At 50.9% G+C, this 115343-nt stretch carries 88 protein-coding genes, 2 tRNA genes, 1 pseudogene and 2 riboswitches (1 of these 93 cut by a window edge); of the genes and pseudogenes, 74 read left to right on the top strand and 17 right to left on the bottom strand.

Features of this window, described 5'->3' with window-relative positions; translation table 11 throughout:
* The first annotated feature begins 177 nt into the window (after window positions 1-177).
* The 6 genes from ACTNDI_RS01170 (at window position 178) to ACTNDI_RS01145 (ending at window position 12603) form a co-directional block, all read left to right on the top strand.
* Window positions 178-1482, top strand: a complete 1305-nt coding sequence (locus tag ACTNDI_RS01170; protein ID WP_441098920.1) for a fused HPr family phosphocarrier protein/2-hydroxyacid dehydrogenase — start codon at window positions 178-180, stop codon at window positions 1480-1482.
* Window positions 1483-1798: 316 nt separating this feature from the next.
* Window positions 1799-5662, top strand: coding sequence for a DNA-directed RNA polymerase subunit beta (gene rpoB / locus ACTNDI_RS01165; RefSeq protein ID WP_441098919.1), 3864 nt, complete (start codon window positions 1799-1801; stop codon window positions 5660-5662).
* Window positions 5663-5794: 132 nt separating this feature from the next.
* Window positions 5795-9559, top strand: coding sequence for a DNA-directed RNA polymerase subunit beta' (gene rpoC, locus ACTNDI_RS01160; protein ID WP_441098918.1), 3765 nt, complete (start codon window positions 5795-5797; stop codon window positions 9557-9559).
* Between the two features lie 229 nt (window positions 9560-9788).
* Window positions 9789-10358 carry a M48 family metallopeptidase gene (locus ACTNDI_RS01155; RefSeq protein ID WP_441098917.1) on the top strand — a complete coding sequence of 190 codons (570 nt, stop codon included), beginning with the start codon at window positions 9789-9791 and terminating at the stop codon, window positions 10356-10358.
* A gap of 168 nt (window positions 10359-10526) precedes the next feature.
* Window positions 10527-11468, top strand: coding sequence for an ROK family glucokinase (locus ACTNDI_RS01150; protein WP_441098916.1), 942 nt, complete (start codon window positions 10527-10529; stop codon window positions 11466-11468).
* A gap of 298 nt (window positions 11469-11766) precedes the next feature.
* A complete protein-coding gene (locus tag ACTNDI_RS01145; RefSeq protein WP_441098915.1) occupies window positions 11767-12603 on the top strand; it encodes a deoxyribonuclease IV in 837 nt (278 codons plus the stop codon).
* A gap of 172 nt (window positions 12604-12775) precedes the next feature.
* Here the strand turns inward: ACTNDI_RS01145 and dapB are convergent, their stop codons facing one another.
* Complete coding sequence (gene dapB, locus ACTNDI_RS01140; RefSeq protein WP_441098934.1) at window positions 12776-13534, bottom strand: 4-hydroxy-tetrahydrodipicolinate reductase; 759 nt, start codon at window positions 13532-13534, stop codon at window positions 12776-12778.
* A 62-nt stretch (window positions 13535-13596) separates the two neighbouring features.
* Window positions 13597-14490: a 4-hydroxy-tetrahydrodipicolinate synthase gene (gene dapA, locus ACTNDI_RS01135; RefSeq protein ID WP_441098914.1), complete on the bottom strand. Its 894-nt coding sequence runs from the start codon at window positions 14488-14490 to the stop codon at window positions 13597-13599.
* Window positions 14491-14909: 419 nt separating this feature from the next.
* A riboswitch (Lysine riboswitch) is annotated at window positions 14910-15083 on the bottom strand.
* Window positions 15084-15450: 367 nt separating this feature from the next.
* Between dapA (ACTNDI_RS01135) and typA the strand changes: the two genes are divergently transcribed.
* On the top strand, window positions 15451-17286 hold the full coding sequence (gene typA / locus ACTNDI_RS01130) for a translational GTPase TypA (RefSeq protein WP_441098913.1): 1836 nt from the start codon (window positions 15451-15453) through the stop codon (window positions 17284-17286).
* 301 nt (window positions 17287-17587) lie between these two features.
* Here the strand turns inward: typA and ACTNDI_RS01125 are convergent, their stop codons facing one another.
* From ACTNDI_RS01125 to murC, 4 genes are read right to left on the bottom strand one after another with little or no spacing between them, the layout of a single operon-like run.
* Window positions 17588-18775 (bottom strand): ribose-phosphate pyrophosphokinase, encoded by a 1188-nt coding sequence (locus tag ACTNDI_RS01125; protein WP_441098912.1) that lies wholly within the window; start codon window positions 18773-18775, stop codon window positions 17588-17590.
* A gap of 40 nt (window positions 18776-18815) precedes the next feature.
* Window positions 18816-19850 (bottom strand): ATP-binding protein, encoded by a 1035-nt coding sequence (locus ACTNDI_RS01120; protein ID WP_441098911.1) that lies wholly within the window; start codon window positions 19848-19850, stop codon window positions 18816-18818.
* Between the two features lie 54 nt (window positions 19851-19904).
* On the bottom strand, window positions 19905-21008 hold the full coding sequence (locus ACTNDI_RS01115) for a DnaD domain protein (protein WP_441098910.1): 1104 nt from the start codon (window positions 21006-21008) through the stop codon (window positions 19905-19907).
* Window positions 21009-21023: 15 nt separating this feature from the next.
* On the bottom strand, window positions 21024-22403 hold the full coding sequence (murC, locus tag ACTNDI_RS01110; RefSeq protein ID WP_441098909.1) for a UDP-N-acetylmuramate--L-alanine ligase: 1380 nt from the start codon (window positions 22401-22403) through the stop codon (window positions 21024-21026).
* A gap of 411 nt (window positions 22404-22814) precedes the next feature.
* Here murC and ACTNDI_RS01105 point away from each other — a divergent pair, with 411 nt between their 5' ends.
* The 10 genes from ACTNDI_RS01105 (at window position 22815) to ACTNDI_RS01060 (ending at window position 39196) form a co-directional block, all read left to right on the top strand.
* Window positions 22815-24092 carry a glucose-1-phosphate adenylyltransferase gene (locus tag ACTNDI_RS01105; protein WP_441098908.1) on the top strand — a complete coding sequence of 426 codons (1278 nt, stop codon included), beginning with the start codon at window positions 22815-22817 and terminating at the stop codon, window positions 24090-24092.
* Window positions 24089-25204: a glucose-1-phosphate adenylyltransferase subunit GlgD gene (gene glgD, locus ACTNDI_RS01100; protein ID WP_441098907.1), complete on the top strand. Its 1116-nt coding sequence runs from the start codon at window positions 24089-24091 to the stop codon at window positions 25202-25204. Before ACTNDI_RS01105 ends, glgD begins: the two co-directional genes overlap by 4 nt.
* A 31-nt stretch (window positions 25205-25235) precedes the next feature.
* Window positions 25236-25508, top strand: coding sequence for a septation regulator SpoVG (spoVG, locus tag ACTNDI_RS01095; RefSeq protein ID WP_441098906.1), 273 nt, complete (start codon window positions 25236-25238; stop codon window positions 25506-25508).
* A 157-nt stretch (window positions 25509-25665) separates the two neighbouring features.
* Window positions 25666-27273, top strand: a complete 1608-nt coding sequence (locus tag ACTNDI_RS01090) for an RsmF rRNA methyltransferase first C-terminal domain-containing protein (protein ID WP_441098905.1) — start codon at window positions 25666-25668, stop codon at window positions 27271-27273.
* Between the two features lie 844 nt (window positions 27274-28117).
* Window positions 28118-29107 (top strand): tyrosine-type recombinase/integrase, encoded by a 990-nt coding sequence (locus tag ACTNDI_RS01085; RefSeq protein ID WP_441098904.1) that lies wholly within the window; start codon window positions 28118-28120, stop codon window positions 29105-29107.
* A gap of 358 nt (window positions 29108-29465) precedes the next feature.
* Complete coding sequence (gene pyk / locus ACTNDI_RS01080; protein ID WP_441098903.1) at window positions 29466-30893, top strand: pyruvate kinase; 1428 nt, start codon at window positions 29466-29468, stop codon at window positions 30891-30893.
* A gap of 174 nt (window positions 30894-31067) precedes the next feature.
* Window positions 31068-35783 (top strand): EAL domain-containing protein, encoded by a 4716-nt coding sequence (locus ACTNDI_RS01075; RefSeq protein WP_441098902.1) that lies wholly within the window; start codon window positions 31068-31070, stop codon window positions 35781-35783.
* Between the two features lie 112 nt (window positions 35784-35895).
* Window positions 35896-36081: riboswitch (cobalamin riboswitch) on the top strand.
* Window positions 36082-36235: 154 nt separating this feature from the next.
* Window positions 36236-37291 carry a FecCD family ABC transporter permease gene (locus tag ACTNDI_RS01070; RefSeq protein WP_441098901.1) on the top strand — a complete coding sequence of 352 codons (1056 nt, stop codon included), beginning with the start codon at window positions 36236-36238 and terminating at the stop codon, window positions 37289-37291.
* Window positions 37292-38425, top strand: a complete 1134-nt coding sequence (locus ACTNDI_RS01065) for an ABC transporter ATP-binding protein (RefSeq protein ID WP_441098900.1) — start codon at window positions 37292-37294, stop codon at window positions 38423-38425. It abuts the gene before it with no gap.
* A 123-nt stretch (window positions 38426-38548) separates the two neighbouring features.
* Entirely contained in the window at window positions 38549-39196 is a 648-nt protein-coding gene (locus ACTNDI_RS01060) for a hypothetical protein (RefSeq protein ID WP_441098899.1), read from the top strand.
* A gap of 350 nt (window positions 39197-39546) precedes the next feature.
* Here ACTNDI_RS01060 and ACTNDI_RS01055 read toward each other — a convergent pair whose 3' ends face one another.
* Entirely contained in the window at window positions 39547-40599 is a 1053-nt protein-coding gene (locus ACTNDI_RS01055; protein WP_441098898.1) for an aldose epimerase family protein, read from the bottom strand.
* Between the two features lie 508 nt (window positions 40600-41107).
* Here ACTNDI_RS01055 and ACTNDI_RS01050 point away from each other — a divergent pair.
* The 8 genes from ACTNDI_RS01050 (at window position 41108) to ACTNDI_RS01015 (ending at window position 53635) form a co-directional block, all read left to right on the top strand.
* Window positions 41108-42589, top strand: coding sequence for an ABC transporter substrate-binding protein (locus ACTNDI_RS01050; RefSeq protein WP_441098897.1), 1482 nt, complete (start codon window positions 41108-41110; stop codon window positions 42587-42589).
* 214 nt (window positions 42590-42803) lie between these two features.
* Entirely contained in the window at window positions 42804-43661 is an 858-nt protein-coding gene (locus ACTNDI_RS01045; protein ID WP_441098896.1) for a carbohydrate ABC transporter permease, read from the top strand.
* A 17-nt stretch (window positions 43662-43678) separates the two neighbouring features.
* A complete protein-coding gene (locus ACTNDI_RS01040) occupies window positions 43679-44593 on the top strand; it encodes a carbohydrate ABC transporter permease (RefSeq protein ID WP_441098933.1) in 915 nt (304 codons plus the stop codon).
* A gap of 57 nt (window positions 44594-44650) precedes the next feature.
* Window positions 44651-46141, top strand: a complete 1491-nt coding sequence (gene malQ, locus ACTNDI_RS01035; RefSeq protein ID WP_441098895.1) for a 4-alpha-glucanotransferase — start codon at window positions 44651-44653, stop codon at window positions 46139-46141.
* Between the two features lie 286 nt (window positions 46142-46427).
* Window positions 46428-47465 carry a LacI family DNA-binding transcriptional regulator gene (locus ACTNDI_RS01030; RefSeq protein WP_441098894.1) on the top strand — a complete coding sequence of 346 codons (1038 nt, stop codon included), beginning with the start codon at window positions 46428-46430 and terminating at the stop codon, window positions 47463-47465.
* A gap of 18 nt (window positions 47466-47483) precedes the next feature.
* Window positions 47484-49100 carry a 4-alpha-glucanotransferase gene (gene malQ, locus ACTNDI_RS01025; RefSeq protein WP_441098932.1) on the top strand — a complete coding sequence of 539 codons (1617 nt, stop codon included), beginning with the start codon at window positions 47484-47486 and terminating at the stop codon, window positions 49098-49100.
* A gap of 129 nt (window positions 49101-49229) precedes the next feature.
* The gene (locus tag ACTNDI_RS01020; protein WP_441098931.1) at window positions 49230-51497 is read left to right on the top strand and encodes a glycogen/starch/alpha-glucan phosphorylase; all 2268 of its coding nucleotides are present in this window, start codon (window positions 49230-49232) and stop codon (window positions 51495-51497) included.
* 260 nt (window positions 51498-51757) lie between these two features.
* Window positions 51758-53635: an LCP family glycopolymer transferase gene (locus ACTNDI_RS01015; protein WP_441098893.1), complete on the top strand. Its 1878-nt coding sequence runs from the start codon at window positions 51758-51760 to the stop codon at window positions 53633-53635.
* A 170-nt stretch (window positions 53636-53805) separates the two neighbouring features.
* Here the strand turns inward: ACTNDI_RS01015 and ACTNDI_RS01010 are convergent, their stop codons facing one another.
* Window positions 53806-54564, bottom strand: coding sequence for a DUF3786 domain-containing protein (locus ACTNDI_RS01010; protein ID WP_441098892.1), 759 nt, complete (start codon window positions 54562-54564; stop codon window positions 53806-53808).
* Window positions 54565-54854: 290 nt separating this feature from the next.
* On the opposite strand from ACTNDI_RS01010, the gene ACTNDI_RS01005 reads away from it, so the two are divergent.
* The 11 genes from ACTNDI_RS01005 to recN all read left to right on the top strand — a co-directional run bounded on the left by ACTNDI_RS01005 (window position 54855) and on the right by recN (window position 66261).
* Window positions 54855-56447 carry a peptide chain release factor 3 gene (locus ACTNDI_RS01005; protein WP_441098891.1) on the top strand — a complete coding sequence of 531 codons (1593 nt, stop codon included), beginning with the start codon at window positions 54855-54857 and terminating at the stop codon, window positions 56445-56447.
* A gap of 233 nt (window positions 56448-56680) precedes the next feature.
* Window positions 56681-57070 (top strand): Asp23/Gls24 family envelope stress response protein, encoded by a 390-nt coding sequence (locus ACTNDI_RS01000; RefSeq protein WP_441098890.1) that lies wholly within the window; start codon window positions 56681-56683, stop codon window positions 57068-57070.
* A gap of 159 nt (window positions 57071-57229) precedes the next feature.
* Window positions 57230-57724, top strand: coding sequence for a transcription antitermination factor NusB (gene nusB, locus ACTNDI_RS00995; RefSeq protein ID WP_441098889.1), 495 nt, complete (start codon window positions 57230-57232; stop codon window positions 57722-57724).
* 6 nt (window positions 57725-57730) lie between these two features.
* Window positions 57731-59014, top strand: coding sequence for an exodeoxyribonuclease VII large subunit (xseA, locus tag ACTNDI_RS00990; protein WP_441098888.1), 1284 nt, complete (start codon window positions 57731-57733; stop codon window positions 59012-59014).
* On the top strand, window positions 59015-59233 hold the full coding sequence (gene xseB / locus ACTNDI_RS00985; RefSeq protein WP_441098887.1) for an exodeoxyribonuclease VII small subunit: 219 nt from the start codon (window positions 59015-59017) through the stop codon (window positions 59231-59233).
* On the top strand, window positions 59223-60119 hold the full coding sequence (locus tag ACTNDI_RS00980) for a polyprenyl synthetase family protein (protein WP_441098886.1): 897 nt from the start codon (window positions 59223-59225) through the stop codon (window positions 60117-60119). Before xseB ends, ACTNDI_RS00980 begins: the two co-directional genes overlap by 11 nt.
* Before the next feature lie 88 nt (window positions 60120-60207).
* Entirely contained in the window at window positions 60208-62061 is a 1854-nt protein-coding gene (dxs, locus tag ACTNDI_RS00975; protein ID WP_441098885.1) for a 1-deoxy-D-xylulose-5-phosphate synthase, read from the top strand.
* Between the two features lie 159 nt (window positions 62062-62220).
* Window positions 62221-63051 carry a TlyA family RNA methyltransferase gene (locus ACTNDI_RS00970; RefSeq protein ID WP_441098930.1) on the top strand — a complete coding sequence of 277 codons (831 nt, stop codon included), beginning with the start codon at window positions 62221-62223 and terminating at the stop codon, window positions 63049-63051.
* A 5-nt stretch (window positions 63052-63056) separates the two neighbouring features.
* Window positions 63057-63926 carry an NAD(+)/NADH kinase gene (locus ACTNDI_RS00965; RefSeq protein ID WP_441098884.1) on the top strand — a complete coding sequence of 290 codons (870 nt, stop codon included), beginning with the start codon at window positions 63057-63059 and terminating at the stop codon, window positions 63924-63926.
* A 141-nt stretch (window positions 63927-64067) separates the two neighbouring features.
* Entirely contained in the window at window positions 64068-64523 is a 456-nt protein-coding gene (argR, locus tag ACTNDI_RS00960) for an arginine repressor (protein WP_441098883.1), read from the top strand.
* 58 nt (window positions 64524-64581) lie between these two features.
* Window positions 64582-66261, top strand: coding sequence for a DNA repair protein RecN (recN, locus tag ACTNDI_RS00955; protein WP_441098882.1), 1680 nt, complete (start codon window positions 64582-64584; stop codon window positions 66259-66261).
* Window positions 66262-66350: 89 nt separating this feature from the next.
* Here recN and ACTNDI_RS00950 read toward each other — a convergent pair whose 3' ends face one another.
* The 3 genes from ACTNDI_RS00950 to ACTNDI_RS00940 all read right to left on the bottom strand — a co-directional run bounded on the left by ACTNDI_RS00950 (window position 66351) and on the right by ACTNDI_RS00940 (window position 69098).
* Entirely contained in the window at window positions 66351-67988 is a 1638-nt protein-coding gene (locus tag ACTNDI_RS00950; protein ID WP_441098881.1) for an ABC1 kinase family protein, read from the bottom strand.
* A 251-nt stretch (window positions 67989-68239) separates the two neighbouring features.
* Window positions 68240-68611 carry a phasin family protein gene (locus ACTNDI_RS00945; RefSeq protein WP_441098880.1) on the bottom strand — a complete coding sequence of 124 codons (372 nt, stop codon included), beginning with the start codon at window positions 68609-68611 and terminating at the stop codon, window positions 68240-68242.
* Between the two features lie 121 nt (window positions 68612-68732).
* Complete coding sequence (locus ACTNDI_RS00940; protein ID WP_441098879.1) at window positions 68733-69098, bottom strand: diacylglycerol kinase family protein; 366 nt, start codon at window positions 69096-69098, stop codon at window positions 68733-68735.
* A gap of 336 nt (window positions 69099-69434) precedes the next feature.
* Between ACTNDI_RS00940 and hcp the strand changes: the two genes are divergently transcribed.
* Window positions 69435-71297, top strand: coding sequence for a hydroxylamine reductase (gene hcp / locus ACTNDI_RS00935; RefSeq protein WP_441098878.1), 1863 nt, complete (start codon window positions 69435-69437; stop codon window positions 71295-71297).
* Window positions 71298-71472: 175 nt separating this feature from the next.
* Here hcp and ACTNDI_RS00930 read toward each other — a convergent pair whose 3' ends face one another.
* Entirely contained in the window at window positions 71473-72525 is a 1053-nt protein-coding gene (locus ACTNDI_RS00930) for an SPFH domain-containing protein (RefSeq protein ID WP_441098877.1), read from the bottom strand.
* 356 nt (window positions 72526-72881) lie between these two features.
* Here ACTNDI_RS00930 and ACTNDI_RS00925 point away from each other — a divergent pair, with 356 nt between their 5' ends.
* The 8 genes from ACTNDI_RS00925 to ACTNDI_RS00890 all read left to right on the top strand — a co-directional run bounded on the left by ACTNDI_RS00925 (window position 72882) and on the right by ACTNDI_RS00890 (window position 81106).
* On the top strand, window positions 72882-73655 hold the full coding sequence (locus ACTNDI_RS00925) for a hypothetical protein (RefSeq protein ID WP_441098876.1): 774 nt from the start codon (window positions 72882-72884) through the stop codon (window positions 73653-73655).
* Window positions 73652-75214, top strand: coding sequence for a cardiolipin synthase (gene cls / locus ACTNDI_RS00920; protein ID WP_441098875.1), 1563 nt, complete (start codon window positions 73652-73654; stop codon window positions 75212-75214). Before ACTNDI_RS00925 ends, cls begins: the two co-directional genes overlap by 4 nt.
* Before the next feature lie 450 nt (window positions 75215-75664).
* Window positions 75665-76426, top strand: a complete 762-nt coding sequence (gene sufC, locus ACTNDI_RS00915) for a Fe-S cluster assembly ATPase SufC (protein ID WP_441098874.1) — start codon at window positions 75665-75667, stop codon at window positions 76424-76426.
* A gap of 9 nt (window positions 76427-76435) precedes the next feature.
* Window positions 76436-77848, top strand: a complete 1413-nt coding sequence (gene sufB, locus ACTNDI_RS00910) for a Fe-S cluster assembly protein SufB (protein ID WP_441098873.1) — start codon at window positions 76436-76438, stop codon at window positions 77846-77848.
* A gap of 10 nt (window positions 77849-77858) precedes the next feature.
* Window positions 77859-78935, top strand: coding sequence for a SufB/SufD family protein (locus ACTNDI_RS00905; protein WP_441098872.1), 1077 nt, complete (start codon window positions 77859-77861; stop codon window positions 78933-78935).
* The gene (locus ACTNDI_RS00900; RefSeq protein WP_441098871.1) at window positions 78922-80157 is read left to right on the top strand and encodes an aminotransferase class V-fold PLP-dependent enzyme; all 1236 of its coding nucleotides are present in this window, start codon (window positions 78922-78924) and stop codon (window positions 80155-80157) included. Before ACTNDI_RS00905 ends, ACTNDI_RS00900 begins: the two co-directional genes overlap by 14 nt.
* Complete coding sequence (gene sufU, locus ACTNDI_RS00895; protein ID WP_441098870.1) at window positions 80147-80638, top strand: Fe-S cluster assembly sulfur transfer protein SufU; 492 nt, start codon at window positions 80147-80149, stop codon at window positions 80636-80638. The genes ACTNDI_RS00900 and sufU overlap by 11 nt, the downstream gene beginning before the upstream one ends.
* Window positions 80639-80650: 12 nt before the next feature.
* Window positions 80651-81106 (top strand): DUF1934 domain-containing protein, encoded by a 456-nt coding sequence (locus ACTNDI_RS00890; RefSeq protein ID WP_441098869.1) that lies wholly within the window; start codon window positions 80651-80653, stop codon window positions 81104-81106.
* Between the two features lie 287 nt (window positions 81107-81393).
* Here the strand turns inward: ACTNDI_RS00890 and ACTNDI_RS00885 are convergent, their stop codons facing one another.
* The gene (locus ACTNDI_RS00885) at window positions 81394-81864 is read right to left on the bottom strand and encodes a hypothetical protein (RefSeq protein ID WP_441098868.1); all 471 of its coding nucleotides are present in this window, start codon (window positions 81862-81864) and stop codon (window positions 81394-81396) included.
* A 401-nt stretch (window positions 81865-82265) separates the two neighbouring features.
* Here ACTNDI_RS00885 and ACTNDI_RS00880 point away from each other — a divergent pair, with 401 nt between their 5' ends.
* The 7 genes from ACTNDI_RS00880 to ACTNDI_RS00850 all read left to right on the top strand — a co-directional run bounded on the left by ACTNDI_RS00880 (window position 82266) and on the right by ACTNDI_RS00850 (window position 90042).
* Window positions 82266-84020: a hypothetical protein gene (locus tag ACTNDI_RS00880; protein ID WP_441098867.1), complete on the top strand. Its 1755-nt coding sequence runs from the start codon at window positions 82266-82268 to the stop codon at window positions 84018-84020.
* A gap of 183 nt (window positions 84021-84203) precedes the next feature.
* On the top strand, window positions 84204-85454 hold the full coding sequence (tig, locus tag ACTNDI_RS00875) for a trigger factor (RefSeq protein WP_441098866.1): 1251 nt from the start codon (window positions 84204-84206) through the stop codon (window positions 85452-85454).
* On the top strand, window positions 85447-86445 hold the full coding sequence (locus ACTNDI_RS00870; RefSeq protein ID WP_441098865.1) for a sigma-70 domain-containing protein: 999 nt from the start codon (window positions 85447-85449) through the stop codon (window positions 86443-86445). Before tig ends, ACTNDI_RS00870 begins: the two co-directional genes overlap by 8 nt.
* 474 nt (window positions 86446-86919) lie before the next feature.
* Window positions 86920-87852: a cysteine synthase A gene (cysK, locus tag ACTNDI_RS00865; RefSeq protein ID WP_441098864.1), complete on the top strand. Its 933-nt coding sequence runs from the start codon at window positions 86920-86922 to the stop codon at window positions 87850-87852.
* 208 nt (window positions 87853-88060) lie between these two features.
* Entirely contained in the window at window positions 88061-89362 is a 1302-nt protein-coding gene (locus tag ACTNDI_RS00860) for an O-acetylhomoserine aminocarboxypropyltransferase/cysteine synthase family protein (RefSeq protein ID WP_441098863.1), read from the top strand.
* A 123-nt stretch (window positions 89363-89485) separates the two neighbouring features.
* A complete protein-coding gene (locus ACTNDI_RS00855) occupies window positions 89486-89611 on the top strand; it encodes a hypothetical protein (RefSeq protein ID WP_441098862.1) in 126 nt (41 codons plus the stop codon).
* Window positions 89608-90042 carry an RrF2 family transcriptional regulator gene (locus tag ACTNDI_RS00850; RefSeq protein WP_441098861.1) on the top strand — a complete coding sequence of 145 codons (435 nt, stop codon included), beginning with the start codon at window positions 89608-89610 and terminating at the stop codon, window positions 90040-90042. Before ACTNDI_RS00855 ends, ACTNDI_RS00850 begins: the two co-directional genes overlap by 4 nt.
* Window positions 90043-90121: 79 nt before the next feature.
* On the opposite strand, the gene ACTNDI_RS00845 is transcribed toward ACTNDI_RS00850, so the two are convergent.
* On the bottom strand, window positions 90122-90946 hold the full coding sequence (locus ACTNDI_RS00845) for an HAD-IIA family hydrolase (RefSeq protein WP_441098860.1): 825 nt from the start codon (window positions 90944-90946) through the stop codon (window positions 90122-90124).
* A gap of 357 nt (window positions 90947-91303) precedes the next feature.
* On the opposite strand from ACTNDI_RS00845, the gene ACTNDI_RS00840 reads away from it, so the two are divergent.
* The 18 genes from ACTNDI_RS00840 to argC all read left to right on the top strand — a co-directional run bounded on the left by ACTNDI_RS00840 (window position 91304) and on the right by argC (window position 109109).
* A tRNA-Gly gene (locus ACTNDI_RS00840) sits at window positions 91304-91374 on the top strand.
* Between the two features lie 42 nt (window positions 91375-91416).
* Window positions 91417-91488, top strand: a tRNA-Gly gene (locus ACTNDI_RS00835).
* Window positions 91489-91750: 262 nt separating this feature from the next.
* Window positions 91751-91921 carry a hypothetical protein gene (locus ACTNDI_RS00830; protein ID WP_441098859.1) on the top strand — a complete coding sequence of 57 codons (171 nt, stop codon included), beginning with the start codon at window positions 91751-91753 and terminating at the stop codon, window positions 91919-91921.
* Window positions 91921-92499, top strand: coding sequence for a hypothetical protein (locus tag ACTNDI_RS00825; RefSeq protein WP_441098858.1), 579 nt, complete (start codon window positions 91921-91923; stop codon window positions 92497-92499). The genes ACTNDI_RS00830 and ACTNDI_RS00825 overlap by 1 nt, the downstream gene beginning before the upstream one ends.
* A 165-nt stretch (window positions 92500-92664) precedes the next feature.
* Window positions 92665-93132: an Lrp/AsnC family transcriptional regulator gene (locus ACTNDI_RS00820; RefSeq protein ID WP_441098857.1), complete on the top strand. Its 468-nt coding sequence runs from the start codon at window positions 92665-92667 to the stop codon at window positions 93130-93132.
* Between the two features lie 165 nt (window positions 93133-93297).
* Entirely contained in the window at window positions 93298-94446 is a 1149-nt protein-coding gene (gene alr / locus ACTNDI_RS00815; RefSeq protein ID WP_441098856.1) for an alanine racemase, read from the top strand.
* 178 nt (window positions 94447-94624) lie between these two features.
* The gene (locus tag ACTNDI_RS00810) at window positions 94625-95395 is read left to right on the top strand and encodes a formate/nitrite transporter family protein (RefSeq protein WP_441098855.1); all 771 of its coding nucleotides are present in this window, start codon (window positions 94625-94627) and stop codon (window positions 95393-95395) included.
* A 244-nt stretch (window positions 95396-95639) separates the two neighbouring features.
* Entirely contained in the window at window positions 95640-96506 is an 867-nt protein-coding gene (locus ACTNDI_RS00805) for a transporter substrate-binding domain-containing protein (protein ID WP_441098854.1), read from the top strand.
* A gap of 171 nt (window positions 96507-96677) precedes the next feature.
* A complete protein-coding gene (locus ACTNDI_RS00800) occupies window positions 96678-97334 on the top strand; it encodes an amino acid ABC transporter permease (protein WP_441098853.1) in 657 nt (218 codons plus the stop codon).
* 154 nt (window positions 97335-97488) lie between these two features.
* Window positions 97489-98259 carry an amino acid ABC transporter ATP-binding protein gene (locus tag ACTNDI_RS00795; protein ID WP_441098852.1) on the top strand — a complete coding sequence of 257 codons (771 nt, stop codon included), beginning with the start codon at window positions 97489-97491 and terminating at the stop codon, window positions 98257-98259.
* Between the two features lie 277 nt (window positions 98260-98536).
* The gene (gene purB, locus ACTNDI_RS00790) at window positions 98537-99973 is read left to right on the top strand and encodes an adenylosuccinate lyase (protein ID WP_441098851.1); all 1437 of its coding nucleotides are present in this window, start codon (window positions 98537-98539) and stop codon (window positions 99971-99973) included.
* Window positions 99974-100184: 211 nt separating this feature from the next.
* A complete protein-coding gene (locus tag ACTNDI_RS00785) occupies window positions 100185-101480 on the top strand; it encodes an adenylosuccinate synthase (RefSeq protein ID WP_441098850.1) in 1296 nt (431 codons plus the stop codon).
* 43 nt (window positions 101481-101523) lie between these two features.
* Window positions 101524-102351, top strand: coding sequence for a hypothetical protein (locus ACTNDI_RS00780; protein WP_441098849.1), 828 nt, complete (start codon window positions 101524-101526; stop codon window positions 102349-102351).
* A gap of 148 nt (window positions 102352-102499) precedes the next feature.
* Window positions 102500-103897 (top strand): glycine--tRNA ligase, encoded by a 1398-nt coding sequence (locus ACTNDI_RS00775; protein ID WP_441098848.1) that lies wholly within the window; start codon window positions 102500-102502, stop codon window positions 103895-103897.
* 35 nt (window positions 103898-103932) lie between these two features.
* A complete protein-coding gene (gene arcC / locus ACTNDI_RS00770; protein WP_441098847.1) occupies window positions 103933-104883 on the top strand; it encodes a carbamate kinase in 951 nt (316 codons plus the stop codon).
* Between the two features lie 128 nt (window positions 104884-105011).
* Complete coding sequence (locus tag ACTNDI_RS00765; RefSeq protein ID WP_441098846.1) at window positions 105012-106892, top strand: ABC-F family ATP-binding cassette domain-containing protein; 1881 nt, start codon at window positions 105012-105014, stop codon at window positions 106890-106892.
* Between the two features lie 236 nt (window positions 106893-107128).
* On the top strand, window positions 107129-108013 hold the full coding sequence (dapA, locus tag ACTNDI_RS00760; protein ID WP_441098845.1) for a 4-hydroxy-tetrahydrodipicolinate synthase: 885 nt from the start codon (window positions 107129-107131) through the stop codon (window positions 108011-108013).
* Window positions 108014-108170: 157 nt separating this feature from the next.
* The gene (gene argC / locus ACTNDI_RS00755; RefSeq protein WP_441098844.1) at window positions 108171-109109 is read left to right on the top strand and encodes an N-acetyl-gamma-glutamyl-phosphate reductase; all 939 of its coding nucleotides are present in this window, start codon (window positions 108171-108173) and stop codon (window positions 109107-109109) included.
* A gap of 112 nt (window positions 109110-109221) precedes the next feature.
* Here the strand turns inward: argC and ACTNDI_RS00750 are convergent, their stop codons facing one another.
* Complete coding sequence (locus ACTNDI_RS00750) at window positions 109222-110097, bottom strand: LysR family transcriptional regulator (protein WP_441098843.1); 876 nt, start codon at window positions 110095-110097, stop codon at window positions 109222-109224.
* Window positions 110098-110220: 123 nt separating this feature from the next.
* On the opposite strand from ACTNDI_RS00750, the gene thiE reads away from it, so the two are divergent.
* From thiE to ACTNDI_RS00735, 3 genes and pseudogenes are all read left to right on the top strand, one after another.
* The gene (gene thiE / locus ACTNDI_RS00745; protein WP_441098842.1) at window positions 110221-110895 is read left to right on the top strand and encodes a thiamine phosphate synthase; all 675 of its coding nucleotides are present in this window, start codon (window positions 110221-110223) and stop codon (window positions 110893-110895) included.
* A gap of 1 nt (window position 110896) precedes the next feature.
* Entirely contained in the window at window positions 110897-111874 is a 978-nt protein-coding gene (locus tag ACTNDI_RS00740) for a class I SAM-dependent methyltransferase (RefSeq protein ID WP_441098841.1), read from the top strand.
* 11 nt (window positions 111875-111885) lie between these two features.
* Window positions 111886-112242 (top strand): annotated as a pseudogene (locus ACTNDI_RS00735) (C39 family peptidase); the annotation flags it as partial.
* 42 nt (window positions 112243-112284) lie between these two features.
* Here the strand turns inward: ACTNDI_RS00735 and ACTNDI_RS00730 are convergent.
* Window positions 112285-112911 (bottom strand): YczE/YyaS/YitT family protein, encoded by a 627-nt coding sequence (locus ACTNDI_RS00730; protein WP_441098935.1) that lies wholly within the window; start codon window positions 112909-112911, stop codon window positions 112285-112287.
* A 151-nt stretch (window positions 112912-113062) separates the two neighbouring features.
* Window positions 113063-114070, bottom strand: a complete 1008-nt coding sequence (locus tag ACTNDI_RS00725) for a LacI family DNA-binding transcriptional regulator (protein ID WP_441098840.1) — start codon at window positions 114068-114070, stop codon at window positions 113063-113065.
* A gap of 326 nt (window positions 114071-114396) precedes the next feature.
* Here ACTNDI_RS00725 and ACTNDI_RS00720 point away from each other — a divergent pair, with 326 nt between their 5' ends.
* Window positions 114397-115343 carry the 5' portion of an L-fucose/L-arabinose isomerase family protein gene (locus tag ACTNDI_RS00720; RefSeq protein ID WP_441098839.1) on the top strand. It continues 457 nt past the right edge of the window, so the window shows 947 of its 1404 coding nt (coding positions 1-947); the start codon lies at window positions 114397-114399; its stop codon lies beyond the right edge, outside the window.

Below are 115343 nucleotides of genomic sequence, written 5' to 3'. Positions count from 1 at the left end.
ATGGATGCAGCATCGTGACGGACAATTGAACGGGCAGGTGACATGGCGGAGAATCCGGCGTCACGGAAGACGATGAGATGTGGCGACAGAAAATCATACAGCCCGAAAAAAGTAGCACAAGAGACGGCCAGGTAGTACAGAGATGTGTACGGATGTACATATCAGAAAGGAAGAAGAATGAAAAGCTTACAGTATACGGTGAAAACCCCTCTCGGAATTCATGCGCGTCCGGCGGCAATGATTGCCCAGGCGTGTACCGCGCTGAAAAGCGAGGTTGTCATAGAATGTGACGGAGAAGTGGCGAGCGGCGACAATGTTCTTCAGATTCTCAAACTTCACGCGGCAAAGGGATCTGTTTTGAATATTACGGCGGAGGGCCCGGATGAAGAGGAAGCCATTGAGAAAATTTCTGATGTGTTTCACGGGATCGCAGCAAAGGATAAGAACGTAGACGTTCTGAAGGTCGCCTTCTTCGGGACAAAGGACTATGACAGAATGTTTTTCAGTCAGCTTGCGAGAGATAAAGGAGAAGGTACTTATAACGTTGAGATCAAGTATTTTAAAGCAAGGCTGACTTCTGAGACGGTACATCTGGCCGAAGGATTTCGTGCGGTATGTATTTTCGTGAACGACGAGGCGCCGCGCGAGGTGGTGGAGGCTCTGAGTCAGTGCGGTGTCCGTCTGATCCTTCTGCGTTGCGCAGGATTTAACAATGTAGACCTGCAGGCGGCAAAGGAGTGCGGAATCACAGTGCTTCGCGTGCCTGCTTATTCCCCTTACGCGGTTGCCGAGCATGCGATGACGATCATTCAGGCGGCGAACCGTCATATTCACAAGGCATACCTGAAGGTGAAGGAGAATGATTTTGCGCTGAGCGGTCTTCTCGGGGTGGACCTTCACAACAAGGTTGCGGGTATCATGGGAACCGGAAAGATCGGCCAGTGCATGGCGAAGATCTGCAAGGGATATGGCATGACGGTGCTCGGATGGGATGCCTTCCCGAATCGCAAGCTGGAAGAGGAGGGCCTGCTCACCTATGTCAGCAAGGATGAACTGCTTCAGAGAGCGGATCTCATTTCTCTGCATCTTCCGCTGATCATGGGAGAAGGCGGGACTTATCACATCATCAATGACGATACGATCGCCATGATGAAGGATAATGTGATGCTCGTGAACACCTCCCGCGGCGGGCTGGTAGACGCGGAAGCTCTGATCCGCGGACTGAAGGCGCAGAAGTTCCACGCAGTGGCGCTCGATGTCTATGAGGGAGAGGATGCCAATGTATACACGAATCATTCCGATGATTTCCTCACAAATGATATCGTGGCTCGGCTCACCATGTTCCCGAACCTGATTCTGACCTCCCATCAGGCATTCTTCACCCGGGAGGCGATGCAGGCAATTGCGGCGATCACAATGGAAAATGCCAGAAACTTCAACGAGCATCTTCCTTACGGTGACGCGGAGTGCCGGGCAAAATAAAAAGCGGATACAGGAACATTGTGTTAAAAATGTATAAAAGGAAAAGCGTCTCCGGAGACGGAGACGCTTTTCGTGTCTGGAAAACAGAAAAAATATGTTTCAATTGTATTAAATTTCATTTGACACGCTTGACAGACTGTGTTATTGTAAAAAATGCACTATTATGGCAACATGTGCCTACCATCCTGAAAACAAAAAAAATTTTGTTCAAATTCACGATTCAGATGGGCATGTATAGTTACCGTCAACGAAGCCCCTCCGGGGGCTTGGGAGACATAATTTATTTTCATATTATATCACAAGGGGTGAAACGTCAATGGAGAAAAACAGGATACGTCTGATCCACAGCGGCAGAAACATTCGCATGACCTACCAGAGACAGAAAGAAGTTCTGGAAATGCCCAATCTGATCGAGGTTCAGAAGGATTCCTATGAGTGGTTCCTGAAGGACGGTCTCAAGGAAGCTTTCGATGACATCTCTCCGATCGAAGATTACGGCGGGAAACTGAGTCTTGAGTTTGTGGACTACCAGCTCTGTGAGGATGATGTAAAGTATTCCATCGAAGAGTGTAAACAGCGTGACGCTACATATGCAGCACCACTTAAGGTAAAGGTACGCCTTTTCAATAAGGAAAAGGATGAGATCAGCGAGCATGAGATTTTCATGGGCGATCTCCCGCTTATGACGGCAACCGGTACCTTCGTCATCAACGGTGCTGAGCGTGTCATCGTCAGCCAGCTGGTGCGTTCTCCCGGAATTTATTACGGCATTGCGCATGATAAGCTTGGTAAAGAGCTTTATTCCTGTACGGTTATCCCGAACCGTGGCGCATGGCTTGAATATGAAACCGACTCCAATGACGTTTTCTGGGTACGTGTGGACCGTACCAGGAAGGTTCCGATCTCCGTACTGATCCGTGCGCTTGGTATCGGAACGAACGCCGAGATCGTTGAGTACTTCGGCGAGGAACCAAAGATTCTGGCAAGCTTTACAAAGGATACCTCTACGAACTATCAGGAAGGCCTTCTTGAACTTTACAAGAAGATCCGCCCCGGTGAGCCGCTCGCTGTGGAGAGCGCCGAGACGCTCATCAATGGCATGTTCTTTGATCCCCGTCGGTATGATCTGGCGAAGGTGGGCCGCTACAAGTTCAACAAGAAGCTTGCTCTTCGGAATCGTATCGCGGGTCATGTACTGGCTGAGGATGTTGTCAATACAGAGACCGGAGAGATCATTGCGGAAAAGGGACAGACCGTCACCCGCGAGATGGCGGATGATATTCAGTATGCTGCAGTTCCGTATGTGTGGATTGAGACACCGGAGCGCAATGTCAAGGTTCTTTCCAACCTTGAAGTGGATATCACCAGATGGGTGGATGTAGATCCGGAGGAAGTCGGAGTAACTGAGGAGGTTTATTACCCGGTTCTCGCTGAGATCCTTTCCGAATATACGGATATTGAAGACATCAAGGACGAGATCCGCGACAGAATCCACGAACTGATTCCAAAGCATATCACGAAGGAAGACATCTTCGCTTCCATCAACTACAATATGCATCTGGAGTATGGCATCGGAAATGACGATGACATTGACCATCTGGGCAACCGGCGTATCCGCTGCGTGGGAGAGCTTCTTCAGAACCAGTACAGAATCGGTCTTTCCAGACTGGAGCGTGTTGTGCGTGAGAGAATGTCCACGCAGGATCTGGATACGATTTCCGCACAGTCTCTGATCAACATCAAGCCGGTTACAGCTGCCGTCAAGGAATTCTTCGGATCCTCGCAGCTGTCCCAGTTCATGGATCAGAACAACCCGCTCGGTGAGCTGACACATAAGAGACGTCTGTCTGCCCTTGGACCTGGAGGACTTTCCAGAGACCGTGCCGGCATGGAGGTGCGTGATATTCATTACACGCATTACGGACGGATGTGTCCGGTTGAGACTCCTGAGGGACCGAACATCGGACTGATCAACTCCCTCGCATCCTATGCGAGAATCAATAAATACGGATTTGTCGAGGCACCTTACCGCCGCATTGACAAGACGGATCCCAAGAACCCTGTTGTCACGAAGGAGGTTGTCTATATGACGGCCGATGAAGAGGACAACTACCATGTGGCGCAGGCGAATGAGCCTCTCGATGAAGATGGACATTTCATTCATCATAACGTATCCGGACGTTTCCGGGCAGAGACTCAGGCTTATGACAGAAGCATGTTTGATTACATGGATGTATCTCCGCGGATGGTATTCTCTGTCGCGACATCGTGCGTACCTTTCCTTCAGAATGATGACCCGACCCGTGCACTGATGGGATCGAACATGCAGCGTCAGGCCGTGCCGCTTCTGTTCACCGAGGCACCTGCTGTCGGAACCGGAATGGAAGAGAAGGCTGCCGTTGACTCCGGCGTCTGCGTTGTCGCAAAGAAGGCGGGAACCATCACGTATTCAACTTCCTACGAGATCCGCATGGATAACGACGACGGAAGCCGCGACGTATATCATCTGATGAAGTTCGAGCGAAGCAACCAGAGCAACTGCTACAACCAGCGGCCGATTGTCTTCAAGGGTGATCATGTGGACGCCGGAGAGGTGATCGCGGATGGTCCTTCCACATCGGGCGGAGAGCTTGCTCTCGGAAAGAACCCTCTGATCGGTTTCATGACCTGGGAAGGCTACAACTACGAGGATGCGGTTCTTCTGTCAGAGCGTCTGGTGCGTGATGACGTGTACACCTCTATTCATATCGAAGAGTATGAGTGCGAGGCCCGCGACACCAAGCTCGGACCGGAGGAGATCACAAAGGATGTTCCCGGTGTCGGCGATGATGCGCTGAAGGATCTGGATGAGCGCGGCATTATCCGCATCGGCGCAGAGGTACGTGCCGGAGATATCCTCGTCGGAAAGGTAACTCCGAAGGGAGAGACCGAGCTGACCGCCGAGGAGCGTCTGCTTCGTGCGATTTTCGGAGAAAAGGCAAGAGAAGTCCGCGACACCTCGCTGAAGGTTCCGCACGGCGAGTACGGTATTGTTGTGGATGCCCGGGTATTCACCAGAGAAAACGGCGATGAGCTGTCCCCCGGTGTGAACCAGGCGGTTCGTATCTACATTGCACAGAAGAGAAAGATTTCTGTCGGTGATAAGATGGCCGGACGTCACGGAAACAAGGGTGTCGTATCCCGCGTGCTTCCAATCGAGGATATGCCGTTCCTGCCGAACGGACGTCCGCTCGATATCGTTCTGAACCCGCTGGGCGTACCTTCCCGTATGAACATCGGACAGATTCTGGAGATACATCTGAGTCTTGCCGCGATGGCGCTTGGCTTTAATATCTCCACGCCGGTATTCGATGGCGCGAATGAGGTGGATATCCAGGATACCCTTGAGCTTGCAAACGACTACGTGAACAGCGAGTGGGATGATTTCTATGAGAAATACAAGGATATCCTCCTGCCGGAGGTTATGCAGTATCTGTCTGATCACAGAGATCACAGGGCACTCTGGAAGGGCGTTCCGATCCGCCGCGACGGAAAGGTTCAGCTCCGTGACGGTCGGACAGGTGAACCGTTTGACGGCCCGACCACAATCGGACACATGCATTACCTGAAGCTGCATCATCTGGTAGACGATAAGATTCACGCACGTTCCACAGGTCCATATTCCCTTGTTACCCAGCAGCCTCTGGGAGGAAAAGCGCAGTTCGGAGGACAGCGTTTCGGAGAGATGGAGGTATGGGCGCTGGAGGCATACGGCGCAGCTTATACACTTCAGGAGATCCTGACCGTGAAATCCGATGATGTCGTTGGACGTGTGAAGACATACGAGGCGATTATCAAGGGTGAAAACATCCCCGAGCCGGGCATTCCGGAGTCCTTCAAGGTTATGCTGAAAGAGCTTCAGTCTCTGGCACTCGATATCCGCGTTCTGGATGAGAACGGAGAAGAGGTCAAGATTATGGAGTCTGTTGACTACGGGAATACAAGCTTCCGCAAGATCATGGAGGATGCAGACCGGTACAACAACAGAGCAGATGACAAGGAACTGAGCGACCACGGATTCGGAAAGCAGGAATTCAAGGACGGTGAGCTCGTTGACAGTGAGAATGATCTCGACGATACCATCACAGACGATGAGGATGAGGAATTTATCGAAAGCCTTGATGACGACATGGATGAATAATTTATTCGTGCCGGGGGTCTGAGAGCGCAGACCCTGCAAGGTGTCTGTCAACCAATGAGTAGTAGATCCGTGCCGCGCCGGATACTTCCGCGGCGCGACGGATTTCATATACATGCTGAAAGGGGTAAATAAATGCCGGAAACAGTTAATAAAGAAGAAGGAACGCATCAGCAGCTGAACTTCGATGCCATTCGCATCGGCCTTGCTTCACCGGATAAGATCCGTGAGTGGTCTCATGGAGAGGTCAAGAAGCCGGAAACGATTAACTATCGTACGCTGAAGCCGGAAAAAGACGGACTGTTCTGCGAGCGGATTTTCGGACCGACCAAGGACTGGGAGTGTCATTGCGGAAAATACAAGAAGATCAGCTACAAGGGTGTGATCTGTGACCGATGCGGCGTAGAGGTTACGAAGTCATCTGTCCGCCGGGAGCGTATGGGCCATATCGAGCTGGCAGCGCCCGTATCCCACATCTGGTACTTCAAGGGGATTCCTTCCCGTATGGGCCTGATCCTGGATCTGTCTCCGAGAACACTGGAGAGAGTGCTGTATTTTGCAAGCTATATCGTACTTGATCCCGGTGATACCAAGCTGATGAAGAAACAGATTCTCTCAGAACGCGAATACAGTGAGGCGCTTGAGACGTACAGACCGGATGAGTTCCGTGTCGGAATGGGAGCTGAGGCAATCAAGGAGCTTCTCTGTGAGATCGATCTGGACAAGGAATACGAAGAACTGACAACAGAGCTGGAGCAGGCAAGCGGTCAGAAGAGAGCCCGTATCATCAAGAGACTTGAGGTGGTAGAAGCCTTCCGTGAGTCCGGAAACCGTCCGGAGTGGATGATTCTGGACTGCGTACCGGTTATTCCGCCGGATCTTCGTCCGATGGTACAGCTCGATGGCGGAAGATTCGCGACCTCCGATCTGAACGATCTTTATCGCAGAATCATCAACCGGAACAACCGTCTGAAGAGACTTCTGGATCTGGGAGCTCCGGATATCATCGTCAGAAATGAGAAGAGAATGCTTCAGGAGGCGGTAGATGCGCTGATCGATAACGGACGAAGAGGAAGACCGGTTACAGGCCCGGGAAACCGCGCGCTGAAATCTCTGTCCGACATGCTGAAGGGAAAGAACGGACGGTTCCGTCAGAACCTCCTCGGAAAACGTGTCGATTATTCCGGACGTTCCGTTATCGTCAATGGACCGGAACTGAAGATTTATCAGTGTGGTCTTCCGAAGGAAATGGCCATTGAGCTGTTCAAGCCGTTTGTCATGAAGGAACTTGTATTCAGACAGATGGCACACAATATCAAGAACGCCAAGAAGATGGTGGAAAAGCTTGATCCGCAGGTCTGGGATGTACTGGAAGATGTCATCAAGGAGCACCCGGTTATGCTGAACCGTGCGCCTACACTGCATCGTCTCGGTATTCAGGCATTTGAGCCGATTCTGGTCGAAGGAAAGGCAATCAAGCTTCATCCGCTGGTATGTACCGCATTCAATGCCGACTTTGACGGTGACCAGATGGCCGTGCATCTTCCGCTGACACAGGAGGCGCAGGCAGAGTGCAGATTCATGCTTCTCTCCCCGAACAACCTGCTGAAGCCGTCTGACGGTGGAGTCGTTGCCGTTCCATCTCAGGATATGGTTCTCGGAATCTATTACCTGACACAGGAACGTCCCGGAGAGATCGGAGAGGGAACCTTCTACAAAGATCTCAACGAGGCACTGCTCGCTTATGAAAACGGATACATCAAGTATCAGACAATCATCAAGGTCCGCCGCTATGGAAAGGACGCTGAGGGAAATGAGATCTCCAAGGTGGTCGAGACGACACTCGGACGTCTGATTTTCAACGAGATCATTCCGCAGGATCTGGGATACGTGGATCGTTCTGTGCCGGGCAATGAGCTTCTTCCGGAAATTGATTTCATGGTGAAAAAGGGAGATCTGAAGAAGATTCTGGAGAAGGTCATCAACACCCACGGTGCGACCAGAACCGCTGAGGTTCTCGATGCCGTGAAGGCAATGGGATATCATATTTCGACCCGCGCAGGAATGACGGTATCCATCTCGGATATGACCGTTCCGAAGGAAAAACCGGAGCTGCTTGAGGAGGCGGAGAAAACCGTCGACAAGATCACCCGCAACTACAAGCGTGGACTGATCACGGATGAAGAGCGCTATAAGGAAGTAATCTCCACATGGGAGGAAGTCGATAATCATCTGACCAAGCTTCTTCTGAGCGGACTTGATAAGTACAATAATATCTTCATGATGGCGGATTCCGGAGCCCGTGGTTCTGATAAGCAGATCAAACAGCTGGCAGGTATGCGAGGCCTGATGCAGGATACAACCGGTCATACCATCGAGCTGCCGATCAAGTCAAACTTCCGTGAAGGTCTGGATGTACTGGAGTATTTCATGTCGGCACATGGAGCCCGTAAGGGTCTTTCCGATACCGCGCTTCGTACCGCCGATTCCGGATATCTGACCCGTCGAATGGTCGATGTATCACAGAACCTGATGATCCGCGAGCCGGACTGCTCCGTCAACCGCAAGGAAATTCCGGGAATCTGGGTCGAGGCGTTCACCGAGGGCAAGGAGATGGTTGAGTCTCTGGAAGAGCGCATCACCGGCCGTTTCTCCTGCTATACGATCAAGGACAAGGACGGAAATGTGATTGTAAAGGCAAATCACATGATCACACCGCGCCGTGCGGCTAAGGTTGTGTCTGACGGTGTGGATGAGAATGGAAATCCGATCACAAGAGTGAAGATCAGAAGCATTCTTACCTGCCGTTCGCATCTTGGCATCTGCTCAAAGTGCTATGGCGCGAACATGGCGACCGGAGAAGTTGTTCAGGTCGGCGAGTCTGTCGGAATCATCGCAGCGCAGTCCATCGGTGAGCCTGGTACACAGCTTACCATGAGAAACTTCCACACCGGTGGTGTTGCAGGTACCGCTGATATTACACAGGGTCTTCCCCGTGTCGAGGAGCTTTTCGAGGCCAGGAAGCCGAAGGGACTTGCTATCGTTACAGAGATGTCAGGTACCGCGCAGCTTAAGGATACAAAGAAGAAACGTGAGATCGTCGTAACCGATAAGGAAGGCAATTCAAAGACGTACCTGATCCCTTACGGAACAAGGCTGAAGAAGGAGCTTGAGGATGCTGACGCCACCAAGGAAGTAGAGGCAGGCGATCCGCTTACCGAAGGTTCCATCAACCCGCATGATCTTCTCCGTATCAAGGGAGTTGAGGCCGTTCAGAATTATCTGCTCGGAGAGGTTCAGCGTGTATACCGTCTGCAGGGTGTTGATATCTGCGATAAGCACATCGAGGTTATCGTTCGTCAGATGCTGAAGAGAGTCCGCGTGGAAGAGGGCGGCGACACCGGCCTGCTTCCGGGCAAGATGATGGATTATCTTGACGTTCTGGATATGAACGAAAAGATGGAAGAGGAAGGCAAGGAGTGCGCGACCTACGAGAGACTGCTTCTCGGTATCACAAAGGCATCTCTTGCGACAGATTCCTTCCTGTCCGCTGCATCCTTCCAGGAGACTACCCGTGTTCTCACCGACGCCGCAATCAAGGGCAAGGTGGATCACCTGATCGGTCTGAAGGAGAACGTAATCATCGGAAAACTGATCCCTGCAGGAACCGGCATGAAATATTACCGAAACCTGAAACTGGATACCGATGCGGAGATCGAAGCCGAGAAGGCTGCAAAGGCACTTGCAGCAGCGGCTGACAGTAATACGGAAGAGGATACCGCGCCGGTGAAGGAAGAAATTCCGGAAGATCAGGAAAATGAATCAATCACAGACGTAGACGTAGATGAGCCCGCTGAGAACGAAAATACAGAGGACAATACACCTGTGACTACAGAATAAATAAGTCTTCAGTCGGTCTGTTTCTGCGACTGTAAAAAAAGGCCTTGGATGCATGCCGGATAAAATCGGAGCACCAGGGCCTTATTGCAGTATGTGGAACGATTTATCATATGTGGACCAGACAAATGCGCATGACGATCATATCAGGCTATGGAAACATGCAAATTATTTATCCTATGTGTTGCCAGGTAAATGGGCATGACATTTTTCTCAGGGAAGGAAGAAGGGCATGAATTACAAAGTAATCCGAAGCCGGAAGAGACGAAAATCCCTGAGCCTTCAGATCACTCCGGATGCCGGAATTGTGGTGCGCGCGCCATATTTTGCTACGAATGATGAAATCCGGAGATTTGTGGAGGCCAACCAGGGCTGGATCGAGCGCAACGCCGCTAGGATGGAGAAGAGAAAAGAAGAGCTGGCGCGGAATCCGTACGGAAGAATTACGGAGGATGAAATCCGTAAATTATCGGAACTCGCAGCGCGTACCATCCCCCCAAGAGTGGCTGTTTACGCAGCCGAGATCGGAGTGACCTACGGAAGGATTACCATAAGGAACCAGAAGACGCGCTGGGGAAGCTGCTCCGCGAAGGGAAATCTGAATTTTAACTGTCTGCTGATGCTTGTTCCGCCGGATGTGCAGGATTATGTGATCGTTCATGAGTTGTGCCATAGAAAGCAGATGAATCATTCCCGTCTGTTCTGGAATGAGGTCGAGAAAATTCTTCCGGATTACAGAGAAAGGGACCGGTGGCTGAAGGAAAATGGAGGCCAGCTGATTGCTCGGACGCGGATGGAATGAGCCATATATGGATGTGTTTATTCATGAACAGAACCGCAGAAAGTGTTCTGGAATAAACCCGGAAGATGAAGTATGATAATGAATAGGCTTTGGCTTTGAGGGCCTGAGAGTAAAAGAAATATAGAGTAAAAGGATTTTTGAAAGAATAGAAAACAGGAGGTTTGAAATATGAAACCATATGCAGTCGGAGTAGACGTAGGGGGAACTACAGTCAAGATTGGAATTTTTCGTACTTCCGGAGATCTGCTTTTGAAATGGGAGATTGTGACGGACAAGAAGGACGGGGGACGCAATATTCTTCCGGACATTGCAGACTCAATCAAGAGCATGCTGTCAAATAAGGGAATCGGTCTGGATGAGATTCAGGGAGTCGGAATCGGCATTCCGGGAGCAATCCTGAACAGATCGATCGTGAACCGCGCAGTCAACCTAGGATGGGATGTCGTTCCGGTAAAGGATCAGCTGGAACAGCTTTTTGACGGCAAGATCAATGTACTGGTAGGAAATGACGCAAATGTCGCCGCGCTAGGAGAAATGTGGCAGGGCGGCGGAAAAGGGTTCAAGGATATCGTAATGGTGACACTCGGAACCGGTGTCGGCGGAGGAATCATCATCAACGAGCAGATTCTGGACGGAACCTTCGGCGCTGCGGGAGAGATCGGACACATGCCGGTGAATCCGCAGGAGACAAGAGTCTGCGGATGTGGCAAAAAGGGTCATCTGGAGCAGTATGCGTCCGCAACCGGAATTGCCAATACGGCAAAGGCTGTCGTTGCCTCCACGAAGGAAGAGACGGAGCTGAAAGGGCTGGACAGTATCACGGCAAAGGATGTTTTTGATGCTGCCAAGAGAGGAGACAAGGTGGCTCTTGAAATCGTCGATTACACTGCGGAGATACTGGGCAGAGGTCTCGCGATGGTTGCGGCTGTCGTCGATCCACAGGCGTTTGTGATCGGTGGAGGTGTCTCAAAGGCAGGCCCGATTCTCACAGACTCCATTCAGAAGTATTACAGAAAGTATGCCTTTCATGCATCTGAGGACACAAAGTTCGTCCTTGCCACGCTCGGAAATGACGCGGGCATTTACGGAGCGGTACGGATGGTTCTGTGACATGGCGGGACATCAGCGGGATCCTTATAGTTCCAGCCCGCGTGGTTTTTCTGTGACACGGTGGGATATCAGCAGGATCGCAGCAATTCCAATGTGCGTGTTTTTTTCGTGACATCAGTAAGAGACTCGGGAATGGCGTACATCGTTGAAATGAGAAAAGAACTTACAGGAGCAGAATTTGTATGAAGAAAATCGCAGGATACATTCTGGCGGCGCTGGTCGCGGCGGGCTCGGCGTTTATCTTCCTCAGGATGAAGATTTACAAAAAAATAAAAGTATTCAGGAAAAAAGAGGGATAATGATTTACATCGGAAACCATGTATCGATCTCAAAGGGGTACCTCTCGATGGGAAAAATGGAAGAAAGGCTCGGCGGGAATACATTCGCCTTCTTTACCAGAAACCCGCGAGGGGGCAGGAGCAGTGAAGCGGACCCGGAGGACATAGCAGCGCTTAGAGATTTTCTTTCGGCGCATTCCTTCGGCAGGCTGGTGGCGCACGCGCCCTATACAATGAATCTGTGTTCCGCAAAAGAGGATATCCGCGAGTACTCCGAGAACATATTTCGGGAAGATTTACAGAAAATGGAACTTCTGCCCGGACAGTTCTTTAATTTTCATCCGGGATCCCATCTGAAGCAGGGGTACGAAAGGGCTGCGGATGAAATTGCTGATGTTCTGAACCGGACGATTTCAGCCGATCAGACGACTACGGTTCTTCTGGAAACAATGGCCGGGAAAGGCACAGAAGTCGGACGCAGCTTTGAGGAATTAAAGGGAATCTTTGACAGGACAGAGCGGAAGGAGAAGATCGGTGTATGCTTTGATACCTGCCATGTCTGGGATGCCGGATACGATATCGTGAATGATCTGGACGGGGTTCTCCGGCATTTTGATGACGTGATAGGTCTGAACCGGCTATTTGCGGTTCACCTGAATGACAGCAAGAATGAATGCGGCTCTCATAAGGACCGTCACGAGAAGATCGGCCTCGGGAAGATCGGAGAGGAAGCTCTGATGCGGGTGGTGAATCACCCGCTTTTGCAGAACAGACCATTCATTCTGGAGACGCCGAATGATGACGAAGGTTACCGGAAAGAGATCGCCCTGGTGAAACAGGCAAATCAGGAGGCGTGAAAAGCTGCGGATTGCTCCGCAGCTTTTATGACGTAAAGAGTTATATGATTACATGTGACGCGCAGATTTGTCAGTCGCGTCCAGAGTACAGATTTATTGATTTCATCTGAAGTACAGAGTTATGCGATTTCGTCTAACGTGTGGATCTGCCGATTCCGTCTGAAGTACAGACTTACCCGATTACGTCGGACATGTCATACATGCCGGCGGGCTTTCCGGCAAGGAATTTGGCTGCCTCAACCGCGCCTTTCCCGAAGATGGCACGGGAGTAGGCGGTATGCCGGAATTCAATCACCTCATCCTGCCCTGCAAACATGACGGTGTGATCGCCGACGATGGAGCCGCCTCGAACCGAAGAAATACCGATTTCCTTCGGGTCTCTCTTTTCGTGGCGGTCATGACGGCTGAATACGAAGTGATATTCATTGTCTAGAGCCTCGTTCATGCTTTCGCCGAGCGCCAAAGCTGTTCCGCTCGGAGCATCGATCTTTCGGTTGTGGTGTGCTTCCACGATTTCCATATCGTAACCCGCGGGAGCCAGAAGAGCAGCAGCCTCCTTTACAAGCTTCATCAGCAGATTGATGCCGACAGACATATTCGCGGAGCGGAGGATCGGGATGATTTTGCTGCATTCGGCCACCTTCGCGAGGGTCTCCTCCGTGAGAGCGGTGGTGCAGAGAACCAGGGGAAGTCTGCGGTCTACACAGAAATCCAGAAGGGCGTCTGTTGCCCGGAAATTTGAAAAATCAATGACAGCATCTGCTTCAACGCTGCAGTCAGCAGGACTGGAAAAAATCGGATACTCACGGACATTATTTGCCGGAGCGATATCAATACCTGCTGCTATAACAGTCTCGGAATCTGCGTTCAGGATGTCAGTCAGAACCTGTCCCATATGTCCGTTGCATCCGCTCAGAATCACCTTTACCATTTCTTTCTCCTTTTTCACAGCTTATTCTTTCAGAACTTTTCCGTTTTCAGATCCAAAGAGATTTATTTTACCTTGATTCCGAAGTCAATCAATGATTTTCTGAGCCGCTCAGTGTCCGCCTCGGATCCCATACCGTAGAGCGGTCCGCGGAGAGGACCAACCTCTTTGCCCATCATGTTCAAGGCAACCTTAACCGGGATCGGGTTCACCTCACAGAAGAGAGAGTCGATCAGGTCGATGGCATTCAGCTGCATCGCACAGGAACCCTTGGTATCGCCGTTCAGGTATTTCCAGCACATCTCATGGGTATATCCGGGCGCGACATTTGAGAGAACGGAGATTACGCCGAGGCCGCCGAGAGACATAATCGGAACAACCTGATCGTCATTTCCGGAGTAAATATCCAGAGCATCACCGGCAAGAGATTTTGTCTTCGCAATCTGGGAAAGATTGCCGCTTGCAGCCTTGATTGCCACGATGTTCTTTACATTCTTTCCAAGGTAGGCTGCTGTCTCCGGGAGAATATTGCAGCCGGTTCTGGAAGGAACGTTGTACATGATGATCGGTGTGTGTACCGATTCCGAAACCTCAGTGTAATGGCGGATCAGGCCTGCCTGCGTCGCCTTGTTGTAATATGGGGTGACGACGAGAAGCCCGTCGACTCCGGCTTTTTCAGCTTCTGTAGAAAGGTAAATCGCGGTTTTGGTGCTGTTGGATCCGGTTCCGGCAACAACCGGAATTCTGTGATTGACGGTCTCCACACAGTGGCGGATAGTGGCGATATGTTCCTCCTCAGAGAGTGTAGCAGACTCGCCGGAGGTGCCGCAGATGACGATGCAGTCGGTTCCCTCCGCGATATGCCACTCGATCAGTTCATCGAGTTTATCATAATTAACAGTTTCGTCGTCATTCATAGGGGTGACGAGAGCGACACCGGCTCCTTTAAAAATTGCCATGACAGATCCTCCTTGATTTGGGTTAGAAATTGATTCTTCACGTTGCCAGTCTGTGTACTTGTAACTGCGTACACAGTTTCGCACAGTCGTGTCTGTACATCGATGTCTGTGCATCCATATCTATGCATCTATGTCAGTGCATCGATATCTGTGCATCCATGTCAGTGTGTTGATATCTGTGCATCTATGTCAGTGCATTGCTAGCTGTGCATCAATATCTGTGCATCTATGTCAGTGCATTGATATCCGTGCATTCATATCTGTGGGATAGATGCATCAGTGTATGTGAACAATGCCTTGAGACAAAAAATATGCGCCGCCGGAATGGCGCCGCCTGACATTCTGATGAAGCAGATCCGCCCGGGGCGTAAAAACCGTTACCGGAATGCAGCCGGCGATCATGATTCATCGTATATGTATCTGCGGATAGCGCTCCATCTGACGATGACAGTCATAAACCTGTTCGATTCATGCCCAAGAAAAAGAAAGCAGAGATCCCTTCCTTTCGGCGTATGTCCCTTTCTCCGCGTCTTCCCCTGCACTCTGCTGCATCGAACCGGATACTCTTGAGATACGCAACCTCTATCACATATAAAGCGATTATATCGTCTGCATAAATGCTTGTCAAGATAACGAAAAGACGATTATCGTTCAATCTGTTCAAAAAAGTTCGTGGAAACCGCATAAAATCAGACCTTTGCAGACTACACAAAGGGAAAATGTTGTGATATAATTTCGTGGTTGCAGATAGTGAAAAAATATACAGAGTTGCCCCGTTTCAGGGGTCAGGCAGTGAGATCTGCCCGGGTTCGGCAGAAGAAAAGCTTGAATATTTGAATCCGGAGGCAGGTTTTCCCAGGAACAATGTCCGCGAGACCGGGAACGGGTTTTCCAAGGGACAATGTCCGGGAGAGCAGACGAACGTTGATGCTGCCGGCATTAGATGTGAGGTTAAAGATTATGAAAATTACCAGAAACGATATCCGTAACGTTGCCATTATTGCCCATGTCGATCACGGCAAGACAACGCTGGTAGATAAATTGCTGAGACAGAGCGGAGTATTCCGGGATAATCAGCAGGTACAGGAAAGAGTCATGGACTCCGGCGCAATCGAAAAGGAGCGGGGAATCACCATTCTGTCCAAGAATACTGCGGTTCAATATAAGGACACCAAGATCAATATCATCGACACACCCGGACATGCTGATTTCGGCGGTGAGGTAGAGCGTGTACTGAAGATGGTAAATGGCGTTATCCTTCTGGTAGATGCGTTTGAAGGGCCGATGCCGCAGACACGTTTTGTCCTTGAGAAGGCTCTGGCACTGAATCTGAAGGTTGTGGTCTGCATCAATAAGGTAGACCGTCCGAACGCGCGCCCGACTGAGGTGGTGGACGAGGTCCTCGAGCTTCTGATGGATCTCGGAGCTTCCGATGAGCAGCTCGACGCTCCCTTCCTCTATGCTTCCGCGAGAGACGGATGGTGCACCAACGAGCTCGATGACGAGAGAAAGGACATGACACCACTGTTCGAGGCAATCCTGAAATATATTCCTGCTCCGACAGGTGACCCGGATGCCGGTATTCAGATGCTGGTATCTACCATCGATTACAATGAGTATGTCGGCCGGATCGGAATCGGTAAAATCGACAATGGAACATTGTCTCTGAATCAGGAAGTCCTTCTGATGAATCATCATGATCCGGACAAGAAGGCACGGGTAAAGATCAGCAAGATGTATGTCTTCGACGGACTGAAGAGAGTTGAGGTTGAAAAGGCAACGGTAGGAGAGATCGTAGCGGTATCCGGTATCGCGGATCTGCATATCGGAGATACGCTCTGCGATCTGGAGAACCCGCAGCCGATTCCATTCCAGAAGATTGAGGAGCCCACGATTTCCATGAATTTCGTGGTCAACGATTCACCTCTTGCAGGAACCGAGGGAACCTATGTTACTTCCCGGCACCTTCGCGACCGTCTGTTCCGTGAGCTGAACACCGATGTGTCGCTCCGGGTTGAGGAGACAGATTCTGCGGACTGCTTTAAGGTATCCGGACGAGGCGAGCTTCACCTGTCGGTTCTGATCGAGGAGATGAGACGTGAGGGCTACGAATTCGCGGTCAGCAAGGCAGAGGTTATTTACAGGTACGATGAACGCGGCAGGAAGCTGGAGCCGGTGGAGCTGGCATACATCGATGTGCCGGATGAGTATTCAGGGGCTGTGATTCAGTCGCTGAGCGAGCGGAAGGGCGAGCTTCAGGGAATGAGCGTCGGCGAGAACGGTATTACCCGTCTGGAGTTCAGCATTCCTTCGAGAGGCCTGATCGGTTTCCGCGGAAACTTCATGACGATGACAAAAGGAACGGGAATCCTGAACACGATTTTTGATGATTATGCACCGTACAAGGGTGATATTGTGTTCCGTAAACAGGGATCTCTGATCGCCTTTGAGCCAGGAGTATCCGTTGCGTACGGTCTGTTTGCGGCACAGCAGAGAGGAACGCTGTTCATCGGACCGGGTGAAAAGGTTTACGCGGGAATGGTTGTCGGTATGTCTTCCAAGCCGGAGGATATTGAGCTGAACGTCTGCAAGACCAAGCACCTGACCAACACCCGTACCTCTTCATCAGACGAGGCGCTCGTGCTGACGCCTCCGATGATTCTCTCTCTCGAGCAGGCACTGGAATTCATAGACAGTGACGAGCTTTTGGAGGTAACTCCGAAGAGTCTTCGTATTCGTAAGCGTCAGCTTGATTCCAGACTCAGAAAGCGCGAGGGAATCAGAAAGAACGGATAATAAGAGCCGGCCACAGATACAGGCAGGCAGCAGCAAAGAAAAACGAGACGGCCGGAACATTTTCCCGAGCAGGAAATGTTCCGGCCGTCTCGTTCTGTTTCTGCGTTTTGGACAGAAGACTGCTTTGCGCATTGTACCATTTGACGAATCCAGGAGCATCGATTTGTTGCTGTTTTCGCGCAGCTGACAGGGCGCGGTGCAGGCAAGCAGCTCAGGCGCTGACAGGGCGCCGCATTCGCAAGCACCCCCGATGCTGTGAGCTCGCTTATGACTATAGGAATGAGATGCATCTGGCCACGGATCAGATTTTCTCGTGATTCTCGAATTTTTTCAGAACCTTCTGGATACGGTCTACCGGGTCCAGAAGACTGCTGATGGAAGCGTCGTGATTCAGTGTATCGATCAGAAGTGCTATGTATTTGCTCATATCACAGCTGATATAATATGGCCGCTGCAGAAGCTCCGGTCTCTGGTATACGAGGTTTGTTGTGACAAGCTTTGTGAACACTCCCTTGCGGTAGGCCTCATCAAAGCTGTCGAGTCCGTTCGTGAACAGACCGAAGGTGGCACACATGTAGATGTTCTTCGCCCCGCGTTCCTTGAGCAGAGAGGCAACTTCAATCATGCTGTCTCCGGAGGAGATCATGTCGTCGATGATGATCATGTCCTTGCCCTTTACGTCAGCCCCGAGAAATTCATGGGCGACGATCGGGTTCCTGCCATCGATAATGGTGGAATAATCACGGCGCTTATAGAACATACCCATATCGACACCGAGGTTATTGGCGATGTAGATTGCTCTCGCCATGCCGCCCTCATCCGGGCTGATGCACATCAGGTGATCGGAATCGATTTTCATGTCAGGTTCCGCGTGCCGGAGGATGTTCTTGATGAACTGGTAGGATGCGGAGATGGTCTCAAATCCGTGAAGCGGGATCGCGTTCTGTACACGAGGGTCGTGAGCATCGAAGGTGATGATATTTTCAACGCCCATTCCGACCAGTTCCTTGAGACCAAGGGCACAATCCAGGGACTCACGGCCGGAACGCTTGTGCTGACGGCTCTCATAGAGGAAAGGCATGATCACGTTGATTCTTCTTGCCTTTCCGCCGATTGCAGCGATCGCCCGCTTAAGATCCTGAAAGTGGTCGTCCGGAGACATGTGATTGACATAGCTGCCGAGCTTATAGGTCAGAGAGTAGTTGCAGACATCAACGAGAAGGTAGATATCGTCTCCGCGGACGGACTCGCCGATGACTCCCTTTGCTTCTCCTGAACCAAATCTGGGAATGTCGCAGGGAATAATATATGAACTTCTCTCGTATCCCTCGACAGCTGATGAGGTCTTGTGATCCGATTCCCGGTCTCTTCTCCACTGCACGAGATAATCATTCACCTTGCTGCCGATCGTTGTACAGCTTTTTAACGGAATGATCCCGAGGCGTCCGACCGGAAGGGAGTCATAGTAATTGTCGTTTCTGTTTGCCATATCTGAAATTCCTCCTTAACACTGCAGGTTTCAATTCACATTATTCTGAAGTCTGATTCTGACGCCGGTCCGGACCTTCGGTGGAAAGCCTTTTGCGGATCCGGATGTCCTCTCCGGAAATATGAATCAGACGGTACGAACCCATTATACGTGAAAAAGTACGTTCTGAGAAGGCTTCCCGGACCTTCATAATGGAAAGGTTTGTGGAGATGATCGTTGATTTTTTCTGAAGAATCCGCTCGTTGACGATGAGGAAAAGCTCGGATGTCACAAAATTATTCAGCATTTCCGTGCCGAGGTCGTCTATGATCAGAAGATCACAGGCGTACACAGTCTCATACGTCTCCTTCAGATCTTCTTCAGAATGAAATTTGTATCTGCTCATGAGATCAAAGAGATCATATGCCGTCAGATACAGGACGCTGCACCCGAGATCCAGAACCCCCTTCGCAATGGCGTGGGAGAGATGTGTTTTTCCGACCCCCACATCGCCGTAGAAGAAAAGATTTTCCGGCGTGCCCCTTCTGTGGTTCTGCCGGAAGTCCCTCACAAAATTTCGGGAAACCGCGAGAGCATTCTCTGCTTCCCAGTAGAAGGATTTCTGATTTACCTTATTAAAGGAATCTGTCGGGTAGTATTTCAGTGAAAAATTATCAAAGGTGTCGGATTCCAGAACATCCTTGAGATTTGAGGCAGAATAGAGCAGATCAATCTCAAGCTGGCGGAAACAGCTGCATTTGCGGTCCCCGACATATCCGGTGTCGTGGCAGAGAGGACAGTCGTACCGTGGCTCCAGGTAGTCCTCGGGATAGCCGTTCGAGAGGAGGAGCGCACGACGCTCCTCGGCAAGATCCTGAATAGCCCGGTCGGTATCGAGATCACTGCCCTTCGGATCCCCCAGGAGAAAGAGGGCCTTACGGACCGATACGGAGGCAACTTCGGCATCGATCTCGGGGAGACGAGGGATCTTTGCATAAACCTCCTCTTTCCGACGGTCAAGGTCGCGCCGGCTTTTCAGCTGCTTCTGGCTGTAGATACGCATAATAGCATCATATTGTGAATTGGACAGAGGCATATTCCCTCCTCTCTGTGCCTGGCTTCAGGCGCGGATGCAGAGGAAGCCCGGAGATTACTCCGGTGTTTCCGACTGCTGGTTCAAAAGAAGCTCCTGCTCAAGACGGTCGAAGTCGTAATCGCGCTGGTGGAAGTTCTCGTTGAAGCGTGTCGAAGATTTTGCGGGCTCTCTTCCCTGACGGGTTTGCGATGGAGCCGCGTTCCCGGATTCGGAAGATGCATGGGACTGGCGATAGGCGGAATCGAGCTTCTGAATATCGTCCGGCGTGTGGACGCCTGCCTTGTTCCAGTCGGAGAGAATGCGGTCTGCGTAGGAAAAAGAAGGCTGTCCGGTCTGCCGGATGGTCCGGCTGGCTGCTTCGCGGATCAGATCCATCGGCATTGCGTATTCCTTCAGCCATTTGTCCATCATCTTTATCTCATCGGGAATCGGATTGCGGTTCCGGATGCCGAAGGCACGAAAAATCGCGAAGTACCTGTCCTTCCAGGAACTGGAATATTCCTTCGCGGCCTGTACGGTCGTGAGCTTCTCATCGTTCCATGCGAGCCCGACCTTTTCAATGTAATTCATGTTCCGGCCGCCCCGCGATACGCAGTATTCCACCAGGTAGTCGATCAGATCAACCGGAAAATGAAGAACATCGTAGAAATACAAGATCCGGCGCATATCTGTTGCACTCAGGGGATGACCGATATACTGTTCAGTGAAGAAAAGAATCTGCTGTACATCCTCATTGTCTTTGATTTCCTTTGCCCGGGCAGAGGAAATCTGTGCGGGAGCCGTTTTTTTCTCAGGGGGTTCGGGTGCTTTTCTCTCTGAGGGCTCCTCCGGTACATACTGAGTCTTCTGCAGTGAAGGCTGAAGGGGGAGAAGTTCGATCTTCTCAAGCTCCCGTTCTTTCCCCCGGTAAGAGAGATTTAGAAGCCCGGCCTGCTGCCAGTAGCGGAGCGCGCGGAGAACATCCTTTTCCGTGCACGAAAAAACATCTGCAAGGGAGGAGAGCGTAGGATTGAAATCCTGCCGGTGGACACTCCGGAGCAGATACAGATAGATTTTCACAAAGTCCCCATTGGCACGGGGCATATAATAATCGATAAAGTCGTCTGCCAGAAGTGTCATTCCGGCAAGACGACTGTCCTTAATGGTTAACAAACCCATAGTATTTCACCTGCGTCAGTCGATCAGATCCTCTCCGACCTGAACAATATTTCCCGCTCCCATGGTGATCACAAGATCGCCGTCCTTGACATTCGCGCGCAGGAAGTCTTCGATCTCCTCGAAGGACGGAAAATAGTCACAGTCAGTTCCCAACTTCTGGATCTCCGCCTGAAGATCCCTGGAGGAAACACCGTAGATGTCAAGCTCGCGCGCTGCGTAGATATCCGCGAGCACCACATGATCCGCAATGGAGAGTGCCTCTGCAAACTGCGGAAGAAGTGCCTTTGTCCTTGTGTAGGTGTGGGGCTGGAATACACACCAGATCGTTTCGTGGGGAACACGCTCCGCGGTGTGCAGGGTCGCTTTGATCTCGGTCGGATGATGTGCGTAATCGTCGATGACGGTGGCTCCGCACTTCATTTTGCCCTTGTACTCAAAACGACGGTTCGTGCCGTGAAAGCTCTCGAAGCCATTCTCGATGGTAGCGGCATCGATACCGAGCTCTCTGGCGAGGGCAATGGCGGCAAGTGCGTTGCTGACATTGTGCTGTCCGGGCACCTGAAGCGAGAAATTGCCGATGGGGTTGCCCTTGTACAGAGCACGGAAAGAGGCATTCCCCCGCTTGTCATAGGTCACGAGATCTGCGGTATACTCTCCTTTGTTGCTCATGGAGTAGGTGATGATCTTGCAGGTAAGCCCCTTGGTGATCATCTTGCATGCCGGATCATCGGCATTGATGATCAGCACTCCGTCGTCCGGGAGAAGCTCCGCAAACTTCCGGAAGGAATGACGGATATCGTCCAGATCCTTGAAAAAATCCAGATGATCCGCATCAATGTCGAGAATGATGCTGATCTTCGGGAAGAAACTGAGGAAGCTGTTGGTATATTCGCATGCCTCCATCAGAAATGTATTGTTGCTTCCGATTCTGTAATTGCCTTTGATCAGAGGCAGTATACCGCCGACGGAGATCGTCGGATCCATATCGGCCGCCATGAGAATGTGTGCAGCCATGGAAGTTGTCGTGGTCTTACCATGGGTTCCGGAGACGCAGATCGGAATCTTATAGTTCTTCATCATCTGTCCTAGGAGCTGCGCCCTGGTGAGGAGCGGGATTTTCTTCGCGACCGCAGCGGCATACTCCGGATTGCTCGGATGGATTGCTGCTGTGTATACAACGACATCAATGCCATCGGTAATGTTTTCGGCTGCCTGCTGATAAGCAATTCTGGCACCAGCCGCCTGCAGACGATCGGTCAGCTCTGATTCGTGGGAATCAGAACCGGAAACGACGAAGCCCTCCTTCAGGAGAATTGCGGCAAGTCCGCTCATGCTGATTCCGCCGATGCCGATGAAGTGGACATGTGACGGTTTATCAAAATTTATTTTATACATAGTATGGAAAACTCCTTTTATATGCGAGAGACGCATCCGGGGCAGAATACACCTCAGATCGGTTCTGCTTATATGCGAAAAGTAAGACGCATCCGGCCGCAGAACATCTCACAGATGATTTCTGTATATGTGCGAAAAATGAGAAGCACCCGACCGCAGAATCTCTCAGATTATTTCTGCCGATACAGCGTATCAATTATACCCTTGCGCCCTTAATATTTCAAGCAGACGCCTGAGGTGATAATGACGAATTTCGCACAGCACATACAATACTGATATGCACTGTTTTCGGCAAAAGTTATAAAAAACCGACAAATAGAATTGGAAAATTATTTAAAATGTTCACTTTTGAAAATGACTATGATATAATCTTTTTATCGATATAATCTTTTCAAGACAAGAGGTGATTCCATGGTCAAAAAAGAAATGATCGCCATGATCCTCGCGGGCGGACAGGGAAGCAGACTCGGTGTGCTTACTTCGAAGGTTGCAAAGCCTGCGGTGGAATTCGGCGGTAAATACAGAATCATTGATTTCCCTCTCAGTAACTGTATTAATTCCGGAATCGATACGGTGGGTGTACTGACACAGTATCAGCCGCTTCGGCTGAACAGTCATATCGGAATAGGAATCCCCTGGGACCTGGACCGGAATGTCGGGGGTGTCACTGTTCTTCCGCCATATGAGAAGAATACAGATACGGAGTGGTACACAGGAACCGCAAATGCAATTTTTCAGAATCTGGCATATATGGAGTCTTATAATCCGGAATATGTTCTGATTCTCGGCGGTGATCACATCTACAAGATGGATTATGAGGTCATGCTGGATTTCCATCGCGCGAACAAGGCGGATGTTACGATTGCATGTATGCCTGTTCCGATGGAGGAGGCGAGCCGTTTCGGTATCATGATAACGGACGGAAAAGGGCGGATAACCGAGTTTGAGGAAAAACCGGAGCATCCGAGGAGCAACCTTGCTTCCATGGGAATCTACATTTTTTCCTGGAAAACCTTGAAGGAATCTCTGCTTGCGCTCAGAGATCAGCCCGGGTGCGATTTCGGAAAGCATATCCTGCCTTACTGCAGGGACAGAGGGAACCGGCTGTTCGCTTACGAATTCAACGGTTACTGGAAGGATGTCGGAACGCTGGGATCCTACTGGCAGGCGAACATGGAGCTGATCGACATCATACCGGAATTCAATCTGTATGAGGAATACTGGCGGATCTACACAAAGGGCGACATCATCCGGCCGGAGTACATCTCCGAAAGCGGTGCTGCAGACCGCTGTATCATCGGCGAAGGCTCGGAGATCTACGGGGAAGTTCACAATTCCGTGATCGGTCCCGGTGTCACCATACAGAAGGGAGCCGTTGTCAGGGATTCTATTATCATGAGGCGATCCACGGTCGGTGCGGGCACGAAGATTGAGAAGGCGATTATCGCCGAGCAGGTCCGCATCGGTGAGAACTGCAGCATCGGTGTCGGAGAGGAGGCTCCAAATGTCTTCAAACCGAATATTTACGCCTTTGGCCTTGCCACAATCGGTGAGGATACAGTGATCCCGGACGGTATCACAGTAGGGAAGAATACGGTGATATCGGGCAAGACCGTTCCCGAAGATTATGAAAACGGCATTCTTCCCGGAGGAGGAGCGCTGATCAGGGAGGACGGTGATATCCTATGAGAGCATTAGGGATTATTCTTGCAGGAGGAAACAGCAACCGGATGCGGGAGCTCTCGGAGAAGAGATGCATCGCCGCTATGCCGGTCGCCGGGAGTTACCGGAGCATTGATTTTGCATTGAGCAGCATGACGAATTCGCATATCCAGAAGGTCGCCGTACTCACACAGTACAATGCGAGATCCCTGAATAATCATCTGATGTCGTCGAAGTGGTGGGATTTTGGAAGAAAGCAGGGCGGTCTGTATGTCTTCACTCCTACCGTGACATCGACGAACAACTGGTGGTACAGAGGCACGGCAGATGCTATCTACCAGAACATACAGTGGCTGAAGGAAAGCCATGAACCCTATGTCATTATTGCCTCCGGCGATGGAATTTATAAGCTGGATTTTAATAAGGTTCTGGAATACCATATTGCGAAGCGTGCGGATATCACGATTGTCTGTACAGAATGTCATGACGATGACCCGAACCGGTTCGGCGTACTGAAGATGAACGAGGACTACCGCATAGAGGAGTTCGAAGAAAAACCCATGGTTTCAGATTCGAGCTTGATTTCAACGGGAATCTATGTTATAAGAAGGAGACAGTTAATAGAGCTCCTTGAGCGTTGTGCACAAGAAGGGCGGTATGACCTGGTTAAAGATATCTTTATCCGCTACAAGAACCTGAAGCGGATTTATGGATATAAAATAAATACCTATTGGAGTAACATTGCGACGGTGGAATCCTATTATCGAACTAATATGGATTTCCTTAAACCGGAGGTAAGGGATTTCTTCTTCAATGAATATCCCGAGATCTATTCAAAGATTGATGACCTCCCGCCGGCAAAATACAATCCTGGCAACATAGTGAAAAACAGTCTGATATCGAGTGGTTGTATCATTAATGGACAAGTTGAAAATTCTATTCTTTTCAAAGACGTATATGTAGGCAACAATTGTGTGATCAAGAATTCCATCGTCCTGAACAATGTGTACCTTGGGGATAATACTCACATTGAGAATTGTATCGTCGAAAGCCGCGATACAATAAGGGCGAACTCTTATTACTGCGGCGAAGACAGAATCAAGATCGTGGTCGAAAAGAACGAGAGATACGCGATCTGAAATGCCTGCTGAACGCGGGAGAAGGAGCCTTATGCAGATCACAGATGTCAGAGTACGTAAAGTAACAAAAGAAGGGAAGATGAAGGCGGTTGTTTCCATTACCCTGGATGATGAATTCGCAGTACACGATATTAAAATTATCGAAGGCGAAAAGGGATTGTTTATCGCAATGCCGAGCAGGAAGACAACAGACGGAGAATACAGGGACATCGCTCATCCAATCAATTCCGAGACACGGGACAGGATCCAGAAGATCATTCTGGAGAAATATGGAGAAGTTCTGGATCAGGATGAAGAAGAGTGATTGGTAATACCAATCACAGCTTGCATTATAATAGGAAGAAACAGAATTCTTCATCGCTCAGAACACGGACAAGAAAACAGAGAAAATCAGAAAGCACCTGGCAGTGACTGTCAGGTGCTTTCTGTCGAAATGCGGACGGGCGCAGAGAGAGGGAAAAATGAAGCTTCCATATGAGTTTGAGGAGAGAATGAAGAAAATGCTTGGCGATGAATATGACGATTTCATGGCCAGCTATGACAGACCTAGGCTTCGGGGCCTTCGTGTGAATACCATGAAGATTACGCCGGAAGAGTTCGAAAAGGCCGCCCCCTTTCCGGTACGAAGAGTTCCGTGGGTATCCGACGGGTTTATCTATCCGAATGATGTCTTTCCTGCGCGGCATCCGTATTATGCCGCAGGCGTCTATTATCTTCAGGAGCCAAGTGCAATGACGCCGGCGAGCCGTCTGCCGGTAGAACCCGGAGACCGGGTGCTGGATCTCTGCGCCGCACCGGGAGGAAAGGCGACGGAACTGGCCGCAAGGCTCAGAGGAACAGGGGTTCTTGTGGCAAATGATGCCAGCAATTCCAGGGCGAAGGCACTTCTTCGCAATCTTGAGCTGTTTGGTACAGAGAATATGTTCGTGACGAACGAAATGCCTGACCGGCTTGCCGATGTTTTTTCCGGCTATTTTGATAAGATTCTTGTGGATGCACCCTGTTCCGGCGAAGGGATGTTCCGGAAGGATCCAGATGTCGCTGAAACCTGGAGTCCGGAGCGCGTGAGGTATTTTGCGTCTCAGCAGCGGAATATTCTGGAAAATGCCAGAAAAATGCTGAAACCGGGAGGATACCTCATGTATTCCACCTGCACGTTTTCACCGGAAGAGGATGAACAGATGATCAGCTGGTTTATCCGTACATTTCCAGATTTTTCTCTCCAGGAGATGGAGGGCTATGCGGGATTTTCGGAAGGAAGACCTGACTGGGCGGACGGCAATCCGGAGCTCCGGAAATGTGTGAGAATCTGGCCGCACAGAATGGACGGTGAGGGACATTTTCTGGCATTGATGCGAAGAAATTTATCTGTGGATCCGGAGCTTGAAGCGGAATCGGGTCAGAGACAAGGCAATATCGCAGCTTCCGCATTGTCCGCATCAAGAGGACTTGCCGATGCCGTGACGGGATTCCCTGCAGGTGAAAGGGCAGGCTGTACGGAAGCCGGTTTATCAGTATTGGGAATAGGAGACCGTGCGCGGACGGACGACCGTACGCAGAGCGATTTGCTTAGCAGAAGGAAGAAGAAGACGCGCAGAGGCGGAGCCTCGGGAAAAGGCAGAGGAAGAGAAAATATGCCATCCGACATCCGTCCGGATCCGGAGCAGATGGAGCTTCTCAGTGAGTTTCTCCCACAGGCGGATACGGAGAAAATTGAGCGACGTGCGGGGAAAGGATATTATGTACAGGAGCTGCCCGATGGCGCGGGAAGGCTGAATTTTCTGAGAAACGGTCTTTATCTCGGGGAATGGAAGAAAAAAAGATTTGAGCCGTCACAGCCTCTCGCGATGGCGCTGAATCCGGAGAAATTCGGGAGGTTTTTTTCTATGAGACCGGGGGATGAAAGAATTGCCCGCTATCTTCACGGAGAGACAATTCAGGCAGATCCGGAGAGGGAGAAGATCAGCGACGGATGGAATCTCATCTGTGTGGATCGATTCCCGATCGGATGGGGAAAATATGCGAATGGTACGATAAAGAATAAGTACGCGGCTTCCTGGAGGAAGTGAGAGACGGAAAACCGAAAGCTGCAATTTGCGGCAATACAGAAGAAAATGTCGGAACATATAAATGACATACCGGAACATTCGTACAACATGGAAATGAGAGGTACACAGAAAATTATGTGCTGACCGGAGCAGAGTGAACTCCGGAACAAAACTACGGAGCCCGCGTACCTCTTTTTGAGCATTTCACGACACGAAGAAGCCCCGGAAGTGACTCGCGAAACGATTCTCGTCCGGAATCGGACGCGTTGTGGGTTAGTATCATGAGAATACCCGAGCATGCCGGATTATCGCCGGCAGCAAAGAAGTGAAATAAAAGCGGATTGAAACGGTAAAGAGTTCCGAGTGAAGACTGGCATAGAGGTTGATAAAATATCAGCAGAATTATTGTTTTGAAAAACTAAAAAGCAGTGGCATATTTCTATATCCTGAAGTATACTGATTATATCAAAACAGCCATAGAAAATAAAAACACCCCCGGACTGCAATATAAGAAATTATTATATTGCAGTTCTGACTCAGTTTTGTAATTGTATATATTATATAAATATTCTGGTCAATATCTCCGTTTCGATCATATTATACATTATCCTGTATATTATTGCAAGAAAATATGTTTAATTACTAGAAGATATTGTTACTGTTTGTACCGTACTCCGAAAAGTGAAATTTGCAGATGAAGTTTCCGCCATCCGGCAATGCTCGACAGCCACATTTTGAATTTTCTGTTCTGTTAACTGAATGCCAACAAAATTCCCATGGCTTTTCAGATAATTATACAGGAAAGAACCCCGGAAGGTGAGCTATAATTTGCTACTGGACTGGCATGATCGTTGGAAAGGAGAATATGAATAGGGAAGAAGAAAACCGAAATCAAATCATCACGGTACATGAATTCCTGGAGAGTTATCGTCGCTATCTGGATGAGGATCCTGCATTGTCAGGCAAAACACCTGCAACATATTCATACCTCATTGAAAAACATCTCATCCATGATCTTGGAGAATACCAGCTGTCGGAGCTGGATTCTGATATTCTGAACAGCTACCTGAAGCAAAAATTATCAGACGGAAGGCTGGATAATTCCGGAGGCCTTTCTCCCACAACCGTTTCGGAGTTGAGAACGATCCTGAACTCCGCCTTCAAATATGCGAAGTGCAATCATTATTGTGTGCAGGACATGAATGATCTGGTACATATTTCTTTTCATCAGCCGGAAATCAGTATATTCAACCGGGAAGAGACAGGCAGGATGGTTCGATATCTCACACAGAACCTGACACCATATAACAGCGGTGTCCTTCTGGCTCTGGTGAGTGGAATCCGTATCGGGGAACTTTGCGCACTGACATGGGGTGATCTGAATCTCGATGAGGGAGTGCTGCAGATTACAAAATCTCTCGGCAGACTTCCAAATCCGAATGCGGATACAGATGGACACAGAACACATCTCGTGATCGCTCCGCCAAAGACCAGAAACTCCATCCGTTCCATTCCACTGCCGCCGGAAATCCTTGATCTTTTGAGGAAACAGCAGCAGCCGTCAGATGTGTACCTGTTAACGGGCAGGAGAAAATGTATGGAGCCCTCTTCCTGCAGTAAGCGTTTCCGAAATCTGCTGAAGAAGCTTGACATTCCTGCCAGAAATTTTCACACGCTGCGTCACACCTTTGCAACTGCGTGTATCAGAGACGGCGCCGATCCGAAAACGGTAAGCATGATACTTGGACATGCGAGTGTAAATATTACCATGCTGATGTATGTGCATCCGAGCCTTGAGGATAAACGCCGGGTCATGGAACAGGTGTATACACACACTTACATCCCACCATCCTGATGGCCATTATTTGCCCAGAACTGCAATATAATAATTTCTTATATTGCACCTGATTATACTTATTGTAATATTATTCAGACAACTGTCGATGATGCATTACGAGGGCGCCATTGGAAACGATGTTTTCAAGGGTGCTTTTTTTCGCTAACATAAGGGAACGAGGGGGAAGTTTTGTATATTGTGCATAAAGCAACGATGGATTGTTTATGTTAAAATAGGAATGCCTGATTGAGCCGGGTGTGCGTGTTTGGGGATGAACAAACATCATCGGTTCATCGGTCTGACATTTCAGGACAGGGATACAATAGGTGGACTGGTCAAAAAACCTGTCATTTGCTTATCTGTGAAAGGAATAAATATGCGAAAAACAAAAATTATCTGTACAATCGGACCTGCAAGTGCTTCTGAGGAAATACTTAGCCGCATGGTGAAGGCGGGTATGAATGTCGCGCGGCTTAACTTTTCTCACGGAACCCATGAAGAGCACCTGGAGAAGATGAAGCTGATCAAGAAGGTTCGCAATAAGCTGCACCGGCCGATTGCAATTATGCTCGATACGAAGGGACCGGAATACAGGATCGGTGTATTCAAGGATCACAAAGTCACCCTCAAGGAGGGACAGGAATTTATCTTTACGACGGAAGATCTGATCGGAGATGAAACCATTGTATCGGTCAGCTACAAGGGGTTTGCAGACGAGCTGAAACCGGGAGATAAGATCCTTGTAAATAATGGACTCGTTGTATGCATTGTCGAGAGAGTAGAGGGAACGAAGGTCTTCACAAAAGTGGAAGCTGGAGGGGTTCTCTCGGACAGAAAGAGCATGAACTTCCCCGGGAAGCTGATGAAGAATGATTTCCTCAGTGAGCAGGACAGGGAAGATCTTCTGTTCGGGATCAAGAATGATGTGGATTATATTGCCGCTTCCTTTGTATCGACAAGGGAAGATGCGCAGGAAATGAGGGATTTCCTGAACGCGAACGGTGGCCAGGATATTGATATTATCGCAAAGATCGAGAACCGGGCCGGGGTGAATAATATCCGTGAGATCTCGGAAGTGGTTGACGGCATCATGGTTGCGAGAGGAGATCTCGGAGTGGAGATCCCGTATATGGAGGTGCCGGCTGTTCAGAAGGAGATTGCGCAGGAATGCAGACTTCTCGGGCGCCGCGTCATCATCGCAACGGAGATGCTGGAATCAATGATCAATAATATCCGCCCGACCCGTGCCGAAATTTCCGATGTAGCGAATGCGGTATATGACGGTGCGTCCGCCATCATGCTCTCAGGTGAATCCGCGGCAGGAAAATATCCGGTGGAAGCGGTTCAGACAATGGCGCAGGTTGCAGAGTTTACGGAGCAGCATATCAACTACCGGAAACGTTTCAAGAACACGGAATTTGTGCAGAAGAACATTCTGGACGCGATTTCGCACTCCACATGCTCCATGGCAATCGATGTAGACGCGAAATGCATCGTGGTAAGTTCAAAATCGGGAATGACGGCGCGGATGGTCAGCCGATTCCGCTGTCCGGTACAAATCATCGGTATGACGACGTCGGAGAAGGTTTACCGCAAGCTCTCTTTGAGCTGGGGCGTCGAGCCGATTCTCTGCGAGGAATTTGAGTCGATTGATGTTCTGTTCTATCATGCAATTCGCCAGGCGGTCAATATCCTCAACCTCAAGATGGGAGACAACATCGTTCTCACCGGCGGACCGGTCGGCGGAGGAAAAGGCGGAACAAATATGATTAAGGTGGAGACCATCCACAGAAATTATCAGTAATGGTACTGCAGGATTGCAAGAGTGCGGAGCACGGACTAATTCCGTAGCTTATACAGCATGTGACGCCCCGCCTGCGGGGCATGGGGCTGCTGAAGAAGCTCTTCGAAAACGCAGACAGACCGCCTGCCGCGAAGCGTGCGTGAGAGACAGGATGCGATTTCGAAGGTAACAGGTATGAGCATGAAAGGCGAGGACAAAATGGCTGAGATGATGCTTGATGAGAGAAGACAGTATGCTCAATATTTTAATCTTCTGCAGGGAGGCGTCTGCATGATTGCAGCCGACGGGTCGGAGCGCATCGTCTTTGCCAGCAGGCAGATGGCGCTTCTCTTCGAGTGCGAGGACGAGGAGGAGTTTCTGAAGAATTATCCTTGCTATCAATATCTGATGGATGGGAGAGATTACAAGCCTCTTCAAGAGTATGGCAATTTGCATCCGGAGCACTTTTCGGTGAATTTTCATTATCAGACGAAGAAAGGACACTTCCGTGAGGCAGAGGGAACGGGTGCTTTAAGGAATACTGCTTTCGGAAAAACCTATGTTCTGCAGATCTTCTCATCGGAGCAGATTTCAAATGACCGAAAAGTGGATGGGATAACCGAATTGCCGGGGATGCATGATTTCTTAAATGAGGCGTTACGACGTGCGAAGGAGAGAAAAGCCATCCACAGATTAAGAGACTTCTGTCCGGTCTGCTTTGATGTTACAAATTTTAAGGAATATAACCGGCAATACGGTATTCATCAGGGAGATCTGTGCCTGAAGAAGATCGGAGACACGATCACGGAAGTTTTCCCGGGTGCTCTCGTCGGCCATCTCGCGGCGGACCGATTTGTTGCGCTGCCGTCGGAGAAGAATCTTGAGGTAAAGCTTGAACAGATCTGCGATGAAGTGAATCACTATATCAATGATGACGGGATTCAGATAAAGGCCGGCGTCTACCGGGCGTCAGAGAACGACTCTCTGGAGGATCTGCGGAATGCGTTTGATCTGGCAAAAATGGCCTGTGACAGCATTAAGGAGGACGGCAACCGGATTGTGGCGTTTTACGAACCCTCTATGGGGGAAAGTGCTGCGAATAAGACCTATGTTCTCCGCCATTTCAATGAGGCACTGGAAAGGCATTATATCAAGGTATATCTGCAGCCTGTGATCCGCACAATGACAGGACGGGTGAGCGGATTCGAGGCATTGGCGCGATGGGAAGACCCGGAGCTTGGGATGATATACCCGAACGTGTTTATCCCTGTTCTGGAAGAGGCCCAGCTGATCAACCGGCTCGACCGGTATATTCTGGAGCATGTTCTCTACCTCAGCCGTGACCGGATGGAGAACGGACTTCCACTGCTTCCGATATCCATGAACCTTTCCGCCTATGATTTCGAGGTGGTGAACCCGCTCGATACGATTGAGAAGCTGGTCAGCCGTTACCATGTACCGAGGAGTGTCCTCTGCTTTGAGATCACGGAACGGATCATGCTCCGCAACCGTCACAGCATGGTCAGGACGATTCAAAGGTTTCAGCAGGCAGGATATCAGATCTGGATGGATGATTTCGGAAGCGAATACTCGTCCCTGAATTCTCTTCATAATTTCCAGTTTGATGTGATCAAGATTGACATGGGATTTTTCAGTCATTTTGATGATCGAAGCCGGCAGATTATTACCTCTGTTGTAACAATGGCGAAAATGCTCGGGGTGGAGACACTGGCAGAAGGCGTGGAGACGCAGGAGCAGGTTTCCTTTCTCAAAAAAATCAACTGCGGTCGGATTCAGGGATATTATTACGGACGTCCGATGCGCTACGAGGATAGCGTGACGTATATCCATGGCAGAGGCATGCAGATAGAGAGTCCGGAGGAAGCACATCTTCTCGACGCCGCAGAAGACATCAATATAATTTCGGATTCCCCTACTTCGCTTTTTAGCTTTGATGGGAAAAATATTGTTCTTCTGATCGAAAATGATGCGTACCGGAGGGAGCTGAGAAGTGCAGGTACGCAGAGTATGGAGGAGGCGAATGCCTACCTCAGCGATGAGGGATCTCCAGTGAGAGACAGGTTTGTCCAGCTTTTGCAGAGAGCATTGAAGTCACATGCGGAAGAGAGCATGGTGTACGCGGACAACGGCCAGTATATGAAGGTAAATGTCCGGTGGATTGCGGGAGATGCGCGGCGCTGGGTCGGGGTGGCACATATCTACAATATCAGCAATAATGCCTCACTGCAATTTGCGAAAACCCTTGACCATACGCTGCGGAACATCTTCCAGCTGTACGAGGGATTTTATCTGATTGATCGTGGATCAGAAGAGGTGAAAATTCTCCGGTCCAGCCATCCGGAGATAAAATCTCGGGATGGCTTTTCTTCGATAACAGCGTTTGTCCGGTACTTCAGGGATGAATTGATCTATCCGGACGACAGAGATCGTTTTCTTGCTTTTGTTCAGGCTGAGAATGCTGAGACGGAAGGTGGAAGTACAGATAAGGGGATCAGGGCAGAGATACTGCGTGTGCGGACCGCTGACGGGACATACAGGTGGGCGGTGTTTGAAGCGCTGGTGCTCTATAAGAGTAATGCAAAAAATCTTCTTCTCTGTGAGCGGGAGGATATATGGGAGAGGAAAAGAGATAGGGATGCTCTTCTTCCTGAATTTTGTCAGTCGTTCGGAGTGCCGGGATACGGCACAGATCCGACGGAGGAGGTGAAGGATGGGGATCTGTTCCGGACACTCTGCGATGCATCTCCTTATGAATTCTTCTGGATGGACAGACAGAGAAAGCTTTTGGGCGCAAGCAGAGAATTTGTCAGGAGAATCGGGCTTTCCGACGAGAAGGACTATCTTGGCAAGACAGAATCAGAACTGGGATGGCATATCGATTCTGCCGCAGCGGAGCTGGAGGAGAAAAAAGTTCTGGAGATGGGCGTCAGGTCGACATCGGCCAATGAGCTGGTACTGACCGGAGGCAGACTCGACGGAATCGAGATTACCCGTGTTCCCTGGTACCATGAAAAGGAAATCGTGGGAATGATGGGAATGATCAGCGGTGATCGGGCAGAGGACAGAAAGAAGGAGGTGCGCCTGGGATTTGTCGACCGCGACACAGAGCTATTGAGTTTTCGCGGCGCGATAGAAGCCGGATTGATATATGCGGATCAGTATCGGCTGAAAAAAATCGATTATACAGGACTTTTAATTGATGTTGCCGCATATGCCGAGGCGATGCGGGAAAGCACCGAGAAGGCAAAGGTGATTCTGACCGAAATATCTGCGACACTGAAAAAACTGATGAATCCGGAATGGGCGATCGCGCGGATCGGGCTGTGCTGTTTTCTGTGCTTCTGCCGCAGGGATCATGCCGGAGATGTTGAAGAGAAGATTGACAGGGTATCCGGAATGCTTCCGACGCTTTGGAGAAAGCTCGGAATTCAGGCTGATCCCGTTCTGGCGCATGCGATTGTCTACGGGTCGGAGGTAACGAGCCTGGACGAGATGTTCATGCTGCTGATCCGGAGGATCAGCAGCACGGAGAAGGCGGCTCATGGGGAGAGCCCATATGTCGGGGATTACATTGACCTGAGACGTGAGGTGTTCGACAGCCTGACGGAACATGTCATTGTCAGTGATCCCAGAACATACGAGCTTGTATATATGAATCGTTCTGCCCGAAGGGATTTTGGAATAAAACCGGATGGCAGCCTGAACGGGTGCCGCTGTTATGAGGTGCTGGAAGGTCAGGATGTTCCCTGCGGCGACTGTCCGAATCTGTTGCTGCGGAAGGATTGTGCGTATGAGGCATCACACCTGAACCGGAGAAGGGGAGCAAAAGTACTGATTCGTTCTGCTCTGACAACATGGGAGAACCGGACGCTGAGGCTGACGGTCGAATTTGATATCAACAAGTATCTGCATGCAATAGCAAGGGATCACGAGCTGATCTATCAGGAGATGCGGGCAAATGAGGCAATTTCTCTTGGTATGGCGGAAGAGGATCCCGGAACAGGAATTGAGAAGACGATTGCATGTATCTCTGAAAATATGAGACCGGAGCGCTTCCTGATCTTTGAGGAACGTGATGACAATACAGTTAGTGCCACCTATGAATGGACGGCACCCGGTGTCTTCTCTCTGAAGGAGGAACTCCAGAGCATTCCTCTCTCGGAATTGCGGGCGCTATATATGCGGTTTGCGACAGAACATGTGGTGATGGTCAGTGATATGGATGCCTTTCAGAAGGAAAATCCCGATTTTTCCATGCGAATCCATGATGTTCGGAGCTTTATCTCCGGGCAGCTGAAGATCTTGAATCAGACAGAGGGCTTTACGATGGTTATCAATCCGGCGGCGGACACCTTCCGTAACACCAGCGTGCTGCTTTCCACGCTGACGGATTTCATAGCAATTATGATTCGAAACAGGAACAGCGTGCATCAGCTGGAGAAACAAAGCATGATTGACCAGATGACAGGTGCCGGAAACCGGAGGGCTCTTGAGCGGCAGATCCGCGAGTGGAAGGGTGACGGTCTGCTTGGAGTGATTTCCGTTGACCTGAACGGACTGAAGAACACAAACGATACGGCGGGACATCATGCCGGCGATGTGCTGATTTGCGAAACAGCCCGGGTTCTTCAGGAATGCGCAGGTGAAAAGTATGTGTTTCGCACGGGCGGGGATGAATTTATCGTTCTGACAGAAGATCTGGAGGAGAGAGATATCAGCCTGCTGATACGGCATATGCGTGAGAATGCAGAAAATAATGGAATCAGTATGGCAATTGGGTTTGCGGCATGCCGGGGGAAGGTTACGGACTTTGACGCGCTGCTCACCAGGGCGGATTTCAATATGTATAAGGATAAGGGACACAGTTTCCGCAGAAGAAGGGATGATTGAAGGACTGAAGGAAGTCTTATATCCGCAGTGCGGTATATTTGACACTTTTCAGCCGGTATCGTATAATCGTTGCAGATAATTGAAGAGGGGGCCTTTCAGTGCATCTGGTCTTCTTTGCCTGCCTGGCAGCAGGAGTGCAGAAGATCTGTATGAGAATAGAGAATCAGGTGAAATTCCTGAGCGATCCGGTCACTGTGAGCAGCGAACCATTCCGTTATGTCATTGTGTCCTAGAGCATGAGAAGACAGGAACCGGTGCTTGAGCTGTCAGCCAGGAGAACTGCTGAGAGGTTTTGTAGATATGCTTCCGAAGAAAGCAGATTCTGATGGCTTGGGTGTTTTGCCGGATTTCCGGCGGAACCGATTAATACAGGTTATTTTTTCAGGACGAATGCTTCGGCATTCGTCCCTTTTCATGTATAAGATCATTGAAGTTGAAAGGCATACTTGCGAATGATGAGTGACAATGAAATCAGCAGCTATCACGCTGAGAATCTGAAAAGGAGAATGCGATACACAGCGGTCTTTGCCGTTCTGGCAGCTGCGTTTCTGATCGTGACCGTGGTCAATATCAATACCGGCAATGTCGATATTCCGATTAATAAAATTTTGAGAGCTGTTTTTCTCCGAATCGGCTCAAGGGATGATATGAATATCATCTGGAAGATCCGTCTGCCGCGGATTCTGATGGCGGCTATTCTCGGAGGAGCGCTCTCTCTGTCCGGATTTCTGCTGCAGACATTTTTTGAGAATCCAATCGCGGGTCCTTTTGTGCTCGGAATATCTTCCGGCGCAAAACTGATTGTCGCGTTTCTCATGATTCTTGTGGTGGCCAGGCACGGAGCGGTGTCCTCCTGGGCCATGATCCTTGCCGCGTTCGCGGGGTCTCTTGTGTCAACCGGCTTTATCCTGCTGGTCTCCCGGAGCGTGCGGAATATGTCGGCGTTGCTGGTTGCCGGAATCATGATCGGGTATATCTGTACTGCGCTGACGAATCTTCTCGTTACATTTGCCAGTGATTCGGATATCGCCAACCTTCACAACTGGTCTCAGGGAAGCTTCTCTGGTATGACCTGGGACAATGTCCTGGTGGGCGGAATCATCATCGGAGCTGCGTCTGTCCTGGTATTCCTGCTCGCGAAGCCGATCGGTGCCTTTCAGCTTGGTGAGGCCTACGCGCAGAGCATGGGAGTTAATGTAAAGCAGTTCCGTGTGGCCCTCATCCTGCTGTCCAGCATCCTCTCTGCAACGGTGACGGCATTTGCCGGTCCGATTTCTTTCGTGGGAATCGCGGTGCCCTTCCTGATCAAGCGTGCGCTGAATACGGCAAATCCGGTCGTGGTCATCCCGGCCACTTTCCTTGGAGGCGCCGTCTTCTGCATGATCTGTGATCTGATCGCAAGGGTCGCATTTGCGCCGACTGAACTGGAAATCAGCACGGTGACCTCGATTTTCGGAGCACCGGTCGTGATCTTTATGCTGATACGGCGGCAGAAGGGAAGAAGATAAATGGAGAAGGTACAGAGCGAGGAAAAATATTATCTCCACCTGGAGGGTCTGTCGGTCGGGTATAACGGGAAGCCGGTGATCCGCGATATTGAGATCGGAATCCGGCGCGGTGAGATTGTTACACTGATCGGACCGAACGGCGCGGGAAAATCTACAATATTGAAAAGCATCACGAGACAGCTTTCTCTTGTGGAGGGAGAGGTTGTTTTTGATCTGAAGAATTTGTCGGATTATTCGTTCCGAGAATTGTCTTCGCGTATGGCTGTTGTTCTGACGGACCGTCTGCATCCGGAGCTTATGACCTGCCACGATGTGGTCGCGACCGGAAGATATCCATATACGGGGCGGTTGGGACGGCTGACGGAAGAGGATGAACGGAAGGTAGATGATGCGATGAAGGCGGTTCAGGCGCAGGAGATTGGCAACCGCGACTTTAACGCGATCAGTGACGGGCAGAAGCAGCGGGTGCTGCTCGCGAGGGCGATCTGCCAGGAACCGGATATCATCATCCTGGATGAGCCGACGAGCTTCCTGGATATCAAGCATAAGCTGAAGCTTCTGTCGATTCTCCGGGATATGGCGAAGCAGAAGAATATAACAGTTGTGATGTCGCTGCATGAGATCGATCTGGCGATGAAGATTTCTGACCGGATAATCTGCGTTCACGGCGATAAGATCTTCCGGAGCGGAACGCCGGAGAGCATTTTTCACGAGGACACGATCCGTGAGCTGTATGAAATTGACAACGGCTTTTTTGATCCGATGTTCGGAAGTATCGAGCTTCCGAAGGTCGAGGGAAATCCGGAAGTACTGGTACTGTCATCCTGTGGAACGGGGATACCGGTGTACCGCAGGCTGCAGAAAGAGAAAACGCCTTTTGCGGCGGCAATCCTGTACACGAATGATGTCGACTACCGGTTGGCGCGTCTTCTTGCTTCGCAGGTAATCACCGAAAAGCCCTTTCATGAGATTTCGGACCGCGCTGTCGCCGAGGCGCTGGAGGCGGTAAGAAACTGCGCAAGGATCATCGATGCCGGTGTGACAATCGGTCCGGGAAACCGGAGAATGCAGGAGATTCTCGATGCGGCATATGAAAGTGGAAAATGTGTGAAGTACAGGGCTTCAGATACATAGGAACATGGTTTCAGATACATAAGGGTATGTCTTCAGATACATGAATGTATGTCTTTAAATACATGACGATAGGGTTTCAGACACAGGAGTGTATGGCTCTTTTTATGACAGGAGGGAAATAAAATGAAACAGAGAACAGCAGCAATCTTATGTGCAGCAGTTATGGGAGCGTCGCTTCTGGCCGGATGCGGGACGGGAACGGGAAATTCGGCTTCTGGGACATCTTCTGCAGCGCAGATTCAGTCACAGTCAGGGGCGGAAGAGACTGCAGCCTCGTCCGGCGTTTCCACTGCATCGTCCGCGGCCGTAAGCACATCTTCATCCGATGCTGCCGGACAGTCATCGGAGACCGTTGCCGGTAGTGTTTCAACGTCTTCAACAGCTTCTGCGGGAGCAGAGGTGCCGGCTGACGGAACCTACACGGCCGAATTCACATCCGACAGTCCGATGTTTAAGGTGAATGAGGCAAACGACGGCAAGGGAACCTTGACGGTGAAGGACGGGAAAATGGTCATTCACGTAAGCCTGACCTCCGAAAATATTGTGAACCTGTTTGCCGGGACAAAGGAAGATGCTCAGAAGGACGGCGCAGAGCTTCTTCAGCCGACCGTAGATACGGTCACATACAGTGACGGAACGACAGAGGATGTGTATGGGTTTGATATTCCGGTTCCGGCACTTGACAAAGAATTTCCCGTTGCTCTGATTGGCAAAAAGGGAAAATGGTACGATCATATGGTCACCGTTACCAATCCCGTTCCAAAGGCATGACTTGTGCTTTCACTCCATTGATGTCTGGGACATGTTGAATGAACAGGGATTTTTTGCTGAGATGAACCGGAAAGCGGTTTCGGAAAAGGTTGAAAAAGAGATTTAAAAAGAGATTTAAAAAGAGGAGTAAAAAGAGGACCGCCGCACTAAGCATATTGCGTTAGTGCGGCGGTCCTCTTTTACGCGAACAGTGAGCCGCAGCCGAATGCGAAGTATTCGTGTGCGGCGAGCGTCGCGATAGCGAGATAAAACTCGCGCAGCGTGTTTTATCTCGTTTTGATAGCGGATGGGGCAGCGGGATAACACCGGAAAACGTATCCTATCTCCCGTTGGGCAGTCCGAAGAAAAAATTATTTCCGGAAGCTAAGTTTATAGGTAGTTGTGGACTCATACTTCTGACCGGCCGGGAGAATGGGACTTGCGAAGCCGTCGATGTTGATGCTGTTCGGAAAATACTGTGTTTCGAGCGCAAATCCGCATCTTCGGTCGTAGATATGTCCGGACTTTGCTGTGTGGCGCGTGACATAATTTGCCGTGTAGAGCTGCATGCCGGGAAGATCGGAGTATACATCCAGCTGAAGGCCGGTGACGGAGGAGAAGACCTCTGCCATTTTCCGCGTCTCGCCCTTGTCCATGGCAAAGACAAAGTTGTGGTCATAACCGTTACCGAAGCGCAGCTGTTCATCATCTGCCTCGATATCGGCACCGATGGACTTTCCGTTCCGGAAATCAAAGGGTGTTCCATCTACATCAAGGAGTCTGCCTGTCGGAATGGTTCCGGCGTCGATCTCCGTGATTTTGTCTGAGAACAGCTTCAGATTGTGATCCAGAATGTCTCCGTTTCCCTCGCCGTTCAGATTAAAATAAGAATGATTTGTCATGTTGCAGAGGGTGTCCTGATCAGAAATCCCTTCATAATGGATAGAGAGACAGCCATCCTTGTCAAGCTGATAGGTCACGGTTGCGGAAAAGGCGCCCGGATATCCCTGATCGCCATCAGGAGTGTCAAGTGTCAGAGAAATTGAAGCACCGTCCGCAGCGATGCCCTGCGTCTTCCACATTCTTTTATAGTAGAAATCGGGACCGCTGTGCAGGTTGTTCTCACCGTCGTTTTTTGCCAGGTGGTATGTCGTACCGTTCAGTACAAACTGTGCGCCACCGATCCGGTTGGCATTCCTCCCGACGGTTGCACCGAAGCAGGCATCGCTCTTCTCATAATCAGAAGCATGGTCATATCCGAGGACGATATCTACAGGAGTCCCATCATCATCTTTTACAGCAAAAGATACAAGAGCAGCGCCGTAATCCGATATTGACGCCGTGTATCTCCCGGCGTGTATGGTGTACAGCGTCGTCTGCTGTCCCTTAGCTGTTCTGCCGAAATCTTTAACCCAATCGCTCATAAATAAACCCACCTTTCAGAAATACCTGATACTTTTCGCGCCGGATTCATTCCGGTGCCATACTCTGTTATTTTACAGCAGTTTACCTGTGAAAAACAGATGAAATCACGATTATCGCTGTGCTTTGTGCCGCTTAAGCGTCACTTCATGCTCATACCTGTTGTCGTCGCTAATGTTCTTGCCCACTGGTGAGCAAGCTCCCCGTGGGCCAAGAACATTGCGACTGGACTTATACAGTAAAGGTGCACAAAAAGAGGTGCCTCGATTTGAGAGTATTAACGAAAAGTTGATTTGCTATTGAAAACGTTTCCAACAGGTGCTATTCTCTAAACATAGAAAACGTTTCCAATGAAATCCGAATATGATACAATCCTTTAAAATAAAGGATTTAAAGCAATTTTGATTCATGGAGAGGAAAAGTTCGAAAACGTTATCTAAAGGTAAGAAAAAGCTCGTGGGAAAATAGATTCCCGCGGCTAAAATGTGTAAATCAAAGGAGGATAAACACATGAAAAAGAAAGTTCTCAGTCTCGTACTCGGAACAGCAATGGCAGCTTCCATGTTCGCTGCCTGCGGATCTTCAACATCTTCAACAAGCTCTGCTGCTTCTTCCAGCAGTGCAGCAGACAGCAGCGTTGCATCCGCATCTGCCGGCACCACCGAAGATGTTGCATCGAGCAGCGCAACAGCATCAACCGGATCTGACGGCGGCAAGGTATACATGCTGAACTTCAAGCCGGAGACAGATGACGCCTGGCAGGATCTGGCGAAGACCTACACCAAGCAGACCGGAGTTGAGGTAAATGTACTTACCGCCGCTGACGGACAGTACGCGACCACACTTCAGTCTGAGATGGCGAAGTCCGAAGCACCGACAATCTTCAACATCGGATCTTCCACAGACGCACAGACATGGGATGATTACACATACGACCTGAAGGATAGCGAGCTCTACAAGCATGACAGCGATCACAGCCTGGATGTTGTATACAACGGCAAGGTTGCTGGTATCGCGAACTGCTACGAGGCATACGGCATCATCGTCAACAAGACAATCCTTGACACATACTGCAGTCTTGACAACGCAAAGATCTCCTCTATCGATGACATCGACAGCTTTGACAAGCTGAAAGAGGTTGCTGACGATATCCAGAGCCGTCTGGACGAGATCAACAAGGCAGGCGGATATGATCTGACCGGAGCATTCACCTCCGCAGGACTGGATGACTCCTCATCCTGGAGATTCTCCGGACACCTTGCGAATATGCCGCTGTACTACGAGTTCGTAGACGACGGACTTGAGGATCCGACAGCAGGAGAGGCTACCATCAAGGGAACATACCTGGACAACTACAAGAAGGTATGGGATATGTATGTATCTGATTCCGGTGCTGATCCGAAGACACTTGCAGGCGGCACCTACAATGCTGAGCAGGAGTTCGGTATGGAAGAGGCAGTCTTCTACCAGAACGGCGACTGGGAGTACAGCGCACTGAAGGATGCTGACGGAACAAATGGTTATCTCACAGCAGATGATGATCTTACCATGATCCCGATCTACTTCGGCGTTGACGACAAGAATGAGGGCCTCTGCGTAGGTACCGAGAACCACTGGGCAGTCAACAGCAAGGCATCTGATGCTGACATCAAGGCTTCTCTTGATTTCCTGAACTGGGTAATCACCTCTGACGAGGGACGCGAGGCTCTGAACTCAACAATGGGTCTTTCCTGCCCGTTTGATACATTTACCGGAGACTACGCACCGACCAACGAGTTCAGCGCTGTAGCACAGAAGCTCAATGATGAGGGCAAGAAGTCCGTTGCATGGGCATTCAACTCCACACCGAACGTAGATGACTGGAGAGCTGATGTTGTATCTGCGCTTACCGCTTACACAGACGGAACCGGCGACTGGGATGCAGTTAAGACCGCATTTGTAGACGGATGGGCAAATCAGTGGAAACTTCAGCAGGAATCCGCTTCTGAATAATCCTTCGGGGGATGATTAAAACAGCAAATAATCAGGTGGCACGCAGACATATGAAGAATATGCCATCATAAATAAAGTGATGACACCTTAGCAGAAAAATAAAGGGGCTGCCGGATGAAAAACAAAAGTGATCATCGCGACAGCCCTTTTGCTCGCCTGAAAAATCAGTGAGTGTGCTTATTGAAACTGTCTTTGTTCTAAAGTGAGGCTTTCTATGTCAAAACCATTAAAAAAATACTGGCCGCTTTTCGTGCTTCCCACAATGGCGGCATTCGTGATCGGATTTATCGTACCATTCGTATATGGCGTATTTCTTTCCTTCTGTAAATTCACGACAGTTACGGACTGGAAGCTGGTGGGGCTGCGCAATTACACCAGAATCTTTTTCGTCAGCGGAAAACTGGATACCACATTCATCCATTCGCTGTGGTACACCTGCCTGTTCACGGTAGTTACGGTACTGATTATCAACGTTGTCGCGTTTTTTATCGCGCTTGCACTCACAAAGGGAATCAGAGGTACCAATATTTTCCGTACCTCCTTCTTCCTTCCGAATCTGATCGGAGGCATCATCCTTTCCTACATCTGGTTGATGATCTTCAACGCGATTCTCGCAAAATATTCCAAGACGATTGTATCCACACAGTGGACAGCGTTCTGGGGCCTGGTCGTTGTCGTTTGCTGGCAGCAGATCGGATATATGATGATCATCTATGTCGCAGGTCTTCAGAATATTTCGGCGGATCTTCTCGAGGCGGCGAAAATCGACGGAGCCAATAACTGGCAGCTGATGAAGGGTGTCATCATTCCGATGCTTCGTCCGACCATCGCGACCTGTACCTTCCTGACACTGACGAACGGATTCAAGCTTTTCGATCAGAACTTTGCTTTGACCGGAGGCAATCCCGGCAAGATGTCACAGCTGCTTGCGCTGAACATTTACGATACCATGTACGGAACCACCGGATGGCAGGGGGTAGGACAGGCAAAGGCAGTTATCTTCTTTATTCTGGTTGCGATCATCGCACTCGTTCAGAATAAGCTGACAACGCGTAAGGAGGTAGAAGCATAATGGCACAGGCAAATACAATGAAAGTCAAAAAAACAAAAGAGAATGAAGTGTCTGCCGCCAGAAAATCGAAGCACGGCACAGCACTGACCGTGTTCTTCTCGGTACTTTCCTTCTTCTGGATTCTGCCGATCCTTATCGTTGTGCTGAACTCGTTTAAGAGAAAAGCATACATCTTCAAGAATCCTTTCGGAATCAGTAATGTAGAGCTGTCACAGGGCTTTGACAGATGGCGCGCGGGAATCCACAAGACCTTTGTAGGACTCACCAACTATGCAACGGCAGTCAAGAAGACGGATTTCTTCCGCTGCTTCGGATACTCGGTATTTATTACCGTGGTTTCTGTTGCACTGATCGTGCTTCTGTGTTCCATGACTGCATGGTACATCATCCGTGTAAAGAACGTGGCGACAAAAACGGTATATCTTCTGTGCATGTTCTCTATGATCGTGCCTTTCCAGATGGTTATGTTTACGCTTTCCAAGTTCGCGAACATTCTTCATCTCTCGAACCCGGTCGGCATCTGCATTGTATACCTGGGATTCGGAGCGGGACTAGCGATCTTCATGTTCACCGGATTTGTAAAGCAGATCCCGATTGAGCTGGAGGAAGCGGCAATGATCGACGGCGCCACACCGGTACAGTGCTATTTCCAGGTTATCCTCCCGGTTATGAAGCCGACGCTGATCACGGTTTCCATTCTGGACGCGATGTGGATCTGGAACGACTACCTTCTGCCTTCTCTGGTACTGAATGTCAACAAGTACAAGACGATCCAGATCGCCGTTCAGTATCTGAAGCAGTCTCACGGTCAGGTTGACTGGGGCGCTATGATGGCGGTTCTCGTTCTTGCAATCATCCCGATTGTCATCTTCTACATGGCAGTGCAGAAGTATATTATCGAGGGTGTCGTTGCCGGCGCCGTTAAAGGCTGATGAATAAATCTAAAGAATGGGCCCGGTTGTCCCGGGCCTGAGGAAAGGAAGAAAATAATGAGGGCTAGCGGAATACTGATGCCGATCTTCAGTCTTCCCGGAAAATACGGAATCGGGTGCTTCTCGGAGGAAGCGTACAGGTTCGTGGATTTTCTGAAAAAAGCAGGACAAAAATACTGGCAGATTCTGCCGGTTGGACCGACGGGATTTGGAGATTCCCCCTACCAGTCTTTTTCTACCTTTGCAGGGAATCCCTATTTTATCAGTCCGGAGGAACTCGAGAGACAGGGGCTGATCCGGAAAGAGGATATCCCGGAGCCGGAAGAGGACGCAAGGGAGGACCGTGTAGATTACGGATGGCTTTACAACACGCGATATACAGTCCTGAGAAAGGCATTTCAGAACTGGAAGGGGCAGGAGCGTCCGGATTTTGCGGAATTTCTGTCCGAGAACGGGTACTGGATTGAAGATTACGCTCTTTTTATGGCAGAGAAGGACCACTTCGGGGGAAGAAGCTTTTCCGAGTGGGATGCGGATATCCGCTTCCGGAGACCCGATGCCATGGAAAAGGCGAGACAGGAACTTGCGGATGAGATTCTGTACTATGAATATATTCAATACGAGTTCAACCGGGAATGGACAAAACTGAAGAAATATGCGAACGAGAACGGTATCCGGATTATCGGGGATATCCCGATCTATGTATCGCCGGACAGTGCGGATTTCTGGGCACACCCGGAACTGTTCCAGACAGATGAGAACAACCTGCCGACCAGTGTAGCCGGATGTCCGCCTGACGGATTTTCCGCAGATGGACAGCTCTGGGGCAATCCACTGTATGACTGGGAGTATCACAAGAAGACCGGATATGCCTGGTGGCTGAAGAGAATTACAAAATGCGCGCAGCTGTATGATGTGATCCGGATCGATCACTTCAGAGGCTTTGATGAGTATTACTCCATCAAGGCGGGAAGCCCGAACGCAATCGGGGGACACTGGTGTAAGGGACCGAACACAGACCTGTTTGATACGATCCGGGAAAAAATCGGTGATATCCGGATTATCGCGGAAGATCTCGGCTACATTACGGATACCGTGAAGAAAATGGTGAAAGAAACCGGATACCCGAATATGAAGGTGATCGAATTCGCTTTCGATTCGAGAGACTCCAGCGGCAGAGCTGCGTATTACCCGTACAATTACAACAGCAACTGTGTTGTGTATACGGGAACGCACGACAATGAAACACTGCTGGGCTGGCTCGGAAACATTATGCCCGGGGAGAGGCAGGAGCTGAAGGATTATCTGGGAACGGATACAGAGGATGACCGGGAGATTGTGGACCGAACCATTCGTCTGGTTGAGAGCAGTGTAGCGGATCTCTGTGTGGTACCGATACAGGACTGGCTTGGGCTGGACAATTCTGCCCGGATCAATCATCCGAGCACGACCGGTACAAACTGGGTGTGGAGACTGAAGGAAGGACAGATAACGGAGCAGCTTTCCGACAGAATTGATAAGATCTGCAGTATATACGGCAGAATCTGAAGACTAGTTTAACATGGAATGACCTTGACATTGATAAGCAAATAAGCCATTATTTAATGTGGACAGAACCCGCGTCGTCAGACAGACGGATGCGGGTTTTTTCAGAGCACTGATTGGAAACGTTTCCTATCAGAAAACACATGCACGAAGAGGCTTTTTCCGAAAGCATTCATATTGTGCATTGTGTGACAGACGAGCTATACTGCAGATTGCGTCGTACTGCATATTTTTGTAAATCAGCAGATATGATGACTGCAGAAGAGACATTTGAGGAGAAGTTGAGAAGTTGGCGGGGTTAACAATTAAGGATATTGCAAGAATCTGCAATGTAAGCATCAGTACTGTGTCAAGGGCAATCAATAATGACCATGGCATTAACAGCCAGACGCAGGAACGTGTGCTGCAGGTCGCTAAGCAGTTCGGGTATGTGCCGAATAACAGCGCCAGAAACCTGAAGATGGCAGAGTCAAATACGATTGCACTGATGAGCAAGGGTATGAACAATCCTTTCTTCCAGGGGATGTATCCCTACTTTCAACAGGAACTGGAGAAATACAATTATGAATTCCTCCTTCACTCGATGCCTGAGGAAATTGATGAGGGGTACGAGGCGGAGGAAATCGCGAAGGAAAAAAGACTTAAAGGTATGATCTTTCTCGGCGGAAGACTCGATTATCCCGAGGCAGTGCTCGGGAATATACAGGTTCCCTTTGTATTGTGTTCTGTCGCAAGTGCCGTGAGTGTAAATATGACGAACATGAATGTCTCTTCGGTGTCCATTGATGATGAGAAAGAGGCTTACAAGGTTGTGAAGTATCTGATCCGGATGGGCCACCGCAGAATCGCGATTATCGCAGGCAAGAAGCATGATCACACGGTAGCCTTTCTGCGTGAATCCGGCTATCGCAGGGCGATCAATGAGAGTGGAATCGAGATGGATCCGGAACTGATCCGCTATCTGGATGACAGCATTCCCGAGTATACAGAGGCAAACGGGTACGCGACCATGAAGAAGCTGCTGGAGTCCGGCACGGATTTCACCGCGGTTTTTGTGATCTCGGACCGGATGGCTACCGGGGCTTACAAGGCCATTTATGATTCCGGCAGGAAGATACCCCGGGATATTTCCGTGGTTGGATTTGACGGAATCGAGCTTTCACGGTATTTGTATCCGTCACTCACCACCGTGGTGCAGCCGGTTCAGAAGATGGTAAAGTCCAGTGTGGAACTGCTGAGAGCCCAGATCATGGGCGATACAACAAAGAAGCATCTCATCTATGATGCGGAGCTTTCCGAGGCGGACTCCGTGAGAAACCTGCTCTAATGGGCGGTTTGAGACGGAATTGCACAGGAAGTACAGGAGAACGAGGTGAAAATGAGAACAAGTGGTATTTTGCTTCCGGTTTCATCACTGCCGACCCGATATGGAATCGGCGGTTTTTCGGATGAAGCGTTTGAATTTGTGGACCGGCTAGAGGAGGCCGGGCAGAGCTGGTGGCAGGTCCTGCCACTGGGTCCGACCGGATACGGGGATTCTCCGTATCAGTCCTTTTCCACCTTTGCCGGGAACCCCTACTATATTTCGCTGGATAAGCTGAGAGAGGAGGGACTTCTTACCACTGAGGAATGCGAAGAGGCGGACTGCGGTCAGAACCCCGAATATGTAGATTATGAGAAAATCTACTTCAGCCGCTTCAAGGTCCTGAAGAAGGCCTTCGACCGGTTTGAGCGTGAATCACAGGGGCAGGATGAACTGGAGGCTTTCTGTGAGAAGAATCGGGACTGGCTTGCGGATTATGCTCTGTACATGGCAATCAAGAACAGCCGCGGCGGAGAGGAATGGAGCCGCTGGCCAGCGGAGCTGAAGGACAGAGATCCTGAGGCGTTAAAGGCGGCGGAGAGTGAGCTCCAGACAGAGGTAAAATACTACTGCTTCCTGCAGTTTGAATTCGCGAAGCAGTGGAAGGCATTGAAGGATTATGCGAACGGGAAGAAAATCGGCATTATCGGAGATATTCCGATCTATGTGGCAATGGACAGCGCGGACTGCTGGGCAGGCCGGGAGCTCTTCCAGTTCGACAGTGACGGTAAACCTTCCGGGGTCGCGGGATGTCCGCCGGATGCATTTTCCGCTGACGGACAGCTCTGGGGGAATCCGCTGTACAACTGGGATTATCACAGACAGACAGGATACCGCTGGTGGATCCGCAGAATGAAGAGATGCGCGGAGCTTTATGATTCGGTCAGAATTGATCATTTCCGTGGATTTGCGGGTTACTATTCAATTCCCTTCGGCGCGCCGAATGCCAGAAATGGTCACTGGGAGAAGGGCCCCGGCATAGAGCTGTTTCGTGCCATTCAATCTGAGCTCGGGGATCAGAATTACATTGCGGAGGATCTGGGCTTCCTGACCGATGATGTCGTAGAAATGGTAAAGGAAACCGGATATCCCGGGATGAAGGTGCTGGGCTTTGCCTTTGACGGCAGTCCGGACAATGGATACCTCCCGGATCACTACGAGAAAAACTGCGTGGTATACACGGGCACTCATGATAACGAGACGATTGTGGGATGGTTCCGCAATCTGAATCGAAGGGGAAAGGCCTTTGCAAAGAAGTATCTCGGGCACAGAGTAGTTCCGGAGGAGGATTTTGTAAGGCTTGCCTTGATGAGTGTCGCGAATCTGGCGGTTATTCCGGTTCAGGATTATCTTGGACTTGGCGATGAGGCAAGAATCAATGAGCCGTCTACCCTTGGAGACAACTGGAAGTGGAGGCTTGTCCCGGGACAGTTCGATGTGCACACGGCAGGGAAAATCCGCGAGCTGACGGAGATCAGTGACAGACTCCCGGCAAGAGAACGGAACAAACGAAACGACCGGACAAAGGACCGCACGAAGGTTAATCCGAAAGATAGTACAAAGGAAACGGAAACCGTAAACAGCTGTGCCACGAAATGAGGACACAGGGACATTGCGACTGAACTTTAGACAGAAGTTATACTTTGAGACAACAACATGTGAGAGAATAAGGAGAATCAAAGCATGGGAACAATGGAAGGAAAAAGCGTAGATACGACGGATGCTGTTATGGAGGAGAGAATCGAGAAGATTCTGACGGTGCGTTTCGGCAGAGGGCTGAGGGACTGTACAAAGGAGGAAATCTTTGAGGCTCTGATGCAGATCACGAAAGAAGAGATGGAGGGACGTCCGAAGGTAGAAGGCAAGAAGAAGCTCTACTACATCTCCGCCGAGTTTCTGATCGGAAAGCTGCTTTCCAATAACCTGATCAACCTTGGACTCTATGACAAGGTGAATGCCATCCTGAAGAAATACAAGCTCTGTGTTGCAGATATTGAGGGACTTGAGAATGAGCCGTCGCTCGGAAACGGCGGTCTCGGCCGTCTTGCCGCATGTTTCCTGGATTCAATCGCTACGCTGAATCTGTGCGGAGACGGAGTGGGTCTGAACTATCATTACGGGCTGTTCCGTCAGGAATTTCTGAACAACAAGCAGCATGAGGTCATCAATCCGTGGATTCGCAAGGACAGCTGGCTGGAGCGCCGCCCGGAATCGTTTGAGGTGCCGTTCGGCAGATTTACTCTGAAATCTACGATGTATGACATCGATATTCCGGGATATGAGACCGGGAAATGCAACCGGCTGCACTTGTTTGACCTGGATTCGGTCGATGACGGCATGGTTCAGCCGGACAGCATCAATTTTGATAAGAGAGATATCCAGAGAAATCTCACCCTGTTCCTGTATCCGGACGACAGTGACCGGGACGGAAGAATTCTGCGTGTATATCAGCAGTACTTTATGGTAAGCAATGCTGCGCAGCTGATTCTGAAGGAAGCGGACGAAAGAGGAGTAGACATTCATAAGCTGGATGAGTATGTCGCTGTGCAGATTAACGACACCCATCCGTCCATGGTAATTCCGGAGCTGATCCGTCTTCTGACCGCGCGCGGTCTGTCCATGGATGAGGCAATTGAGGTTGTCACAAAGACCTGTGCCTATACCAATCACACAATCCTCGCGGAAGCTCTCGAAAAATGGCCGATCGATTATCTGGAGGAAGCAGTACCGCATCTTCTTCCGATCATTCGGGAGCTGGACAAGAGAGTACGGGCGAAGGTGAAGGATGAGACAACCTACATCATCGACAAGGACAATCTGGTTCATATGGCATCGATGGATATCCATTACGGGCATTCGGTCAACGGTGTCGCTTCTCTTCACACGAAGATACTCGAGGAATCCGAGCTGAAGAATTTCTATAAGCTTTATCCGGAGAAATTTAACAACAAGACAAACGGTATTACGTTCCGCCGCTGGTTCATCGCCTCCAACCCGGAGCTCACGTCCTATATCGAGTCTCTGATTGGACCCGGATTCCGCAAGGATGCAATGGAGCTGGAGAAACTGATGAAATATTATGATGATGAGAAGGTGCTCAATGAGATCGGCAGAATCCGTCATCACAACAAGAAAAAGGCGGCTGAGTATCTGTATGAGACACAGAACCTCGTTCTGGATGTGGACTCGATCTTTGATGTACAGGTAAAGCGTCTGCATGAGTATAAGCGTCAGCAGATGAATGCGCTGTACGCGATCTATAAATATCTTGAGATCAAGAAGGGCAATCTCCCGAAGCGGCCGATCACAATGATCTTCGGCGCCAAGGCAGCTCCGGCCTACACCATCGCAAAGGATATCATACACCTGATTCTCTGTCTGCAGGAGCTGACGACAAAGGATCCGGAGGTAAGTCCGTACCTCAAGGTTGTCATGATTGAGAATTACAACATTACCAAGGCGGAGAAAATCATCCCGGCTGCGGATATCTCTGAGCAGATCTCTCTTGCTTCCAAGGAGGCTTCCGGCACAGGCAATATGAAGTTCATGCTGAACGGAGCCATCACCCTCGGAACCGAGGACGGCGCCAATGTAGAGATTCATGATCTTGTCGGAGATGACAACATCTACATCTTCGGAAAGAAATCGGAAGAGGTTGTGAAGCTCTATGAGACCGAAGGCTACAAGGCAAAGGACTATTACGACAACGTGCCGCTGATTCACAGACTGGTTGACTTTATCATCGGAAGTGAAGTGAAGAGTGTCGGCGATCCGGTAAGCCTTGAGAGACTCCACCATGAGCTGATTTCCAAGGACTGGTTCATGACTCTTCTCGACGTTGAGGATTATATCCGGACGAAGGAGAAGATGTTCGATGACTTCAATGACCGTAAGAGCTGGTACAAGAAGGAGCTTGTGAATATCGCGAAGGCAGGATTCTTCTCCTCCGACCGGACCATCGCTCAGTACAATAAAGACATCTGGCATCTCAGCTGAGACAGGCTCTGCAGAGTTGTTAAGGGCTGCCGCAATGCGGCGGCCTTTTTTACGCGAACAGTGATCCGCAGCCGAATGCGAAGTATTCGTGTGCGGCGAACGTCGCGATAGCGAGATAAAAATCGCGCAGCGTGTTTTATCTCGCTGCTTGACGGAAAAAATAAATTCTGCTATTGTGCACATATGCGGGTCAGAAGACCCGGAGAGTGCACGCGGAGCATGGATCAGGAATAATAGATATTATAAGAGGAAGAAAATTTATGAGCAGAGAGTCAGACGACGATCAGGAGTACAGGCGGTCCGGGAGAAGAACGGATGACGGCCGGGAGCACAGAAGCTCAGGGAGAAGAACGGATGACGGCCGGGAGTACAGAAGTTCCGGAAGAAGAGGGGACGATGACCGAGAATACCGAAGCTCCGGGAGAAGAGCGGACGATGGCCGGGAGTACCGAAGGAACGGGAGAGGGACGGACGACGACCGGGAGTACCGAAGCTCCGGAAGAAGACAGAATGACGAGATGAGGCGCAGCCGTTCCGGGAAAAGGGCAAACAGAAAAAAACGAAAGAAAACTGCTCTGACGATCTTAATCCTGGTCATCGCTGTACTTGCGGCAATTGCGATTATTTTCTTCCTGTTCCTGGAAGGAACACTAAACAGTATCAAGAGAGTTGACAAGTCCAATGAGGCCTATGTGGCAAGGAGCGATGAGACCTTTGAGGTGGATTCCAGCGCGGGAAGCGACACGATGAACGCGGACGACGTCAATTTTAATGCTGGTAATATCGATGTCATGGACAGTGATGATGTGAAGAATATTCTGCTGATCGGACAGGATAAACGTTCGAATCAGAAAACCAGAACGCGTTCCGATACGATGATTATCGCGTCGATTAATACGAAAACCAATAAGATCACGATGGTATCGCTGATGCGTGACATGTATGTGCCGATTCCCGGATATTCAGCGAACCGGATTAATGCCGCGTATGTATTCGGCGGGATGAGTCTTCTCGACCAGGTGATCAAGGAGGATTTCGGAATCACCATTGACGGCAATGTCGTTGTGGATTTTGACGGTTTCCTTGAGACTATGACGAAGATCGGCGACCTCGATATAGAACTCACCGAGGACGAAGCAAATTATATGAATGCAAACGAAGGACTCGGCTCGGCAGAGGATAATGCTTCTGTGTCAAAAGCATGGGGACTTACAGCCGGGGTGAATTCGCTGACACCGGAGCAGGCACTTACGTACAGCCGGATGCGATATGTCGGAAACTCTGACTGGGAGAGAACCGAGCGGCAGAGAAAGCTTCTGACCGCGGTATTCAAAAAAGCCAAGAAATCAAGTGTGACGAAGATCCTCAGCATGGTCAGTGATCTGATCCCGTATTTTGAGACAGATCTGAGCAACAAGGAAATCCTGAAATATGTAAAGACCGTATTCAGCGGTGACATCAAGCTGAATTCAAAGAGCTACCGTATTCCGGTGGATGGCGGCTACACTTCTCAGACGATCAGCGGAATGTCTGTCCTGGTTCCTGATCTTGAGATTAACAGCGCTTATCTTCAGCATTACCTGTACAATAAGAAGATCAGTGAATCTCTGAAGGAGGCGGCAAAAAAGGCGGAAGTTTCGACGAGCTCTGACACAACAACACCCTCCGGCAGCGGTTCCTCCGGCAATACAACAGACGGAGGCAGCACCTATTCGTACAATACGGACAGCGGGAACGCGTATTCGGGCGGATATGACAGCTCCCAGGATTCATATTACGAGGAAGAAAACGGAACCGGCGGCTCGGGTACATATGGGCAGAATGATTACAGCGGCGGAACGGCTGACGGATACAACGGTCAGGAATATGCCGGAGACGGAGATGCGGGAGACGGATCAGGTACGAATCCCGGTGCGACGAATTCTGGAACGAATCCGGGGACAACAGATCCGGGGACTACAGATTCGGGAACCGGAAACGGGGCAGTGGACAATTCCGGAAATACGGACAACAGCGGTGCTGGAACCGGGAATCCGGGTACCGGGGACAACGGGGGCACAGGTGCTGCCGGAACCGGTTCGACAGATACTGGCGCGGGAGACAGCACAATGACAGGAGCAGCCGGAACTGCCGCGTAAATAATAGACAGCGTATCAGGCGCAAAACAACTGAATCTGTCAGCAGATTTGTATAAATGGCATGCATAAGGAGACGACAGCATATACGTCACCGGACAGAACAGAAGATCACCGGTTCTTCCTGATCCACGGCCTGCAGGGGCAGATCGTGGACGGAGGAACCGGTGATCTCATTTATTCGGTGTTTCGAACGAAGAAAAGCGGCGGTCTTTTAACACATCAGGCATGTTAATAAAATCCTCGAGGCAGTCGCGGATGGTACCAATCAGATACCAGACCGTCTCATAGCGGATAAACTGGAGAGCGTTCTGCGGCAGAAGAAACTGGTAATTCACCGGAAATTCTTCATCCCCATCCCAGAACTGAAACCAGACCGGGAAGTTGTCGAATACGGGAAGGATGAAGCTTACATCTGCGTTTCCGGGAGCAGGCGTACCATGAATAGCCAGGCAGGCTTTTCGTAAAGCATCGCTTTTCCCCGCGAACAGAGACTTGTCTGAATTCGAGACGAGAGAGGTGGCATGATACGCGCCGATGATGCCTCCAAGCCTGGAAACGGATGCCCATTCACCGGAAGGAATCGGCACCTCACCGTCAAGAGAGTAGGTAAACATCTCGTAGACCGTCATGGCAATCCCCGGTGCGGCTTTACGCCAGCCGGTTTCAGAAGGGGACGCAGCCTCGGAAGAAATCATTGAAGGGCAGGGCGAATCAATCTGAACCTCACAGGTGTGTCTGAGAATACGGGCGGGAAAGGAAAGATAACGGAAAGAAATCATGGAGTCATCTGCGTCAAGGTGATAGTGCCGGATGATTTTTTCCTGGTCGAAACCCTGAAAGAGTTTCCTGCCTGATTCCGTGAAACGCTCATAGTTGCTGTGCTTTTTGTACTGTTCAATGGTGTTCTGTATCTTCTTGTTTTCTGCCATATCGGGATCCCCCTCTTTCATATCTGCAGCGGGCGTTATCTTCAGGAAGGAAGACAACCGCTTCATCCGTTGTGCGCGATGCCAATCCGTTTTTCATGTATGATGATACGCCACCCCCGCCGGTTCTTTCAAGCATTGACGGAAAAACTTTCTCTGTGCTATATTTATAAGGTTTAGATAGAAGTTGTCAAAGCAGTGCAGAGAATGAACGGTGTGCCAGACAGGTGCGCCCCGGATAGTGTGAGGACGTTCCGGTCAAGGACTCTGCGATCGGATTAGGAGTATAGAACGTGGCTGATTATAGAAAAGAAATTCAAAAGAGACGTACCTTTGCGATTATTTCCCACCCGGATGCAGGTAAAACGACACTGACGGAGAAATTTCTGCTGTACGGCGGCGCGATTAATCTTGCAGGCTCTGTCAAGGGAAAGGCGACGGCAAGACATGCGGTATCTGACTGGATGGAGATTGAGAAGCAGAGAGGAATTTCCGTCACATCGTCCGTTCTTCAGTTCAATTATGAGGGCTACTGCATAAACCTGCTGGATACACCGGGACACCAGGACTTCTCTGAGGACACCTACCGCACGCTGATGGCTGCGGATTCCGCGGTGATGGTGATTGACGGCGGCAAGGGTGTGGAGCCGCAGACGAGAAAGCTGTTTAAGGTATGTGCCATGCGGCATATTCCGATTTTTACCTTTATCAACAAGATGGACCGGGACGCAAGGGACACCTTTGATCTGATTGATGAGATTGAGAAGGAACTGGGGATTCCGACATGCCCGATCAACTGGCCGATCGGTTCCGGGAAAAGCTTTCGCGGTGTGTATGACCGCGATACAAAGAGAGTCCTGACGTTCTCGGATACGATGAAGGGAACAAAGGAGGGAAAGGAAGAGGAGATCTCTCTCGATGATCCACATCTTCTGGATGTTATCACAGAGGATCAGAAGGAACAGCTGGAGGAGGAGATGGAGCTCCTGAACGGAGCAGCCGAGGAATTTGATCAGAAGAAGGTGACAGAGGGAAAACTCTCTCCGGTTTTCTTCGGATCGGCGCTTACAAACTTCGGCGTGGAGACCTTCCTGCAGCATTTCCTGAAGATGACAATGCCTCCGCTGGCAAGGATGTCGGACGAGGGTCTCATAGATCCGATGCAGGAAGATTTTTCTGCCTTTGTGTTCAAGATACAGGCAAACATGAACAAAAATCACAGGGACCGGCTTGCCTTCATGCGCATCTGCTCCGGCCGTTTTGAGGCGGACCGTGAGGTGTATTATGTGCAGGGCGACAAGAAGATGAGACTTCTGCAGCCGCAGCAGATGATGGCAGATGACCGGCATGTGGTGAATGAGGCATATGCGGGCGATATCATCGGCGTTTTTGACCCGGGTATCTTCTCAATCGGCGATACGGTGTGCGCGCCGGGCAAGAAATTCCGTTTCGAGGGAATTCCGACCTTTGCGCCGGAACATTTCGCAAGGGTTACACTGATTGACTCGATGAAGAGGAAGCAGTTTGTGAAGGGAATCCGTCAGATTGCACAGGAAGGTGCGATTCAGGTATTCCAGGAGATTCACGGCGGAATGGAGGAGATCATCGTTGGCGTGGTCGGCGTCCTTCAGTTTGATGTGCTAAAATTCCGGATTGAAAATGAGTACAATGTGGACATCCGGCTTGAGATGCTGCCTTATGAGTATATCCGATGGATCGAAAACTGGCATGATGTGGATCTGGACCATATTGTCGGGACCTCCGATATGAAGAAGGTTGAGGATATGAAGGGACAGCCGCTGCTGCTCTTTGTCAATTCCTGGTCGGTCGGGATGGTTCTGGACCGGAACGAGGGTCTCGTGCTGACCGAGTTCTCGCGGAACTGACCAGCTCGCCGAAGAGGATTCGGCGCAGGTGTGAGGTGCGGCTGTTGTTCAGGCCTGCCGATCAAGAAGATGCAAACAAAAATCGGTCAGGGACTTATCCGGGACGATTTGTCGGGAAGAGTTCACAAAGACGGCGGTGTTTGGTATAATTAGGGCAAAATCGGTTATCCGAAGGAGACATGCATCCGGGACATACGGCAGACGGCAAAGCGGAAGCGATGAAGGAGGAAGTTATGTCACAGAAGGGATCTAAGGAAAAGCAGAATACATATATGATTTATGACGATCACACCATCGGAACCGTTCAGATTGCGGATGAGGTCATCGCAACGATCGCTGCACTCGCTGCGACGGAGAATGACGGTGTTGCGTGTCTTGGAGGAGGCATCACTCACGCGAAGGCATCCCGTGCCGGCGCGCGTGCTCTCGCCAAGGGCATACGGATTGAACTTCAGGAGAAGGTGATCCGTGTGAACATCATTATCATTATGCGATTTGGATACAATATTCCGGAGACGACGAAGAAGGTTCAGGAGAGAGTGAAGAACGCACTGGAGACGATGACCGGCTTCGAGGTTGCGGATGTGAACGTGAGCGTCGCCGATGTGCAGGTCGAGAAATAAGTAAGCGCTTCAAAGGCTGACAGATCCATGCAGGCTGAGGAACAAGTGAGCGCGGTGAAGGCTGACGGCCTGTGCGGGGTGAGAAATAAGTAAGCGCGGCGAAGGCTGACGGTTTATGCAGTTTGTGAGACAAGAATAAGATCGGGAGATATTGAGAGAATGATACGTACCCAGCTGAGAGAGACAATTTTTCGCCTTCTTTTTATGAAACAATTTGCCGATAAAGAGGAGATGAATGACCAGGTAACGCTGTATCTGGATGAGATGCGGGGAGGGCTCGTTGAGATTCCTTACGCTTCCTATGAGAGCAGGGAGGAAGAAAGGGAGAACAATCCCGCTTTTGCCAATGCCGAGGATGTTACGATGGAGGACGAGAAATATATCCGCGAAAAGCTTTCCCGGATACTCGAAAAGCTTCCGGAGATCGACGGGAAGCTGAACGAGGCGTCCAGGAACTGGAAGACTTCCCGCATGGCGAAGGTGGATCTCAGTGTCCTGCGGCTCGCGGTATATGAGATTCTGTATGACGCGGATATCCCGACCGGAGTGGCAATTGATGAGGCGGTGGAGATCGCGAAACATTACGGAGGAGAGGAATCCGGCTCCTTTGTGAACGGCGTTCTCGGACAGATCGCGCGTGAAGAAAAGGAATGATCTGTATTGAATCATAATATATATTCGGTCGGACAGGTGAATGCATACATCCGGAATATGTTTGCGCAGGATTTTGCGCTGCGCATGATATCGGTGAAGGGTGAGATCAGCAACTGCAAATATCACCGCTCCGGCCATATTTATTTTACACTGAAGGACGCGCAGTCCGCCATATCGTGTGTTATGTTTTCGGGCGACCGGAGGGGCGGTCTGGGATTTCTGATGAAGGATGGAGACCGCGTCGTTGTGACAGGGCCGGTTGAGGTCTATACGAGAGATGGAAAATATCAGCTCTACGCCAAGAAGATTGAGCTGGAGGGAGCCGGACTTCTCTACGAGCAGTTTCTGAAGCTGAAGCAGGAACTGGAGGATATGGGGATGTTTGCGCCGGAATACAAGCGTCCGATCCCGAAGTACGTCCGCACGCTCGGGATTGTAACAGCGCCGACCGGTGCTGCCATACAGGACATCCGGAATATATCGCTCCGCAGAAATCCGTATATTCAGCTGATTCTGTATCCTGCTCTCGTACAGGGCGAGGATGCGGTTCCGAGCATTGTGCGGGGAATCGAGACACTGGACCGGCTCGGGGTGGACTGTATCATCGTCGGACGTGGCGGCGGATCCATTGAGGATCTGTGGGCTTTCAATGAGAGAGAGGTCGCGCGGGCAGTCTTTGACTGTCAGACACCGATCATCTCCGCTGTCGGTCATGAGACAGATACCACAATCACGGATTATGTAGCGGATCTCCGCGCCCCGACACCTTCTGCTGCCGCAGAGCTTGCGGTGGCTGATGTACGGGAGATTCTCCACAGGATGGAAATGTACCGAGGCAGGATGCTCACCGGTATGGAGAGGAGCATTTCCGCTGCGCGCGACCGGCTGGAGGCAGACCGGGCAAAGGTTCGGTATCTGAGTCCGGCCAATCAGCTGCGGGAGAAAAAACAGCGTCTCGCCGACCTGGAGGACCGTCTGGCGGAGCGACAGGAGCGGATTCTCATTGAGACTAAGAGACGGTGGAATGATCAGCTCCATCTGCTGCGGGAGCGTTCTGCGCAGATCACTGCGGAGCGAAGACATCGCCTGGAGCTGCTGATCCGGCAGCTGGATGGACTGTCTCCGATTCGGAAGCTGAATCAGGGTTATTCGTATGCTGAGGATGAAAGCGGCAGGAATATTTTTTCCGTAGATCAGGTCAGGCCGGGAGACGAGCTGTTGCTTTCGGTCACAGACGGAGTCATTCGCAGCAACGTCACAGACACGAGGAAGAGAAGGAGGGAGATCTGAATGGAATCTGCTGAGAAGAAGGAACTGACTCTTGAAGAATCCTTTCAAAGACTGGACGAGCTGATCGCGAAACTGGAGGATCGGGAGATTCCGCTGGAGGAGTCCTTCGCGGTTTACAAGGAGGGAATGGATCTTCTGAAATCCAGTCGGGAGAAAATTGATACCGTTGAGAAAAAAATGCTTCAGATAAGCGAAGATGGTGAATTAAGTGAATTTTGACGAGGAATTAAAAAAACGCCGGGATCGGGCGGATGCTGTTCTTGAGCGTTACCTTCCGGCGGAGGACGCAGTTCCGGGGAAGCTGGCGGAGGCGATGAACTACAGTATCCGGTCCGGGGGCAAACGGATCCGTCCGATTCTGATGATGGAAAGCTATCGGATGTTCGGCGGCAGGAAAACGGTCGTGGAGCCGTTCATGGCTGCCATTGAAATGATCCACACGCATTCTCTCGTGCATGATGACCTTCCTGCCGTCGACAATGATGAGCTTCGCCGGGGCAGAAAGACGACACACGCGGTGTTTGGAGAGGCAATTGGAATTCTGGCGGGGGATGCCTTGCTGAATTATGCCTACGAGACAGCTCTTCAGGCTTTCCGGCAGACGGAGGATGCACAGTCTGTTGTGGAAGCACTTGGAATTCTGGCGCGGGAAACCGGTCTGTACGGTATGCTTGGCGGCCAGAGCGTGGACGTAGAGAATGACAAAAACGGCACCTGCGCGCTGTCGAAGGAGACGCTGGATTATATTTATCTCCACAAGACGGGCGCGCTGCTGGAGGCTCCGCTGATGATCGGGGCGGTTCTCGCCGGAGCAGGCAAGGACGAGACCGAATCGATGAGGGAGATCGGAAGACGGATCGGTCTGGCGTTCCAGATTCAGGATGATATTCTGGATGTGACCAGTACTACGGAGGAGCTGGGTAAACCGGCAGGTTCCGATACGAAGAATGACAAGACGACATACGTCACGCTTCAGGGCGTGGACGGCGCACAAAGGACCGTAAGGGAACTGACCGATGTCGCGGTGAAACTTCTTGACCGTATGCCGGGTGACAGGGAATTCCTCCGGGAGCTTCTCGTCCGCATGGCTTCCAGAAGCAGATGATAGAGCAGATGTCAGACAGAGCCGGATGCTATGACTGCCAATTGATTCTGTCGGACAGATGTCAGAAGAGAGATTGAGGGGGATGGCTATGCTGGAAAAAATCAAGAAACCGAATGATGTGAAGAAAATTCCGGCGAACCGGCTCCCGGAGCTTGCGGATGAAATCCGTCAGTTCATGATTTCATCCGTCAGCAGAACCGGCGGGCATCTTGCGTCGAATCTGGGAGCGATTGAGCTGACGATTGCCCTGCATTATGTGCTCAACCTTCCGAAGGATAAGATCCTATGGGATGTCGGACACCAGTCCTACACGCATAAGATTCTGACCGGGCGCATGGATCGCTTTTCAACGCTGCGGCAGGAGGGCGGACTTTCCGGCTTTCCGAGACGGGAGGAGAGCAGCTGTGATTCGTGGGACGCGGGACACAGCTCGAATTCCATTTCCGCCGCGCTCGGCTACGCCAGGGCGAGGGATCTGCGAAGACAGCAGTACACGGTTGTATCTGTGATCGGTGACGGTGCGCTGACCGGTGGCATGGCTTATGAGGCGCTTGATAATGCCGCGCAGATGAAGACGAATTTTATCATTGTTCTAAATGACAACAACATGTCAATTTCCGGAAATGTCGGAGGAATGCATGACTATCTGGCAACGCTCCGGACGTCTCACGCGTATACGGATCTGAAAGAACAGGTGGCCGGAAAGCTTGAGAAGCTTCATGGCGGCGATGAAGTAATCGAGCGGATCCGGAAGACGAAGAACAGCATCAAGCAGCTCGTCATTCCGGGAATGCTTTTCGAGAACATGGGACTTACCTATCTCGGACCGGTGGACGGTCACAATATATCCGCGATGATTCGTCTCTTTGAGGACGCAAAGCGGATTAACGGCCCGGTGATCGTGCATGTGAAGACCGAGAAGGGACATGGCTATGCCCCGGCTGTCCGGCATCCGTCCAGATTTCACGGGACCGGCGCGTTCGACGTTGCAACCGGAATTCCGGAGAGCAGAGGGGCCGTAACCTGGACGGATATTTTTTCTACCGTTATGGTCAAGATGGGAGAACGGAATCCGGATGTCGTGGCGGTCACCGCGGCGATGAAGGAGGGAACAGGGCTGAAGCGCTTTGCGAATCGTTTTCCAGACCGGTTCTTCGATGTGGGAATCGCCGAGGAGCACGGGGTCACGTTTTCTGCGGGCCTGGCTCTCGGAGGGCTCATTCCCGTTTTTGCGGTGTACTCCTCTTTTCTTCAGAGAGGATTTGATCAGATAATGAATGATGTCTGCATGCAGAACCTGCATGTGATCTTTGCGATTGACAGAGGCGGACTCGTCGGTGCGGACGGAAAAACACATCAGGGAGTATTCGATCTTTCCTATCTGACCATGCTTCCGGGGATGACCGTGATGGCTCCAAAGAACAAGTGGGAGCTTTCCGATATGATGAAGTTCGCCGTGGCATTTGATGGACCGGTTGCCATCCGGTATCCGAAAGGCGCAGCGTACAGCGGCCTGATGGAATGCCGTGAGGAGATTGTTCTGGGCAAGGGAGAGATCCTGCGGAAGGGAAAGAAAATCGCGCTTCTTGCCGTGGGCTCCATGGTGGCCGAGGCTGTGGAGGCTGCGCAGCGTCTTGAGGCGGACGGATGGAACCCGACAGTTGTAAATATGCGCTTTGTAAAGCCGCTTGACCGGGAGCTTCTGCGGGAGCTTGCCTGTGACCATGATCTTTTCGTGACGATGGAAGAAAATGTCAGATGCGGAGGATTCGGGGAACAGGTTCTCGATGAGATGAAGAGCCTGCCGGAGGAACATCCGGTGCATGTAGAGATCATTGCCATTCCGGATACCTACATCCATCACGCCGGCAGAGATTCACAGATGCGGACGGCCGGCATCGACGCGGAGACGGTTTATCAGAGAATCTGTGAAATCCTGTAAGGGACGGGCTGGTTACTGTTCGCAAGGTGAGGCTTATGCGGCCCAATAGCTGCACAGCGCGCAGGTTGTATGAGTCTGGTTATTGTTCGTAAGGTATGGCCTTTGTGGTCCTGCTGCCATCGGGCAGCGGAGAAACCGGAGACGAGGGGAGGAAGAAGCGTGGCGAAGAAACGCCTGGATATACTGGTGACAGAGAGGGGACTTGCTCCCTCGCGGGAAAAGGCAAAGGTGCTGATCATGGCCGGTGAGATCTTTGTGGACGGGCAGAGGGAGGACAAGGCCGGAATGACGTTTGCGGAGACAGCGGAGATCACGCTGAAGGGACGGGATCTTTTTCCGTTCGTGAGCCGTGGCGGGCTGAAGCTGGACAAGGCGGTGAAGAGCTTTGGTCTGGATCTCTCGGGCAGAGTCTGCATGGATGTAGGCGCGTCCACCGGAGGTTTTACGGACTGTATGCTTCAGAACGGAGCGGTCAAGGTATATTCGGTGGACGTGGGACGGGGACAGCTGGACTGGAAGCTTCGTGAGGACCCGAGGGTTGTTGTCATGGAGAAGACAAACATCCGCTATGTGACGGCGGATGATATCCGGGAGCGGCCTTCGTTCGTTTCCGTGGATGTTTCCTTTATCTCGCTGACAAAGGTTCTTCCGGCTGTAAAGGCGCTGATGGAGCCGGAGGGAGAGCTTGCGTGCCTGATCAAGCCGCAGTTTGAGGCGGGACGTGAAAAGGTCGGGAAAAAGGGCGTCGTCCGCGATCCTGCGGTGCATGAGGATGTGATCCGGATGATTGTTTCCTTTGCCTCCGGTATTGCGCTCTGGCCGGAGAAGATTGATTATTCCCCGATCAAGGGCCCGGAGGGTAATATCGAGTATCTGGTATACCTGAGAAAATATTCCGATGGAAGCGGCAGCAGCCGGATTACGGAGGAAATGATTCGTGAGACCGTGGAAGCCGCGCACAGCGCCCTTGACAGGAAAGCGGAGAAATGATGCGCATGACAGCTATGAAGAATTTTTTTATCATCACGAACCTTGCCAAGGATCCGGATCGGAGTATCACGGATTCGATTGTGAGATATATAGAGAACCGTGGCGGGAAGGCTGCGGTTCACATTGACAGCGCAGCCCCGGAGGATGGGCGCCGCAGCACAGAGCCGGAGGATATACCGGAGGATACCGACGGTATCATCGTGCTCGGGGGTGACGGAACTCTGATCCGGGCTGCGGACGACGTGGTGGACAGACAGATTCCGCTTCTCGGGGTGAATCTGGGAACGCTGGGATACCTGACGGAAATAGATCGGAATTCTATCTTCCCGGCGTTGGATGCTCTGCTTGAGGGCAGATACCAGGTCGAATCCCGCATGATGCTGCGAGGGAGAGTTTATCATGAGGGAAAACTGATCAGTGAAGAAAGTGCATTGAATGACATCGTGATCGGACGGGAGAATTCCATGCATGTGATTTCAATTACAAACTATGTGAATGACGCATTTCTGAATTCCTATCGCGCAGACGGCATGATCATTTCCACTCCGACCGGATCGACCGGGTACAGCCTGTCTGTGGGCGGTCCGCTGATTTCGCCGGAGGCCCATCTGTTTCTGATGACTCCGATTGCCGCTCATACCCTGAACACCAGAAGCATTATCCTTCCGGAAGAAAACAGAATCACGGTAAGGCTCGGCCCCGGAAGGGACAATACCATCGAGCATGCGATGGCTTACTTCGACGGCGACCGGAAAGCGCCGATGGTAACCGGAGACAGTGTCGTAATTGTCCGCGCCGACAGGGATGTGAAGATCACGAAGATACATAACGACAGCTTTCTCGGAACACTGAGACGAAAAATGAGTAACATCTGAGGATGAAAAACTGCGGGAACGGTATAAAGCGTGCGGATGCGCGCTGGAGCGGGCAGCTTCGGCGCGGAGAGGAGAAGAACGGAAGCTGTACGAACGGGCGGCGCGCTGGCACCGTAAACGTTTTACGGATGGAGGATTCAGGTGAAGCTTGAGAGACAGACGGAGATATTAAGACTGATCCATGAATATGAGATTGATACACAGGAGGAACTCGCCAGAAGGCTGCAGGAGAACGGCTTCGATGTGACGCAGGCAACCGTCTCGAGAGATATCCGGGATATGAAGCTCACGAAGGCTGTCGGAGAAAATGGCCATCTGCGGTATACGCTTCTTCAGAATCAGGCGAAGGATACCGCCGGGCGATACGTGCGTATGCTTCGGGATGCGGTCACGGCGATCGACGTGGCGGGAAACCTGCTGGTGGTTCACACGGGCTCCGGAATGGCTATGGCAGCAGCGGCCGTCATAGACGAGATGAGCTGGGAGGAAATCGTCGGATGTATCGCGGGAGACAATACCATTTTCTGTGCCACGAGGAGCGTTGACGAAGCCATGTGTGTGAAAGACAAGTTTCAGAAATTACTGGAAAAATTCTGAGTCCCGAAGGAAAATATCGTTTTTCGTGACCTCAGCAGTAAACAGGAGGAAGAGGAGAATGCTAGCAGAGCTTCATGTCAGGAATCTGGCGCTGATCGATGAGGCGGAGGTTGCCTTCGGCCCGGGTCTGAATATTCTTACCGGTGAGACGGGAGCCGGAAAATCTATCCTGATCGGTTCCATTAATCTGGCCCTCGGCCACAAGATGCAGAAGGAAATGCTGCGCAAGGGGGCGGGAGCCTGTCTTGTGGAGCTTGTTTTTCAGATTGAGAATCCGACGATTCTGCAGCGCCTTCAGGATATGGATGTGGATACCGAAGAGGGGCAGCTGATCATTACACGGAAAATCACGGACGGCAGAAGTATCTGCCGCCTGAACGGAGAAGTAACAACCGCTGCGAGGATCCGGAAGATTTCCAGCCTTCTTCTGGACATTCACGGGCAGCATGAGCATCAGAAGCTTCTGTACCCGGACAACCAGCTGGAAATTCTGGATGAGTATGGGCAGGATATTCTTGCCCTGCCTCTCGAACGGGTGGAGGACTCGTATCAGGCGTGGCGCGCGGTATGCGAGGAGCTGAAGGAGTATGAGATTGATGAGAAAGAGAGAGAACGTGAGCTTTCTTTTCTGAAGTATGAGATCAGCGAGATTGAGGATGCCGCTCTGGTTCCCGGCGAGGAAGAGGAGCTTGAGAAAAAATACCGGCTGATGTCGAACAGCAAGAAGATCGCGGAGTCATTGGGCGAGGTACACCGTCTGACCGGGTACGAGGATGGCGCCGGAGACATGACCGGACGTGCGGTACGGGAGCTGTCGCAGGTGGCCGGATATGACGAGGCGCTCTCGGGATTTGCCGCGAGCATCGGGGACATTGATAATCTGCTGAATGATTTTAACCGGGAGATCTCGGATTATCTGTCGGAGTTTACCTTTTCCGAGGAGGAGTTCTTCGAAACGGAGAAAAGGCTGGATCTGATTAACGGTCTGAAGGCGAAGTACGGAAAAACGACGGCGGACGTTCTGGAATATCAGAAACAGCAGAAAAAAAAGCTGGAGAAAATGGAAAACTTCGACCGGCAGAAGCAGGAACTTTTACAAAAGAAGGAAGAACTCGAGAAGACCCTGGAGCGGGACTGCCGGGTGCTGTCGGAGGAAAGAAAGAGGGCAGCCGCGGACCTCTCCGCAGGAATCCGGGATGGACTCAAGGAGCTGAATTTCCTCTCGGTAGAATTTGAGATTCGTTTTGCCAGAACCGCAAATTACAGCAGAAAAGGGTATGACGCGATTGAATTCCTGATCTCGACCAATCCGGGTGAGCCGGTTAAGCCGCTGGCATCTGTCGTTTCCGGAGGTGAGCTTTCGAGAATTATGCTTGCCATCAAGACGCTTCTGGCGGACAAGGATGATACAGAGACGCTGATCTTCGATGAGATTGACACCGGAATCAGCGGAAGGACGGCACAAAAGGTGTCGGAGAAGATGGCGAGGATCGGAAGAAATCATCAGGTGATCTGCATCACGCACCTGGCGCAGATTGCGGCGATGGCGGACCATCATTTCGAGATCGCCAAAAGTGTGGAGAATGCGTCCACGATCTCCAGGATCCGTGAACTCAACAGCGAGGAGTCTGTGGAGGAGCTGGCACGTATCCTGGGAGGAGCAGAGATCACCCGCGCGGTGCGGGATAACGCAAGAGAGATGAAGCTTCTCGCAGAGGAGAAAAAGAAGGCACTCTGATCATGGTGCGCTGAATTATCCGGTGTTCCTTTGGCTTTGCCGCGAAGTCTGTAAGATCTTATGTCCTGGCATCTTTACATTATTCAATGTTATTTTGGCTTTGTCGCGAAGTGCCGGATCACGAGAAAGAGTACGATGACGCCCGCAGCGGAATATCCGAGAAAACCGAGAAGAGGCATTCCAAGTATCTTCGGGTGCATATCCGTGAGACAGAGAATGCTGGATGAGATCAGTAGTGCGACCACCCACATGCCGATGACGATGTTCTGGACGAGCTTCCGCATCAGCCACGCAAGATTTTTCGAGGTTTTCAGCTCCAGATTGACACGGCTCTGTCCGTTCAGGTATTCCTTCATGATGCGGCTCATCAGGGAGGGAAGCTTCGCGGAGTCTCTGGCGGCGTAGAAAAGGTCCTGCCCGCTGTGACTGAGAGCTTCTTTCCAGTCAAAGCTTTTCAGATAGGAGGCCTGGATTCGCTGAGAGGCGATTTCCGCCATATTGATGTCCGGACTGATCTCTGCCAGGTCACCTTCCATATGGGTCAGTCCTCTTGCCAGCATGGTGAGACCGTGCGGCATCGTAATTCTGTTTTTCTTCATGGCGTCCATGACATCCATGAAGAAATCTGCAATGTCTATTCCGGCGATGTCCGTGTCGCCGTAGCGCTGAAGGATATCACGCAGATCCTGGTACAGCTGTTCTCTGTCGGGCTTTCCCTTTCGGAAATCCGCCAGCGACAGTACCGCGTTCTCCACGCGTGACACGTCATGATCGGCAATTCCTTTCACTGCCTCTGTGAGCAGACCGCGTTCTCGCTCATTGAGGCGTCCCATCATTCCCATGTCGATCCAGATGATCTTTCCATCCCTGATTCGCAGATTCCCCGGGTGCGGGTCCGCATGGAAGAACCCGTCGTTAATGACCTGCTTGATGTAGTTGTCGACCAGCTTCGCTCCGATTTCGTGAAGATCATAGCCGTTTTTCTGAAGGGCTTCTGTATCCGTGATGGAAAATCCGTCAATGTATTCCATGACGAGAACATGTGAGGTTGTGTACCTGCGGTATAGCGTCGGTACGTCGACGAATGCGACGTCACTGTTGCATCGGGCAAACTCTTCCATGTTGTCTGCCTCTTTCAGGAAGTTCATTTCCTCCTGTGCAACCGACCAAAGTTCATCGAGAACCTGACTGAGATCCACGACATTTTTAAGCCCGCCGATGGAAGGCAGTAATCTTACTGCCCGGTGGAGAAGCCGGATATCCCGGGACATGGTGTCGTATATGCCCTTCCGCTGCACCTTGATGATAACGTTCTCACCGGTTTTCAGACGCGCGCGGTGTACCTGGGCGATGGACGCGGAGCCAAGAGAGACAGGGTCGATGCTCTCGAAGATCTCGGACCATCTGTCACCGTAGGAGGTCTCGATAACGGAGATGACGTCGGAGAAGGGCATGGGCGTCACTTCAGAATTGAGCTTCATCAGCTCTGTGCAGTATTCCTTGGGCAGAATATCGGAGTGAAGGGACATAATCTGTCCGAGCTTGATATAGGTAGGGCCAAGTTCCTCGATGACAATCCGAAGCTTCTCCGGGGTGACGCCGCGGAAGACCTTGTTTTCGAGGAGAATCTGTGTGATCTCCTTCAGACGGGAGGAGCTGTCAGGCTTTTTTTCAGGTTTTTCCGGAACGGTATTCTTGTTGTTCACGTTCTCTTCTGCATGATTCATGACAAATTCTCACCTTCTCTGTAAAGATCTGTGGTCCGCAGGGACACCACAGGTGTGTCAGCATGCCGTGACGGAGGAGGAAAGCAGGCAGTATTGTCCGCTTACGCGTCACTTCGTGCTCATACCTGTTGTCGTCGCTAATGTTCTTGCCCACTGGTGAGCAAGCTCCCCGTGGGCCAAGAACATTGCGACTGGACTTTTCAGTAAACCTCATACGATAAGGCGTGCCACATACTGTCCGGATGGCAGGCTCAGTCGTCCGGAGTTTCCTCTGCAGCGGTATCCTTCGCGGCAAGCTGCTCCTTCAGAGCGGCAAGCTGTTCGGGAGTCAGGCTGTTGAGCATTTCGGAGAAGTCGTCTCCCTTTGGAGCGGCTGACGGCTGACTGGAATCGGCTTTTGCCGCGGTCTTCTCCTTCGCCTTTGCCTTTGCGTCAGCGACGGCATCATCCACCTTGTGCTTGAGCTCCTGATTCAGAACCTTCCCCTGCTCAACGGTAAGCTCTCCCTTTTCGACGAGGCTGTCGATGGCCGCCTTTGATTTCTCCGCGCCGAGAGCTACAGCTCCCACACCCGCGAGAAAAATTTTACGGAAAGTATCGGTCAGTTTTAAGTCGTCACTCATAATGATTCCTCCTTTTGTGCATTTATCTGATTGAAGATTGCTGTATATTTTATTCCTGAATTTCATAAGGAGCAAAATACGATATAGGTTTGGGCTGCTTCCGACTTTCAGACCCGCAGGATCAAAATACCTTCGGGACAAAGATGAGAAGCCCGATGATTGCGGCAAAAATCGCCGATATCAGAACCGCTCCGGCTGCAGCATCCTTTGCAAGCTTTGCCAGCGGCTGTCTCTCCGGGGATACCAGATCGATACAGGCTTCGATGGCGGTATTGACAATTTCCAGGCTCAGCACCTGCGCGAAGAGAATCATGCAGATCATCCATTCAGTCATGCTGATGTGCAGGACGCAGCCGGCAATGATGACAAGCGTCATAAAACCCAGATGAATCTTGATGTTGCGCTCTCTGCGGATGCAGGCCCAGATGCCCTGGAAGGCATATCCGAAGCTTTTATATAAGGGATTCTTTCTCAATTTGACGCTCATCCTCTGCTTTAAAGGTTTTCCTTTCCCGGCTTCAGTTACAGAATTTTTATAACTGAATTGTACCACTGTCGGCGCAACAATACAACTTCCAACCGTTCCCGGCAGCTGCGGGTATAACCGTCCCCGGCAGCTGCGGATGGACGGTATCGGCGTGAATGATGACCGGTATTTTAAGAGACAGGGTATATGGGATCGGGCTTTGTGTGGACGGTATCAGCGTGAAGTGCAACCGGAAACAGGAAAGAAATTAAATTTTGTAAGATTTGTTACGGCAAAATTGTATTTTTCTGTTATACTGAACTCATTCTGATGTTGAAGTTAATCCCAGGAGGTATAATGATGGATACAAATAATGCGATGTTCTGTTATCAGTGCCAGGAGACGATGGGCGGAACGGGCTGTACAAGAGTAGGAATGTGTGGCAAGAAGCCGGATCTTGCCGCGATGCAGGATCTGCTGATCTATGTGACGAAGGGACTGTCTGCGATTGCCACACAGCTTCGCAGAGAAAAGACAGAGGTCACGGCGGACGTGAACCACATGGTGACGTCAAACCTTTTCGCAACGATCACGAATGCGGATTTCGACAAGGAGGACATCATCTCCAGAATTGAAGCGACGCTGAGGAAAGAAGATGAACTTCTGGCTAAGGTGAGCAAGAAGGATGCTCTGCCGGAGGCGTCTCTGTGGAGAGGGTCTCGCGAGGAGTTTGCGGCAAAGGCCGCTGGTGTCGGAGTTCTTGCCACAAAGGATGAGGATATCCGCAGCTTCCGCGAACTGATTACCTACGGAGTGAAGGGGCTTGCCGCTTATGTGAGTCACGCGAACGCACTTGGAAAGGAAGATACCGAGATCGATATGTTCATACAGAGGGCGCTGGCACAGACCATGGATGATACGCTCACTGGTGGAACCCTTCTCGCACTTGTGATGGAGACCGGACGATATGGCGTTCGCGGCATGGATCTGCTGGATCGCGCCAACACGGAGACATACGGCAATCCGGAGATTACAAAGGTGAATATCGGCGTTCGCAGTAACCCGGCGATTCTGATTTCCGGTCATGATCTGAAAGATCTGGAGATGCTTCTGGAGCAGACACAGGGAACCGGCGTGGACGTATACACACACGGCGAAATGCTTCCGGCGCATTACTACCCGGCGTTCAAGAAATATGAGAATTTTGCCGGCAACTACGGAAACGCATGGTGGAAGCAGAAGGAAGAGTTCGAGAGCTTCAATGGTCCGGTTCTTCTGACCACGAACTGCCTGGTTCCGCCGAAGGATTCTTACAAGGATCGTCTGTTCACAACCGGCAATGCCGGCTATCCGGGCTGTGTTCACATCGACTCGGATGAGAACGGACACAAGGATTTTTCCGCAATCATCGAGATGGCTAAGAAACTGCCTTCACCGACGGAGATCGAAACCGGAGAAATCGTAGGAGGCTTCGCGCATAATCAGGTATTTGCGCTTGCGGACAAGGTAGTGGACGCGGTAAAGAGCGGAGCGATCCAGAAGTTTATCGTGATGGCTGGCTGCGACGGCCGCGCGAAGACCAGAAGTTACTACACGGATTTCGCGAAGGCGCTGCCGAAGGATACGGTGATTCTGACAGCGGGCTGCGCGAAGTACAGATACAACAAGCTTGATCTCGGAGAGATCAACGGGATCCCGAGGGTACTGGATGCTGGACAGTGCAACGATTCGTACTCCCTGGTTCAGATTGCGCTCAAGCTGAAAGAGGTGTTCGGATACGACAATCTGAATCAGCTTCCGATTGTCTACAACATCGCATGGTATGAGCAGAAGGCGGTAATCGTACTGCTTGCTCTTCTTTACCTGGATGTAAAGCACATTCATCTGGGACCGACGCTCCCCGCGTTCCTTTCTCCGAATGTCGCAAACGTGCTGGTGAAGTATTTCGGCATTTCCGGAATCGGCACCGTTCAGCAGGATATTGACTCCATGCTTGGAGGCTCTGATCAGCTGATCCGTGCGGATATGATTGTCGGCGATATTGTGCAGGCATATCCTTCTCTGGTGCCGGTAATGCTCAGCTGCGGTCTTCACTGCATCGGCTGCGGTGTCTCTGAAATGGAGACACTTGAAGAGGCATGCATGACCCACGGACTGGATGTGTATGATATGCTGGATATTCTGAATGACGAGCTTGCGCACGAAAAGAATAACAAGTGATTTTCTGACGCAGATATGAGAGACCGCCACACCGGCTGTATTGCAGTTGGTGTGGCGGTCTTTTATTTACGCGAACAGTGAGCCGCAGCCGAATGCGAAGTATTCGTGTTCGGCGAGCGTCGCGATAGCGAGATAAAACTCGCGCAGCGTGTTTTATCTCGATGGGGACGGTGCTTTATATTTCAGTGTTGTCAGAGCGTTGATCTTCAGAGACAACAGAAGAATTGATCGCGGCGGAAGCGGCTGCCGCTTCCCGTCCGCCCCGGCCGGTTTCGTTCGTGATGCAGGGGTCCTTCGGAACAGCGGGCTTAGGCTTCGGGTTCCGGTTGATGGGTGTCGTATCACCGATTCCCAGTGCCTCCCCGGCTACGCCGAGGGAGGAAATGACATTCGCAATGTCAGAAGGCATGTAGATCTTGGTGGCTCTGCCGTCGGAGACGTCTTTGAGGGCTTCGATTCCCTTCAGCTTCAGGACACTCTCACTGATGCCTGCCCTGTTCAGATCACTGATACCTGCAGCCTCCGCCTCATAGACGAGCTTGATGGATTTGGCGCGTCCCTCGGCCAGAGCGATCTGAGCGTCACGTTCCGCTTCAGCGGCCAGAATCTTCGCCTTCTTGTCGCCCTCTGCCCGGCTTACAACGGCTTCCTGATGCGCCTGTGCCTCCAGAACCGTCTGACGGCGCTCGCGTTCTGCCCTCATCTGCTTCGTCATGACCTCTTCGATCTCCTTCGGGGGCTGGATATTCTTGATTTCCACGCGGGTGACCTTGATGCCCCAGGGATCGGTCGCCTCGTCGAGAATCGCCTGCATTCTTCCGTTGATTGTCTCGCGGGAGGTGAGCGTCTGATCCAGTTCCATGTCGCCAATGATGTTTCGCAGCGTCGTTGCGGAGAGGTTCTGCAGACCGGAGATCGGATTTTCAATTCCGTAGGTGTAGAGCTTCGGATCAAATACATAACAGAAGACAACCGAGTCGATCATCATGGTGACGTTGTCCTTGGTAATGACTGGCTGCGGCGGAAAGTCCAGTACCTGTTCCTTCAGGGATACTTTTTTGGCGATTTTTTCAACGATAGGCATTTTCAGATGAAGACCCGCATTCCAGATTGTCTTGAACTTTCCGAGGTGTTCAATGACGTATGCCTCTGCCTGCGGAACAATCCGAATGTTCGCCGCGATAAGCCAGATAACGAGAATCGCCAGAATAATCCAGATAACTGCCATATGAAATACTCCTTTCATGGATGACTGCAGGGCTGCTTATATGCAGCGCGGCAGCCGGGTTTATACAATATTGTGGTGCAGGTAAAGCCCGCGCAGGCGGCTGTCGAAGTCTCTGCCCGCGTTCTTACGAAATGGCGGCTTCAGCTGTATCATCAGTATATCATGACATATCCGCCAACGCATTAATTATTTTCGGAAAGTAAGAAAAATATCTAAAAATAGTGAGAATTGTATTCTGCGAACGTAAGGTGTACGACAGCAAATCCTCATCCCCCGCAACCGGATTGTTTTTAGGTGTCTGAAGTTATAAAATAGATAGTAACTCGTTACAAAAACTGAAGAAATGTGAGGACAATATGCGATTTGAGAAGAAAAATACGGAGGTGATTGATGACCCGGTCCGTCACGCGGAATCCGTGTATCAGAAGAAATTTCACGTTGTGCAAAAGGCAGTACCGTGGGAATCGGTTTCTGGTGTATGCGTGACCTCGCAGTTCAGTTCCCTGGGAAAAGGGTATCAGAGACACTGCGGCCCTGTGGCGATTACAAATCTGATTCTGACACTGGATAAATGGTCTCTATGTGGAAAAAATCGGGAAAATACTGAAAGAGTGAAGGGGAGATATACGGATTCCGGGCAGAACTGGCAGAATTGCGGGCAGTCTCTTCTGCCGGAGGATGTGTTCCTTCGGGTGAGCGGAATCGGTGAAAAAACGCTGATCTATCATAACATGGATCTTTTTCATCATTTCGGAGGAACCAGTGATGCTCTGACGGGGCTTTATATCCGGGTCTGCCTGAGAAAGTATCACCTGGTATGCTCTGTCCTGCCGTGTGTCCCATATCGGAAAGGCCTTTTCATGGAGTGGGCGAAGGAGGGGCGGATTCTGTATCTCCAGCTGCGGAATCATCCCTGCTACGGGGATCATCATGTGATCTGCTACGGGGCAGTAGAGGTGGAAAGCGAGGACCGGGAGGAGCACGAGCTCTACCTTGCGATCGCGGACGGATGGGCGCCGCATCTGCGGTACCTTGCCGTGTCCGGACTCGGAATCTGCTTCGTGCATCAGATTATTCCGGAGAAGATCAGACAAAAAATATCCGCGGGCAGAACAGGAGGGTCAATTTGAGTGAGAAGATGAGAGTCGAGCAGAAGAGCTGGACAAAGACAAGTATTGTGCGGGTGTTTTTCTTTGTGATCCTGATTGTGATGCAGTTCGCGTGGATTTTTACAATGATCACCAGTCTGGAGGCCAGGCTGCCCTGGCTTTCCACGACGATTACCTTCGGAGCCATGATTCTGACGCTCACAATTTTTGCGCGGCACATGAACGCGTCGTACCGGATGTTCTGGATGATGGTTGTCATGGCTTTCCCGATGGCGGGGATTGTCTTTTACGCGATCATGGGAAGAAAAAATTCCACCCGGCGCATGCGGCGTGAGTTTGAGGAAATCGATCATGAGCTGTTCCGAAAGCTGAAGCAGAGCCGAAAAACGCTGGAGGCACTGGAAAAAGAGGATCAGAGAGCTGCCGGAGCCTCCAATTATCTGTGGAAGACCTGTGGTTTTCCGGTGTACCAGAACACGCGGGTGAAGTTTTTCCCGGATGCGGCGGAAGCCTTTGAGTCACAGCTTCATGATCTGGAGAATGCGCAGCATCATATTTTCATGGAATATTTCGCGATTGAAGAGCAGGGCGCTTTTGAAAGAGTGTTTCGGATTCTGAAGAAAAAAGCTGCGGAGGGCGTGGAGATCCGTATGATCTACGATGATATCGGAAGCATTGCTTTTCTGAACCGGAAATTTAACCGGAAAATGGAAGAGGCGGGCATCCACTGCATTCGGTTCAACCCTGTGCTCCCGCTGCTCAATATCTTCATCAACAACAGGGATCACAGGAAAATCATGGTGATCGACGGGGAAATTGCCTATACCGGCGGCTACAATATGGCGAATGAATATTTCCATATAACAAAGCCGTATGGCTTCTGGAAGGATACCGGAATTCGTCTGGAAGGCGCTGCTGTGCGCAGTTTTTCTCTGATCTTTCTGGAAATGTGGGATCTGCTCAGTCACACCGACCCGGATTGTGATGTGAAGAAATATCTGCCGGAGATCCCCGGAGGAATCGGGAGCGACGGCTATGTGCAGCCCTATGCGGACAGCCCTCTCGACGATGAGCCGACCGGCGAAGAGGTCTATATGAATATGCTCAGGTCGGCCAAGAACTACGCGTATTTCGTGACACCGTATCTGATTATTACGGACGAAATGCGTCGGGAGATGGTGGGCGCCGCGAAGAGAGGGGTTGACGTGAGAATCATCACCCCGGGGATCCCGGACAAGAAACTGGTCTACCAGGAGACAAGGTCCTACTATTCGGGACTGGTCCGCGGAGGTGTTCGGATTTACGAGTATACGCCGGGCTTCTGTCACGCAAAGATGAGTATCGTCGATGACCGGTCGGCCACGGTCGGGACGATCAACCTGGACTACCGGAGCCTGTATCTTCATTTCGAGGATGGGGTTCTGTTCCACCGCACCAGCATTGTCGGGGAGATCAAGGCGGATTTTGAGAAAATGCTGCTGGAATCCGAAGAGGTGACGGATCGATACCGGAAGGGTGCGCAGACGATTTTGCAGCGGTCTGTGCGCGCGCTTCTCCGGTTCGTCGCGCCGCTTCTCTGAGACGGTAAACAGCGTCACATACTTTATAGGCTGCGGATTGCGTCTTATTCTGCATCAGAGTCTCTTGCGCGCGCTTCGGATGTGACGATTATATGCGAATGGAAAACGCAGTGGAGAGACGTCCTCAGTCTCTTCCGCGCTTGCGGCGGTCCAGTCTGCGTTTTGGAAGTGCTGATAAAGCAACTGGAATCCTTCCCGGTTTTGCAGAATGCCGCTTGCAATTGAAAATACAGTGTTATATAATGAAGCGACTGAAAAGTGTAGCATTTTACTAGGGTTTATTTTACAGGAACCGTGAAAAAGCGAGGAGATGGAGGATTCACACGGTATGCGATGCTATGTGCCGCGTGCCGCGCGAGTGCGTATCACAGAGAAATTCGCGGCCTGTACAGTTTGCGATCAAAGCAGATCGCAGGAATGTTTTACGGACAGTGATATCAGGAGGATGTTATGGCAGATATTTTATTACAGGTGAAGGACCTGTCAGTCAGTGTAGAGGACAAGGATATCCTGAAGGGATTAAACCTTGAGGTGAGAAAGGGAGAGACCCACGTTCTGATGGGACCGAACGGAGCGGGCAAATCCACACTCGGAAATGCGCTGATGGGCAATCCGAATTACATCGTCAAGAGCGGCGATATTATTTTTAACGGCAAGAGCATTCTGGATGAGCCGGTGAATCAGAGAGCAAAGGACGGCTTGTTCATGTCCTTTCAGAACCCTCTGGAGGTTCCCGGAATTTCTCTTTCGAACTTTATCCGCAACGCGTTGGAGAACCGGACAGGCGAGAGAATCCGTCTCTGGGATTTCCGCAAGAAGATTGCGGCGGCAATGGATGTTCTGCAGATGGACCACTCCTACGCGGAGCGTGATCTGAACGTTGGCTTCTCCGGCGGCGAGAAGAAAAAGGCAGAGATTCTTCAGCTGCTCATGCTGAATCCTTCTCTTGCGATCCTTGATGAAACCGATTCCGGTCTGGATGTCGACGCGGTGCGCACCGTATCCAAGGGAGTTGAGGAGTATCAGAAGAACAGAGACGGATCGCTGATCATCATCACACACAGCACTCGTATCCTGGAGTCGCTTCATGTGGATGCCACACATGTCCTCGTAGACGGCACGATCGTTGAGAACGGCGACGCGTCACTCGTAGATGAGATCAATGAGAACGGATTTGAGCGGTTCATTAAGGAAGAAAACGGAGAGGCATAAGGAGATCATATGGCAAAGGAAAAGACATACGTCGAGGATATAGACCGGAGTATGTACGACTTCCGAAATGAGGAAAAAGATGAGTTCCGAATTGAGGAAGGCCTGACTCCGGATATTATCCTTGAGATTTCAAAAGAAAAAAATGATCCGGAATGGATGAGGGATTTCCGTCTGAAATCTCTGGATATCTACAACAAAAAGCAGGTTCCTGACTGGGGACCGTCCATTGAAGGCCTGGATATGGATAACATTGTCACTTATGTGCGTCCGAACTCCAAGCGTATGGCAAAAGACTGGAATGATGTTCCGGATGAGATCAAGGACACATTTGAACGTCTCGGAATTCCGCAGGCGGAGAGAAAATCTCTTGCGGGCGTGGGCGCGCAGTATGATTCCGAGCTTGTATATCACAACGTAAAGGACGAGGTTGCGGCACAGGGTGTCATCTACACGGATATTGAAAGTGCGCTCCGCGGAGAATACGCGGATATGATCCGGAGCCATTTCATGAAGCTGGTACCTCCGACCGATCATAAATTCGCGGCTCTTCACGGCGCCGTGTGGTCGGGCGGATCCTTCGTGTACGTTCCGAAGGGGGTTCATGTGGACATTCCGCTGCAGTCCTACTTCCGTCTGAACGCCAAGGGCGCGGGACAGTTCGAGCACACACTGATCATCGTGGATGATGATGCGTACCTTCATTTCATCGAGGGCTGCTCGGCTCCGAAGTATAATGTGGCGAACCTCCACGCGGGCTGCGTCGAGCTTTACGTAGGAAAAAATTCGACACTTCGCTACTCCACGATCGAGAACTGGTCAAAGAACATGTACAACCTGAACACAAAGCGTGCGCGGGTTGAAGAGGGCGGAAAGGTAGAATGGATTTCCGGTTCCTTCGGCTCACACGTATCCTATCTGTATCCGATGAGCATTCTGGCCGGAAGAGGCGCACGGGCGGAATTCACAGGCGTGACCTTTGCGGGAAAGGGACAGAATCTTGACACCGGATGCAAGATGGTGCACAGCGCACCGGATACTTCCTCCTATGTCAGCACCAGATCCATCTCGAAGGACGGAGGTATCAGCACCTTCCGCAGCTCCGTTGTGGTCAACAGTCAGGCGAAGAACAGTAAGTCATCAGTGTCCTGCCAGTCTCTGATGCTTGATGCCGAGTCCAGATCAGATACGATTCCGGCAATGGATATCCGGACACAGCAGGCAGATATCGGACATGAGGCAAAGATCGGCCGTATCAGCGATGACGCGGTGTTCTATCTGATGAGCAGAGGACTGTCCGAGGAGGATGCCCGCGCGCTGATCGTCAGCGGATTCGCGGACAATGTAGGCAAAGAGCTTCCTCTTGAGTATGCGGTTGAGATGAATAATCTGATCCGTCTCGAGATGAAGGGCAGTATAGGTTAAGGAGGCAGATATGGGAGAAAACGGAAATATAAAAATCAACCGGCTGCCGGCTATTACCTGGTACTGGCTGAATATGAACGAGGCAAGTGTCGGAACAAAATTCTCCGGCGCGGCTGTGGCTGACGCGGAGGTTCCGGAGGGTATACAGACCCGTGAGTCAGAGAAAAATCTGTTTCCGGAGCAGCCGACCGGAGCGGGAAAGGCTTTTACAGAGGCAGTAGAAGCATCCGCGCAGGGCGTACAGGTGTATACCGCACCGGCAGGTACTAAGGCCGGGAAGGCCCTTCGCCTGAGGTATACATATCAGGATGGCGACAGACGGGTGAACGCGGTGAACCTTGTGGCCGAGAAGAACAGTGAGCTTACGGTTGTGATGGATTATACTGCCGCTCCGGACGCTTCCGGTGCCGCGGCGGTTCAGACAAAATTTTCTGTCGGCGAGAATGCAGTTCTCCGCCTGGTGCAGATCGTCCGGGTCGGTCAGAATTTCAGCTTTATCAATGATCTCGGAGGAAAAACAGGAGACAACGCAAGGGTTGAGGTTATTCACCTCGTGCTTTCCGGAAAAGAAGTCTATCAGGGCTACCAGATCGATCTGGCCGGTTACCATAGCAGCCTGAAGACAGATATCGCCTATCAGGTCGCTGGGAACGGTCATCTCGACATGAATTACTTCGCAAATCACATCGCCAGAAAGACCGAGTGCGAGATTAATGTCAACGGTGTTCTGCGCGACAAGGCATCGAAGATCCTGCGTGCCACGATCGATCTCAAGCGGGGCGCTGTAGGCGCGGTCGGAAATGAGAAAGAGGATGTTCTTCTGATGGATGAGGGCGTCAGAAACCAGACGATACCGCTGATCCTGTGTACAGAGGAGGACGTGGTTGGAAATCACGGAGCCACGATCGGAAGACTGGATGAGAGCCTCATGTTCTATCTCGAGTCGAGAGGACTGGACAGGGAAGAGATCTATGAAATGATGGCCAAGGCCAGAATTGACGCCACGGTGCGGATGATCCCGGATGAGAAGACAAAAGAGGACATCAATGAGTTTCTGGGAGGAGGCCTGGAGGATGACGAAGACTGAACGCAGGGAGGAGGATGAGCGGATCCGCAGGGATTTTCCGCTTCTGAATCCCGGTGAGGCATATCTTGATAATGCGGCGACAACCCAGAAACCACAGGCTGTTCTGGATGCGGTTACAGAGTATTATCGGAAATCAAACGCAAATCCGCTCAGAGGACTGTATGCACTGAGCGTAGAGGCAACCAGGGAATACGAGGATGCGCGGGAGGCGGTCCGCTCGTTCATCAACGCGAAGAGTACGGAAGAAATTATTTTTACCAGAAACGCGACGGAGAGTTTGAATTTGATCGGCTATGCGTGGACGGAGGATCATCTGAGCGCTGGAGACGAGATACTGATCACCGTTATGGAACATCACAGTGATATGCTTCCGTGGCAGCAGGCCGCCAGAAGAACCGGTGCGGTTCTGAGATATCTGGAACCTTTAGAGGACGGCACCATCACGGAGGAGATGTTCCGCAAGGCTCTGACGCCAAGGACCAAACTCGTGTGCATGACGCAGATTTCCAATGTGCTCGGCTGCAGAAACGATGTGAAGACATTTGCGTCTATCGCTCACGAGCAGGGAGCGGTGTTTGTATGTGACGGCGCCCAGAGCGTGCCCCACATTCCGGTGGACGTGCAGGACCTGGATGTCGATTTCCTGGCCTTCTCCGGTCACAAGATGCTTGCGCCGATGGGAATCGGCGTGCTGTACGGCAGGAAGGAGATTCTGGAGAAGATGCAGCCCTTCCTGTTCGGAGGAGAGATGATCGAGTACGTCACCCGCGAGGGCGCGACCTACGCGGAGCTGCCGCACAAGTTCGAGGCAGGAACCGTAAACGCCGGAGGCGCTGTCGGCCTTCACGCGGCGATCGATTACTACAACAGGATCGGGTTTGACCGCATCATGGAGCGAGAGGAATACCTGACCCGATACACCATGGAACGGATGAGAGAAAATCCGTATATTACAATTCTCGGGTCGGAGGATCCGAAGAACCATCACGGCATCATCACCTTCAAGGTCGAGGGAGTTCATCCTCATGACATTGCGGCAATTCTGGACAGTCTTCATGTGGATGTCCGGGCAGGCCACCACTGCGCGCAGCCGCTTCTGAAGTTCCTTGGCATCCCGTCCACCACGAGAGCCAGCTTCTGCTTCTACAATACGGAGGAAGAGGCAGACAGACTGATCGATGCTTTGAATTCGGTGAGGAAGGAAATGGGCTATGCAGAATAATACATTTTATAATGAGATTCTGACCGATCATAATCTTCACCCGGCGCACAAGCATGAGCTTGAGGACGCGGATTATGAGCTGGAGGGGGTGAACCCGAGCTGTGGGGATGATATCGTCCTGAAGCTGAAGATTAAAGACGGAAAAATTACAGACGGGGCGTATGTCGGAGATGGCTGTGCCATCTCACAGGCTTCCGCGGATATGATGCTGGATCTGATCATCGGAAAAACCATCGATGAGGCAAGACATCTCTCTGACATTTTCCTTCGAATGATCAAGGGAAAAATCACAGATGAGGAAAGAGACGAGCTCGAGGAGGCTGGCGTTCTTCAGGATATTTCACACATGCCTGCCCGTGTAAAGTGTGCCGTCCTCGGATGGCATACGATGGATGAGATCTTCGATGATCCGGAGAAGGCGAAGAAGAACTTTACGGCGATTAAGGGACCGTCTGATTCCTCCAACATCTGTCATATGTAACCGGTACAGAAAATGGATAAAAATGTCATTGTCTCATTAAAGGGTTTTCAATATGTCCGGTCAGACGATGAGAACAAACCGGTGGAGATTATGATGCCCGGAGTGTACTACCACAAGAACGGTCAGCATTATGTCGTGTTTGACGAGGTTGAGGAAGGGTTATCCGGAAAGACGCACAGTGTCCTGAAATTTACAGAGGACAGGCTTCTTGTCCGCAGAAGCGGGACGATAGAGGTGGAGATGCTCTTTGAGAAGGAGAAGAGAACATGTGCGTCCTATCATACACCTTTCGGGATGATGAATCTGCAGATCGCCGCAACATCGTTCCGGTTGGAGGAAAATGAAAACCGCATCGATTACCGGGTGGGCTACGCGCTTACCGTGGAAGACGATGTAACCGCTGACTGCGAGGTTGAGATTCGCATTGAGTCAAGAAACGGCGGGGAGTTTCATCTGACGGGCGATTAAGGAAAACGGGAAAAATACTTCGCGGCAGGATCGGGCTCTGAGTTTACACGGTTTGTATGATAAAAGTTTGGATATCATTATATGACAAAAGTTTGGATATCAACGAGATAAAACACGCTGCGCGAGTTTTATCTCGCTATCGCGACGCTCGCCGCACACGAATACTTCGCATTCGGCTGCGGCTCACTGTTCGCGTAAATAAAGGGAAAGAGGCCGGAATCTCAGGATTCCGACCTCTTTTCCTATTGGCCGCTGAATGCGGATCAAATTGAGGAGACACAAAAGGATTACTCCTCGCCGCGTCCCTTGCGGAGCAGCTGTTCCATTTTGCTTTCTTTCTTTTTCTTGCCGGCATTATCAAGCTTGCCGCGAATTGCGCGGACATCTGTTATGTACAGGCCGGAAATCGTAGCCTTGACCTCCTTCTTCAAGGGAATGACGTCAAATACGTTCTTGTCGCAGATGAAAGAAGAAACCATAGCCCCTCTTCCGGTATTGACTCTGGCTTTTACGACAGGAAATTTACGGCCGCGAAGCATTTTCGGGGTCTGCTGCAGGACAATATCCGGAAAACCGGCGTCCTTCAGTTTTACTTTCTTCTTGTCAATAACCAGCATTGTGACATTTTGCTTTTGCGCATCGATCTGCTCCTGCTGTTCCGCCTGCTTCTTCTCGGCGCGTTTGCCCAGAAAATACAGGATGGCAATCACAGCGGCGGCGATCGCAATCACGATGATCAGCACTACCCACCAGCTCATGTCCTCATACCTCCTACCTTTATGTTGAAAATATCTATCCTATTCTAGCATTCCTGCGGGCAAAAGGCAATCGGAACCATTCACGGTGCGTCCGAAATCTTTGTCGGATCTGTATGACATATCCGCCGGATTGATATTCGGAAAGAAGTGTGGAGACGGCGGATCTTGCGCGCTTTCAGCTGTGCGTGTAAACAGCCAGTTGTATTCCGGAAGGCAAGGCGAAGACAGCAGACAAAGAGCACTGTCATCAGCGCGTGAGGAGGTGTTCCGGGGCGCGGATATTGCGAAGAGAGCGTATTTGCGTTATGATTATTGACACGGTCGGCCAGTCCGGCAAGGTATGATCAGGTTGATTTACGAGATGTATTCGCAGGAAGAGAGATGCCTGCAGGGGGTATCCGTTGACTGATAACAAGAACAGGCGGAGAAATTCAAGCGGAGACAGCAGAAAAGCTGACGGAAAGCATTCCGGTATGCAGGAACTGAGAACAGGTGATGAGCAGAAACCGGAACAGGATGAGGAGCGGCTTGCAAGAGAGAGAGCACGAACGAGAAGAAGGCGGCAGGAGATGGCGCGCAGGCGCCGAAAACGCCGCAGAATCATCCGAATGGTTCGGATTTTTCTGTGTATCGTGGCAGCTGTACTGGGCTTTGCCGGCGTGATGGCTGTTGTCGGAAAATACAGGCGGGACAAGGCTAAGACAGAATCGGATGCTGCCGCGGCGAAAGCGACGGCCCAGACAATGGATACCTATCCGGGATCCGAGGTGCTGAATCTTACGTTTCCGGTTCTGACGCTGGATGAGGCTGCGGCTTCCGGGACATCGCAGTCCGGATCGGCGGATCAGGACGAAGCATCAGATCAGAACCGTGCAGCGGATCAGGATGACAGCTCGGATCCGGGCGGGACGTCAGAAGACAATGACACATCGGATCTGAACGGCACAGCAGATCAGGTGGACGGAACAGAGAATGTGGATTCTGCGGATAATAGCACCGCAGAGAGTTCGTTGTCCGGAACCGACGGAGGTTCTGTTCTGACGGTGACGGAGTTCCAGAAGATCCTTCAGGATTTATATCGCCGAAACTATGTCCTGGTAGATCCTGAAAGCATTGCCGACAGCGGAGACGGCACGATGAAGGAAGGAAAGGTATCGGTTCCCATCGGGAAAAAACCACTGACCATCACGGAAACAGGTGCCGGTTATACGCCAGGTTATGACGGACATGCAGACAGCCTGACGCAGAAGGAGGATGGAAGTCTGACAAATACCTATACCGATTCGGAAGGGAAGGTTCAGACGGGAGATGTCGATGTCATCACCTGCCTTGACGCTTTTATCAGGGAACATCCTGATTTTGCCAGTCAGGATGCCCGCGGTGTCATCGCTGTGACCGGGCAGAACGGGATGTTCGGATATGCTCTTGAGGTGAGCGGAAATCAGGCAGGAAAGCTGAGCGCGGACGCGGTCCGTGAGGTGCAGGAAAACGAAGCGCGTTATTCCGGATCCGATACGGGAGATACCGGAACAGGCAGCACGGGAAGTGCAGACGCTGGAACAGAAGGTACAGGAACAGAAAGTATGGAATCAGGCGCTTTCTCAGGAACGGACGGCTCCGGGACAAATCTGATTCAGCCGGGAAACGTCGGAGATGATTCGGAGGAATCATCGGGGACAGAAAGCGTCTCTGCGGACAGTACAGAGAATGCGGACGATCCGGGAAGTGCAGGAGATGTGACTTCTGAAATCACAGAAACGCAGGTAGAGCAGAATAAAGAAACGCTTACCTCTCTGATCAAAGCACTCAGGAATGAAGGATGGCGGATGGCAAGCGGTACATATGCGGACATCAGCTACGCCGGTGATTATGAACTGATAAAGGCGGATGCGGACAACTGGGAGGAGAAGATCGGAAGTCTTCTCGGGAATACGGATATTCTGGTTCTTCCTCATGGGGGAGATATCGGAAGCTGGAGCGGTTATTCAGACGGTGATTCGCGGTACGAATACCTGAAGAGCCTGGGTTTCCGGTATTTTATGACAGAAAATGATCAGGAGCTGACATGGATTCAGACGGGGGAGGATTATGTACGAATCGGGATGCATACGATTTATACTGCCGATGTCTACCAGACTGTTATGAGTCTGCAATAGGGGCAGTGCCCGTTGCATGAGCGGTTTTCCGGCAGCAGGACAAGAGTCTGCCGTGAATATGAAACAGATAAACGTGCCCTGGATGCAGGGAATCACAGGTCGGATACTTCGCCAGTGGAAGACAACATCGGCTACAGACAAAGGATAATACTCTGCGGGCGCAGTTTTACAGGATGTATCATTATGAAAAGAAAAATATTAATAACGGCGATGTGCCTCATGGTAACGTTGTCTACCGCGGGATGCGGAGCATCTGGCGGAAAAAACACTGTACAGGAAACGTCACAGGAAACATCACAGGAAACATCATCGGACACGTCGGTGATCTCGTCTGGGTCTGACGGAGCAGAGGCGGCTTTATCCGTGTCTTCCTCCTCGGAAAGCCTTACGGATCAGATTCTCGCCGCTCCGGTCAGGGACGGGGATTTCAAGATCGCAGACGCGATTACGCTGGGCAATTATAAGAAGCTGGACCTCACGAAGGAGATTCAGACCGTGACAGATCATGATATCACTTCCTATATTGAATCACAGATGACACCGGAGGAGGTGACAGACAAGAACGCGGCAGCGGCATTGGGAGATACTGTAGATATTGCCTATGAGGGGAAAATTGACGGGAAGGCTTTCGATGGCGGATCCAGTGACAGCTATGACCTTACCCTCGGATCCGGAAGCTTTATTGAGGGATTTGAAGACGGCGTGGTAGGAATGAAGAAAGGAGAAACGAAGGATCTGAAGCTTCGTTTTCCAGATAATTATTATTCCTCCGATCTTGCCGGAAAGGATGTCGTTTTTACTGTCACAGTAAATGCAATCAAAAGAACACCGGAGCTGACCGATGACTGGGTAAAGAACTATACCAATAATTCGATCTCTGATGTTGCGGATTACAGGGAGTCTGTCAGGAAATCTCTGACACAGCAGGAAGAGGAAAAAGCAGAGTCCGAGCTTCAGGGAGAGGCGTGGAATCAGGTGCAGCAGGCCAGTGTCTATCATTTCCTGCCAAAGGAATATGTAAAGAACGGGGAAGAATCCTTCGAAGCCAATATCAAGTCAGAAGCGGAGAAATACGGTCTCTCGCTGGATGAATATATAGAGCAGTCCGGGATCGACCAGGATACTTACAGCAAACAGAAAGAACAGAATGGAAGGTATGCGGCCGCGAGTAAACTGCTGCTGGGTGCTCTGGTGAAGGCGGAGAAGCTTTCGGAGAACAGTCCGGCCTACCAGAAGGAACTGCAGAAGGCGGCGGATCTCTACGGCGTTTCTTCTGATGATCTGATCAGCAAAAACGGGAAGGATAACGTTTATAACTATGTTATGACAAATGTTGTGCTGGACCGGATTATCGGCTATGCTCGTGTAAAGGAAAAGAAGGTATCATCAGCTGAAAATACAGATCAGGATTTGACAGGTGATTACAATGGATAAGGATAGAAACATGAAGCCGGAGGAATTCCGGAAGAAGCTGCAGAGGATTCTTCAGAATGCCAACGATCTCGGGGGACATATAGAAAAAAATGATGTAAGTAAGTTTTTTGAGGAGGACGGTCTTTCTGCGGAACAGATGAACCTGGTGTATGATTTCCTGTTGTCAAAGAAAATCATTGTGGAAGGTATTGACAGGAAATTGCCATTGGAAGCGACAGGGGGATCAAATGAAGCGGCGGAGCCGGAGGCTTCCGATGATGAAAATGACGGCTATCTCTGGACGGACGAGGATCAGGCATGGCTGGAGGATTATGCCGAAGAGCTGAGCGGGATTCGCGCGGAAGAGGACGGGGAATGGGAGCGCCTGGCGGAGGAATGCAAGAACGGAAGCACGGCGGCAAAGCGAAGGATCTCGGAGCTCCTTCTTCCGGAGGTTGTCGAGACGGCAAAGCAGATGTATGAGCCCGGTGTGCACCTCTCAGATATGATACAGGAAGGCAGCCTGAGTCTGGTTCTGTATCTGGACGGGCTGGATCCCTCTGAGCTGACGGATCGTGAGAATGTGAGGCGAAAGCTTATGACAGAGGTCCGCGAGGGAATTCTGGCGATGCTGGAGGAGCAGCGGGACATCCATACACGGGATGAACGGATGGTGGAAAGAGTCGAGGATTTGAAGAGGAGTATCACGGCTCTGAAGGAACAGCTCGGCAGAAAGGTCTATGTCGATGAGCTGGCGGAGTATATGAATATTTCAGAAGATGAAGTGGAGGACATCCTCCGCCTGGCGGGAGAAAATATTCCGGAAGACGGGGGCGAACAGGGAGGTCCGGTCTCCGGTGCGGTTTCCGGAGAAGACGCGGGCGGAGCACTGTTTTCCGCGGAAACAGACAAAACCATGAAAAACGGCGCTTCTTACCGGACTTCCGGGGTTCCTGACCGGAAGGGAAGAAAGACTTTTTATAATCCGGCCGGTCGCATCCGGCGGAGATGAGAATTAAAAATCCAGGGTGAGATTTTTACAAGAGTATGGTTTGCCAATTGAAAAAATACAGCCGTAAGAGTATATAATGAGAGAAGTCACTGCCGGAGCAGACATATGTCGGGGAGACATGCCTGCTCCGGCATATTTTTTTAAAACTTCTAATTTCCTATTGACAAACAGGACATTAATCCCTATAATCCTATATATCAGCTAGGAAATACGAGATATAGGAGGTAACAAAAATATGAATCACCAGTTGAACAACCTTCCGGCTGTGAACGGAGACATGCGATGTTGTTGCCTCCGGTCGACAGAATAATACAGCAGAAGAGAACAGAGAAGTGAACGGCAGACAAAGCCGGTGAGACAACGGTTAAGCGATGCAGGGTTTCCGGTAATGACGGATGAGCAGAACTTATCACAGAAGGAACACAAACGGAACAATCATGAGATCCTCGGCAGAGGAAGAAAAGGAGATTTGAAATGGCTAATATTTACAAGAACGCAACAGAACTGATCGGCAAGACACCGCTGGTAGAGCTTACAAGCTTTGAGAAGGAGTACAACCTCGACGCGAGACTGCTGGTAAAGCTTGAGTACTTCAACCCGGCGGGAAGCGTCAAGGACAGAATCGCAAAATATATGATTGAGGATGCCGAGAAGTCCGGAAAGCTTCAGCCGGGCGGGACCATCGTAGAGCCGACCTCCGGAAACACCGGAATCGGTCTTGCGTCCGTAGCTGCTTCAAAGGGCTATAAGGTTATTCTGACAATGCCGGAGACCATGAGCGTTGAGCGACGCAATATCCTGAAAGCATACGGCGCACAGCTTGTTCTTACAGACGGAAGCAAGGGCATGACCGGTGCAATCGCAAAGGCAAAAGAGATTGTGGAAGCAACACCGGGAGCGGTTCTTACCGGACAGTTCGACAACCCGGCAAACCCGAAGGCTCATTATGAGACGACCGGCCCGGAGATCTGGAACGATACCGACGGAGAGGTGGATTACTTCCTGGCAGGCATCGGAACAGGCGGAACCCTTACCGGAACAGGCAAATATCTGAAGGAGCAGAAGCCCGACGTTAAAGTGATCGCCATCGAGCCGACAACATCTCCGGTTCTTACGGAGGGCCATGGCGGACCGCATAAGATTCAGGGTATCGGCGCGGGATTTGTTCCGAGTATTCTGGATCAGAAGGTTTATGACGAAGTTATCACCGTTGATAACGAGGTTCCTTTCCAGACCGCAAAGGAACTGGCACATAAGGAGGGAATTCTGGTTGGAATTTCTTCCGGTGCGGCACTCTGGGCAGCTCTTCAGGTGGCAAAACGTCCGGAAGCCAAGGGCAAGACAATCGTAGCGCTTCTCCCGGACAGCGGTGACAGATATTATTCAACCGCACTGTTTGAGAACTAATTAAGAAATATTACGCAGACGAGAAAAGCACGACAGCCGGCTGCAGGAGTGCAGAGATAGAATGTGTGACAGCCGGCTGCAGGAGTGCAGAGATGAAATGTGCGACAGCCGGCGTCACGAGTGCAGAGATGGAATGTGTGACAGCCGGCGGTGCAGAATTTGAGACACGGAGATTTTACCGATCAATCTGAATGACAGGAGAAAAAATATGAGCGAATTAGCAGATAGAAAGCTTCACTTCGAGACACTTGCCCTTCATGTAGGACAGGAGCAGGCAGATCCTTACACGGATTCCAGAGCAGTTCCGATTTATCAGACATCGTCCTTTGTATTCCGCAACAGTGATCATGCAGAGGCAAGATTTGCGCTGAAGGACGCCGGCAATATCTACGGAAGACTGACAAACCCGACAGAGGATATTTTTGAGAGGCGTATTGCAGCTCTTGAGGGCGGAGTTGCGGCACTTGCCGTTGCATCCGGCGCAGCTGCCGTGACATACGCATTCCAGGCAGTCGCAAAGGCGGGCGATCACATTGTCTCCGCGAAGAACATTTACGGCGGCACCTACAACTTCCTTGCACACACCTTTGTTGATTACGGTGTTACCACTACATTTGTAGATCCCTTTGATCTGAAGGCTGCGGAAGCGGCAATCAAAGAGAACACCAAGGCGCTCTACATCGAGACGCTTGGAAATCCGAACGGTGAAGTAGTGGATATTGAGGCATGGGCAAATATTGCTCATAAGCATGGTCTTCCGCTGATCATTGATAATACTTTTGCAACACCTTATCTGATTCGTCCGATCGAGTATGGCGCTGATATCGTTGTTCATTCCGCGACAAAGTTCATCGGAGGACATGGAACCACCATCGGCGGCGTTATCATCGACGCGGGAAAATTTGACTATAATTCTCCGAAGTGGCCGTGGCTGTCCACTCCGAACCAGTCCTATCATGGTCTCACCTTTGCCAAGGATACGGCTCCGGCGACAATTGCGACTTATATCCGCGCAATTATCCTTCGTGATGAGGGAGCTACGCTTTCACCGTTCCACGCATGGATTTTCCTGCAGGGCCTTGAGACACTGAGCCTTCGTGTGGAGCGTCAGGTTGAGAATACAAAGAAGGTTATTGAGTATCTGCAGACAAAACCGGAAGTTGAATCCATCAGCCATCCGGCTGCATCCAAGGATCCCGCACAGCAGGCACTTTACAAGAAGTATCTTCCGAACGGCGGCGGCTCGATTTTCACCTTCGATTTGAAGGGCGATGAGAGACATGCCAAGGATTTCATCGATCATCTGAAGCTGTTTAGTCTTCTCGCGAACGTAGCAGATGTAAAATCTCTAGTTATTCATCCGGCATCCACCACTCATTCTGAAGATAACGACGAAGAGCTTGCAGATCAGGGCATCAAGAAGAATACGATCCGCCTGTCCATCGGTACAGAGCATATCGATGATATCATTGCAGATCTTGAAGAGGCATTTCAGGCTGTAAAGCAGTAAGGAAAAAGCAAACGCAGAAGAAAGAATGTCAGCCGGAGCTGTTGCGGCTGACATTTTTACTACTCGAATAGGAAGTGAGGCGCGGCTGCTTACACGAAGAGCAGACGGGCGGTGCGGGCGGCGATGGCAGAAGATGTGAACGGCTGCTGCTGTGTGGACGACGAGCAGACAGTTGAGTCGGGGCTGTGCACCGCTGAATCAGACGATGGACTGTCAGGTGTGCCTGGTATGATGGAGGGAATAAAATGAAAATATCTACAAAGGGAAGATACGCTCTGCGCATGATGCTGGATATTGCACAGCATGATACGGGAGAACCGGTGAGAATCAAGGATATTTCCGCCAGACAGGATATCTCGCTGAAATATCTGGAACAGATCGTATCTGTATTGGTGCGCGCGAACTATCTGCGCAGCATCCGCGGCCCGCAGGGCGGCTACCGGCTGACAAAGAGACCGGAGGAATATGTGGTCGGTGATATTCTCCGCCTGACGGAGGGAAGTCTCTCACCGGTGGAGTGTCTGTCGACAGATCGTAATGACTGTCCGCGCGCAGACAGCTGTGTGACACTGCGGATCTGGAAAGAACTGGATGAAGCGATCAGGAGTGTCGTGGACAAGTATACCCTTGAGGACCTCCTGAACTGGAGCGAACAGACGGTGAATAATTTCGTGATCTGAGAAGAGCAGCTGTGTTGTCTGCGCGTGTTACGGAATAAGATTACGGAAAAAATCGCATTCATGAGACTGACATGACGTGTCAGGTGGCCGAAGGCGCATCCGGAGTGCTGTGCTCTGCCGAAGCTGCCGCGCGGGCGGGAATGTCTCCGACTCCGCTGAGAACCGCGGACGGACGATAACCGTACATCCGGAGCGTGTCCGGGGTGGAAATGCCGGAAAGAACCAGAACGGTGGACATACCGCTCTCCAGGCCGGAGATGATATCGGTATCCATGCGGTCGCCGATCATGACGGCATCGGCGGAATGGCAGTTCAGCATGCGCAGACCGGTGCGCATCATCAGGGGATTCGGCTTGCCGCAGAAATACGCCTTGACACCCGTAGCAATTTCAATCGGTGAAATAAGTGCGCCGCAGGCAGGAGCAATTCCATTCTCAATGGGACCGCTGACGTCGGCGCATGCCCCGATCAGCTTGGCGCCGCCGAGAACCAGGTTGCAGGCCTTGGTCAGAGAATCAAGGGAATAATTGCGTCCTTCACCGACGACCACATAATCGGGATCCACATCATTCATCACGATGCCGGCGTCGTACAGAGCGTTCAGAAGACCGGCTTCGCCGATCACATAGGCGGAGCAGCCGGGCGCCTGATCCTGAAGAAAAGCTGCAGTCGCCTGCGCGCTGGTATAGAAGTGCTCCTCGCCGACTTCAAGACCCATGCGGGCCATTTTTTGCTGCAGACCCTTCGGTGTCAGATTGGAGTTGTTGGTCAGAAAGAGAAATTTCTTGTCATTGTCCTTCAGCCAGTTGAGAAATTCCGGTACGCCCGGCAGGATCTCGTTTCCGTGATAGATCACGCCGTCCATATCGGAGATAAAACCATGTATATTGTTGAAATCAATCATTTTTCATATTCCTCCCGTTCGAAATATTACGTAGATGGGCTTTGCTGCAGCGCAGAACAGGTGAACCGTAAATGTAACCCGGGATCATCGCCGTTCCGTCGGCCATTGAAACAGCGCAGAACAGGCGAAGCCGCAGCTGGAGTTCTCCGTATCTCTCTATCTTAATCCTGCGGCAGGGATCTGTCCATGAGGAGTACGTCCGTTTTTACATACAGTTTATTGAAGTGGAAAAGGTTGAAGCGGAGGTTGAAGCGGAAAATTTCAAAAAGTGATTGACAGCCGGAAAACTGTGTTATATAATCTTACACGTTGACACGGAACAGCAGATTAGTTCTGATTCGTCCAAACTGTAGTGATGCAGGTGTAGTTCAATGGTAGAACACCAGCCTTCCAAGCTGGATACGTGGGTTCGATTCCCATCACCTGCTTGAACAGAGGAATATCATTCATTTCTGTTCTTAATTGAATATGCGCGAGTGGCTCAGGGGTGGAGTACAACCTTGCCAAGGTTGGGGTCGCGGGTTCGAATCCCGTCTCGCGCTGATCGAACAATACCGGAAACCAGATGAAATGGGGCTTCCGGTATTTTTTTACGCGAACAGTTAGCCGCAGCCGAATGCGAAGTATTCGTGTGCGGCGAGCGTCGCGATAGCGAGATAAAACTCGCGCAGCGTGTTTTATCTCGTTGTCTCCGTATTTTCGAGATTTGTGTGCCATTTGCTTTCACTTTTTTTGTATTTGTATTAAGATAGAGACGTAACGTTTGGCGTTCGGATTTGTGTTACACGGAGAAAGGAGATCTATATGGCAGTATTAGACGGATGTGAAGGAGCTAAGAAGACACCTGTATTACAGGAGGTCAAGTGCCCGGTATGCGGCGAGACCGTAGAGGTTTTCACGAAGGAGAGTATTCTCGCGGCGGACTCCAAGTGTGAGAAATGCGGGTATGTGTTTAAGGCCGGAGAGCATATCTGATGACCGGTCCGATCTCTGAAATTATGTCGGGGCTCACGGAAGTCCTGGCAGTTGGCAGCCTGATCCTGGGGATTCTTCAATGTTTCTTCGGCTTCAGGCTGCTTCGGTTCTGGATCTCAGTGACGGGATTTCTGCTCGGCTTGTATCTGGGCAGAACCATCTCCTCAGATTTTATCTCCGAACCACAGTATGCGCCATGGCTGATCGGCGCTGTCTGCGGATTCCTGTTATGCTTTTTTGCGTACAGGATCTATCTGTCCGGAGTATTCATTTTCTGTGGCATTCTGGCAGCATCTGTGATCGGTATGATTCCGTTTCCCGAGGGACACGCCTGGAAAGTGGTGCTGTATATTCTGATGGCTGCCGGATTTGTGCTTGCGGGTGTGCTGGCAGTGAAATTCTCACGGCCGGCCGTGATCTTTATTACTGCCGGGGCGGGAGCAGCCGTATCTGTACATGCGCTTGCGCTGATGAAAACGAACATTTCAGGAAACCCGGATCTCCAGAAGCTGGTCATTGCGGTCCTGTTTGCGGCCGGTGCGGCGGTGCAGTTTCTGACAAGCAGAAGGAACGCCTGAAGTCTGAGCACGCCGGTACTCTCTGCCCTTTGCCGTGCCGGAAGCGGTGGCAAGGGTTGGAATGAAGGGATATTTTCTGCTTGCACATGAAAATTTATCGTGTATACTTTATTTTTGCAGAATAATTCTGGATTTCTGCAAAAATATGATGCGAGGCAATATTATATGGATCAGATTGACTATAAGATCTTAAAGGCGCTGCAGGAGAATGCAAGGGAGACCGCGTCCAACATCTCCAAGCAGATTCATCTGTCTGTTTCTGCCGTGATCGAACGTATCCACAAGCTGGAGGAGAGCCATGTGATCGATAAATATACGATCATTGTCGATGAGAAACAGGTCGGAAATCTGATGACGGCTCTCATGGAAGTCGCTCTTGAAAAACCAATGTATTATGACGGCTTTGCGGAAGCAATCCAGGAGATGGACAGCGTTGTCTCCTGCTACTATGTGACAGGAAGTATGGATCTGCTTCTCAAGATCGCGTGCAACTCACCGGAGGAGCTTGACCAGATCCACCGAAAGATCATGGAGCTTCCGGGAATCAAGGACACAAGGACGCATGTGGTCCTGAAAAATGTGAAAAATGTATACTCGGCGATCCGCAAGCCGAAAAGCCCTGAGAAAAAGTAGAAAAGAAGCAAGAGAAAAAACGGCATGCAATAAGGAACAACAAAAAGAAGTAAATAAAGCAGGGAAAAAAAGTAAAAGAGAAGTAAAAAAGAAGCAAGCGAAATAACAAGAGAAATGCAGGGTAATTGCGGAAAGAGATTAAAGTAACCGAAAGAAGGAACAGTCATGGATAAGTATCTGAGAACGTATGCGGAGGTTTCTCTCCCGGCTATTCATCACAATGTTGAGGAAGCCAGGAAACGGATTCTGCCGGGGACGAAGATCCTGGCGGTGGTTAAGGCCGATGCTTACGGACACGGTGCCGTGCGGGTCGCAGAGTCGCTTGAGGATATTGCGGACTTTTTTGCTGTCGCGACACTTGAGGAAGGTGTGGAGCTGCGGGAGCATAATATTGTACGTCCGGTACTGATTCTGGGATATACTTCACCGGAACAGTACAGTGAGATGATTGCGTGGGATATACGCCCGAGCATATACAATTATGAAGACGCCCGGAAGCTGAATGAGGCTGCGGTCCGCGAGGGAAAAAAGGCACGGATTCATATCGCGCTGGACACGGGAATGACACGGATCGGATTTCTGGTCACAGAGGAGGCCGCTGATGAGATACTGAGGATATCCGAGCTCCCGAACGTGGAGATCGAAGGTCTATTTACGCATCTGTCCTGTGCGGATATGACAGATAAAACATACTGTGAGGAACAGTTCGGGAAGTATGACGCAATGCTCTCAATGCTCGCAGAGAGAGGGGTCAGCATTCCGATCCGGCACGTCTGCAACAGCGCCGCGATTATGGAGTACGAGCCGGACGATCCGCACCGTTTTGAGATGGTGCGTTCAGGAATTATCACGTATGGAATCTATCCGTCGGAGGAAGTAAGAAAGGAGAGACTCGATCTGATTCCTGCGCTTGCGTGGAGGGCGCATGTCATTCATGTGAAGGATGTCGGACCTGGTATGGGAGTCAGTTATGGAGCAACTTATGTTACCAGCCGTCCGGTAACCAGAATTGCGACTGTCTCAGTGGGATACGCCGACGGATACCCGAGAGCACTTTCCTCTAAGGGCAGAGTCCTGATTCACGGAAAGTCCGCACCGATTCTCGGGCGCGTGTGTATGGATCAGATGATGGTCGATGTGACAGATATTCCGAATGTCAGGGTGGAGGACATTGTCACACTGGTCGGACATGACGGAGATGGTTATATCCCGATAGAGGAGATCGCGGATCCCGCGGCCAGCTTCAATTATGAGATGCTCTGTCATATATCACCAAGAGTTTATCGCGTTTATACTGAAAAATTGTGCATTTAAGCACAAATATTTAGGGAGCGGGTTGGAAAACACAAGCAGAACTTTGTGCAGAAAACTCGCAAGAAAAAGATGCAAAATTCTGTGAATTCAGATAAAGTATAGATGGAACATGAAAAAGGATGTTCTGAGTGAAACGGCTTCAATATTTCATCAACTATTTAGAGGAGGAGATTGCTGGATGTTTGGTCAGGAATATGATGCTTTATCGAATGGCGCAGTCGCGAAAAGAAATCTGCTTCAGAAGAACCCGCTGGGTTATCTGCTGCTGAGCGCACTCGCGGGAATGTTCATCGGATTTGGAAATCTGCTCACCAATGTGGAGGGAGGACTTCTGAACGGAGCTCCTTATACGAAGATTGTCATGGGCGCATCCTTCGGAGTAGCCCTGAGTCTGGTAGTTATGGCTGGCTCTGAGCTCTTTACCGGAAATAATCTGGTGATGATGAGCGGTGTGCTGAAGAAGAAAATAGGAATCGGCGATGCCTGCAAGGTGTGGGTTGTCTGCTGGATCGGCAATCTTCTGGGCGCGATTGTACTGGCTCTTTTGTTCCATTTTTCCGGAATGAATACGGAAGCGGTTTCTACATTTCTTGCCACAGGTGCGGCGGCGAAGATGAGCGCTCCGTTTGTGCAGCTGCTGATGCGTGGTATCCTCTGCAATATTCTTGTCTGCCTCGCAACCTGGTGCGGCGTGAAATTAAAGAATGAAGCAGCAAAGCTGATTATGGTCTGGTGGTGCCTGTTCGCGTTTGTTACCTGCGGATTCGAGCACAGCATCGCGAATATGACACAGCTCACGGTAGCGCTTTTGGATCCGGCGGGACAGGCGGTCACCATCGGAGGATATTTCTATAATCTGATCACGGTCACCATCGGCAATATGATCGGCGGAATCATTTTCGTCGCGATTCCGTACTTCATTGCACAGATCAGGGACCAGGCTGCGTAAGAGAACTCGGAGCATGGCGGTTCACTGCATATGGTTAATCCCCGGCGGGGCATAAGCCTGCCGGGATTTTTTACAGATCCCCGGATGGGCATAAGCCTGCCGGGGATTTTTCAGGTTTTTCTTGACACCGATTTCCTGCCTATGATACCATAGCCGTGCGCAAGTGATTTTATCGTGGTAAAGTTAGAACGTGTTGATACGACACGGTTATGATAGCCGCGGATCAGGAAAGGGAGAATTACATATGAAAAAGAAAATCATCAGCGGTGTACTGGCTGCTTCTATGGTACTGGCTATGGCAGGATGCGGAAGCACGGCTTCGGATACAGGGGCATCCGCGGCATCTTCTTCGCAGGCAGTGACAGCTGCTTCATCCACCGCATCCGGATCATCGTCCGGGAGTGATGTGGATTATATCAAGAAAAAAGGAAGCCTTATTGTCGGAATTACCGATTTCGCGCCGATGGATTATAAGGAAGACGGATCAGATGAGTGGATTGGCTTTGACGCGGACCTTGCCCGTGAAGTCGGAAAGGATCTTGGCGTGGAGGTGAAGTTCGTCGAGATTGACTGGGACAACAAGATCCTGGAGCTTGACAACAAGAGCATCGATGTGGTCTGGAATGGCATGACGCTTACCGATGAGGTTACAAAGTCAATGGCCTGCACGAACGCATACCTGAACAATGCACAGGTTGTGGTTGTTCCGGAGGATAAGGCAGATAAGTACCAGACGGTTGATTCCCTGAAGGATCTTTCCTTTGCGGTTGAGGCCGGTTCTGCGGGTGAGGAAGCGGCAAAGGAGAACAAACTGAATTATACTTCCATGTCATCGCAGGCAGATACTCTGATGGAGGTATCCGCAGGAACCTCTGATGCCAGCATTATTGATCTGCTGATGGCGGGTGCGATGATCGGAAAGGGAACCAGCTATGAGAAGCTGACCCATACGGTTGAACTTACAACCGAGGAGTATGGTGTCGGGTGCCGCAAGGGCTCTGATCTTGCTGACTATATCAACCAAGAATTTGTGAAGCTCTACCAGGACGGCACAATGAAGACAATCGCCGAGAAATACGGCGTACAGGATGCTCTTGTGGAGCAGAAATGATCCGGAACAGATCCGGTTCCATATAAGTGATGACTGCCCCGCTGACAGCGGGGCATAAAGGTTTATCGGACTGTCACATGAACAGGGGCGTCTGCCGCCGGTATTGACCGGCGGAGCGGCGCCGGTTTGTGTGACAGTTTTGAGTGTATAAAAGAATTCGAGGGCATATTTATGTTTGCTGAAGTTACATTATCCCTGCTCGAGGGCTTCCTCATGACGCTGAAGCTGTTCGCGCTGACACTGGTTTTTTCGCTTCCGCTCGGACTGTTCATTAGTTTCGGATCCATGAGCAAGGTAAAAGTGATCAACATACCAATTAATTTCCTGATCTGGATCGTCCGCGGAACTCCGCTTCTGCTGCAGCTTCTGATTATATATTATGGCCCCGGAATTATTATGCAGAAAAACATCTGGGGAGCCGGAGACGGGGGAAGATTTATCGCGGCGCTCGTTGCCTTTGTCATCAACTATGCCTGCTATTTTTCCGTGATTTACCGGGGCGGGATTCAGGCAATTCCGGTCGGTCAGTATGAGGCCGGTGAAGTGCTCGGAATGACCAGGGGACAGATTTTCCGAAAGATTGTACTTCTGCAGGTTGTGAAGCGGATTGTTCCGCCGATATCCAATGAGATCATCACACTGGTCAAGGATACTTCTCTGGCGAGGGTTATCGCAGTCTATGAAGTAATCTGGGCAGGACAGGCATACATTAAAAGCGCGGGAATCATCTGGCCGCTGTTTTATACCGGAGCGTTCTATCTGATCTTCAGCGCGCTGCTGACATGGCTGTTCCATTATATTGAGAAAAGACTCAGCTATTTCCGCTGACAGGCCAGCAATACAGTAGTTTCCGCAGGCAGAGTGCGAATATAGTTGCTTTCTGTTTGCCGGCCGGGAATGGAGCGGTGACCGGCGATGTGTGCAGGAGTCTGATGAGCATGCAGGCGTATAAGGACAAATATCAGTAAAGGAGTAGGAGAAGATGGCTCTACTGGAGGTTAGCAATATACAGAAAAGCTTCGGGGACACCGAGGTTCTCCGGGACATCAGTTTTTCGATGGAGAAGGGGCAGGCGCTGTCAATCATCGGTTCTTCCGGAAGCGGTAAAACCACATTGCTGCGCTGCCTGAATTTCCTTGAAAAACCGGACAGAGGCAGGATACAGATCCGTGATGAGATTCTGTTTGACGGAGAGAACAGAAAAAAGGTATCGGAAGAGGAAATCCGGAAGAAAAGGCTTCATTTCGGCCTGGTGTTTCAGTCCTTCAATCTGTTTCCGCAGTACACAGCACTGGAGAATATCATGCTTGCGCCCAAGCTGGATGCGCAGGCGCATCACAGGACTGACAACGGAGAGATTGAGGCGAGGGCGAGGGAACTTCTGGAACAGATGGGACTGTCCAACCGAAGCGACAACTATCCGCATCAGCTTTCCGGAGGACAGCAGCAGAGGGTGGCGATTGCGAGAGCACTTGCTCTTCAACCGGATATTCTCTGCTTCGATGAGCCGACGTCGGCGCTTGATCCGGAGCTCACCGGAGAGGTGCTCCGGGTAATCCGTGAGCTGGCAGATAACCATACGACGATGATCATTGTGACACATGAGATGAAATTCGCCCATGATGTGGCGGATCAGGTGATTTTCATGGACAACGGCATTATCCTGGAAAAGGGAACACCGGAAGATGTGTTTGAGCATCCCGCGCACGAGAGAACAAAGCAGTTCCTTGCCGGATACAGCAGTCCGCAGTAACAGCACCAGAACGGATCCGGAGGATGCCGCACGGTACGGGATCTGTGCATGCATCTGTGCAGGCACGCATATTTCAGGGTCTGGCAGGTTGCTTTTAAATTATGAATGCTTTATAATTATAGCGCAATTGTGCCCGGAATTTCCGGCGCCGGTTGCGCTGTTGCTTTTAAAGAGAAATGTCGTAAAGGGAACTGTCCCTGACGGCAGTGATGAAAGCACCAGAAATAAAGGAATCACTTACAGTCACGCGGAAGTGACAGGAAGGAAGCAGAATCTTATGAGCACAACAGACCGTTACAGCAGCCCGCTTTCCGAGCGTTATGCAAGCAAAGAGATGCAGTACATTTTTTCCCAGGATTTCAAGTTCTCGACCTGGAGAAGACTGTGGATTGCTCTGGCAGAGACAGAGAAAGAGCTCGGACTTCCGATTACCCAGGAGCAGATCGATGAGATGAAGGAGCATGTCACGGACATCAATTATGATGTGGCGAGAGCGCGCGAGAAGGAAGTGCGTCACGATGTAATGTCTCATGTATATGCCTACGGTGTTCAGTGCCCGAAAGCGAAGGGAATCATTCACCTTGGCGCAACCTCCTGTTACGTCGGTGACAATACAGATATCATCATTATGAGTGAGGCGCTGAAGCTGATCCGCAGAAAGCTTGTCAACGTAATCAATGAGCTTGCGAAGTTTGCGGACAAGGAGAAAAATCAGCCGTGCCTCGCATTTACACATTTTCAGCCGGCACAGCCGACCACGCTCGGCAAGCGCGCCACTCTGTGGCTCAATGAGTTTGTGATGGATCTGGAGGATCTGGAATACGTACAGGGAACGCTGAAGCTTCTGGGTTCCAAGGGAACTACAGGTACGCAGGCAAGCTTCCTGGAGCTGTTCAACGGTGACCAGGAGAAGTGTGACAGGCTGGACCCGATGATTGCGGAGAAGATGGGCTTCACTTCCTGCTATCCGGTATCCGGACAGACCTACTCGAGAAAGGTCGATACCAGGGTGTGCAATGTTCTGGCGGGCATCGCGGCAAGCGCGCACAAGTTCTCCAATGACATTCGTCTTCTGCAGCACCTGAAAGAGGTTGAGGAGCCATTCGAGAAGAGCCAGATCGGATCATCCGCCATGGCCTATAAGAGAAATCCGATGAGAGATGAGAGAATCGCGTCTCTGTCGAGATATGTTATGATTGATGCGCTGAACCCGGCAATGACGTCTGCGGAACAGTGGTTTGAGAGAACGCTGGATGATTCTGCCAATAAGAGAATCTCCATTGCCGAGGGATTTTTGGCGACGGACGGTATCCTGGATCTGATGATGAATGTGGTGGACGGACTCGTCGTTTACCCGAAGGTTATCGAGAAGCATCTGATGGCCGAGCTTCCGTTTATGGCGACGGAAAACATCATGATGGATGCGACGAAGGCCGGCGGAGATCGTCAGGAGCTTCATGAGAGGATCCGTGAGCTTTCCATGGAGGCCGGAAAGACGGTCAAGGTGGAGGGAAAGGATAACGATCTGCTGGAGAGAATCGCGAAGGATCCGACCTTCCATCTGTCCCTTGAGGATCTGCAGAAGTCTATGGACCCGAAGAAGTACGTGGGACGCGCGCCATATCAGGTAGACAAATATCTGAACGAGGTGGTTTATCCGATTCTGAAGGAGAGAAAGGATTTGCTCGGTATGAAGGCGGAGATCAACGTCTGACATAGGGCACAAGTACCGAAGAAACAAAGACAGGACCGCCGCGCATGAGGAACGCGCGCACGGACGATCCGTACTTGAACATATTGTGATGCCCCGGCTTTGGGGCATGGAAATGTATCTGTTTGCGATGCCCTGACCTTGGGGCATGGAAATGTATCTGCTGGATTGTCTGCATATTGCCAATGCAGACGAAGAATAAGGAGGACCTAGAATGGTAAAAGCAGTTGTAGGAGCGAACTGGGGAGACGAAGGAAAAGGCAAGATCACCGATACTCTGGCCAATGAGGCGGATGTGGTCATCCGTTTTCAGGGCGGAGCCAATGCCGGTCACACAATCGTAAATGAGTATGGAAAGTTTGCGCTCCACACGATGCCGTCAGGAGTGTTTCATCAGAATATCATGAATATCATCGGAAACGGCATGGCCTTTGATATCGACAAATTTCTCAGTGAGCTCTCGGACATCACATCAAAGGGAGTGCCGACGCCGCAGCTCATGGTCTCTGATCGTGTTCAGGTTATGATGCCGTATCATGTGAAGTTTGATTCTCTGGAAGAGGCGCGGCTTGCGGGTAAATCCTTCGGATCCACCAAATCCGGAATTGCGCCTTTCTATTCGGATAAGTTTGCCAAGATCGGATGGCAGATCAATGAATTTTACCAGGATGACGACGTTCTGATGGAGAAGATCAACCGGATCGCGGATCAGAAGGATGTTCTTCTGGAGAACCTCTATCATACCGATCCGATTGACCGCAAGGGACTGCTTCAGTGGATTAAGGAGAGACGGGAGAAGGTGAAGCCTTATCTCGGAAATGTCTCCCTCTATCTGGACGGTGCGATCCGGGAAGGGAAGACCATTCTTCTCGAGGGACAGCTCGGAACGATGAAGGATCCGGATCACGGCATTTATCCGATGGTCACCTCCTCTTCCCCGCTTGCCGGATACGGAGCGATCGGAGCTGGAATTCCGCCGTATGAGATCAAACAGATTGTCGTTGTGTCAAAGGCATATTCTTCTGCAGTCGGCGCCGGAGAATTTGTATCGGAGATCTTCGGAGATGAGGCGACAGCTCTGCGGAATCACGGCGGAGACGGCGGTGAATATGGAGCGACCACGGGACGTCCGAGACGTGTGGGATGGTATGACTGCGTCGCGTCAAAATACGGATGCAGGCTGCAGGGCTGCACAGATGTTGCGTTTACCGTGCTGGATGATCTCGGATATCTCGATGAGATTCCGGTATGTGTTGCTTATGAACTCGACGGAAAGGAAATCACGGAATTCCCTGTGACAAAGGACCTGAAGAGATGCAAGCCGGTATACAAGGTATTCAAGGGATGGAAATCCGATATCCGCGGAATCCGCCGCTTTGAGGACCTTCCGCAGGAAGCACAGGATTATGTGAATTTCATCGAGAGCCAGATCGGTTATCCGATCACCATGGTTTCGAATGGACCGGGAAGAGACGATATTATTTACCGCAAGAGCAGCCTGAAGAAATAAATCCGGTTTTTGCCCCGGACAGACACGGAAGGAGCTGACGGAAATGAGAAGGACCGGCAGAGGGTTACGCCTGGCAGTCGGTATCCTTGCGGCGTCCGCGGTATTTTCCCTGGCGGGCTGTTCTCTGCCGAACAGCAACGAAAACACAACCGTTTCCGTGAATGAAACGGGGACGGTCACGGAGAATATCGTGGAGGCAAAGGGAGACGAGGATTATACGGAGGATGATTTAAAGCAGTATATCGAAAATGCGATCGCCGATTACCCTTCGTCGAATGAGAAGGCTGTCCGGATGGAATCCTGCAGTGTGGATGACAACTCGGTTACGATCAAAATGACATACGCTTCCATGGAGGATTACAGCAGCTTCAATCACGTCGGGGCATTCCTTGGAACGCTTGCGGAGGCGGAAAAGGCCGGCTATTCTATGGATCAGAACTTCCTTGACCGGAATGGAAATCCCGCGGACCCGGACGTTCTGGCATCGAGAGCAAAGGAGTGGAAGGTTGTGATCCTTTCCGAACCGGTCATGGTGAGACTTCCGGACAAGATTCTGTATGCGACGGATAATGTGTTGATCACGGGACGGCTGTCCGCGACGGTCAACACCGTATTGTCTCAGGATGAAGGTGACGAAGACGTGTCGTCAGGAAGCTCCGGCAGCGGAACGGTTTCTTCATCCGGCTCACAGGAGAGCGCGGGAGAGAAGACCTCTTCTGTGTCGAAAAGTCAGGGAGCGGTGTCTTCGTCAGAACAGGACGCAGGGACGAATCTGATCACAGATATAGGAAAATCCGGAGAGAACGAGGACAGGGAAATATCCCGGTTTGTGACCGTTTCCGACCGATATGCATACATCATATATAAATAGATATTCACCGGATTAGTATAAGCAGATATTATTCACCAGATCAGAACAGACGCGCATGGCGCGCTGTACTGCAAGCCGCACGGCAGGACGCAATAATTTTGTGCCCGGGAAGAGCCGGCGGACAAGAGGAAAAAGGAGATGGATCAGGATGGAAAAGACAATGGACAAGATCATCGCAGTGGCAAAGAACCGCGGATTTATATACCCGGGCTCCGAAATTTACGGAGGTCTCGCTAATACATGGGATTACGGCCCGCTCGGTGTTGAGTTTAAAAATAATGTCAAGAGAGCATGGTGGAAGAAGTTCGTTCAGGACAATAAGCTGAATGTAGGCGTAGACTGCGCAATTCTGATGAACCCGCAGACGTGGGTGGCATCCGGACATCTGGGAAGCTTCTCCGATCCGCTCATGGACTGCAAGGAGTGCCATGAGCGTTTCCGCGCGGACAAGCTGATTGAGGATTTCTGCCAGGAAAAGGGCATTGAGCTGGAGAATAACAGCTGCGACGGCTGGTCCAATGAGAAAATGATGGACTTCATCAAGGAGCATGAAATTCCCTGCCCGAGTTGCGGCAAGCATAATTTCACCGATATCCGTCAGTTCAACCTGATGTTCAAAACATTCCAGGGCGTAACCGAGGACGCGAAGAACACCGTGTATCTGAGACCGGAAACCGCACAGGGCATTTTTGTGAACTTCAAGAATGTACAGAGAACCTCCCGCAAGAAAATTCCTTTCGGCATCGGCCAGATCGGAAAATCCTTCCGTAACGAGATCACGCCGGGCAATTTCACCTTCCGTACCCGCGAATTTGAACAGATGGAGCTGGAGTTCTTCTGCGAGCCGGACACCGATCTGAAGTGGTTCGATTACTGGAGAAGCTTCTGCCATAAATGGCTCAATGATCTCGGACTCAAGGACGATGAGCTGAGACTTCGCGATCATGCCAAGGAGGAGCTCAGCTTCTACAGCAAGGCGACGACCGATATTGAGTTCCTGTTCCCGTTCGGATGGGGCGAGCTCTGGGGAATTGCCGACCGGACAGACTATGACCTCAGCCGTCACCAGGAGGTTTCCGGTCAGGATCTTACCTATTTTGACGATGTAAAGAAGATCAAATATATTCCGTATGTCATTGAGCCGTCTCTGGGAGCCGACCGTGTCGTTCTGGCCTTCCTGTGCTCGGCATACGATGAAGAGGTTCTGGATGCGGAGAAGAATGATGTCCGCACAGTTATGCATTTCCATCCGGCACTTGCTCCGGTGAAGATCGCGGTTCTTCCGCTGTCCAAGAAATTGAATGACGCGGCAGAGAAGGTATTTGATAAGCTGGCAGACAAGTACAACTGCGATTACGATGACCGCGGAGCGATCGGAAAGAGATATCGCCGTCAGGATGAGATTGGAACGCCGTACTGCATCACCTACGATTTCGATTCCGAGAATGACCAGGCGGTCACCATCCGTGACCGTGACACCATGGAACAGGTTCGTGTAAAGATCGACGAGCTTGATCAGTGGTTTGCCGGAAAGTTTGACTTCTGAGAAGAGAAGCAAAAGCACAAAGGAGGAGCTGGTTCATGCAGAGAAAAAAGGTTGTAGTGGCGCTCGGCCACAGAGCGCTTGGAAAAACCTTCGCGGATCAAAAGAAGGGCGTTGAGAATGCGGTAAAGTCCATTGCGGATCTGGTACAGGCCGGAGCGGGTGTGGTAATCACCCACAGCAACGGGTCTCAGGTCGGTATGATTCATACGGCGATGAATGAATTCACAAAGGCTCACAGCGACTACGTCGGAGCTCCGATGTCCGTCTGCTCTGCCATGAGCCAGGGATATATCGGATATGATATTCAGAACTCTCTGCGCGCGGAGCTGCTGAGAAGAGGAATCTACAAGCCGGTTGCGACGATCATCACCCAGGTCACCGTAGATCCCTATGATGAGAACCTCTATGAGCCGAGTAAGGTGATCGGAAGGATCCTCACAGAGGAGGAAGCAAAGGCAGAGGAAGAAAAGGGAAATTATGTCACCAAGACGGAGGAGGGATATCGGAGGATCATCGCTTCTCCGAAGCCGCAGGATATCATTGAGCTTGAGACCATTCAGCTTCTGCTGGACGCCGGGCAGGTCGTAATTGCGGGAGGCGGTGGCGGTATCCCGGTTCTGGAACAGGGACCGGAGCTCAAAGGAGCCAGTGCTGTTATCGAGAAGGATCTTGTCAGCGAAAAGCTTGCCGAGAAACTCAGGGCCGATGAGCTGCTGATCCTGACCAGTGTCGAGAACGCAAAGATCGGCCATGGAACCGATCATGAACAGCCGATCGGAAGGATTACCGTTTCCCAGGCAGAGGAATATATCCGTGCCGGGGAATTTGAATATGGAACGATGCTTCCGAAGATTCAGGCGGCGGTTGATTTTCTGAAGAGCGGCGGGGAGCGCGCGGTGATCACGTCGATCTCGAAGGCCAGAGACGGCTACGAAGGCCATGCGGGAACGATTATCGTCAAAGATGATGCTGTGACGGAAGAATAATGTCCGTACGATATCTTGTGACACAAGGTGTATAAGCTGAGAATTGCAATTCAAGGGAAGAAACAGAGCTGCTGCATAAAAACGGATGCCGCAGCTCTTCTTTCTTTCCCGGACGCAGGAGAGAGACAATGAACATTTTGAATCTGGAGCACATCAGCATTTCTTTTGTATCACGGGTCCTTCTGGATAATGTCACCGAGGGAATCAGCGACACCGATAAGATCGGCGTAATCGGCGTGAACGGAACGGGAAAATCAACGCTGCTGGCGATCGCGGCAGGCCGTCTGGAGCCGGATTCAGGAAAGGTGGTCAAGGGAAATACCGTCAGGATTTCTTATCTTCCGCAGAACCCGGTTTTCGATAACAGCAGAACACTTCTGGAGAATGTGGCGGAGGCGGTCAGCGGGAAGGCAGATCACTGGGACACAGAGGGAGAGGTGCGCGCGAGGCTTGTCGATTTTGGGATTCCTGATCCTGACTGCAGTCCGGAGATCCTGTCCGGGGGACAGAAGAAAAGGGCGGCGCTTGTCGCCGCGATCCTGACGCCGTGTGATCTCCTGATTCTGGACGAGCCCACAAACCATCTCGACCATGAGATGATCGAGTGGTTGCAGAATTATCTGCAGAATTTTCGCGGGGCAATTCTGATGGTTACCCATGACCGCTATTTTCTGGATCAGGTCACAAATCAGATCCTTGAGGTGGACCGGGGAAAGACTTACCGCTATCAGGCGGGATATTCCGGTTATCTGGAGCTGAAACAGGAAAGAATGAACTTTGCCGTTGCGGCGGAGCGAAAGGCGGCCGCCCTGTATCGCAAGGATCTTGCGTGGATCATGCGCGGAGCGAGAGCGAGATCGACCAAACAGAAGGCGCATATTCAGAGGTTCGAGGCGCTCAGAGACCGGGAGAAAATCGTGGAGGAGAGGCAGGTAAAGCTGAATTCCCTTCCGTCCAGGCTCGGAGGCAAGACGATTGAGCTTCGGCACGTCAGCAAAGGCTATGGACAGAAAGAACTGATCCATGATTTTTCCTACAACTTCGGCAAGACTGACCGGATCGGCATCATCGGTCCGAACGGTTGCGGAAAATCCACGCTTCTGAAGATCATTGACGGAAAGCTTCCTCCGAATTCGGGAGCGGTGGAAATCGGGCAGACCGTTAAGATCGGCTGCTTCAGCCAGGAAAATGAACAGCTTGATCCGAACGAGCGGGTGATCGATTACATTAAGGACACCGCTGAATTTATCCGGACCACGGACGGGCTGGTATCCGCGAGCGGCATGTGCGAGCAGTTTCTGTTCGACAGCGAAATGCAGTACTCTCTGATCGGTAAATTATCCGGAGGAGAGAAGCGGCGTCTCTACCTGCTGAAGGTGCTGATGGAAGCACCGAATGTACTGATCCTTGACGAGCCGACCAATGATCTGGATATACAGACGCTGCGGATCCTCGAGGATTATCTGGACCGTTTTGCCGGCATTCTGATCGTCGTGTCACATGACCGCTATTTTCTGGACCGCGTGGTGACCAGGATCTTTGCTTTTTCCGGGGACGGGAAACTGATCCGCAGTGAGGGCGCATATACCGAATATCTGGAGCATATGGAGACACAGGGGATTCCTTCAGGACCCGCAAAAAACACTGTGAGTGATGCGAAAGACAGGAGCGACGCGCGTGACGGGAAGGCCGACGGGAGCGCTGCTGAGGAACGATCCGGCGCAGAGCTCTATGCGGCACAGAAGGAAGAGCAGAAGAAGGCAAGAAAGCGGACCAGGCTTTCCTACCGTGATCAGCAGGAATATGATCATATTGAGGAAGAAATCGATCAGCTGGAGCAGAAGAGCCGGGAACTCGAGGAGCAGATGGCGGAGTCGGCGACGATGTATACGAAGCTTTCCGACTTGTCAAAGGAGAAGGAAGCGGTCGATGCAAAGCTGGAAGAACGGATGGAAAGATATTTCGAGCTGCAGGAGCTCGTGGACAGCTTTGGAAAATCCGATTCGTAAGTGTGTGGCTGTCCTTATGTGAGTCTGTCATTATAGGAGTCCTGCATCATTTTGGTCTGTTTTTATTTGAGATTTCATTATTTGCAGATGTCTTCATCTGCGTTTGCGTGTATTTGCGTTTGTCTGTATTTACCGGTAATATTTATTGCTGTATACTGAGAATACAGTCGACGGATCGTTTTTCAGACAAAAACATATAAATTAAGGATAATTATGGGAAACAGGAGGGAATGAGCATGGCTATATTCAAGGGCGCGGGTGTTGCGATGGCGACACCGATGAAGGAGGATGGATCGATTAACTTTGACGCAATGGAGAAGATGATTGAGTATCAGATCCGGAATCATACGGATGCGATCATCGCGGTAGGCACATCCGGAGAGGCATCAACGCTGGACGATGACGAACATCTGGAAGCGATCAGGTTCTGCGTCGAAATCACGAAGGGACGGGTTCCGGTGATCGCCGGGACAGGTTCAAACAACACTGCTCACGCGATCATGATGTCGAGGGAGGCGGAGAAGCGTGGAGCGGACGGCCTTCTGCTTGTAACTCCGTATTACAATAAGGCGACGCAGGATGGCCTGATTGCGAGTTATACGGCAATTGCGGAAGCTGTCAATATTCCGTGCATCATGTACAACGTGCCATCAAGAACCGGTACGAATATTCAGCCGGAAACCGCGGCGTATATCGGGAAGCATGTGAAGAACATTGTGGCCCTGAAGGATGCCTGCGGGAACATCAGTCAGACGGCGAGAACACTCGAACTTTGTGACGGTGTGCTGGATCTGTACTCAGGCAATGACGATCAGATCGTTCCGATCATGTCACTGGGCGGTTCCGGCGTAATCTCGGTTCTGTCGAACGTAGCGCCGCAGTTCACCCATGATATGTGCCAGAAGTGTCTGGATGGAGATTTTTCGGGAGCGGCAAAGATGCAGCTTGGTTCTCTTGCGCTGATCCGTGCGCTGTTTTGTGAGGTGAACCCGATCCCGGTAAAGGCAGCGCTGAACATGATGGGCTTCGACGCCGGCAAACCGAGACTTCCGCTCACAGAGATGACAGAGGAGCATCAGGCTTCACTGAGGGCCGCGATGAAGAATTTCGGAATCCTCTGAGCGCTGTGATCGGACGCGGGCAGCAGAGGCAGAGCCGGAGAAGTGAGATTCGGGAGGAACCTGAGCCGGATAGATGAGGATCAGGCGAAGGCAGAGCCGGATAAGGTAAACTCAGGCAGAAAAGATTCGGAAAGAAGAAGGACAGGAACAATTACAGATGAAGACGAAGGTATATATTGACGGACAGAGCGGAACAACGGGACTTCAGATCTACGACAGAATCGGAGCGCGGGATGATCTTGAGCTTCTGAGAATAGATGAAGACAAGAGACATGACATGGATGAGAGAAAGAAATTCCTGAATGCGGCGGACATTGTCTTCCTGTGTCTGCCGGACGCAGGCGCGGTCGAAGCGGTTTCTCTGATTGAAAACCCGGAGGTTCGTGTGATTGATGCTTCTACAGCACATCGGGTTGCGGAAGGCTGGACATATGGTTTCCCGGAGCTCTCAAAGGAACAGAGGGAGGCGATCCGGACCAGCAGGAGAGTGGCGAATCCGGGGTGTCATGCCACCGGGCTGATCGCAACGACGGCTCCGCTTGTAAGGATGGGAATACTGCCTGCGGACTATCCGGTCACCTGCTATTCCCTGACCGGATATTCCGGCGGGGGCAAAAAAATGATTGCGGAATATGAGGCGGAGAATCGCAGCAGGCTTTTGGATTCGCCCGGAATCTATGGCCTGAATCTGAGGCATAAGCATGTGCCGGAGATGCAGAAGATGACCGGCCTTCTCTATCCGCCGGTGTTCATGCCGGTTGTTGATGATTATTACAAGGGGATGGCAGGGACGATTATGCTTCAGAACCGTCTTCTTCCCGGAAAACCGTCTGCGGAGGAGATCTGCGAACGACTGCAGGAGTACTACCGGGATGAGCATTTCGTATCTGTTGTACCGTTTGGTCAGAATGACAGCAAGCTCTACGCCAATAAGCTGGCGGGAACCAATCGCCTGGAAATTGTCGTATGCGGACACGAGGAACAGACTTCAGTGACAGCGCTTTTCGATAATCTCGGAAAGGGTGCTTCCGGAGCTGCCGTTCAGAATATGAACATCATGCTGGGGCTTGACGAAGCCACGGGACTTGAGGACTGAGAAGAAAACGTTCCGAATTGACGCAGCAGGATGAACACAGTCCGGCAGAGCAGAAATGCGCAGCACCTGAGAAGAAAACGTCACGGATCGACAAAGCGGCGGAAGCGCGCATTTATTCGCTGCGGTATTTCAGATACTGGAGGAATTTCTTCATCGCGGCGGATGCGGTGCGGCTCTCCTTGAGAGCGATGCCGATTGTCCGGAAAGCGGGTGGATCCAGCGGTTTTATGACGACGTCGTATGGGATCCGTTTCAGGATCAGCCCCGGAAGGATTGCGATCCCGAGGCCTTGTTCAATCATAGCCATGATTGCATAATCGTCCCAGGTGGTGAAGCGGATCTCCGGGTGGAGATCATAGCGCTTCAGAATATCCGTGATCTCGGACTTTCCTCCCTTCTCCAGAAGCATGAAGGGTTCTTTTTCCAGCTCTTTTACCGGAAAGGCATCCAGTCCGGCGAGCGGATGGCCCTTTGGAAGGACAGCCATCAGGGGGTCTTTCGCCAGCTCCAGGGTGTCGAATTCCGGACGGGTGGGGAGGATGAGGAATCCACAGTCGACCCGGCGCTCATCGATCCATTTTTCCGTTTCCGAATAATCACCGAGGAGCATCTCATATTCAATGTTTGGATAATCTACCTGAAACTGTCGGATGATCCGGGGAAGCCACTGTGTTGCGACGCTGGAAAAGGTACCAATCCTTATCAGCCCCGTCTGTATTCCGTTCAGATCATCCACCTCCTCCTGAAGGCGGTAATATTCCCGGCAGAGACTCTGCGCGAAGGGAAGAAGACGTGTGCCGTCGGAGGTCAGGCTTACGCCGCTGCGGTCGCGCTCGAGAAGCGTGATTTTCCAGTCTTTTTCAAGATCCGAAATCATCCGGCTGATGCCGGACTGTGAATAACCGAGAGATTCCGCGGCTTTTGAAAAGCTGCCGAGCTCAACGGTTTTTACAAAAGAGAGATATTTCTGAAGATTTGCGTCAATCATATATCTGAAAACCTCATGCAGTTGTCAATAAGTATTATTTTTGATTATAGTTTGAAGCGATTCAGCGTGCAATCAATAATTTCATATGTCGCGTTTTATGCGCGACGGACAGGAGTCTGAAAAATGGGGAATTGGAATCAGGAGGAACTGAAGAAGGCACTTCAGCTGTATGCGGTGACAGACCGGCACTGGCTGAACGGACGCCGTCTGGCGGATGATGTTGAGCGTGCGCTGAGAGGCGGCGCAACCTTTATACAGCTTCGGGAGAAGGATGACATGAAGCTTGAGCACGATGCTTTCCTGAAGGAGGCGGCAGAGATCAAGGCGCTCTGCAGGAGGTATAAGGTGCCTTTTGTCATTGATGATGATGTGGACTTGGCTCTGGAAATCGGAGCGGACGGGGTGCATGTCGGACAGAGTGACATGGAGACGGGTCTGGTGCGGAGCAGACTCGGGAAGGATCGCATCATCGGTGTTTCCACGCAGACTGTGGAGGAAGCACTCCTGGCGGAGAGCCGCGGAGCGGATTATCTCGGGGTCGGCGCGGTGTTTCCGACAGGCTCCAAGGCGGATGCTTCAGAAGTGAGTATGGATGCGTTACGGGCAATCTGCAAGGCGGTTTCGATCCCGGTCGTCGCCATCGGCGGGATTACGGAAGAAAATGTCATGGAGCTGGCAGGCAGCGGAATTGTTGGTATTTCGGTCATCTCCGCTATTTTTTCGAAAGAGGATGTGGAAGGCGCGGCGAGAGCACTGAAAAGCCGTACAATCCGGATGCTTGGGCTGTCAGGGGATTAAGATGGCAGAGAGCATTCATATTCTGGATACAGGGGTTGCCTTCGAAGAGAAAAGCCGAAAGCTTCTGGAACATCTGAAGGCACAGGGGCTGCAGGCAGATATCCGGGGAGAAATAAACGGAGAGGCGCGAAAAGCGGAAAACAGAGACGGACATAATGGCAGGTACGAAGACAAGCAAAAAGGCAGGCTGAACGACAAGCATAAGGAAGGCGGACTGGAAGCCAGGCATAAGGACGAATACAGAGCTGAACGCCAGGAGGATAAAAAGGAAAAGCTCAAAGAGGAACACAAGAGGGAGAAGAATGAGCTTTATCTCAGATATGATGAGAAGGGTCTAACATTGACTGACGGGAAAATTCAGATGCGGGGAGATTTTTCGGATATGCTGCCCCGCCTTCGGTATGACAATCTTACGCATGAACTTCTGGTGAAGGCTGCGAGAATGAAGGACATGAACAGGGGGCCGGGCAGACACCCGGTGATTCTGGATGCAACCGCAGGCATGGGAGAGGATTCCCTTCTTCTTGCTGCCGCGGGATTTGAAGTGGAGATGTATGAGCAGAATCCGGTGATTGCAGCACTTCTGGCAGATTGTCTGGAGCGTGCGGGGAAAAATCCGGCGCTGACAGAGATCATATGCAGGATGCACCTGCATGAGGGAGACAGCATAGAGGCTCTGAAGAACCTGAAGGATTTTCCGGATGTCATCTATCTGGATCCGATGTTCCCGGAGAGACAGAAGAGCGCCCTGGTCAAGAAAAAGTTTCAGCTGCTCCATCAACTGGAGATGCCCTGTCAGGATGAAGAGGTACTCCTGAAGGCGGCAGTCGGTGCCCGTCCCTTTAAGGTGGTAGTGAAGAGACCCCTGAAGGGACCAAATCTGGCCGGTATGAAGCCGGGGTATTCACTGACCGGAAAGGCCATTCGATACGATTGTTTCGTTTTTCCGGAAAATGAAGTCCGTAATGCAGAGGGGTAAAATCTGAGCAGATGACAGATCAGGGAAATGAGGAGATATATCGGTGCAGAAGAGCGGACAAATACTCTATTTATTACCGCGTTCATGTTCAGAAGCTTGGATGGCTCGGCTGGACAAAAAATGGAGCTGATGCCGGTTCAACCGGGTGCGCTTACCGGATTGAGGTTTTGCAGATCCGAATGCGGATAAAGGGAAGCTCAGCTCCTGGCAGTATGGCAAATGCATATATTAAAGATCAGGTACATCTGAATGTTCCCTGTGTTATGCAGAACCCGGAACTGCCGACCGGATGTGAATCCGCGGCGCTCACGAATCTTCTGAAATACCATGGATTTTCCCTTGGCAAAACAACAATCGCAGATCATTATATGCCGTACGGAACAAATATTGCTATTAGAAAGTCTTTATTATTATCTGGAACCGTAGCGCATAGGTTCTGCCACCTTCTTGTTAAAGAAAGCAATCAGGGGCCCCATGAAGAAAGCGGTGACCAGCGTTCCGATTCCGATCACGCCGCCCAGAAGGCCGCCGATCACAACGCAGATCAGGTCCGTCAGAATCCGGATGTATTTGAACTTCCACCCGGTGTGGCGCTCAGAAAGAGTAATGGCAACTGCGTCGTAGGTGGAAACTCCGAGATCGGCGGTAAAGTACATGGCCGAGGCAAAACACATGATAACGACGCCCAGGATCAGTGAGATGATTCTGAGGGCCAGGTTCGGGTCGGGATTCATCTTGTTCAGAAGGAATTCCATAAATTCCGCAAAATAACCGACAAGAAAAAGGTTGATTACGGTTCCTATGCCGATTTTTCTCCGGTTCCAGAAGAAAATGACAACCAGAAGAATGGCATTCAGAATAGCATAATAGGTGCCGAAGTCAAGCGGCACTGCCCGTCGCACGGCATTCCACGTGCCGTGCGCAAAAACCTGAAAAGGATCCACTCCCATATCTGAATAAACAAACATCCCGACGGACAGACCGGCGACACACACGCCGATTACTGCCATCAGAACCCTTCTTGGAAATTCTTTCATAACTACGGCTCCTGCTTCTGTAAATGATTCTCTTTTTAAAAATACCTTTGTTGCTGGTTCTAAGTATAGGATAGGCGAAATGAATCTGCAACAGAATAAAAAAGAGATCCCAACAATAATTGATGATCCGGCTGCTGTTCAAGGAAACCCCTCAGGCGGAATCGCGGGAGACGATGCTGGTCGAAATCTCCGTTTTCACGGTGTGCGGAACCGGATAGCTGATCTGCCGGATCAGCTGCCGGACGGCGGTCTGCCCCATGAACAGCCGGGGAATATCGATCGTGGTCAGCGCGGGCTCCACAATCTGTCCCTCGCGTATATTATCAAAACCGATGACAGGAATGTCCTCGGGAACCCTGATATGACGAGCCTGCAGCGCCTTTATCACGCCGATGGCGATCAGATCGTTATCGGCAAAATAACAGCCGGCAAGAGCTGCGTGGGTGTCAATCAGATCCAGCATATCACGCATCGCCCCTTCAATCGTGGGGGACAATTCATGAATAACGGAATTGCCGACAGACATTCCGTGCTCTCGAACAGCCCTTTTAAATCCTACATCTCTCTCAAAAAAATTTTGAATAGAATAGGAAGACTTCAGGTGGCCTGGCTGGCAGTGGTAGTTGTCAATCAGATAATTCGTCGCAAGGTAAGCTCCCTGCGCATTGTTGATCAGAATACTGCTGCAGTCGATGGTTTCAAAGTAAGAGTCCAGGAGAACCATCGGGATATTCAGATGAAGAAACTTCAGGCAGACTTCTGACGAGATTTCCGTGCCGAGCAGAATAATCCCCGAACAGCCGGAGCCGCGGAGCTCCTCCGCAATCCGCGCAAAGTCATCGGTCTGTTCATACAGCTGAAGAGTACGAAGATGGTAGCCATTATCGCGGCATCCCTGTTCGATTCCATCGGTCAGCTCCGTAAAGATCGGCGAATAATTCAGAATCGCATTATTCGCCCGGTAAATGACGCAGCAGATATCGCCATGACCGGCGGTCTTTGCAGATTGTCTGGAAAAATCATAGCCGGCAGCCTCTGCGGCACGGACAATCCGCGCTCTTGTCGCGGTGCTGACTCCCGGTTTATTGTTCAAAGCCATTGATACAGCTGCGGGGCTTACACCAAGCTGTCTGGCAAGTTCCTTTGCGGTGACGGACATCCCTCATTCTCCTGTAAATACTGTAAATGATCTGTGAAGTAAAAATTCAGAAAGGCTGGCTGTACACAAACACAAGGTGATTGCAGAAGCTGAAATTTTCATCGCATAGAAATGCAATCCAAAAACCAGTGGTTTGCAGGTACATGCAGAACCATCCTCCTGATATTGTAATGCATTTCTCTGGATACTGAAAGATCTCCGGAAAATTAAGCCGATAATTTAGTAAAATTCACTTAATAATATGTGTTGATTCAGCTGATGCACGTCTATAATTTTGATTAAGAAATTGCAGTATATAGTGGGAATATTGTGAAAGGGAGGATTCCATGGAGACAATTAAAATCGGCTTTGCGCCGACCAGAAGATCGATTTTCAGTGCACCGGACGCGATTAAGTTCGCGAACTTAACCAGACAGAAGCTGAAGGAGCTGAATGTTTCATTTACAGACATCACGGACATTAACGAGGAGGGGCTGCTGTATCAGGAGAGCGACCGGATCCGGATTGCGGAAAAGTTCAAAAAGGAAAAGGTAGACGGCCTGTTTCTGCCGCACGCAAATTTCGGAACCGAATATGAGTGCGCCAGACTGGCAAAGGAATTAAATGTTCCGGTTTTGCTCTGGGGACCGAGAGATGAACGGCCGGAGCCGGATGGAATGCGGCTTCGTGATTCTCAGTGCGGCCTTTTCGCGACGGGGAAGGTACTGCGAAGATTCCGGGTGCCGTTTACCTACATGACAAACTGCAGGCTTGACGACCCGGAGTTCGCACGGGGGATCACTGATTTTCTGAAGGTCTGCAATGTGGTGAAGAAATTCCGGAATCTCCGGATTCTGCAGCTTGGACCGCGTCCCTTTGATTTCTGGTCGACGATGTGCAATGAGGGAGAGCTGCTTGAGAAGTTTAATATCCAGCTGGCGCCGGTTCCGCTGCCTGAGCTGACGGCTGAGCTGAATCGGGTAAAGGCTGAGGAGACGGAGGAGGTTCAGGAGGTCATCCGTTACTGTCAGGAGAATATGAACTGCCAGATCAAGCCGGAATTACTGGAGAATGTCGCTGCACTGAAGATTGCTATGAAGAACCTTGCAGATCTGTACGGATGCAGCGCCATCGCGATTCAGTGCTGGAATGCGCTTCAGGGGGAGATTGGCATCATGCCCTGCGCGGCCAATTCCCTTCTGAATGAGGAAGGACTTCCGGTCGTCTGTGAGACCGATATTCACGGAGCGATCACACAGGTGATGGCAGAGGCTGCCACCTTAAATGAGAAGAG

Source organism: Bilifractor sp. HCP3S3_D3 (assembly GCF_052063915.1).
Lineage (GTDB): Bacteria > Bacillota > Clostridia > Lachnospirales > Lachnospiraceae > Bilifractor.
This window is presented reverse-complemented; position numbering and strand designations above follow the sequence as displayed.

Excerpts from the sequence above, each read along its gene's own strand:
- ACTNDI_RS01170 (WP_441098920.1), top strand. The coding sequence starts at position 178 with ATGAAAAGCTTACAGTATACGGTGAAAACCCCTCTCGGAATTCATGCG.
- rpoB (WP_441098919.1), top strand. The coding sequence starts at position 1,799 with ATGGAGAAAAACAGGATACGTCTGATCCACAGCGGCAGAAACATTCGC.
- rpoC (WP_441098918.1), top strand. The coding sequence starts at position 5,795 with ATGCCGGAAACAGTTAATAAAGAAGAAGGAACGCATCAGCAGCTGAAC.
- ACTNDI_RS01155 (WP_441098917.1), top strand. The coding sequence starts at position 9,789 with ATGAATTACAAAGTAATCCGAAGCCGGAAGAGACGAAAATCCCTGAGC.
- ACTNDI_RS01150 (WP_441098916.1), top strand. The coding sequence starts at position 10,527 with ATGAAACCATATGCAGTCGGAGTAGACGTAGGGGGAACTACAGTCAAG.
- ACTNDI_RS01145 (WP_441098915.1), top strand. The coding sequence starts at position 11,767 with ATGATTTACATCGGAAACCATGTATCGATCTCAAAGGGGTACCTCTCG.
- dapB (WP_441098934.1), bottom strand. The coding sequence starts at position 13,534 with ATGGTAAAGGTGATTCTGAGCGGATGCAACGGACATATGGGACAGGTT.
- dapA (WP_441098914.1), bottom strand. The coding sequence starts at position 14,490 with ATGGCAATTTTTAAAGGAGCCGGTGTCGCTCTCGTCACCCCTATGAAT.
- typA (WP_441098913.1), top strand. The coding sequence starts at position 15,451 with ATGAAAATTACCAGAAACGATATCCGTAACGTTGCCATTATTGCCCAT.
- ACTNDI_RS01125 (WP_441098912.1), bottom strand. The coding sequence starts at position 18,775 with ATGGCAAACAGAAACGACAATTACTATGACTCCCTTCCGGTCGGACGC.
- ACTNDI_RS01120 (WP_441098911.1), bottom strand. The coding sequence starts at position 19,850 with ATGCCTCTGTCCAATTCACAATATGATGCTATTATGCGTATCTACAGC.
- ACTNDI_RS01115 (WP_441098910.1), bottom strand. The coding sequence starts at position 21,008 with ATGGGTTTGTTAACCATTAAGGACAGTCGTCTTGCCGGAATGACACTT.
- murC (WP_441098909.1), bottom strand. The coding sequence starts at position 22,403 with ATGTATAAAATAAATTTTGATAAACCGTCACATGTCCACTTCATCGGC.
- ACTNDI_RS01105 (WP_441098908.1), top strand. The coding sequence starts at position 22,815 with ATGGTCAAAAAAGAAATGATCGCCATGATCCTCGCGGGCGGACAGGGA.
- glgD (WP_441098907.1), top strand. The coding sequence starts at position 24,089 with ATGAGAGCATTAGGGATTATTCTTGCAGGAGGAAACAGCAACCGGATG.
- spoVG (WP_441098906.1), top strand. The coding sequence starts at position 25,236 with ATGCAGATCACAGATGTCAGAGTACGTAAAGTAACAAAAGAAGGGAAG.
- ACTNDI_RS01090 (WP_441098905.1), top strand. The coding sequence starts at position 25,666 with ATGAAGCTTCCATATGAGTTTGAGGAGAGAATGAAGAAAATGCTTGGC.
- ACTNDI_RS01085 (WP_441098904.1), top strand. The coding sequence starts at position 28,118 with ATGAATAGGGAAGAAGAAAACCGAAATCAAATCATCACGGTACATGAA.
- pyk (WP_441098903.1), top strand. The coding sequence starts at position 29,466 with ATGCGAAAAACAAAAATTATCTGTACAATCGGACCTGCAAGTGCTTCT.
- ACTNDI_RS01075 (WP_441098902.1), top strand. The coding sequence starts at position 31,068 with ATGAGCATGAAAGGCGAGGACAAAATGGCTGAGATGATGCTTGATGAG.
- ACTNDI_RS01070 (WP_441098901.1), top strand. The coding sequence starts at position 36,236 with ATGATGAGTGACAATGAAATCAGCAGCTATCACGCTGAGAATCTGAAA.
- ACTNDI_RS01065 (WP_441098900.1), top strand. The coding sequence starts at position 37,292 with ATGGAGAAGGTACAGAGCGAGGAAAAATATTATCTCCACCTGGAGGGT.
- ACTNDI_RS01060 (WP_441098899.1), top strand. The coding sequence starts at position 38,549 with ATGAAACAGAGAACAGCAGCAATCTTATGTGCAGCAGTTATGGGAGCG.
- ACTNDI_RS01055 (WP_441098898.1), bottom strand. The coding sequence starts at position 40,599 with ATGAGCGATTGGGTTAAAGATTTCGGCAGAACAGCTAAGGGACAGCAG.
- ACTNDI_RS01050 (WP_441098897.1), top strand. The coding sequence starts at position 41,108 with ATGAAAAAGAAAGTTCTCAGTCTCGTACTCGGAACAGCAATGGCAGCT.
- ACTNDI_RS01045 (WP_441098896.1), top strand. The coding sequence starts at position 42,804 with ATGTCAAAACCATTAAAAAAATACTGGCCGCTTTTCGTGCTTCCCACA.
- ACTNDI_RS01040 (WP_441098933.1), top strand. The coding sequence starts at position 43,679 with ATGAAAGTCAAAAAAACAAAAGAGAATGAAGTGTCTGCCGCCAGAAAA.
- malQ (WP_441098895.1), top strand. The coding sequence starts at position 44,651 with ATGAGGGCTAGCGGAATACTGATGCCGATCTTCAGTCTTCCCGGAAAA.
- ACTNDI_RS01020 (WP_441098931.1), top strand. The coding sequence starts at position 49,230 with ATGGAGGAGAGAATCGAGAAGATTCTGACGGTGCGTTTCGGCAGAGGG.
- ACTNDI_RS01015 (WP_441098893.1), top strand. The coding sequence starts at position 51,758 with ATGAGCAGAGAGTCAGACGACGATCAGGAGTACAGGCGGTCCGGGAGA.
- ACTNDI_RS01010 (WP_441098892.1), bottom strand. The coding sequence starts at position 54,564 with ATGGCAGAAAACAAGAAGATACAGAACACCATTGAACAGTACAAAAAG.
- ACTNDI_RS01000 (WP_441098890.1), top strand. The coding sequence starts at position 56,681 with ATGTCACAGAAGGGATCTAAGGAAAAGCAGAATACATATATGATTTAT.
- nusB (WP_441098889.1), top strand. The coding sequence starts at position 57,230 with ATGATACGTACCCAGCTGAGAGAGACAATTTTTCGCCTTCTTTTTATG.
- xseB (WP_441098887.1), top strand. The coding sequence starts at position 59,015 with ATGGAATCTGCTGAGAAGAAGGAACTGACTCTTGAAGAATCCTTTCAA.
- dxs (WP_441098885.1), top strand. The coding sequence starts at position 60,208 with ATGCTGGAAAAAATCAAGAAACCGAATGATGTGAAGAAAATTCCGGCG.
- ACTNDI_RS00965 (WP_441098884.1), top strand. The coding sequence starts at position 63,057 with ATGACAGCTATGAAGAATTTTTTTATCATCACGAACCTTGCCAAGGAT.
- recN (WP_441098882.1), top strand. The coding sequence starts at position 64,582 with ATGCTAGCAGAGCTTCATGTCAGGAATCTGGCGCTGATCGATGAGGCG.
- ACTNDI_RS00950 (WP_441098881.1), bottom strand. The coding sequence starts at position 67,988 with ATGAATCATGCAGAAGAGAACGTGAACAACAAGAATACCGTTCCGGAA.
- ACTNDI_RS00945 (WP_441098880.1), bottom strand. The coding sequence starts at position 68,611 with ATGAGTGACGACTTAAAACTGACCGATACTTTCCGTAAAATTTTTCTC.
- ACTNDI_RS00940 (WP_441098879.1), bottom strand. The coding sequence starts at position 69,098 with ATGAGCGTCAAATTGAGAAAGAATCCCTTATATAAAAGCTTCGGATAT.
- hcp (WP_441098878.1), top strand. The coding sequence starts at position 69,435 with ATGATGGATACAAATAATGCGATGTTCTGTTATCAGTGCCAGGAGACG.
- ACTNDI_RS00930 (WP_441098877.1), bottom strand. The coding sequence starts at position 72,525 with ATGGCAGTTATCTGGATTATTCTGGCGATTCTCGTTATCTGGCTTATC.
- ACTNDI_RS00925 (WP_441098876.1), top strand. The coding sequence starts at position 72,882 with ATGCGATTTGAGAAGAAAAATACGGAGGTGATTGATGACCCGGTCCGT.
- sufC (WP_441098874.1), top strand. The coding sequence starts at position 75,665 with ATGGCAGATATTTTATTACAGGTGAAGGACCTGTCAGTCAGTGTAGAG.
- sufB (WP_441098873.1), top strand. The coding sequence starts at position 76,436 with ATGGCAAAGGAAAAGACATACGTCGAGGATATAGACCGGAGTATGTAC.
- ACTNDI_RS00905 (WP_441098872.1), top strand. The coding sequence starts at position 77,859 with ATGGGAGAAAACGGAAATATAAAAATCAACCGGCTGCCGGCTATTACC.
- ACTNDI_RS00900 (WP_441098871.1), top strand. The coding sequence starts at position 78,922 with ATGACGAAGACTGAACGCAGGGAGGAGGATGAGCGGATCCGCAGGGAT.
- sufU (WP_441098870.1), top strand. The coding sequence starts at position 80,147 with ATGCAGAATAATACATTTTATAATGAGATTCTGACCGATCATAATCTT.
- ACTNDI_RS00890 (WP_441098869.1), top strand. The coding sequence starts at position 80,651 with ATGGATAAAAATGTCATTGTCTCATTAAAGGGTTTTCAATATGTCCGG.
- ACTNDI_RS00885 (WP_441098868.1), bottom strand. The coding sequence starts at position 81,864 with ATGAGCTGGTGGGTAGTGCTGATCATCGTGATTGCGATCGCCGCCGCT.
- tig (WP_441098866.1), top strand. The coding sequence starts at position 84,204 with ATGAAAAGAAAAATATTAATAACGGCGATGTGCCTCATGGTAACGTTG.
- ACTNDI_RS00870 (WP_441098865.1), top strand. The coding sequence starts at position 85,447 with ATGGATAAGGATAGAAACATGAAGCCGGAGGAATTCCGGAAGAAGCTG.
- cysK (WP_441098864.1), top strand. The coding sequence starts at position 86,920 with ATGGCTAATATTTACAAGAACGCAACAGAACTGATCGGCAAGACACCG.
- ACTNDI_RS00860 (WP_441098863.1), top strand. The coding sequence starts at position 88,061 with ATGAGCGAATTAGCAGATAGAAAGCTTCACTTCGAGACACTTGCCCTT.
- ACTNDI_RS00855 (WP_441098862.1), top strand. The coding sequence starts at position 89,486 with ATGGCAGAAGATGTGAACGGCTGCTGCTGTGTGGACGACGAGCAGACA.
- ACTNDI_RS00850 (WP_441098861.1), top strand. The coding sequence starts at position 89,608 with ATGAAAATATCTACAAAGGGAAGATACGCTCTGCGCATGATGCTGGAT.
- ACTNDI_RS00845 (WP_441098860.1), bottom strand. The coding sequence starts at position 90,946 with ATGATTGATTTCAACAATATACATGGTTTTATCTCCGATATGGACGGC.
- ACTNDI_RS00830 (WP_441098859.1), top strand. The coding sequence starts at position 91,751 with ATGGCAGTATTAGACGGATGTGAAGGAGCTAAGAAGACACCTGTATTA.
- ACTNDI_RS00825 (WP_441098858.1), top strand. The coding sequence starts at position 91,921 with ATGACCGGTCCGATCTCTGAAATTATGTCGGGGCTCACGGAAGTCCTG.
- ACTNDI_RS00820 (WP_441098857.1), top strand. The coding sequence starts at position 92,665 with ATGGATCAGATTGACTATAAGATCTTAAAGGCGCTGCAGGAGAATGCA.
- alr (WP_441098856.1), top strand. The coding sequence starts at position 93,298 with ATGGATAAGTATCTGAGAACGTATGCGGAGGTTTCTCTCCCGGCTATT.
- ACTNDI_RS00810 (WP_441098855.1), top strand. The coding sequence starts at position 94,625 with ATGTTTGGTCAGGAATATGATGCTTTATCGAATGGCGCAGTCGCGAAA.
- ACTNDI_RS00805 (WP_441098854.1), top strand. The coding sequence starts at position 95,640 with ATGAAAAAGAAAATCATCAGCGGTGTACTGGCTGCTTCTATGGTACTG.
- ACTNDI_RS00800 (WP_441098853.1), top strand. The coding sequence starts at position 96,678 with ATGTTTGCTGAAGTTACATTATCCCTGCTCGAGGGCTTCCTCATGACG.
- ACTNDI_RS00795 (WP_441098852.1), top strand. The coding sequence starts at position 97,489 with ATGGCTCTACTGGAGGTTAGCAATATACAGAAAAGCTTCGGGGACACC.
- purB (WP_441098851.1), top strand. The coding sequence starts at position 98,537 with ATGAGCACAACAGACCGTTACAGCAGCCCGCTTTCCGAGCGTTATGCA.
- ACTNDI_RS00785 (WP_441098850.1), top strand. The coding sequence starts at position 100,185 with ATGGTAAAAGCAGTTGTAGGAGCGAACTGGGGAGACGAAGGAAAAGGC.
- ACTNDI_RS00780 (WP_441098849.1), top strand. The coding sequence starts at position 101,524 with ATGAGAAGGACCGGCAGAGGGTTACGCCTGGCAGTCGGTATCCTTGCG.
- ACTNDI_RS00775 (WP_441098848.1), top strand. The coding sequence starts at position 102,500 with ATGGAAAAGACAATGGACAAGATCATCGCAGTGGCAAAGAACCGCGGA.
- arcC (WP_441098847.1), top strand. The coding sequence starts at position 103,933 with ATGCAGAGAAAAAAGGTTGTAGTGGCGCTCGGCCACAGAGCGCTTGGA.
- ACTNDI_RS00765 (WP_441098846.1), top strand. The coding sequence starts at position 105,012 with ATGAACATTTTGAATCTGGAGCACATCAGCATTTCTTTTGTATCACGG.
- dapA (WP_441098845.1), top strand. The coding sequence starts at position 107,129 with ATGGCTATATTCAAGGGCGCGGGTGTTGCGATGGCGACACCGATGAAG.
- argC (WP_441098844.1), top strand. The coding sequence starts at position 108,171 with ATGAAGACGAAGGTATATATTGACGGACAGAGCGGAACAACGGGACTT.
- ACTNDI_RS00750 (WP_441098843.1), bottom strand. The coding sequence starts at position 110,097 with ATGATTGACGCAAATCTTCAGAAATATCTCTCTTTTGTAAAAACCGTT.
- thiE (WP_441098842.1), top strand. The coding sequence starts at position 110,221 with ATGGGGAATTGGAATCAGGAGGAACTGAAGAAGGCACTTCAGCTGTAT.
- ACTNDI_RS00740 (WP_441098841.1), top strand. The coding sequence starts at position 110,897 with ATGGCAGAGAGCATTCATATTCTGGATACAGGGGTTGCCTTCGAAGAG.
- ACTNDI_RS00730 (WP_441098935.1), bottom strand. The coding sequence starts at position 112,911 with ATGAAAGAATTTCCAAGAAGGGTTCTGATGGCAGTAATCGGCGTGTGT.
- ACTNDI_RS00725 (WP_441098840.1), bottom strand. The coding sequence starts at position 114,070 with ATGTCCGTCACCGCAAAGGAACTTGCCAGACAGCTTGGTGTAAGCCCC.